At 67.7% G+C, this 109,269-nt stretch carries 113 protein-coding genes, 1 tRNA gene and 1 pseudogene (1 of these 115 only partly in view); 67 read left to right on the top strand and 48 right to left on the bottom strand.

All coding sequences use genetic code 11. The features are described from left to right. Positions 1-794: the 5' portion of a DMT family transporter gene (locus tag OM960_RS12605; protein WP_263334746.1), read on the bottom strand. It extends 118 nt beyond the left edge of the window; 794 of the gene's 912 nt are visible here — the first part of the coding sequence; its start codon is at positions 792-794; its stop codon lies beyond the left edge, outside the window. A gap of 4 nt (positions 795-798) precedes the next feature. Next, positions 799-1,686, bottom strand: coding sequence for a LysR family transcriptional regulator (locus OM960_RS12600; RefSeq protein ID WP_264772177.1), 888 nt, complete (start codon positions 1,684-1,686; stop codon positions 799-801). A 102-nt stretch (positions 1,687-1,788) separates the two neighbouring features. On the opposite strand from OM960_RS12600, the gene OM960_RS12595 reads away from it, so the two are divergent. Further along, on the top strand, positions 1,789-2,379 hold the full coding sequence (locus OM960_RS12595; protein WP_264772176.1) for an FMN-dependent NADH-azoreductase: 591 nt from the start codon (positions 1,789-1,791) through the stop codon (positions 2,377-2,379). A gap of 41 nt (positions 2,380-2,420) precedes the next feature. After that, entirely contained in the window at positions 2,421-2,876 is a 456-nt protein-coding gene (locus tag OM960_RS12590; RefSeq protein WP_264772175.1) for a hypothetical protein, read from the top strand. A 28-nt stretch (positions 2,877-2,904) separates the two neighbouring features. Here the strand turns inward: OM960_RS12590 and OM960_RS12585 are convergent, their stop codons facing one another. After that, positions 2,905-4,116 carry a flavin-containing monooxygenase gene (locus OM960_RS12585; protein ID WP_264772174.1) on the bottom strand — a complete coding sequence of 404 codons (1,212 nt, stop codon included), beginning with the start codon at positions 4,114-4,116 and terminating at the stop codon, positions 2,905-2,907. A gap of 284 nt (positions 4,117-4,400) precedes the next feature. Here OM960_RS12585 and ffh point away from each other — a divergent pair, with 284 nt between their 5' ends. From ffh to trmD, 10 genes are all read left to right on the top strand, one after another. Continuing rightward, entirely contained in the window at positions 4,401-5,915 is a 1,515-nt protein-coding gene (gene ffh, locus OM960_RS12580) for a signal recognition particle protein (RefSeq protein WP_264772173.1), read from the top strand. After that, on the top strand, positions 5,912-6,457 hold the full coding sequence (locus OM960_RS12575; RefSeq protein ID WP_264772172.1) for a GNAT family N-acetyltransferase: 546 nt from the start codon (positions 5,912-5,914) through the stop codon (positions 6,455-6,457). The genes ffh and OM960_RS12575 overlap by 4 nt, the downstream gene beginning before the upstream one ends. Further along, positions 6,454-6,963 carry a GNAT family N-acetyltransferase gene (locus tag OM960_RS12570; RefSeq protein ID WP_264772171.1) on the top strand — a complete coding sequence of 170 codons (510 nt, stop codon included), beginning with the start codon at positions 6,454-6,456 and terminating at the stop codon, positions 6,961-6,963. The genes OM960_RS12575 and OM960_RS12570 overlap by 4 nt, the downstream gene beginning before the upstream one ends. After that, positions 6,960-7,496: a GNAT family N-acetyltransferase gene (locus tag OM960_RS12565; RefSeq protein ID WP_263334760.1), complete on the top strand. Its 537-nt coding sequence runs from the start codon at positions 6,960-6,962 to the stop codon at positions 7,494-7,496. The genes OM960_RS12570 and OM960_RS12565 overlap by 4 nt, the downstream gene beginning before the upstream one ends. Continuing rightward, positions 7,493-8,020, top strand: a complete 528-nt coding sequence (locus tag OM960_RS12560; protein WP_264772170.1) for a GNAT family N-acetyltransferase — start codon at positions 7,493-7,495, stop codon at positions 8,018-8,020. Before OM960_RS12565 ends, OM960_RS12560 begins: the two co-directional genes overlap by 4 nt. A gap of 154 nt (positions 8,021-8,174) precedes the next feature. After that, complete coding sequence (locus OM960_RS12555; protein WP_263334763.1) at positions 8,175-8,471, top strand: chorismate mutase; 297 nt, start codon at positions 8,175-8,177, stop codon at positions 8,469-8,471. Positions 8,472-8,525: 54 nt separating this feature from the next. Then, positions 8,526-8,882 carry a 30S ribosomal protein S16 gene (rpsP, locus tag OM960_RS12550; protein WP_263334765.1) on the top strand — a complete coding sequence of 119 codons (357 nt, stop codon included), beginning with the start codon at positions 8,526-8,528 and terminating at the stop codon, positions 8,880-8,882. A gap of 11 nt (positions 8,883-8,893) precedes the next feature. Further along, on the top strand, positions 8,894-9,046 hold the full coding sequence (locus tag OM960_RS12545) for a hypothetical protein (RefSeq protein ID WP_264772169.1): 153 nt from the start codon (positions 8,894-8,896) through the stop codon (positions 9,044-9,046). After that, on the top strand, positions 9,036-9,542 hold the full coding sequence (gene rimM / locus OM960_RS12540) for a ribosome maturation factor RimM (RefSeq protein WP_264772168.1): 507 nt from the start codon (positions 9,036-9,038) through the stop codon (positions 9,540-9,542). The genes OM960_RS12545 and rimM overlap by 11 nt, the downstream gene beginning before the upstream one ends. Before the next feature lie 68 nt (positions 9,543-9,610). After that, positions 9,611-10,351 (top strand): tRNA (guanosine(37)-N1)-methyltransferase TrmD, encoded by a 741-nt coding sequence (gene trmD, locus OM960_RS12535; RefSeq protein ID WP_263335050.1) that lies wholly within the window; start codon positions 9,611-9,613, stop codon positions 10,349-10,351. Between the two features lie 78 nt (positions 10,352-10,429). Here trmD and OM960_RS12530 read toward each other — a convergent pair whose 3' ends face one another. Then, a complete protein-coding gene (locus OM960_RS12530; RefSeq protein ID WP_264772204.1) occupies positions 10,430-10,942 on the bottom strand; it encodes a c-type cytochrome in 513 nt (170 codons plus the stop codon). 536 nt (positions 10,943-11,478) lie between these two features. Between OM960_RS12530 and rplS the strand changes: the two genes are divergently transcribed. Continuing rightward, positions 11,479-11,862: a 50S ribosomal protein L19 gene (gene rplS, locus OM960_RS12525; protein ID WP_263334770.1), complete on the top strand. Its 384-nt coding sequence runs from the start codon at positions 11,479-11,481 to the stop codon at positions 11,860-11,862. A gap of 11 nt (positions 11,863-11,873) precedes the next feature. Next, positions 11,874-12,095, top strand: a complete 222-nt coding sequence (gene rpmE, locus OM960_RS12520; protein ID WP_263334771.1) for a 50S ribosomal protein L31 — start codon at positions 11,874-11,876, stop codon at positions 12,093-12,095. Positions 12,096-12,189: 94 nt separating this feature from the next. Here the strand turns inward: rpmE and OM960_RS12515 are convergent, their stop codons facing one another. Further along, a complete protein-coding gene (locus OM960_RS12515; protein WP_264772167.1) occupies positions 12,190-12,708 on the bottom strand; it encodes a hypothetical protein in 519 nt (172 codons plus the stop codon). 252 nt (positions 12,709-12,960) lie between these two features. Between OM960_RS12515 and OM960_RS12510 the strand changes: the two genes are divergently transcribed. After that, complete coding sequence (locus tag OM960_RS12510) at positions 12,961-13,770, top strand: division plane positioning ATPase MipZ (RefSeq protein WP_263334775.1); 810 nt, start codon at positions 12,961-12,963, stop codon at positions 13,768-13,770. 6 nt (positions 13,771-13,776) lie between these two features. Here the strand turns inward: OM960_RS12510 and OM960_RS12505 are convergent, their stop codons facing one another. After that, complete coding sequence (locus OM960_RS12505) at positions 13,777-13,953, bottom strand: hypothetical protein (protein ID WP_263334777.1); 177 nt, start codon at positions 13,951-13,953, stop codon at positions 13,777-13,779. 540 nt (positions 13,954-14,493) lie between these two features. Between OM960_RS12505 and OM960_RS12500 the strand changes: the two genes are divergently transcribed. The 6 genes from OM960_RS12500 to OM960_RS12475 all read left to right on the top strand — a co-directional run bounded on the left by OM960_RS12500 (position 14,494) and on the right by OM960_RS12475 (position 21,049). After that, positions 14,494-14,847, top strand: a complete 354-nt coding sequence (locus OM960_RS12500) for a hypothetical protein (RefSeq protein WP_264772166.1) — start codon at positions 14,494-14,496, stop codon at positions 14,845-14,847. A gap of 13 nt (positions 14,848-14,860) precedes the next feature. Next, the gene (locus OM960_RS12495) at positions 14,861-16,891 is read left to right on the top strand and encodes a dynamin family protein (protein WP_264772165.1); all 2,031 of its coding nucleotides are present in this window, start codon (positions 14,861-14,863) and stop codon (positions 16,889-16,891) included. Positions 16,892-16,904: 13 nt separating this feature from the next. After that, on the top strand, positions 16,905-18,449 hold the full coding sequence (locus OM960_RS12490) for a dynamin family protein (protein WP_264772164.1): 1,545 nt from the start codon (positions 16,905-16,907) through the stop codon (positions 18,447-18,449). Between the two features lie 88 nt (positions 18,450-18,537). Beyond that, positions 18,538-18,909 carry a hypothetical protein gene (locus OM960_RS12485; RefSeq protein ID WP_264772163.1) on the top strand — a complete coding sequence of 124 codons (372 nt, stop codon included), beginning with the start codon at positions 18,538-18,540 and terminating at the stop codon, positions 18,907-18,909. Between the two features lie 33 nt (positions 18,910-18,942). Then, the gene (locus OM960_RS12480) at positions 18,943-19,710 is read left to right on the top strand and encodes a hypothetical protein (protein WP_263334786.1); all 768 of its coding nucleotides are present in this window, start codon (positions 18,943-18,945) and stop codon (positions 19,708-19,710) included. Between the two features lie 16 nt (positions 19,711-19,726). Beyond that, positions 19,727-21,049 carry a P-loop NTPase family protein gene (locus OM960_RS12475; protein ID WP_264772162.1) on the top strand — a complete coding sequence of 441 codons (1,323 nt, stop codon included), beginning with the start codon at positions 19,727-19,729 and terminating at the stop codon, positions 21,047-21,049. A gap of 149 nt (positions 21,050-21,198) precedes the next feature. On the opposite strand, the gene OM960_RS12470 is transcribed toward OM960_RS12475, so the two are convergent. The 6 genes from OM960_RS12470 to OM960_RS12445 form a co-directional block, all read right to left on the bottom strand. After that, a complete protein-coding gene (locus OM960_RS12470; protein ID WP_263334790.1) occupies positions 21,199-22,302 on the bottom strand; it encodes a LysM peptidoglycan-binding domain-containing protein in 1,104 nt (367 codons plus the stop codon). 62 nt (positions 22,303-22,364) lie between these two features. Next, complete coding sequence (locus tag OM960_RS12465) at positions 22,365-23,522, bottom strand: LysM peptidoglycan-binding domain-containing protein (RefSeq protein WP_263334792.1); 1,158 nt, start codon at positions 23,520-23,522, stop codon at positions 22,365-22,367. Between the two features lie 106 nt (positions 23,523-23,628). Further along, the gene (locus OM960_RS12460) at positions 23,629-24,396 is read right to left on the bottom strand and encodes a PP2C family protein-serine/threonine phosphatase (protein ID WP_264772161.1); all 768 of its coding nucleotides are present in this window, start codon (positions 24,394-24,396) and stop codon (positions 23,629-23,631) included. Positions 24,397-24,412: 16 nt separating this feature from the next. Further along, positions 24,413-25,276, bottom strand: a complete 864-nt coding sequence (locus OM960_RS12455) for an FHA domain-containing protein (RefSeq protein WP_263334795.1) — start codon at positions 25,274-25,276, stop codon at positions 24,413-24,415. Between the two features lie 88 nt (positions 25,277-25,364). Then, positions 25,365-27,428 carry a serine/threonine-protein kinase gene (locus OM960_RS12450; RefSeq protein ID WP_264772160.1) on the bottom strand — a complete coding sequence of 688 codons (2,064 nt, stop codon included), beginning with the start codon at positions 27,426-27,428 and terminating at the stop codon, positions 25,365-25,367. A 332-nt stretch (positions 27,429-27,760) separates the two neighbouring features. Then, positions 27,761-28,963 carry a PepSY-associated TM helix domain-containing protein gene (locus tag OM960_RS12445; protein WP_263334799.1) on the bottom strand — a complete coding sequence of 401 codons (1,203 nt, stop codon included), beginning with the start codon at positions 28,961-28,963 and terminating at the stop codon, positions 27,761-27,763. A gap of 150 nt (positions 28,964-29,113) precedes the next feature. Between OM960_RS12445 and pcaD the strand changes: the two genes are divergently transcribed. The 4 genes from pcaD (at position 29,114) to OM960_RS12425 (ending at position 33,121) form a co-directional block, all read left to right on the top strand. Beyond that, positions 29,114-29,902, top strand: coding sequence for a 3-oxoadipate enol-lactonase (gene pcaD, locus OM960_RS12440; RefSeq protein WP_264772159.1), 789 nt, complete (start codon positions 29,114-29,116; stop codon positions 29,900-29,902). A 3-nt stretch (positions 29,903-29,905) separates the two neighbouring features. After that, a complete protein-coding gene (locus OM960_RS12435) occupies positions 29,906-30,652 on the top strand; it encodes an alpha/beta fold hydrolase (protein ID WP_264772158.1) in 747 nt (248 codons plus the stop codon). 144 nt (positions 30,653-30,796) lie between these two features. Continuing rightward, the gene (locus tag OM960_RS12430; protein WP_264772157.1) at positions 30,797-32,020 is read left to right on the top strand and encodes a TCR/Tet family MFS transporter; all 1,224 of its coding nucleotides are present in this window, start codon (positions 30,797-30,799) and stop codon (positions 32,018-32,020) included. A gap of 18 nt (positions 32,021-32,038) precedes the next feature. After that, positions 32,039-33,121 carry a Zn-dependent alcohol dehydrogenase gene (locus OM960_RS12425; protein WP_264772156.1) on the top strand — a complete coding sequence of 361 codons (1,083 nt, stop codon included), beginning with the start codon at positions 32,039-32,041 and terminating at the stop codon, positions 33,119-33,121. Here the strand turns inward: OM960_RS12425 and OM960_RS12420 are convergent. Then, positions 33,118-33,555, bottom strand: a complete 438-nt coding sequence (locus OM960_RS12420; protein ID WP_264772155.1) for a GNAT family N-acetyltransferase — start codon at positions 33,553-33,555, stop codon at positions 33,118-33,120. The two genes, OM960_RS12425 and OM960_RS12420, sit on opposite strands and share 4 nt — an antisense overlap. A gap of 100 nt (positions 33,556-33,655) precedes the next feature. Here OM960_RS12420 and OM960_RS12415 point away from each other — a divergent pair, with 100 nt between their 5' ends. Beyond that, complete coding sequence (locus tag OM960_RS12415; protein WP_264772154.1) at positions 33,656-34,897, top strand: mandelate racemase/muconate lactonizing enzyme family protein; 1,242 nt, start codon at positions 33,656-33,658, stop codon at positions 34,895-34,897. 168 nt (positions 34,898-35,065) lie between these two features. Then, positions 35,066-35,716, top strand: coding sequence for an exopolysaccharide biosynthesis protein (locus tag OM960_RS12410; RefSeq protein ID WP_264772153.1), 651 nt, complete (start codon positions 35,066-35,068; stop codon positions 35,714-35,716). Positions 35,717-36,213: 497 nt separating this feature from the next. On the opposite strand, the gene rpsO is transcribed toward OM960_RS12410, so the two are convergent. The 6 genes from rpsO to OM960_RS12380 form a co-directional block, all read right to left on the bottom strand. Continuing rightward, the gene (gene rpsO, locus OM960_RS12405) at positions 36,214-36,483 is read right to left on the bottom strand and encodes a 30S ribosomal protein S15 (protein WP_263334811.1); all 270 of its coding nucleotides are present in this window, start codon (positions 36,481-36,483) and stop codon (positions 36,214-36,216) included. Between the two features lie 144 nt (positions 36,484-36,627). Further along, a complete protein-coding gene (locus OM960_RS12400; RefSeq protein WP_264772152.1) occupies positions 36,628-37,728 on the bottom strand; it encodes a calcium-binding protein in 1,101 nt (366 codons plus the stop codon). Between the two features lie 104 nt (positions 37,729-37,832). Further along, positions 37,833-38,363, bottom strand: a complete 531-nt coding sequence (locus OM960_RS12395; protein WP_264772151.1) for a DUF1643 domain-containing protein — start codon at positions 38,361-38,363, stop codon at positions 37,833-37,835. Beyond that, positions 38,360-39,016 carry an RluA family pseudouridine synthase gene (locus OM960_RS12390; protein WP_264772150.1) on the bottom strand — a complete coding sequence of 219 codons (657 nt, stop codon included), beginning with the start codon at positions 39,014-39,016 and terminating at the stop codon, positions 38,360-38,362. Before OM960_RS12390 ends, OM960_RS12395 begins: the two co-directional genes overlap by 4 nt. A 106-nt stretch (positions 39,017-39,122) precedes the next feature. After that, positions 39,123-40,019: a homocysteine S-methyltransferase family protein gene (locus OM960_RS12385; RefSeq protein WP_264772149.1), complete on the bottom strand. Its 897-nt coding sequence runs from the start codon at positions 40,017-40,019 to the stop codon at positions 39,123-39,125. 4 nt (positions 40,020-40,023) lie between these two features. Continuing rightward, on the bottom strand, positions 40,024-40,647 hold the full coding sequence (locus OM960_RS12380; RefSeq protein WP_264772148.1) for a LysE family translocator: 624 nt from the start codon (positions 40,645-40,647) through the stop codon (positions 40,024-40,026). Between the two features lie 122 nt (positions 40,648-40,769). On the opposite strand from OM960_RS12380, the gene OM960_RS12375 reads away from it, so the two are divergent. Continuing rightward, on the top strand, positions 40,770-41,192 hold the full coding sequence (locus tag OM960_RS12375) for a VOC family protein (protein ID WP_264772147.1): 423 nt from the start codon (positions 40,770-40,772) through the stop codon (positions 41,190-41,192). Positions 41,193-41,201: 9 nt separating this feature from the next. Here OM960_RS12375 and OM960_RS12370 read toward each other — a convergent pair whose 3' ends face one another. The 3 genes from OM960_RS12370 to OM960_RS12360 form a co-directional block, all read right to left on the bottom strand. Continuing rightward, positions 41,202-41,978, bottom strand: a complete 777-nt coding sequence (locus tag OM960_RS12370; RefSeq protein ID WP_264772146.1) for a GFA family protein — start codon at positions 41,976-41,978, stop codon at positions 41,202-41,204. Between the two features lie 46 nt (positions 41,979-42,024). Continuing rightward, entirely contained in the window at positions 42,025-42,480 is a 456-nt protein-coding gene (locus OM960_RS12365) for a GAF domain-containing protein (protein WP_263334824.1), read from the bottom strand. 74 nt (positions 42,481-42,554) lie between these two features. Further along, the gene (locus OM960_RS12360; RefSeq protein WP_264772203.1) at positions 42,555-43,733 is read right to left on the bottom strand and encodes a thiolase family protein; all 1,179 of its coding nucleotides are present in this window, start codon (positions 43,731-43,733) and stop codon (positions 42,555-42,557) included. Between the two features lie 98 nt (positions 43,734-43,831). On the opposite strand from OM960_RS12360, the gene OM960_RS12355 reads away from it, so the two are divergent. Then, positions 43,832-44,176 carry an STAS domain-containing protein gene (locus OM960_RS12355; RefSeq protein WP_263334826.1) on the top strand — a complete coding sequence of 115 codons (345 nt, stop codon included), beginning with the start codon at positions 43,832-43,834 and terminating at the stop codon, positions 44,174-44,176. Beyond that, a complete protein-coding gene (locus tag OM960_RS12350; RefSeq protein WP_264772145.1) occupies positions 44,136-44,657 on the top strand; it encodes an ATP-binding protein in 522 nt (173 codons plus the stop codon). The genes OM960_RS12355 and OM960_RS12350 overlap by 41 nt, the downstream gene beginning before the upstream one ends. 538 nt (positions 44,658-45,195) lie before the next feature. Here OM960_RS12350 and hspQ read toward each other — a convergent pair. After that, a complete protein-coding gene (hspQ, locus tag OM960_RS12345) occupies positions 45,196-45,522 on the bottom strand; it encodes a heat shock protein HspQ (RefSeq protein ID WP_263334829.1) in 327 nt (108 codons plus the stop codon). Between the two features lie 277 nt (positions 45,523-45,799). On the opposite strand from hspQ, the gene OM960_RS12340 reads away from it, so the two are divergent. Next, positions 45,800-46,381: a transglycosylase SLT domain-containing protein gene (locus OM960_RS12340; RefSeq protein WP_263334832.1), complete on the top strand. Its 582-nt coding sequence runs from the start codon at positions 45,800-45,802 to the stop codon at positions 46,379-46,381. A gap of 4 nt (positions 46,382-46,385) precedes the next feature. Here the strand turns inward: OM960_RS12340 and OM960_RS12335 are convergent, their stop codons facing one another. Both OM960_RS12335 and OM960_RS12330 read right to left on the bottom strand, forming a co-directional pair. Next, positions 46,386-46,994, bottom strand: a complete 609-nt coding sequence (locus tag OM960_RS12335; RefSeq protein WP_263334834.1) for a LolA family protein — start codon at positions 46,992-46,994, stop codon at positions 46,386-46,388. A 230-nt stretch (positions 46,995-47,224) separates the two neighbouring features. After that, positions 47,225-47,971 (bottom strand): porin family protein, encoded by a 747-nt coding sequence (locus tag OM960_RS12330; RefSeq protein WP_264772144.1) that lies wholly within the window; start codon positions 47,969-47,971, stop codon positions 47,225-47,227. A gap of 329 nt (positions 47,972-48,300) precedes the next feature. Between OM960_RS12330 and pnp the strand changes: the two genes are divergently transcribed. The 7 genes from pnp (at position 48,301) to OM960_RS12295 (ending at position 57,949) form a co-directional block, all read left to right on the top strand. Continuing rightward, the gene (pnp, locus tag OM960_RS12325; RefSeq protein ID WP_264772143.1) at positions 48,301-50,454 is read left to right on the top strand and encodes a polyribonucleotide nucleotidyltransferase; all 2,154 of its coding nucleotides are present in this window, start codon (positions 48,301-48,303) and stop codon (positions 50,452-50,454) included. A 270-nt stretch (positions 50,455-50,724) separates the two neighbouring features. Next, the gene (gene pdxR, locus OM960_RS12320; protein ID WP_263334840.1) at positions 50,725-52,155 is read left to right on the top strand and encodes a MocR-like pyridoxine biosynthesis transcription factor PdxR; all 1,431 of its coding nucleotides are present in this window, start codon (positions 50,725-50,727) and stop codon (positions 52,153-52,155) included. 166 nt (positions 52,156-52,321) lie between these two features. After that, positions 52,322-53,416, top strand: a complete 1,095-nt coding sequence (locus OM960_RS12315; RefSeq protein ID WP_264772142.1) for an ABC transporter ATP-binding protein — start codon at positions 52,322-52,324, stop codon at positions 53,414-53,416. 35 nt (positions 53,417-53,451) lie between these two features. Next, entirely contained in the window at positions 53,452-54,510 is a 1,059-nt protein-coding gene (locus tag OM960_RS12310; RefSeq protein ID WP_264772141.1) for an ABC transporter substrate-binding protein, read from the top strand. A gap of 74 nt (positions 54,511-54,584) precedes the next feature. Continuing rightward, positions 54,585-55,823 (top strand): ABC transporter permease, encoded by a 1,239-nt coding sequence (locus tag OM960_RS12305; RefSeq protein ID WP_264772140.1) that lies wholly within the window; start codon positions 54,585-54,587, stop codon positions 55,821-55,823. Between the two features lie 5 nt (positions 55,824-55,828). Continuing rightward, positions 55,829-56,680 carry an ABC transporter permease gene (locus OM960_RS12300; RefSeq protein WP_263334845.1) on the top strand — a complete coding sequence of 284 codons (852 nt, stop codon included), beginning with the start codon at positions 55,829-55,831 and terminating at the stop codon, positions 56,678-56,680. 237 nt (positions 56,681-56,917) lie between these two features. Next, complete coding sequence (locus OM960_RS12295; protein ID WP_263334847.1) at positions 56,918-57,949, top strand: YeiH family protein; 1,032 nt, start codon at positions 56,918-56,920, stop codon at positions 57,947-57,949. 53 nt (positions 57,950-58,002) lie between these two features. Here the strand turns inward: OM960_RS12295 and OM960_RS12290 are convergent, their stop codons facing one another. Continuing rightward, positions 58,003-59,157, bottom strand: coding sequence for a Do family serine endopeptidase (locus tag OM960_RS12290; protein ID WP_264772139.1), 1,155 nt, complete (start codon positions 59,155-59,157; stop codon positions 58,003-58,005). A 288-nt stretch (positions 59,158-59,445) separates the two neighbouring features. Between OM960_RS12290 and OM960_RS12285 the strand changes: the two genes are divergently transcribed. The 5 genes from OM960_RS12285 (at position 59,446) to OM960_RS12265 (ending at position 66,520) form a co-directional block, all read left to right on the top strand. Next, positions 59,446-60,117 carry a winged helix-turn-helix domain-containing protein gene (locus OM960_RS12285; protein WP_264772202.1) on the top strand — a complete coding sequence of 224 codons (672 nt, stop codon included), beginning with the start codon at positions 59,446-59,448 and terminating at the stop codon, positions 60,115-60,117. A 3-nt stretch (positions 60,118-60,120) separates the two neighbouring features. Beyond that, the gene (locus tag OM960_RS12280) at positions 60,121-61,521 is read left to right on the top strand and encodes a sensor histidine kinase (RefSeq protein WP_264772138.1); all 1,401 of its coding nucleotides are present in this window, start codon (positions 60,121-60,123) and stop codon (positions 61,519-61,521) included. Then, positions 61,518-62,438 carry a LysR substrate-binding domain-containing protein gene (locus OM960_RS12275; protein ID WP_264772137.1) on the top strand — a complete coding sequence of 307 codons (921 nt, stop codon included), beginning with the start codon at positions 61,518-61,520 and terminating at the stop codon, positions 62,436-62,438. The genes OM960_RS12280 and OM960_RS12275 overlap by 4 nt, the downstream gene beginning before the upstream one ends. 92 nt (positions 62,439-62,530) lie before the next feature. Next, positions 62,531-64,084, top strand: a complete 1,554-nt coding sequence (locus OM960_RS12270; protein ID WP_264772136.1) for a trimethylamine methyltransferase family protein — start codon at positions 62,531-62,533, stop codon at positions 64,082-64,084. Between the two features lie 24 nt (positions 64,085-64,108). Beyond that, complete coding sequence (locus OM960_RS12265; RefSeq protein ID WP_264772135.1) at positions 64,109-66,520, top strand: FAD-dependent oxidoreductase; 2,412 nt, start codon at positions 64,109-64,111, stop codon at positions 66,518-66,520. Positions 66,521-66,531: 11 nt separating this feature from the next. Here OM960_RS12265 and OM960_RS12260 read toward each other — a convergent pair whose 3' ends face one another. The 4 genes from OM960_RS12260 to OM960_RS12245 form a co-directional block, all read right to left on the bottom strand. After that, the gene (locus OM960_RS12260) at positions 66,532-67,578 is read right to left on the bottom strand and encodes a YeeE/YedE family protein (protein ID WP_264772134.1); all 1,047 of its coding nucleotides are present in this window, start codon (positions 67,576-67,578) and stop codon (positions 66,532-66,534) included. A gap of 47 nt (positions 67,579-67,625) precedes the next feature. Next, on the bottom strand, positions 67,626-67,925 hold the full coding sequence (locus tag OM960_RS12255; RefSeq protein WP_263335059.1) for an ArsR/SmtB family transcription factor: 300 nt from the start codon (positions 67,923-67,925) through the stop codon (positions 67,626-67,628). A gap of 91 nt (positions 67,926-68,016) precedes the next feature. Further along, on the bottom strand, positions 68,017-68,508 hold the full coding sequence (locus OM960_RS12250; protein ID WP_264772133.1) for a GlcG/HbpS family heme-binding protein: 492 nt from the start codon (positions 68,506-68,508) through the stop codon (positions 68,017-68,019). Next, a complete protein-coding gene (locus tag OM960_RS12245) occupies positions 68,505-68,879 on the bottom strand; it encodes a thioredoxin domain-containing protein (RefSeq protein WP_264772132.1) in 375 nt (124 codons plus the stop codon). The genes OM960_RS12250 and OM960_RS12245 overlap by 4 nt, the downstream gene beginning before the upstream one ends. Positions 68,880-68,953: 74 nt before the next feature. Here OM960_RS12245 and OM960_RS12240 point away from each other — a divergent pair, with 74 nt between their 5' ends. The 13 genes from OM960_RS12240 (at position 68,954) to OM960_RS12180 (ending at position 80,400) form a co-directional block, all read left to right on the top strand. Next, positions 68,954-69,691: a cytochrome c biogenesis CcdA family protein gene (locus OM960_RS12240; RefSeq protein WP_263335060.1), complete on the top strand. Its 738-nt coding sequence runs from the start codon at positions 68,954-68,956 to the stop codon at positions 69,689-69,691. A gap of 19 nt (positions 69,692-69,710) precedes the next feature. Continuing rightward, entirely contained in the window at positions 69,711-70,277 is a 567-nt protein-coding gene (locus OM960_RS12235; RefSeq protein ID WP_264772131.1) for a SoxW family protein, read from the top strand. A gap of 116 nt (positions 70,278-70,393) precedes the next feature. Further along, on the top strand, positions 70,394-70,864 hold the full coding sequence (gene soxX, locus OM960_RS12230; RefSeq protein ID WP_263334866.1) for a sulfur oxidation c-type cytochrome SoxX: 471 nt from the start codon (positions 70,394-70,396) through the stop codon (positions 70,862-70,864). Positions 70,865-70,905: 41 nt separating this feature from the next. After that, entirely contained in the window at positions 70,906-71,325 is a 420-nt protein-coding gene (soxY, locus tag OM960_RS12225; protein ID WP_264772130.1) for a thiosulfate oxidation carrier protein SoxY, read from the top strand. A gap of 17 nt (positions 71,326-71,342) precedes the next feature. Beyond that, the gene (gene soxZ / locus OM960_RS12220) at positions 71,343-71,672 is read left to right on the top strand and encodes a thiosulfate oxidation carrier complex protein SoxZ (protein WP_263334869.1); all 330 of its coding nucleotides are present in this window, start codon (positions 71,343-71,345) and stop codon (positions 71,670-71,672) included. A 71-nt stretch (positions 71,673-71,743) separates the two neighbouring features. Further along, on the top strand, positions 71,744-72,595 hold the full coding sequence (gene soxA, locus OM960_RS12215) for a sulfur oxidation c-type cytochrome SoxA (RefSeq protein WP_263335062.1): 852 nt from the start codon (positions 71,744-71,746) through the stop codon (positions 72,593-72,595). Between the two features lie 117 nt (positions 72,596-72,712). After that, positions 72,713-74,404 (top strand): thiosulfohydrolase SoxB, encoded by a 1,692-nt coding sequence (soxB, locus tag OM960_RS12210; RefSeq protein ID WP_264772129.1) that lies wholly within the window; start codon positions 72,713-72,715, stop codon positions 74,402-74,404. Positions 74,405-74,438: 34 nt separating this feature from the next. Next, complete coding sequence (gene soxC, locus OM960_RS12205; RefSeq protein WP_264772128.1) at positions 74,439-75,707, top strand: sulfite dehydrogenase; 1,269 nt, start codon at positions 74,439-74,441, stop codon at positions 75,705-75,707. Then, positions 75,691-76,782, top strand: coding sequence for a c-type cytochrome (locus OM960_RS12200; RefSeq protein ID WP_264772127.1), 1,092 nt, complete (start codon positions 75,691-75,693; stop codon positions 76,780-76,782). The genes soxC and OM960_RS12200 overlap by 17 nt, the downstream gene beginning before the upstream one ends. A 1-nt stretch (position 76,783) precedes the next feature. Next, positions 76,784-77,503, top strand: a complete 720-nt coding sequence (locus tag OM960_RS12195; protein ID WP_264772126.1) for a c-type cytochrome — start codon at positions 76,784-76,786, stop codon at positions 77,501-77,503. 23 nt (positions 77,504-77,526) lie between these two features. Next, positions 77,527-78,792: an NAD(P)/FAD-dependent oxidoreductase gene (locus OM960_RS12190; protein ID WP_264772125.1), complete on the top strand. Its 1,266-nt coding sequence runs from the start codon at positions 77,527-77,529 to the stop codon at positions 78,790-78,792. A 38-nt stretch (positions 78,793-78,830) separates the two neighbouring features. Further along, complete coding sequence (locus tag OM960_RS12185) at positions 78,831-79,262, top strand: DUF302 domain-containing protein (protein WP_264772201.1); 432 nt, start codon at positions 78,831-78,833, stop codon at positions 79,260-79,262. 76 nt (positions 79,263-79,338) lie between these two features. Further along, positions 79,339-80,400, top strand: coding sequence for a YeeE/YedE family protein (locus OM960_RS12180; RefSeq protein WP_264772124.1), 1,062 nt, complete (start codon positions 79,339-79,341; stop codon positions 80,398-80,400). A 41-nt stretch (positions 80,401-80,441) separates the two neighbouring features. Here OM960_RS12180 and OM960_RS12175 read toward each other — a convergent pair whose 3' ends face one another. From OM960_RS12175 to OM960_RS12160, 4 genes are all read right to left on the bottom strand, one after another. Next, the gene (locus OM960_RS12175; RefSeq protein WP_264772123.1) at positions 80,442-80,690 is read right to left on the bottom strand and encodes a hypothetical protein; all 249 of its coding nucleotides are present in this window, start codon (positions 80,688-80,690) and stop codon (positions 80,442-80,444) included. A gap of 73 nt (positions 80,691-80,763) precedes the next feature. Continuing rightward, positions 80,764-82,197, bottom strand: a complete 1,434-nt coding sequence (locus OM960_RS12170; protein ID WP_264772122.1) for an ABC transporter permease subunit — start codon at positions 82,195-82,197, stop codon at positions 80,764-80,766. Next, a complete protein-coding gene (locus OM960_RS12165; protein ID WP_264772121.1) occupies positions 82,194-83,105 on the bottom strand; it encodes an ABC transporter permease in 912 nt (303 codons plus the stop codon). The genes OM960_RS12170 and OM960_RS12165 overlap by 4 nt, the downstream gene beginning before the upstream one ends. Then, entirely contained in the window at positions 83,102-84,142 is a 1,041-nt protein-coding gene (locus OM960_RS12160) for an ABC transporter ATP-binding protein (RefSeq protein WP_263335065.1), read from the bottom strand. The genes OM960_RS12165 and OM960_RS12160 overlap by 4 nt, the downstream gene beginning before the upstream one ends. Positions 84,143-84,389: 247 nt before the next feature. On the opposite strand from OM960_RS12160, the gene OM960_RS12155 reads away from it, so the two are divergent. Next, positions 84,390-84,851, top strand: coding sequence for a GNAT family N-acetyltransferase (locus tag OM960_RS12155; protein WP_411709789.1), 462 nt, complete (start codon positions 84,390-84,392; stop codon positions 84,849-84,851). Positions 84,852-84,861: 10 nt separating this feature from the next. Here the strand turns inward: OM960_RS12155 and OM960_RS12150 are convergent, their stop codons facing one another. Beyond that, positions 84,862-85,533: a DNA-3-methyladenine glycosylase I gene (locus tag OM960_RS12150; protein WP_264772120.1), complete on the bottom strand. Its 672-nt coding sequence runs from the start codon at positions 85,531-85,533 to the stop codon at positions 84,862-84,864. A 109-nt stretch (positions 85,534-85,642) separates the two neighbouring features. Here OM960_RS12150 and OM960_RS12145 point away from each other — a divergent pair. Beyond that, positions 85,643-85,719: transfer RNA gene (locus tag OM960_RS12145), tRNA-Arg, on the top strand. Between the two features lie 211 nt (positions 85,720-85,930). Here OM960_RS12145 and OM960_RS12140 read toward each other — a convergent pair. Then, positions 85,931-87,652 (bottom strand): TniQ family protein, encoded by a 1,722-nt coding sequence (locus OM960_RS12140; RefSeq protein WP_354003561.1) that lies wholly within the window; start codon positions 87,650-87,652, stop codon positions 85,931-85,933. A 476-nt stretch (positions 87,653-88,128) separates the two neighbouring features. Here OM960_RS12140 and OM960_RS12135 point away from each other — a divergent pair, with 476 nt between their 5' ends. From OM960_RS12135 to OM960_RS12120, 4 genes and pseudogenes are all read left to right on the top strand, one after another. Continuing rightward, entirely contained in the window at positions 88,129-89,457 is a 1,329-nt protein-coding gene (locus tag OM960_RS12135) for an amidase (RefSeq protein WP_264772118.1), read from the top strand. Positions 89,458-89,582: 125 nt separating this feature from the next. Beyond that, positions 89,583-90,761 carry an aminotransferase class I/II-fold pyridoxal phosphate-dependent enzyme gene (locus OM960_RS12130; protein ID WP_264772117.1) on the top strand — a complete coding sequence of 393 codons (1,179 nt, stop codon included), beginning with the start codon at positions 89,583-89,585 and terminating at the stop codon, positions 90,759-90,761. 11 nt (positions 90,762-90,772) lie between these two features. Continuing rightward, entirely contained in the window at positions 90,773-93,670 is a 2,898-nt protein-coding gene (locus OM960_RS12125; RefSeq protein WP_264772116.1) for a DNA translocase FtsK 4TM domain-containing protein, read from the top strand. A gap of 93 nt (positions 93,671-93,763) precedes the next feature. Next, positions 93,764-94,000 (top strand): annotated as a pseudogene (locus OM960_RS12120) (IS481 family transposase); the annotation flags it as partial. 190 nt (positions 94,001-94,190) lie between these two features. Here the strand turns inward: OM960_RS12120 and OM960_RS12115 are convergent. After that, positions 94,191-95,729 (bottom strand): amidohydrolase family protein, encoded by a 1,539-nt coding sequence (locus OM960_RS12115; protein ID WP_264772115.1) that lies wholly within the window; start codon positions 95,727-95,729, stop codon positions 94,191-94,193. A gap of 209 nt (positions 95,730-95,938) precedes the next feature. Here OM960_RS12115 and OM960_RS12110 point away from each other — a divergent pair, with 209 nt between their 5' ends. The 3 genes from OM960_RS12110 to OM960_RS12100 are packed head-to-tail and all read left to right on the top strand — an operon-like array spanning position 95,939 to position 98,747. Further along, complete coding sequence (locus OM960_RS12110) at positions 95,939-97,024, top strand: helix-turn-helix transcriptional regulator (protein ID WP_264772114.1); 1,086 nt, start codon at positions 95,939-95,941, stop codon at positions 97,022-97,024. Between the two features lie 3 nt (positions 97,025-97,027). Further along, entirely contained in the window at positions 97,028-98,254 is a 1,227-nt protein-coding gene (locus OM960_RS12105; RefSeq protein ID WP_264772113.1) for an FAD-dependent monooxygenase, read from the top strand. Positions 98,255-98,297: 43 nt separating this feature from the next. Next, a complete protein-coding gene (locus tag OM960_RS12100; RefSeq protein WP_264772112.1) occupies positions 98,298-98,747 on the top strand; it encodes a MaoC family dehydratase in 450 nt (149 codons plus the stop codon). A 57-nt stretch (positions 98,748-98,804) separates the two neighbouring features. Here OM960_RS12100 and OM960_RS12095 read toward each other — a convergent pair whose 3' ends face one another. Further along, the gene (locus OM960_RS12095) at positions 98,805-98,993 is read right to left on the bottom strand and encodes a hypothetical protein (protein ID WP_263334905.1); all 189 of its coding nucleotides are present in this window, start codon (positions 98,991-98,993) and stop codon (positions 98,805-98,807) included. A 139-nt stretch (positions 98,994-99,132) separates the two neighbouring features. Next, positions 99,133-100,113, bottom strand: a complete 981-nt coding sequence (locus OM960_RS12090; protein WP_264772111.1) for a LysR family transcriptional regulator — start codon at positions 100,111-100,113, stop codon at positions 99,133-99,135. A gap of 114 nt (positions 100,114-100,227) precedes the next feature. On the opposite strand from OM960_RS12090, the gene OM960_RS12085 reads away from it, so the two are divergent. Continuing rightward, on the top strand, positions 100,228-100,548 hold the full coding sequence (locus OM960_RS12085) for a hypothetical protein (RefSeq protein ID WP_263334909.1): 321 nt from the start codon (positions 100,228-100,230) through the stop codon (positions 100,546-100,548). A gap of 34 nt (positions 100,549-100,582) precedes the next feature. Here the strand turns inward: OM960_RS12085 and OM960_RS12080 are convergent, their stop codons facing one another. From OM960_RS12080 to dapD, 5 genes are all read right to left on the bottom strand, one after another. Further along, positions 100,583-100,765 (bottom strand): Trm112 family protein, encoded by a 183-nt coding sequence (locus tag OM960_RS12080; RefSeq protein WP_263334911.1) that lies wholly within the window; start codon positions 100,763-100,765, stop codon positions 100,583-100,585. After that, complete coding sequence (locus OM960_RS12075) at positions 100,762-101,400, bottom strand: LON peptidase substrate-binding domain-containing protein (RefSeq protein ID WP_264772110.1); 639 nt, start codon at positions 101,398-101,400, stop codon at positions 100,762-100,764. The genes OM960_RS12080 and OM960_RS12075 overlap by 4 nt, the downstream gene beginning before the upstream one ends. A 27-nt stretch (positions 101,401-101,427) precedes the next feature. After that, the gene (gene trxA, locus OM960_RS12070) at positions 101,428-102,336 is read right to left on the bottom strand and encodes a thioredoxin (RefSeq protein ID WP_264772109.1); all 909 of its coding nucleotides are present in this window, start codon (positions 102,334-102,336) and stop codon (positions 101,428-101,430) included. Between the two features lie 144 nt (positions 102,337-102,480). Then, positions 102,481-102,813 carry a DUF8846 family protein gene (locus OM960_RS12065; RefSeq protein WP_264772108.1) on the bottom strand — a complete coding sequence of 111 codons (333 nt, stop codon included), beginning with the start codon at positions 102,811-102,813 and terminating at the stop codon, positions 102,481-102,483. An 82-nt stretch (positions 102,814-102,895) separates the two neighbouring features. Then, positions 102,896-103,723: a 2,3,4,5-tetrahydropyridine-2,6-dicarboxylate N-succinyltransferase gene (gene dapD / locus OM960_RS12060; protein WP_263334918.1), complete on the bottom strand. Its 828-nt coding sequence runs from the start codon at positions 103,721-103,723 to the stop codon at positions 102,896-102,898. A gap of 167 nt (positions 103,724-103,890) precedes the next feature. On the opposite strand from dapD, the gene OM960_RS12055 reads away from it, so the two are divergent. Then, a complete protein-coding gene (locus OM960_RS12055) occupies positions 103,891-104,757 on the top strand; it encodes an LOG family protein (RefSeq protein WP_264772107.1) in 867 nt (288 codons plus the stop codon). Between the two features lie 9 nt (positions 104,758-104,766). Here the strand turns inward: OM960_RS12055 and OM960_RS12050 are convergent, their stop codons facing one another. The 4 genes from OM960_RS12050 to OM960_RS12035 form a co-directional block, all read right to left on the bottom strand. After that, positions 104,767-106,338: a 5-guanidino-2-oxopentanoate decarboxylase gene (locus OM960_RS12050; RefSeq protein ID WP_264772106.1), complete on the bottom strand. Its 1,572-nt coding sequence runs from the start codon at positions 106,336-106,338 to the stop codon at positions 104,767-104,769. A gap of 2 nt (positions 106,339-106,340) precedes the next feature. Then, complete coding sequence (locus OM960_RS12045; protein WP_264772105.1) at positions 106,341-107,525, bottom strand: pyridoxal phosphate-dependent aminotransferase; 1,185 nt, start codon at positions 107,523-107,525, stop codon at positions 106,341-106,343. Continuing rightward, positions 107,522-108,166 carry a TetR/AcrR family transcriptional regulator gene (locus tag OM960_RS12040; protein WP_263334925.1) on the bottom strand — a complete coding sequence of 215 codons (645 nt, stop codon included), beginning with the start codon at positions 108,164-108,166 and terminating at the stop codon, positions 107,522-107,524. The genes OM960_RS12045 and OM960_RS12040 overlap by 4 nt, the downstream gene beginning before the upstream one ends. 92 nt (positions 108,167-108,258) lie before the next feature. Next, on the bottom strand, positions 108,259-109,080 hold the full coding sequence (locus OM960_RS12035; protein ID WP_263334926.1) for a methyltransferase domain-containing protein: 822 nt from the start codon (positions 109,078-109,080) through the stop codon (positions 108,259-108,261). Positions 109,081-109,269: the final 189 nt, after the last annotated feature.

Below are 109,269 nucleotides of genomic sequence, written 5' to 3'. Positions count from 1 at the left end.
AGCGCGATCTGCCAGAGGATCACCCAGGAGGGGATGAGATAGGTATAGGCCATGACCTTCGACGCCGGCAGCCGCAGCGTCGCGAACTGCAGGAGCACGAAGGTCGCGGCACTCGCAAAGACCGCCGTGTAGCCGAGCGTGATCCAGACGATCACCGGCAGCGCCGTCCAGTCGGTGGCGCGGATCGCGCCCCAGCCGTAGAGCGTCAGCAGGATCGCGCCTGCCACCAGCACGCCGAAGCTGAAGACCGTGGCGCTCTCGCCCCGGTTTAGGCGCCGGACCAGCGGGGTATAGAGCGCATGGGCCATGCAGCCGGCGAAATAGACCGCCTCGCCGCGGCCGACCTGCAGGTCGAGAAGCGCGGCCGGGTCGGCGCGGAAGATCACCCAGATTGCCCCCGCCGCGCCGATCGCCAGTGCCGCGGCGATGCGCGGCGTGGTCACCTGGCGCAGAAGCAGCCAGCCGAAGCCCGCCGAAAGCACGGGCGTCAGCGTGAAGACCGCCGCCGCGGAGACCGGGGCCGCGGTTTTCAGGCCCTCGAACATCAGCACGAAATAGGCCCCGAAGCTCGCCCCGAGCAGAAGGTAGCGCCACGGTGCCGCCAGTGCGGCGCGCGGCACCCCGCCCCGCGCCCGGACGACCGCGCCGATGATCGCGCCCGCCAGCACGAAGCGCAGGGCGGTGAAGGCGGTGGGCGCGATCTCGTTTGCCATCATCGCGCCGAGCGGGAACGACCCGGCCACCAGCGCCGAGAAAAGCAGCATCGCCAGATGGCCGCGCGTCGCCTGGCTCATCGGCCTAGCACATCCCGCAATCGCGCGCGTCTTCCTTCAGCGCCTTGAGGAACAGCTGGATCCGGGGCGTGCGGTGCAGATCGACATGGGTGACGAGCCAGAGCGGGCTGTTCCAGTCGTCGCGCTGCGGCAGCGCCTCGACCAGCCCCTCCTCGCGCCGCGCCGCGAGGACCGGCAGGAAGCCGATGGCGGCGCCGGACCGGATCGCCTCGCGCACCGCCTCGGCCTCGTTGGTGCGAAAGGCGATCGCGGCATCGGGCACCTTCGCGGCGAGCCAGCGGTGGAACGGCGCGCGGCTGTCGGGATCGGCCGGGCCAATGAAGCGGTGACCGGCGAGGTCGGCCTCGTCCGCCGGCAACCCGTGCGCGGCGACATAGCTCTCGGCCGCGTAAAGTCCGGTCCGCTGGGTGCAGAAGGCCTGCACGACGTTGTCGGGCTCCTGCGGCTTGCCGCCGGCGCGGATCGCCACATGCGCCTCGCCATACTCCAGCCGGAAGAGCCGCGCGTCGCTGATGTAGCGCACCCTCAGGCCGGGAAACTCGGTCTGCAGCCGCAGCAGCGTCGGCGTCACCAGCTCGGCCAGCCCCGGCAGCGAGGTCACCACGAGCTCGCCCGAGATCTCGGTCGCGGCACCGGTGATGCGGGCGGCGAGATGGGCGAACTGGTCCTCGGTGGTCTGCGCGACCTTCAAAAGCTCCTGCCCGGCCTCCGTCGCGGTATAGCCGCGCGGATGGCGCTGGAAGAGCTTGGCGCCGAGCCGCGCCTCCAGCGCGTCGATATGGCGGATCACCGTGGCGTGGTGGACGCCCAGCACCTCGGCCGCGCCAGAGACGGTGCCGACGCGGGCGACCTGGAAGGCAGTGCGGATCTCGTCCCAGTTCTCGAAGGTCATATATGTGCGCCTATCAACAGAATTGGTGCGATCATGCCAGTTGTGTTCACAATGGCAATGAACATTTTGGTGACCAGACACCGAAACCGCAAGGATACCGACATGACCAGCATTCTCCGCATCGAGACCTCGATCAAGGGCGAGGCCTCCGTCTCCCGCAAGCTCACCGACCGCATCGTGGCGCGTCTCACCGACGCAACACCCGGCGCCCGAGTCACCGTGCGCGACCTCTCGGCCGGCGTGCCGCAGATCGACGGCGCCTGGATCGGCGCGGTCTACACCCCGGCCGAGGCGCGCACCGCCGACCAGGACCGCATCGCCGCCTATTCGGACGCGCTTCTTGACGAGGTGAAGGCCGCCGACGTCCTGGTGATCGCGCTGCCGGTCTACAATTTCGGCCTGCCCGCGCAGCTCAAAAGCTGGATCGACCACCTCGCGCGGAAGGGCGAGACCTTCCGCTACACCGAGAAGGGTCCGGAGGGCCTCCTGACCGGCAAGCGCGCGATCGTGGCGCTTTCTTCCGACGGCACGAAGATGGGCAGCGAGATCGACTTCGCCTCGGGTTACCTGCGCCACATGCTCGGCTTCTTCGGCATCGCCGATGTCGAGTTCATTGCAGCCGACCGGATGGTCTTCGATCCCGAAGCGACGCTGAAGGCGGCGGAAGCGGAGGTCGACCGGCTCGCGGCCTGAACCTGCCACGACGATGCCGCAATCGTCGCCATGATGGGGCCATGCGAATCCTTTTCGAAACCGACGACCGGCTCATCATCGAGGACAAGCCCCTGTTCCTGGGGCTTGTCCTTGTGTTGTTCACCCTGAGCTGCGTCGGCTGGACCGTCAACGAGGTGCTCGCCGGCGCCTATCTGCGCGCGGCGCTCGCCTTCGCCGTCTCGCTCGGCCTCACCGCGATCGCCGCGCTCGCGGTCGAGCGGGTCTGGCTTGTCCTCGACCGCGCGGCGGGGCGCATCGAGTTCCGCCGCCGCAATGCCCAGGGTTTCCGGACCGAGCGGTTCCCGCTCTCCGAGCTCGCTCCGGACGGCGTGCTGATCCAGAGCCGCGACGACACCCACCGCCTCGCGCTACGGCTCGCCTCGCGCGACAAGCCGGTGCCGATGACCTGGTATTACCAGAGCGGCAATCACATCCGCCGCTGTGCCGAGACCACCAGCCGCTGGCTACAGGACTGAGAACGGCTTCGCCGCGCGGCCCCGGCTCTCAACGTCCGGCGATCTGGACCGCCACAACCCGCGCGTCGTCGCCCACGCCGCAGAGCAGCGCCGAGCGGCGCGAGCGCATGAAGTGCAAGCCAACGAAATAGAGGCCCGGAACCACCGTGCTGGCGCCATCCGACTGGAGCGGGAAGCCGTCGGCGTCGAAGGCCTCGGGCCAGGGCAGCCAGGAGAGATAGTCGGGCCGGAAGCCGCCGGTGAATATCAACGTGCCGAAGGGCCGAAGGTCGACGGAGTCGATCACCGGGGCCTCGAACGGCTCCGGATCAGGCAGGTCGGGAAAGGCGATCCCCGCCGTGGCGGCGTAACCCGCGAAATGGTCGCGCAAGAGCCGGAACTTCTCGTCGCCCCATGCGACGCTCTCCGCAAGGTCCGGGGCAAAGCGCGCCTGATCCCCTTCCACCCCGAGGAAACGGCCCACCAGCGTGATCTCCTGCGCGGCGAGGGTCCGGTAATGCAGGTCATGGCCACCGCCGTGCCCCGAGGCGAGGACATTCGCGAACAGCCGCGCCTCGGGCGGCAGCGTGGTTGCGTCGACATCCAGAAAGCCCGACTCGATCAGCCACCACATCAGGTCCCGCTCGCCGATGCGGCGCGGCGCCCAGGGCGCCCGCCCGCAGGACAGAACCACGGTCCGCCCCGCCGCCGAGAGTTCCTCGGCGAGCTGGCAGCCGGTCTGGCCGCTGCCAACGATCAGGACATCGCCCTCCGGCAGGTCCGCGACCGCCGTATATCCGGAAATGTCGATTCCACGCAGGTGCGCTGGTAGCCCGCCGCTGCCGGGCAACACATGGGGCTTCTGGTAGGCGCCCGTCGACACCACGAGGTTGCGCGCACGCAGCACCGCGCTCCCGTCGATCTCCACCTCGAACCCGCCCCCGGCATTCCTCCGGACCGCTGTGACATCGACTCCGGTCCGGACCGGGCAGCCGAAGGATGCCGCGTAGCGTTCCAGATAGGCCACGATCTCGTCACGCGGCATGAAGCCGTCGGGATCGTCGCCGTCATAGGGAAAGTCCGGCAGCTGCACCGACCAGTTCGGCGTGACGAGGCAGAACTTCTCCCACCGGTTGGCCCAGCCCGCGCCGATCCGGTCGCGCTCCAGCACCAGATGGTCGACGCCGCGCTTGCCCAGCTCATGGCTCGCCGCCAGCCCCGCCTGACCTGCGCCAACGACGACCGTATCCACGACCTCCATGCCGAGCCTCCCGTCCGTACAAGCCCCCAGCCTAGCCCGATCGCGCCCCGATTGCACACCGCGCCGGGCAAAACGCCCCATACCCCGCAAGACAACACGCGCTTGACTCAGCCCCCCCGCTCGCCTAAATCCTCCCGGATTCCGGAAGTTCCGTGCTTCCGGTCCCCGCAGATCAGGGGATCGCCACCAGTCAGCGCGTTGCGCCCACTGGTGCGATTTGCGTTTGGGCGCTTCCTCACTATCTGAGGGGCGGGGAAGTCAACGAGGCCAAGGAGGGCCGCGAGATGTTCGAGAACCTGTCAGAACGCCTTGGCGGCGTCTTCGACCGGCTGACGAAACAGGGCGCCCTCTCGGCCGAGGACGTCAAGGCCGCGCTGCGCGAGGTGCGCGTCGCGCTGCTCGAAGCCGACGTCTCGCTCCCAGTGGCCCGCGACTTCGTCAAGGCGGTCGAGGCCAAAGCCACCGGCCAGGCGGTCACGAAATCGGTCACGCCGGGCCAGCAGGTCGTCAAGATCGTCCACGACGCGCTCATCGACGTGCTGCGCGGCGCCGAGGATCCCGGCGCGCTGAAGATCGACAACCCTCCCGCGCCGATCCTGATGGTGGGCCTGCAGGGCTCGGGCAAGACCACCACCACCGCGAAACTCGCGCGCCGCCTCAAGGAGCGCGAGAAGAAGCGCGTCCTGATGGCCTCCCTCGACACCAACCGCCCCGCCGCTATGGAGCAACTCGCCATCCTCGGCACCCAGATCGGCGTCGACACGCTGCCGATCGTCAAGGGCGAAAGCGCGGTGCAGATCGCCAGGCGCGCCAAGCAGCAGGCGACGCTCGGCGGCTACGACGTCTACATGCTCGACACCGCCGGCCGCCTGCATATCGACGAAGTCCTGATGGACGAGGTCCAGGCCGTCCGCGATGTCGCCAAGCCGCGCGAGACGCTCCTCGTCGTCGACGGCCTCACCGGCCAGGACGCGGTCAATGTCGCCACCGAGTTCGACGCCAAGGTCGGCGTCACCGGCGTCGTCCTGACCCGGATGGACGGCGACGGCCGCGGCGGCGCCGCGCTCTCGATGCGCGCGGTCACCGGCAAGCCGATCCGCTTCGTCGGCCTCGGCGAGAAGATGGACGCGCTCGAGACCTTCGAGGCCGAGCGCATCGCCGGCCGCATCCTCGGCATGGGCGACATCGTGGCGCTGGTCGAGAAGGCCCAGGAAACGCTCGAGGCCGAACAGGCCGAGCGGATGATGAAAAGGTTCCAGAAGGGCCTTTTCAACATGAACGACCTCAAGTCCCAGCTTGAGCAGATGCTCAAGATGGGCGGCATGCAGGGCATCATGGGGATGATGCCAGGCATGGGCAAGCTTTCCAAGCAGATGGACGAGGCCGGCTTCGACGACACGGTGCTGCGCCGCCAGATCGCGCTGATCAACTCGATGACGAAGAAGGAGCGCGCCAATCCCGACCTCCTGCAGGCCAGCCGCAAGAAGCGGATCGCCGCCGGCGCCGGCCTCGAGGTGAGCGAGGTCAACAAGCTTCTGAAGATGCACCGCCAGATGGCGGACATGATGAAGAAGATGGGGAAGATGGGCAAAGGCGGCATGCTCAAGCAGGCGATGAAAGGCATGATGGGCGGCAAGGGCGCGATGCCCGACATGAACGACCCCAAGGCGATGGAGGAGGCCGCCAAGGCGCTGAAATCCGGCATCGGCGCCGGCATGGGCGGCGGCCTGCCCGGCGGGCTCGGCGGCATGAACCTGCCCGGCGGCCTCTCCGGCCTCGGCTTCGGAAAGAAGAAATGACCTGTCGGGTAACGCAGGACGCCGAAGGCCGTCCGGTCCTCAGGACCGAGAGGCTGCGCCTGCGCGTACCCAACGGCCGTGATCTTTCGCCCTCGGCCCGGTTCTGGGCGTCCAAACGCTCGCATCTGATGGGTGGCCCGTGGACGTTTGAACGGACGCGCGAAAGCTATCTCGACATACTCGATCAGTGGCGCCGCCACGGCTTCGGCCTGTTCACCGCAACGATTCGCGACAGCGACGACGGGATTGGCGCCATCGGCCCGTTCTACCCTGAGACCCATCCCGAACCCGAACTCGGCTGGAGCCTCTGGAACGAGGCGAACGAGGGCCGGGGCCTCGCCTTCGAAGCCGCATCGGCGGCGCGCGACTGGTTCTTCGCCACCAGCGGGTTCCGGACCGCCGTGTCCTACACAGACCCCGACAACGCCACCTCGCACCGCCTCTGTGAACGGCTCGGCGCGGTCGTCGATCCAGACGCCCGCCATCCTTACGGCGACGAACCGACGTTGACGTGGCGCCATGATGCCGGGAGGGCCGCATGACCCCTCCCACGCTCCAAACCGACCGCCTGATCCTCCGCGCCCCGAAGCTTTCTGACTTCGAGCACTGGGCGGCCTTCTTCGCCTCTCCCCGCTCGATCCCCGAACGCGGCATGATGAGCCGGGACGAGGCGTGGAAGAACTGGGCCGCCGATGTGGCCCTCTGGCCGCTCAAGGGCTACGGCGCCTTTGGCCTCGACGACCGCGCGACCGGCGCCTATGTCGGCGAGGTCGGCATCTACGAATTCGCGGGCTATCCCGTACCCGAACTGGGCTGGTTCGTGATCCCGGAAGCCGAGGGCAAGGGCTATGCCGCCGAAGCCGCCCGCGCCGTGATGCTCTGGGTGCGCCGAACCCTCGGCTGGGACCGGCTGATCAACATCGTCGACTCGGCCAACGACCGGTCCATCGCGCTCGGGCTGAAGCTCGGCGGCGTGATCGACCCGACCATCCCCGGCACCGATCCCGGAGACGTGGTGATCGTCCACGACATCAGGGGGCTGGCATGACACCAGTGCTCGCCAATACCCCGGTGATCGAGACCGAACGGCTCGCCTTACGCGCGCCGGCGGCCGCCGACTGGCCGGCCTGGCGCGGCTTCGCGATGTCGCCGCGCTCGGCCTTCATCCGCACCGAGGAGTTGGACGAGGGTCTCGCCTGGCGCGCCTTCGGCCATGTGATCGGCCACTGGGTCCTGCGCGGCTTCGGCATGTTCGTGTTCACCCTCAAGGGGACTGACGACGCCCTCGGCATGGCCGGCCCCTGGTACCCGGCGGGCTGGCCCGAACGTGAAATCGGCTGGACCGTCTGGAGCGAGGCCGCCGAGGGCAAGGGCTACGCCCGCGAGGCGGCGGCGGCGGCGCGCGACCACGCCTTCTCCGTCCTCGGCTGGACCACGGCGGTGAGCTACATCCACCCCGACAATGTCCGCTCGATCGCGCTCGCCGACCGGCTCGGCGCAACGCGTGACGAGAAGGCGGCGCATCCCTCCGACCGCCCGACCCTCGTCTACCGCCACCCCGCTCCGAGGATGCGCGCATGACGGTGACGCTCACCATCCCCGAACTCGCGACCGCGCGGCTCACGCTCAGGGCGCCGCGGCTCGACGACTTCGGCCATTACGCCGAGATCCTGATGTCGGACCGCGCCGAGCATATGGGCGGCCCCTTCGATCGCCACGCCGCCTGGCTCGACTTCGGCGCCGAGACCGCGAGCTGGCAGCTGCGCGGCTACGGCCCCTTCGCGATGGAGGACCGCGCGACCGGTCGCTTCGTCGGCATGTCGATCCTGCATTACGAGATCACCGACCCCGAGCCCGAGCTCGGCTGGATGACCACCGAGGAGGCCGAGGGCCAGGGCTTCGCCTACGAGGCCGCGGTCGCCACCCGCGACTATGTCTTCGACCGGCTCGGCTGGGACAGCATCGTCTCCTACATCGCGCCGGGCAACCGCCGCTCTGTGGCGCTCGCCGAACGGCTCGGCGCGCGCCTCGACGCCGAGGCCGCGCGCCCCGAGGCCTGCCCCGGCTGCCTCGTCTACCGCCACGACCGGGAGCCCCGCGCATGACCGTTCCGGCTTCTTCATTGCCCCAATACCCCGGGGTCCGGGGCAGCGCCCCGGTCCCGCCCCAGCCGCTTGCACCGTCGGTACGCCGTCTGTACGCGCGCTGCAGGCAGGCGGCACGCAAAACCGCCCCCCGTCCCCAGTCCCGGAGGCCCGAATGAGTGACCCGACGACCCGCGCCGCGAGCCTCCTGAAGGGCCACCGCGACTCGATCGACCGGCTCGACGCGATCCTGGTCTACACGCTGGCCGAGCGCTTCAAGCACACCCAGGCGGTGGGCCGGCTCAAGGCCGAGCACGACCTGCCGCCCTCGGACCCGATGCGCGAGGCCAGCCAGATCGAACGGCTCCAGCGGATGGCGCTCGACGCCGACCTCGACCCCGAATTCGCCAAGAAATTCCTGAGCTTCATCATCTCGGAAGTCATCAGGCATCACGAGCAGCTACAGAAATAACCAAGGAATGACAGGCACTTCGCCTGCGTCACAGCCAGATATAGGAGAACTGACATGGCTATGAAGATCCGCCTCGCCCGTGGGGGCTCCAAGAAGCGCCCGCACTACTCGATCGTCGCCTCGGACAGCCGCATGCCGCGCGACGGCCGCTTCCTCGAGAAGCTCGGCACCTACAACCCGCTCCTGCCGAAGGACAGCGAGGAGCGCGTTAAGATGAACATGGAGCGCGTCCAGTACTGGCTCTCCCAGGGCGCCCAGCCGACCGACCGCATCGCCCGCATGCTCGAAGCCGCCGGCGTCCGCGAGAAGGCCACCCGCGCCAACATGAAGAAGGCCGAGCCGGGCGCCAAGGCGAAGAAGCGCGCCGAGGAGAAGGCCAAGAAGGCCGCCCCGGCCGAAGCGTCCGAATAAGGCGCTGAACCATGATGGTCGGCTTCTTCCTGCGCCGGTTCGTCACCTTCGCGCTCTGCGGGGGCGCGTTCTGGCTCGGGATGAGGACCGACCGGCTCATGGTCCCCGAACCGGCCGCCGCCGCGGTGGCGGCCGCCTGCCCGGAGGCGGCGGATGGCAACTGACCGGATCTGCGTCGGCGCCATTTCTGGCGCTTTTGGCGTCAAGGGCGAGGTGCGGCTGAAAAGCTTCTGCACCCAGCCCGAGGCGATCGCCGCCTATGCCCCGCTTTACACCGAGGATGGCTCGCGCAGCTTCACCGTGAAGATCACGCGCGAGGTCCCCGGCGGCCTCGGCGCGCGGCTATCGGGCGTCACGACCAAGGAGGAGGCCGACGCGCTGCGCGGCGTGTCGCTCTTCGCCGACCGTTCGAAACTGCCGAACCTGCCAGACGACGAGTTCTACCATGCCGACCTGATCGGGCTCGAAGTGCTCGATACCGGCGGCCAGCGGCTCGGCACGGTCCGGGCGGTCTTCAACCACGGCGCGGGCGACATCCTCGAGATCTTCGCGCCGGGCCGCAAGACCGCGCTCCTTCTGCCCTTCACCAAGGCCATCGTGCCGACCGTCGACCTCACCGCCGGCCGGATCATCGCCGACCCACCGGAGGAAAGCGAGTGACGGAGGCGGACAAGCCGAAGTCCCATGGGCGCTTGCGGGTGTCCGTCTCGGCGCGGCCGCGCGATCTCATGGAAGAGCCGCTGCGTCTGAAGGGCGCCTGGACGGCTCGGATCATCACCCTTTTCCCCGAGGCCTTCCCCGGCACGCTCGGCCTGTCCCTCACCGGCAAGGCCCTGCAGGACGGGCTCTGGGGGCTCGAGACGATCCCTTTGCGCCCCTTTGGCATCGGCAAGCATCGCAATGTCGACGATACGCCCGCAGGCGGCGGCGCGGGCATGGTCCTGCGCGCCGATGTCGTGGCAACCGCCTTCGATCAGGCTGCCATCGGCACGCCCCCTGACCGTGCCAAGTGGCCGGTGGTTTATCTCTCCCCTCGCGGCAAACCTTTCGATCAGGCCATGGCCCGGCGCTGGGCCGGGACCGAGGGGATCACCCTGCTCGCCGGAAGGTTCGAAGGCGTCGACCAGCGCGTCCTCGATCACTACGCGGTCGAGGAGGTCAGCCTCGGCGACTTCGTCCTGACCGGCGGCGAGATTGCCGCGCAGGCGATACTGGATGCGGTAGTGCGGCTCCTGCCCGGCGTCCTAGGCAACGCCGCCTCGACCGAGGAAGAAAGCCATTCGCACGGGCTGCTGGAGCACCCGCAATACACGAGGCCCGCGGTCTGGGAGGGGCGCGAGATCCCACCCGTCCTCATGTCCGGCCACCACGGCGAGATCGCGAAATGGCGGCGCGCCGAGTCGGAGCGGCTGACGAAGGCGCGTCGGCCGGACCTCTGGGCAGCGCGGAAGGAAGGGGCGAACAAGTGACGCGCCGGTGTCTTGCCGCGTAGCGCGACCCAGCCTTCGGATTTCATCCGCCTCGTTGACGACCGGAAGTTGCGACCGTCACTGCGCCTGGATTGACTCCAGGAATTTGACCAGAGCGGTCACCCGCCCGAGTGCAAGCGCCTGCGCATCGACGTCATGGGGAACGGACTGCGACCGTTTAGCCGCGGTTTCAAAATAGCGATCGCCCCAGATCGGCATGTCTCGGTCCCCGTGAGGATTTATCATATTCTGCCCGTCAATGATCTCTTGAATTGTCCCGGTCGGGAATTGGCCGCTGTATCGAGCGGAGATTTGTGTCAGATCGGGCGGCTTCTTTTCGAGGACTGCGGCTACTGGACCGTCCCCGTGCGCTTCCGCACCGTGGCAAGACGCACAATGGGCCGTGAACTCTGCGTGGCCCAACTCGATCTGGGCGGCTTCGTCGAATGCCAGAGCCGCGCCGGTCCACGCGCCGACTGCGACGCTCACTCCTGCCGCAATTGGCGCGGCACGGCCGACAAATCTGAAAAGATGCATTTTTTCCTCCTTTGCCACATGCCGATGAACGAATGCCAATCGGTCGAGATCCACGACCAAGCCGGGGTCGCCTCAACGCCGTTGGTCTCAACACTTCGGCGTACCGCCGGAACGTGTAGTCAGGATTCTGACCACCATGCTCCACTCGTGATGCGACGCACTGATATGCATCAGTCGGCACGGCCGTTTCTGAGCAAGTGTGCTGGGTTGAGAATGCGCCGCCGTTCTGTTTCACCCTCGATCCGCAGGAACTGACCATGTACAGCAGCCCAACCCTGCTTGATTGCTCGCGGCGACGTGACCGCCTCGGATGATGAACTGCGCCTCGGCGCCCGGCAAAATTCGCTTGATCGCAAGGCGTAGCCCCCCTATACCCCGCCCGTCCGGGGCTCTCGCGAGTCGTCCGGACCTGTCGTTTATTGGCCAGGGCCCTTCGCTTTCTTCGGCAAGGTGCGGCCCCAGGGCGGCAGCAACAAGGAATGACGACCTGATCTCTGGCGGGCGCTCATGCGGACCCGGAAGAAGACCGAGAGCTCTGAGGCGCGCACATCTTCGCGGACAGAACCGCGAGCATTGGAAAGGATCACGCGATGAACCTGATCGCGCAAATCGAAGCCGAGCAGATCGCCGCTCTCGGCAAGTCCATCCCGGACTTCAAGGCGGGCGACACGATCCGTGTCGGCTACAAGGTGACCGAAGGCACCCGCACCCGCGTGCAGGCCTACGAAGGCGTCTGCATCTCCCGCAAGGGCGGCTCGGGCATCGCCGCCTCGTTCACCGTCCGCAAGATTTCCTTCGGCGAGGGCGTCGAGCGCGTCTTCCCGCTCTACTCGACCAACATCGACTCGATCGAGGTCGTGCGTCGTGGCCGCGTGCGCCGCGCCAAGCTCTACTACCTGCGCGACCGCCGCGGCAAATCCGCCCGGATCGCCGAAGTTACCAACTACAAGCCCAAAGACGCGGCCAAGGCCTGAGGAGCGGGACCATGAGAAAAGACATTCACCCCGACTACCACATGATCGACGTCAAGATGACGGACGGCACGGTCTTCAAGGTCCGCTCGACCTGGGGCAAGGAAGGCGACCAGATGGCGCTCGACATCGACCCGCTGGCGCATCCCGCCTGGACCGGCGGCTCGGCCAAGCTGATGGACACCGGCGGCCGCGTGTCGAAGTTCAAGAACAAGTATGCCGGCCTCGGCTTCTGAGCCAGCCGCATCGAAACGCAAAGCGCCGCCCCCTCGGGCGGCGCTTTCATTTTGGTCGGCCCGCACGTCGGGGCCGGCGCGTCGGGGCCCGCGCTCAAAGTGCCTCGGCGCAGCTCGCCCCCTTCGCGATGGCCTCGGCCGCCCCGAGCAGGCTGAAGCCGGCGATCGCCGTGCCGGCGGCGTCGCGGATCGCGAGATCGGGCTGACCCTCAGCCCCGATCCCGGTCGCCGCGGCCAACGCGGATTCGAGGTCGGAAAACGCGGTGCCGGTTTCGTCCGTTAAGAGGATCGCAAGACCGTCGATCCGTGCCGCGAGGCTCACCGGCGAGGCGGCGCCAACCGCGATTTCCACGTTGCCCGCGCCGTCCTGCCAGCTTCCGGGAACCTCGGTCCACTCGAAGGACTCGATGGTCGCGAACGCCCGGTCTGGCAGATGGACGAAGGTGAGCTTCGCGCCGGAGTCATCCACGGCCGAGGTGGTGACAAGGCAGCTGTCGTCGCGCCCCATAACGGTCCAGGCCGAATGTTCCTCGATGAAGGCGGCGGCCGAAAGCGTGGCGGGCGCAGCAATCAGGGTCAACGCCGCGGCTACGGCGCATTGCAGTCGTCTCAAGTTCAGGTCTCCCGTTCGCCCCCGCGCGGCAAAAGCATCAGAACGACGGAAACCGCAACCGGGAATTGAGCCCCGGCAAGCCGCCGGCGCTTTTCTCGGGCACGGCGGCATGCCTGCGGCACTCCGCATGGCATTCGCGCCACGAAAGTGGCACGAACACATGGGTGGCAGCTTCCTCCGGGTAAAAACACCACCTATAGTGGCGCCAACAAGGGCAGCAGCGGTGCCCGCCGGCGAAGCGAGGGCAGATTAGTGGCGCATATCATCGTCGTTGGCAACGAGAAGGGCGGCTCCGGCAAGTCGACCACCTGCATGCATGTCGCGACCGCGCTATCGCGGATGGGACACCGGGTCGGCGCCCTCGACCTCGACCTGCGCCAGCGGAGCTTCGGCCGCTACATCGAGAACCGGATCGCCTTCTGCCGCAAGCAAGGGATCGAGCTTCCGACCCCCGACTACCGCGAACTACCGGAGATCGACCAGGCCAGTCTCGCGGCCGGCGAGAACGTCTACGACCGGCGCCTGTCGGCAGCCGTGGCCGGGCTCGAGCGGGACGTGGACTTCATCGTGATCGACTGCCCCGGCTCGCACACGCGGCTGAGCCAGGTTGCGCATTCGCTCGCCGACACGCTGATCACGCCGCTCAACGACAGCTTCATCGATTTTGACCTCTTGGCGCGTGTCGACCCCGACACGAGCCGGGTCACCGGCCCGTCGATCTATTCGGAGATGGTGTGGAACGCGCGCCAGCTGCGGGCGCGGGCGGGGTTGAAGCCGATCGACTGGATCGTGTTGAGGAACCGGCTTGGCGCACAGCAAATGCACAACAAGCGCAAGGTCGGCGCGGCGCTGGAGCAGCTGTCCAAACGGATCGGGTTCCGCGTCGCGCCGGGCTTCACCGAGCGGGTCATCTTCCGCGAGCTGTTTCCGCGCGGGCTGACGCTGCTGGATCTGCGCGATGTCGGCGTCGAGGGGCTGAACATCTCCAACGTCGCCGCCCGGCAGGAAGTGCGGGACCTCGCACGCGAGCTGAATCTGCCCGGCGTCGAGGTCGATTTCTGAGGCCGTTCAGGCTACGCGCGGCATCCGGCGCGCGCGGCGACAGAACACGGTCGGACGCGCGATTTGATCGCCGCGTTCCTCGCCTTTCTCGGTTCCCATATGGATCAGACGCAGTTCGAACGCGTCCGGCTCCTCCGCCTTACGACGCGAGATACAGTGCAGGATGGCCGCCATGATTTTCATTTGTTGTGGTCCTTCGCATCTGCGTGCCCCTCACAATCGAGCCTGACCGCGATCCATGTCCGAATAGTGGCGCCCTAGCGGTCATTCGGAGGATTTCCGGTGAATGCAGCGCCCTCTCGATGCCCAGCCGAATACAATCCGTCAGAGCGAGTCGCTTTGTTCCCGCAGCAGATTCAAGGCGGCCCCGGTTACGCGCCCCCGCCGGGCGCAATTGTGGCAATGGGCGGGCGCGTCGACTGAGGTGGATGCCGGCCGGCGCACGCGCCAGACGCCTTGCAAACAAGGGTGGGAGCGCCCGGCGAGCGCTCGGAGGCGGTTACGAACCGCCCCGAAATCGGTGAAGCTCAGGCGTAATTGAACCACCATTTTGCCACAAAAAATTACTAGCGTTCACGGGGTGCCTTGCGAGTTTCGTCCCTGTGCAGCGCGGCGGCGGACTTGCTATCGCCCATCGGAGCAATGAGACCCATGACGGCTCAACGCATGACAGTTCCCGGCCTGCCCCCTGGCACCCCCCACGGTGCCAGGTCCGGCGATCTCATGCCTCGCCTGAGGGCTCTGGAGACCATCGCTCCCGGCATCGGCTTCGGCGTCCTGCTCACCGATTACGAGGGCACCACGGACTTTCTGGCGAACAGGGCACTGCCGCCGCTGACGCAGGACGATCAGCCGCCGCGCAGCTGCCAGCGCATTGCCGAACTCAGGAACGGCGGCTTCTACGAGCACATGCAGGTGTTCGTCAGCACGCCGGGGCTCCGCCTCACCCGCGACCACGTCAGCAAGCTGATGGTCGCCGCCCTCGACATCCTGTCATGCCTCGACCGGTCCGCCGGTCAGGTCCTCTCGTCGCTCGAGCATCTGCGCGAGGGGCATAACGATCGCAACCGTAACTAAGGAGCCCTCGAAGATGCTTGAGAACGCACCCTTCCTGACCTCCGCGAACACGACGCTTGCCAGGCTCACGTCGGAGTTCTCCGAACTCGCCGACACGCTCGACCGGCTTGGAGCGGCCGCCGATGCGCGCACCGCGTCGCGCGCGGCGGGGCTTAAATCGCGCCTTCAGTCCTTTTCACCGCGGATCACGCTCGTCGGCCAGGTCAAGGCCGGCAAATCGGCGCTGACCAACGTGCTCGCCGCCTCGCCCGGTCTCCTGCCCTCCGACGTCAACCCCTGGACATCGGTGGTAACCACGCTGGCGATCAACACGCGGGCGCCGGCGGATCCGACGGGCCCTGCCAACACCAAGGCGCGCTTCACCTTCTTCAACCGTGACGAATGGGACAATCTCGTCGTCAACGGCGGTCGGCTCGGCGAGCTTGCCGAGCGTGCCGGCGCCGAGGACGAGCTGATTGAGATCCAGCGCCAGATCGACACGATGCGGAAGACGACCGAGGCGCGGCTCGGCAAGCATTTCGAGCTGCTCCTGGGGCAGAACCATTCCTACGGCTATGTCGATCACGAGCTGGTGGAGCGCTACGTCTGCCTAGGCGACGGGCCCGACCTTTCCGATGCCGGCGCCGCGACCGGGCGGTTCGCCGACATCACCAAATCGGCCGAGTTCTACCTCGACGTTCCGGAATACGATTTCTCGATGACGCTGTGCGACACGCCCGGGGTCAACGACACCTTCCTGATCCGCGAGCAGATCACCCTGCGCAGCCTGCGCAATTCCGATCTCTGCGTCGTCGTGCTCTCGGCCCATCAGGCGCTGACCACGGTCGATCTTGCGCTGATGCGGATCATCTCGAACCTCGAGAACCGCCAGATCATCCTTTTCGTCAACCGCATCGACGAGTTGAACGATCCGATGGCGCAGATCCCCGAGATTCGCGCCGGCATCGAACAGACGCTGAAGAAGTTCAACATCGGCCCTGATGTCGCGGTGATCTTCGGCAGCGCCAAGTGGGCCGAGGCGTCGCTGACCGCCTCGATGCGCCTGCTCAGCCCGGACAGCCAGCACGCGCTCACGGCCTATGCCTCGAGCCGGCCCGAGAGCAAGAGCGAGAGCGGCTGGGAGACGATGTGGAACCTCTCCGGAGTACCCGACCTTCTCGAGGCGATCGGGGAGCGGGTCTGCGAAGGCACCGGCAAGCGCCAGCTCGAACGGACAAGGCGCAGCGCCCGCAACCTCGCCAACGAGGCCCGCGCCAAGGCCGTTGCCGCGCGCCAGCCATCCCGAGTAGTCAACATCAAGCTTGGCGAAGGCGGCGCCGCCGCCGCGATGCGCGAACTTTCCACCAGGTTCGAGACAGAGGTCGCGACGCTCTGCCAGCGCCTCCGGGATGACCTCTCGCAGCGCATGCAGACCGCGGAAGCGAGCTTCGTTAAGCGCGCGACGGATTCGCTCGTGACCTATCTCGAGCAGCATGGCGAGCAGGGCACCTGGAACTACGACCCGACCGGTCTCCGGGTCTTGCACCGCACGGCCTATGCCAGTTTCTCCCGCGCGCTCGCCGCGAAGGTGAGTACGCTCTACGGCGAGGCCGCCTCGCATGTGCAGGGGCTCTATCTCGTGGTGCTCGGCGACGAGCTTGCCGATTTCAGCGTCGAGCCGCCGCATCCGCCGCGGGTGCCGGCGCCGGTCGGACTCGGCCGGACCATCGCGCTCGACCTGCAGAGCACCTGGTGGCGGCGCTGGTGGCAGAAGCGGCGCGGCGCGAGCGCCTATGCCAAGGACTACGCCCAGCTGATCAGCGCCGAGGTCCACGCGATTTCCAAGGAGATCGAGGACAGCCAGGTCGCCGCGGTGCTCGAGAACACCCGCGCGACGCTGCGCGACTTCCTGCGGGAGCATGAAGAGACGATCAGCCGCATCACCAATGCCGACGCCTCCACCGACGAAAAGGCGGAAGACCCGCTGGCCGGTTTCCGCAGCGGCGGCGACGCGAATACGACCTTCAGCGAGATCCTCAAGGGTCTTGAAGAGATGGCAGCCTGAGCAGGACTGAAAGATGACCGACAGCAAGAACGAAGAGCGGCGCGAGGTGACGGCGGAGTGGATGTCCCGGCTTGAGGGCTGGGCAAGCCGCAAGCCGTGCATCGCGCTGATGGGGGAGTTCAGCGCCGGCAAGACGACACTCGTGAACTTCCTTCTCGGCGAGGACGTGCTTCCGACGCGCGTCACCGCCACCCAGTTGCCGCCGGTCTGGATGAGCTACGGCGAGCCCTCGGCGCATTACGTCGACACCGAGGGCCAGCACCACGAACTATCGATCAGCGACCTCCACGACGTCCCGGTCGAAGGGGTGCGCTATATCCGCCTGTTCTGCCGCGGCCGGATACTCGAGACGATAGACCTGATCGACACGCCCGGCATCTCCGACCCCTCGATCCCGCGCCACATCTGGGAGATCGCGGTCGGCTACGTCAACGCGATCCTGTGGTGCACGCATTCCACCCAGGCCTGGCGCGAGACGGAACGCAGCGCCTTCGAATCCCTGCCCGAACGGCTGCGCGCGGGCAGTGTCCTCCTCGCGACCCGCTCGGACAAGCTGACCGCGCCGGAGCGCGCGCGCGTGGCCGGGCGCCTGCGCCGCGAAGCTGGAGACCTGTTCCGCCAGGTCGTCATGTTCTCGGCCACCGACGCGATCAAGGCGAGCGGAGAGGACGAGGCGAGCGACCTCTGGGCGTCAAGCGGCGCGCAGGATCTTCTCGACGCGCTGCAAGAGGTCGCCCACGACATCGCCGACCGCCGCAAGGACATGCTGTCACGCTACGAGGTGGTCGGGACTTCCGCCACGAAACGCCCGGCACCACTCACGCTCGTCGCGGCCTCCGTGGACGACGAGGGCGCCCCCTCCCGGCCGCACGTCCTGCCGAGCCGCGTCGGCGGCACCATCCGGCCGATGCGCCCCGAAGCCCAGCCGCGCGCGCGCCTGAGCAGTACCGAAGCCAATACGCTGCGCACGCAGATGCTGGTCACCGCCACGCCGGACGGCGCCACGAAAGCGCCAGAGGCACCGGCCGCGATGCCGCTCATGCTCAAGGCGCCGATCAGGCCGGTTGAAGAGGAGGCTTCCGGCGAGGGGAAGGCGACGGCGACGGCGACGGCCGATCAAGACGACACAGACGAGGCATTCACCAGCGCTCCGGAGGAAGCCATCGAAGCCTATGAGGACGAGGCGTCCGCGGACAGCCTCGACGACGTCGACCTCAGCTGGTTCGCCTCGTCGACCACGGAACCCGAGAAGACGACCGCAGCATCGGACCCCCCCGAGGACAGCGAGTTGTCGACGGAGAAACCGGCCGAAACCACGACGGTGAAGGTCGAAGGCGCACCGGATCACGACAAGGACGACCTGCCCGGCTCGGTCGCGCTCTGGCGCGAAATCGTCGCCCGCTCGCCGCAGATCGAGACCGTGCCCGAGGTGCTTGGGCTGATCGAGGAATTCCTCCGCGCCGACGATGCCCGCCGCCGGCGCGAGGCGGCCTCGGCCGAACGCGCGGCTGAAGATAGCGCCGGCCGAACGCCGCTCCGCCTGCCGCGGCGCGCATGACAGTGAGCACTGTCCTATCCGTCGCGACCCTTTCCGGCCCGTCCCGCTCCGGGGCGGGCCGCTTGTCCATTTCCGAGGAGTCCGCGCCATGTCGTTTCGTGAAGTGATTGAGGCCGGGCTGGACTCGGCCCCCGACTGTATCGCGCTGTCCTATATCGATATGCGGGCACGGCTGGTGCTCAACTCCGCGAGCCGCACGCCCCTGCCGCAGGAGTTGCTCGACCGGGTCGCGAACGTGGCGGCCCGGCTGTTCCTCGGCCCCGCCTTCGGCACGGCCGGAACTACGTCCGAGAAGGCGGATCAGGCGGCGATCCTCGGCAGCCGCCATATCTACCTCTTCCAGCGCATGCAGACCTTGCCCGACCACGCCTTTTGCCTGTTTTGCGAGCGCGGAGCCGATGCAGCGGGGCTGCGCCGGCATGCGTTGTCCTTGCGTGCAAGGCTCGCACATGCTCTTTGAGCAGTAAGCCGATTGACCGAGGGCCCGACAGCAATGACGCTCAGTACCGAGATCGTGACGATACTGGCCGGGGTCGACGAGACCGCCGCCATGCGCGGAAGGCCCGAGCGTGACCTGCCCGGCACCAGCGCCGAGTCGCGTCTCGAAGCGATGTTTGGCGCCATCGAGCACACGATCCTGCCGCGTCGGCTCAACTTCAGCTCGGAAGACGGAATCCGGCTCGAACTGACGGCTCGCAGCGGCCGGCTGTTTGCGCCGGGCGGTGCGAGCGGCCTTGCCGATGTCGCGCGTGCGCTGGTGGCGCATGCGCGGCGCGCGGGCCCGCACGCGGTCAGCAGCACCCCGACCAGTGACGACGGCGAGGACGGCGATGTCAGCTTCGCGCTGGCCGAGCTTCGCGCAGCCTGCGTGCAGGCGGCGGCCGCCGCGCCGGAAGCGGACGCGGCGCCCGAAACGGTGACTGACGACGGCAGCTTCTACGGGCTGATCGCAAGGGCCTGCCCCGTGCGGGCCGAATTCGCGGAGGACGGGACGCGGTTGCGCGATACCGGCGACGCCTCGCTGCCCGACGCGGCGGGCGCCGCTGCGCTGCTTGCCGAACTCGCCGCGCTCGAAGGCGACATGGCCGCGCTGGGAGATGCCCCGGCGCTGGTCGTGCTCGGCGAAGGGCGCGAAGGCGACCTCGTCCTCTGCGGCGATGAAACCGGCGCGGTGGTCGGCCGCCTTGGGGTAGCGGGGTGGTCCGAACTGGTAAGACTCTGGGATGCCGTCGTGCCTCCCGCGGTGGAACAGGATGAGTAACGGTGGGGATGCGGCGATGACCGATTTTACCGAGGTAGCCCAGGTGCGCGCGTTCCTGACCCGTCTGCTTGCGGCGATGGAAGCGGACACGAGCACCGAGCCCCGGATCGACCCTGCCGCGCGCGAGCAAGTGGCGGGCTGGATCGCGCGGCTCGATCACCCGGTCCGGATCACCCTCATCGGACCTGCCGGAGCCGGCAAGTCGAGCCTTCTCAACCTCCTCGTCTGCGAGGAGATACTTCCGACTGCGCTCGGCGGCGTCCCCCTGCCGGCGGTGGCCCTGCGTCACGCGGACGGCTACGAGACGGCGGCGGGCTGGTGGGACCGCCCCGAGGAGCGCTTCGACGGGCTCGCGCTACCCGAGGCGACGGCGCTGGCACCGGACATCCTTTCGGTCGGCCTCGACAGCGAGCTGCTCGAAGATCTCAACTTCATCGAGCTTTCGAACTTCGACGACCCCGCGGCGCGAGCGAACGGATTTTTCGTCCTGAACCGGCTGACCGACATGGTGATCTGGTGCAGCCGTGCCGGCGCAAGCTGGACGGCCCGCGACCAGGAGCTTTGGGCCCAGGTTCCGACCGCGCTGCGCCGGCGCAGCATTTGCGTGCTCACCCATGCCGACAGGCTGTCCCCGCAGGAGCGGGCCGCCTGTTTCGACGGAACCGGCGCGCCTTTCGAACATGGCTTTACCGCCGTCCTGCCGATCGCGACGCCGGAGGGTTGGCAAGCGCTCCAGAGCACCGAGCCCGGCGCCGAACAGCGTTGGTCCAGAAGCGGCGCGGACGCGTTGCTGAAGGCCATCATCGAGATGGCCGGATCGATCTTCGACAGCGATCTCACGAAGATCGTGCAAGAGATCGAGCACCTGCCCGACACCTTTCTGACCCTCGGCCGCGATCAGGCCATGGAACCCACGCCGTCACCGGCGCCCGCCAGCGAAGCATCGTCCGCGACCGAGGTGGCAGAGACCGCGCCTGACGACGAGGCACCCGACGATGGTCTCTTCGCCCGCTGGAAACAGGAAGTGGCAGACCTCCATGCACGCGCCCTTTCCGGCAACTTCGCGGCCGACGGCGACTTCGTCGAGGCCTGTTGCGCGCTCGTCGGGGAGTTTCTCGACGAGCCGGACGCACTCGGCGGACGCGCGTTCGCCGGACACTGGCTCACCGAAGAGTTCGAAAAGGCGCGCGACCTGCTCGTGCTGATGCAGTACGAGGCGGACTCTCCCGCCGGCGCCGCTGCGGCGCTGCTCTTGGCGCAACTGACGGACGACCTCGCCTGGGGCGCGTCGGACACCGCCGGGGTCGAAATCGCGGAAAAGCCCCGCAAGCGCGCCTGATCCGAGGAGAATCCTCGCGCCGCCAGGCTGCGCCAGCGCAGACCGCCAGAAAGAAGAAAGCCCGCCGGCTCCTTCAGGGCCGACGGGCAGGTGCCGCCATCGCGTGACGGTGATGTGCCGCGGACCGGTACCGGTCCGCGGCCGATTGGTCAGTTCGACGCCGAGCGCTCGTTCACTTCCTGCAGCGTCCCCGAGATGACGTCATACCATTCGCCCGTGTCGCGCATTTCGGTCAGGCCGCGGTTGATCATCGCGAGGTATTCGCGGCCGAACGGGTTCGACTTGTGGGCCAGCGCCGCCATCGTCATGACCGACGACAGGTAAGGGTTCTCGACCACCTCGGCTTCGATCCCGAGCGTCTTGATCACGTCGGCCGCCGACTGCACTTCCATCGCCACGATGTCGATATTGCCGAACATCATGCCTTCGAAGCATTCCTCGCGCTTGGCCGGGCGCACCATGGTGATCGTCGGCTCCACGAGACCCTGCTCCTCGAGGTCGAAGGTGTAGTAGCCTTCGAGCCGGCAGATCCGCGCGCCTTCGAAGTCCGCATAGGCCTTGGCGGTGGCGTATTTGCTGCCCGGCTTGGCGTAGAAGCCCGAAACCGGCTCGTAAAGCGGCAGCGATGCGTCATAGTCGGTGCAGCGCTTGGCCATCGACTCGGACAGCATCCCGATCTTCTCGCAGTTCGGCATGTACCAGGCGAGGCCGATGTCGAACGCGCCCGAAGGCAGCAGCGCCGTCGTGTGCGAATCCCAGTCGTCGACCCAGTTGACGGTGTATTCGCGGTCGTTGCCGCCGCGGTGCATCGCAGTCGTCGCAAGGCGCACCGCGATGCCGCCGCCGGTCAGCGATTCATCGGCGAAGGGGCTCCAGTCGTTGCCGGAGACGAATTTCACCTTCGGCCGGTAGGCGCCGACGCTGCTGCCGCTCGAAGACCCGGTCGAGCTGGCCTCGGGAAGCTCGATCGACGGCGCCGGGGCGTCGGCCGTCAGACGGCCGTCCTCACAGGGCAGCACGAGCTCGGTGCCCGGCTCGAGCCCGTTCGGATTGGAGCCCAGGATCTGGCGGTTTGCGTTGAAGATGATCTGGTAGTCGAGCGATCCGTAGGCGGCCTTGGCGATGGTGCCGAGCGTATCGCCATCCTTGACGGTGTAGTTGGTACAGGCTTCCTGCGCGAAGGCGGCCGGGGACATGATCGCGACAACGGCGCAGGTGGCGGCCAGTTTGACGAATGTGGCTTGGATTTTCACGGGCTATTCTCCTGTGCTGGTATCTGGGTAAGGGTCAGACCCTTCGATGAGTTGAGGGGTGATCAGGACTTGGGTGCGACTTTGCGGGCCTGCTCCAGCAGCCCGGCGGAGACGATGTCGTACCACTCGCCGCTCTGGCGCATGATCGCGAGACCGGAATTGATGGTGGCGATGATCTCGTCCGCGTTCGGGTTCTGCTTGTGGACGAAGACACGCAGCGTCTTGATATGGGCGAGGTTCGGGTTCTCGATGGCTTCGTTCTTGAGCCCGAGCGCGTCGAGCGCCTCGGCCGCGACCTGGACCTCGATGTGAACGACATCGACCGAGCCCGCGGCGAGCGCCGAGAAACACTCCGCGACGGTGACGGGGCGAACCAGCGTGATCTCGGGTTCGGCAAGACCGGCGGTGCTCAGCCAGGCCAGCGAATGGCCGTCAGGCCGGCAGATCCGCTTGCCGCGGAAGGCGTCGAAGCTCTTTGCGTCCTCAAGCCCGCTGCCCTTCATCGCGAAATAACCGTCGACGATGTCGTAGAAGGACTCGCTGTGCGCGAAATCGGTGCAGCGGTAGGCGTCGGCCGCGGTCAGGACGCCGAGATTGCTGCAGTCCGGCAGGCTCCACGGGAAGGTCGCGTCGAAGGCACCGCTCGGCAGCAGGGTGTCGAGATGCGCGCCCCAGTCGTTGACAAAGGCGATCGAGACATCGGCGCCGCTGTTGGCACGCACCATGGCGGTCCGCACGAGCTGGGTGATGATGCCGCCACCGGAAAGCTGCTCGTCGGCGAAGGGCGGATAGTCGTCGCCGGTGATGAAGGAGATCTTCTCCAGCGGCGCGACTGCAGGCGTTGCCGGCGCTGCGGGCTCCGTTGCGACCTCGGCCGCGACTTCGGTCGCCGGTTCGGCCTCCTCCACCACTTCCGCGGTCGCTGGCGCAGCCGGCTCGGCACTCTCCGCATCGGCGGCGACCTGACCGTCGAGACACGGAATCTCGAGCATCGTCCCCTTTTCGATCAGGTTGGGATTGCCGCCGATGGTGTCACGGTTGGCATTGAATATCCGCTGGAAGTTGTAGTCGCCATAGGCCGTTCGGGAGATGCTCGACAGCGTGTCGCCGGGCTGCACCGTGTAGCGCGAGCACGCTTCCTGCGCGGAGACGCCGAACGGCACGGCAACCACCGCGAGACAGGCGGCTGCGAGGGTCTTGCGAAGGGTTCCGTTATCCATGCATTGGCCTTTTTTTGCGCAGGAAGACCCCGCCCGGCAAACCGGCCGCCTGTCCTGCCTGTTGGGTTTTCGTTTGAACGCCGCCACACGCGGGCGGGTTCACTCATTAACTGATCTTGATCACGGCCACCGAGATGTTGTCCTGGTCGGGATCGCCGAGGGACTCGACCGAGGCGACGAGCGCCCGCGCGAGAACAGCGCTGCTTTCGGTGCGCAACCTGCTCACAATGTCCTGAATCTCCTCGTCGGTGAGGAACTGCAGCCCATCGCTCGAGGCGATCACGATGTCGCCAGGCACAAGCTTTACTGGTGCCTTGCCCCAGTCGATCCGGGGGATCGCACTGCCCATCAGAACTGAGGTCAGGCAGTTGCGGTCAGGATGGTTGCGCGCGGTTTCGGCGTCCATCATACCCGTGCGCACCATCAGGTCGATCTGCGGCGCCATCGAGTGGTCCTCGTTGATCTGCCGGAGGCCCTCTTCGCTGAAGACGTAGAGCGGCGAGTCCCCGACCGAGATCCAGTGCAGCCGGTCCTCGTGCACGACGGGCGCTATGAGTGTCGTACCCATCCCCGCGACGTCGCGGTTCTGCGCCACATAAGAAGCGATCGACGCGTTGGCGCTGGTGGCGGCTTCATGCAGGATCGAGGGGATATCATCGTCGCTGACTTCGCCCGGCTCTAACCGGTCGCCAAGGCTGCGCGACATCTCCTCTACCACGATGGCGCTGGCGATATCGCCCGCCGCGTGGCCGCCCATTCCGTCGGCGAGAACGGCGAAACCGATCGGACGATTGGCGGCGCACCGGGCCGCCACGGCGTCTTCCTGGTAATCGCGCTGGCCCTTGTGGAGCGCGGTGGCTACATCATAACGCATTGAACAAGCTACTTTCTTACTGATCAGCCCAAGTGAAATCCTCGTCGCAGAAGGCAACGAAGCTGAGTGTCGTCTCACCGATGCGGATCAGATCGCCGTCCTGCAGGTGCTCGGTCGAGAGGACCGGCTTGCCGTTCAGCCGGACGATGTTCGCCTTGCCGCCGTGGCCGAGATAGAACTTGCGCTCCTCGTCGTCGAAGGCGATCGCGGCATGGTTGGCGCGCGAGATGTTGGTATCGCCGAAATCGAGCTGGATCGCCTGGTCGTCGCCGCGCCCGATTTGCGAAACGCCGGCCTGCAGTGTGAACGAGGCGCCACGCCCCGGCCCCTTGACGACCACGACCCATCCGAACGGGAATTCCGAACGGCCGGTCACCGGCGCGCTGGCGGCGCCTTCGGCGAACAGCTCCGCCACGCGCCCGCCGGAGCGGTCGAACCCGAGGAAGGTCGTCTTGACCCGGCTCGAACGGCGCGGCGCAGAACCCTGCTCGGAATCCACGGCCGCAGCCGCGGGGGCAGGATCGGCAGTCGGAGCTGAGGGGGCGACAGGCGCCGGGGTGCTAATAGGCGCGACCTCGGCCGCGGGCCGGACCTCGGAAGCCTTGACCGGGGCGGCGACGGGTTGCGGCGCGGTCTCGGCCGTTTGCATGGCCGACGACAGGCGCCGCAGGATCAGCGTTTCGAAGGCTTCCACCTGCCCGGTGTTGGACGCGGCCGGCTTGGGCGTCTCGGCGGCAACCACCGGCGCTGGCTCGGGCTCGGATGCCGGCGCGGGTTCGGGTGCGGGCTCCGCAGCGCGCTCCTGCATCGCCTTGCGCCGCGACACGAGATCGAAGGAGAAGCCGCGGTCTCCGAGTCCTTGCAGTGGTCTTATCTTCATTGTCTCGGCCTTCTGGGTTGATGTGTCAGGTCGCGGCGACATCCGCGGGAGTACTTGAAAAGAAACGGCTCCGGGTCACCGCACCGGCTCAACTCGCGGGCGCCAGAGACATCGTCACGGTCGTCGTCTGGCCACCACGCTGCACTTCGAGCGTCGCCTCCGTGGTTTCGCCGCCAGCGAGCTTCTCGATCAGACGCTCGGCGGAATCCGCGGCATCGAACCGCGTGTTGGTGGATACCTCGCGCAAGAGCACATCGCCGTCGTGCAGCTTGGACGTAGCACCCTCGGTGACTCCAACCGCGACGGTCTTCCACGCGCCGTCGACCAGACGGCTCTCGAGACTCGTCGCATCGGCCAGGCCGACCCGGCGCACGGCGGGAATCGCGATTTCCACGCTTTGGTATTTCGCCCCGCCCGGTGTCTTGATCCGCAGCTCGGCGTGGGCCATTCCGTCCTTGCCCACCGTGATGTCGCGCAGCACCTGCGCCGCGAGATCGTTGGTGATCGAGATCGGCCGGCCGTTGATCGCAAAGATCATGGCGCCGTCGACCATCCAGTCGCCGACCAGGGCCGGGTCGACGCCCTCGTTCACGCCGGTCAGCCGCGCGAACCGGGTGGTGCCGATCACGCGGTATTCGGACGCGAAGGGCAGCGACACATCCCAGACCGCGTAGGAGAGTTCGGCGCGCACCGGCGCCGCCGCACTCTCCGCCGCCGCGCCCTCGGTGGCAGCGGTCTCGATTACCGGGCTCTCTGTGGCAGCACTCTCGGTGGTCGCTGTCGTAACTGCCACGGGTTCAGCCACCTTTGCCTCGGTCGCCGTCTTCGTCTCCGGCGCAGGCGTCTCCGCCACCCCGGTCGCAGCTGGAACCGTCTTGGCCACGGGTTCCGGGCCGGTCATCGTCATCGCGACGCCGACCGCCGCCACGATCGCGATCGCCGCGGCGCCGAGCATCAAGCCGCGCCGGCTCTTGCGCTCGGTCGGCGAAGGCGCGACCGCCTCCATTCGCCCGGTTGGCCGAAGTGCCGCCACCTCCGTCTTCCCGGTCGCCGGAGGCGCCGACGCCTCCTTCCGCCCGGCGCCGTCTTGAGGCGCCGAGGCCTGTTCCTTCTTCTCCTGCGGCTCGTCCTGCGGATCCGCCACGTCCTGCTGACCGGCCTCGGCCACCATCCCGGCCACCGCCGCCTCGATCGCCGCAGCCGCCGCCGAAGCCGACGCCACCGCCGCTCCGTCCAGAAGCGACAGCCAGTCGCCCGCCGACTGGATGCGATTGCGCGGCAGCACGTTCATCGCGTGGTCCACCGATCCGAGGAAGCCCTCGGGGTATCCCGGGAACCGCCCCGCGAGCGGCACGTAAGGGTCGGGCTTGGATTCGGCGATGGCGGCGAGCCGCACCTGGCTGTTGGCCGGAGCCTCCCCGGCGATCGCGTGGTAGATCGAGGCGCCGAGCGCGTAGAGATCGCTCCACGGCCCCTGCTCGCTGCCGGCGATGTAGAATTCCTGCGGCGAGTAGCCGTCCTTGACGACCCGGAGCGCCGAGAGCGCCCGGCTGGCGCGGGTCGCCTCCTCGCGCGCGGCGCCGAAGTCGATCAGGATCGGCTCGCCGGCCCCGTTGATGAGGATGTTGTCGGGCGCGATGTCGCGGTGCAGGAGGCCACTGGCGTGCACGAAGGCCACGGCGTCCAGGAGCCTGCGCGTGATCGACACGATCCGCGTTGGGGCGAACTCGACTTCCGGATCCTCGATGATCGCAAGCAGATCGCGACCGTTGACGTAGTCGATCGCCATGTAGGCTGTGTCGTTGTCCTCGAAGACCTGGTGCACGCCGACGATGTTCGGATGAACGAGCTTGGAGAGGTTGCGCGCCTCCTGCACGAAGAGCCGCACGATCGAGCGGAACTCGGCCTGGTGGGCGCGCGAGCGGGCGCCGACGATGGTGTTCGAGCGCCGGCAGAACGCGCCCGGAAAGCACTCCTTGATCACGACGTCGCGGTCGAGGCTGTCCTTGGCCAGATAGGTGATGCCGAACCCGCCGTGATTGAGAAAGCGGGAAATCGTGTACTGGCCGTTCAGAAGCTTCGTGCCCGCCGACAGCTCGTCCACGAAGTCTTCCTGATCGACAGGGGTTTCCGCCTCAAGTTGCGCTTGCATTTTAAAATCGTTCCCCACGTTTCTGCGGTCGTACCAATGCAAAAGTCACGCCCGGCGCATCCCAACGCCGGCACAACTCGTACAAAAGAACGTAACAACATCCCCTGAGAACAATTGTTCACAGGATGAAAAAGGCCGAATTTTGGCGCAACATTGGCGCAACGGCGACGGAACCCAAGGGTGATTGATTTTACTCTTTTTTCACCCGACGCGACGACACGACAATTCCGGAGATACGGCCAAAAATCCGCGCGCGGCTCAATCGTGGCGCGAATCGCTTTCGACTGACCGCATCTACCGGAGCCGCCGGGTACGCACCACCGCGGAAACCCTCAGATCGCGTGGATAAGCGCCATTGCGGCCATCGTGACGGCGAGTGCCGCATAGGCCCATTTTACAGGTCCAAGCCCACCAAGAAACACGTCCAGACCGCCAGCGGACCGGTCGTTTCGCGCCGGACGAAGTCGCGCGATAAAGACCCTCATGCCGGTTACCGCAAGCGTGACCGCACCGAGACCGAATGCCACCCAGACGAGTATCGACACGAATCCGCCCCATTTGCCATAATGAACGCCGATCGCCACCGGAAGGATCCGGGCCATCGCATTGCCGGTCTCGGGCAGATCGCGCGCGACGATCCCCATCGTCGCGGGATCGAACCGGACCTCGGCCGGACCGAACATCGCCCCCCGGCCCGCGATATGGCCCACGACCGCGAGCGGCTCTCGCGGCAGCCCGGGAAGCGTGATCTGGGTCGCGACCAGTTCCGGCACCACCGCTTCGGCGGCGGCCACCAGCCGATCGAGGTCGTGGCCGTCGAAGCCGGCGGGCAGCCGCTCTGCGCGCACAGCGAGCGCGCCGGGCGGCGGATGCCGCGGGCGCACTCCGATCCGGTCGAGCAGGAAGATCATCCCGCTCACACTGACGATCAGCAGGAACGGCCAAACCCAGACCGCGACCAGCCGATGCCATGCCCCCATCCGCAGCCGGGCATCTCCGCCCGCAGCGGGCCGGCGGAGCATTCCCCTCCAGAACCGGCGGTAGGTGACGAGCCCGGTGACCAGCATTGAAAAGAGCGCGACCGACAGCGCCGTCACGGCGACCTCCGCCGGCCTCCACCGGGTCAGGTAGTTGACATGGATCTCGCGGATCGCATTGCGTGCCGCCGCCAGCCCAGCGCCACCCGAACCAAGCACCCGCCCGTCCGCCGGATCCGTCCAGACCATCCGCGGCCGGTCCCGCGCGTCCTTGACATAGGCGATGTCGCCGAACCAGGGCCGCTCGGAGCGCCGCATGATGAAGATCTCGGTACCGGGATCGGCCTTCCGTATGTTGTCGTATGCCGCTCCGAACGTGGTCTGCTCGGGCGGCGTCAGGCGGGCCAGCCACAGGTCCGGCCGGCCGGCAAGGGTCAGTTCCGGCGAGAAGAGAAGGAGCGTCCCGGTCACGAAACTGAGCGCGAACAGAAGGCTGAGGTTCAGCCCGACCAAGGCGTGCAGCCGAAACAGCACCCGTCGCAGGTTCCGACCGGCCATGATCAATCACACCATATCCAATATCCGTCCCGCCGAACTGGTAGCATTGCCACGGCCACGGCGCAAATCCCCGCCGCAGCGAGGCCGGCGCGGTCTTGTGGATCCCACCCTGCCGCCGCAGGATGCCGGAGCAACCCCGGAAGGCACGCGATGAACATTCTCGATCTCGGAGACATCCAGCTCCACTGGCGCGAGGACGGCGACCCGGCCGGCGCGCCGGTGGTCTTCGCCAACTCGCTCGGCACCGATCTGCGGATGTGGGACAAGCTCGTGCCACGCCTGCCGCAGGGGCTGCGGCTGATCCGCTACGACAAGCGCGGCCACGGGCTGTCCTCCTGCCCGGCCGGGCCCTACGGGATGGGCACGCTCGTCCGCGATGCCGAGCGGTTGCTCGACGGGCTCGGGGTGCGCGACTGCGTCTTCGTCGGGCTTTCGGTCGGCGGGCTGATCGCCCAAGGGCTCGCGGTGAAGCGGCTGGATCTCTTGCGCGCGATGGTGCTGTCGAACACCGCGGCCAAGATCGGCACCCAGCAGATGTGGGCCGACCGCATCGCGACGGTCCGCAAGGACGGGATCGAGGCGATCGCCGACGGACTGATGGAGCGGTGGTTCTCGAAGCCGTTCCGCGCCACGCCCGAGCTGCGGGGCTGGCGCAACATGCTGACCCGGCAGCCGGTCGAGGGCTATGCCGGCACCGCCGCCGCGATCGCCGGGACCGATTTCATCACGCCGACCTCGGGCCTCACGCTGCCGACGCTGGTGCTTGCCGGCTCGGAGGACGGCGCCACCCCGCCCGACCTCGTGCGCGAGACCGCGGGCCTGATCCGCGGCGCCCGGTTCGAGCTCATCCGAGGCGCGGGTCACCTGCCGCCGGTCGAGAAGCCGGGCGAATACGCGACGCTCCTGACCGGCTTCCTTACCGCGATCGGCCATCACTGAACGATGGCGCGCTTTCTCCTGATCCACGGCTCCTGCCACGGCGCCTGGTGCTGGCGCGAGGTGATCGCGGAACTCGCCACCCTGGGTCACGACGCGAAGGCCATCGACCTGCCCGCCCACGGCGACGACCCGACTCCGGCGGCGGCGGCGACGCTTGACCTCTATGCCGAGACGATCCTCACTGCTATCGAAGCGCCGGTGACGCTGGTCGGCCATTCCGCCGGCGGCTACCCGATCACGCTCGCGGCCGAACGCGCGCCGGAAAAGATCACCCGGCTCGTCTATCTCTGCGCCTACGTCCCCGCCCCCGGCCTCTCGATGATCGAGATGCGCCGCGCCGGGCCGAGCCAGCCTCTCGCCGGCGCCGTCCACGCCGATCCCGACGGCATCAGCTACCGGATCGACCCGGAGAAGGCGCGTACCACCTTCTTCCACGACTGCTCAGAGGCGGCGCTGGCAGATACGCTGCCCCGGCTCTGCCCCGAGCCGATCGCGCCGCAATCGACCGCGCTGCCGCCGCTGCACCACTGGCCCTCGGTCGAAAAGCACTACATCCGCTGCGACGACGACCACGCGATCCCGCCCGGCTACCAGACGACGATGAGCGCCGGCTTTCCCCCTGCCCATGTCAGCGCCCTGCCGACCGGCCATTCTCCCTTTCTCTCGGCGCCCGCGCTCCTCGCCCGGCGCCTCGACGAGATCGCCCGGACCCGGCCCAATCTCCGCCCCGACGGCGACACGCCCGGTTGAAGCGCCTCCCCTCCCCCTCGTGGGGAGGGGATGGGGGTGGGGGGCGACACCGGGCCCCGACCCGAACCTGCGGCAGGGAAATCCCGCCTTTCCCCGCCGCGCGGCGTCCGCTAGCGTGTCCGGGCCCGACGGGCAGGACACCCCATGCAGAACCGCCTCGCGCTGATCTTCATCCTGATGACCGTGATGATCGATGCCATCGGCATCGGCATCATCTTCCCCGTCATGCCCAACCTCCTCGCCGAGGTGACCGGCGCCGACATTTCGCATGCGGCGCTCTGGGGCGGGGTCCTCGCCACCTCCTTCGCGGTGATGCAGTTCCTCTTCGGCCCCGTCGTCGGCAACCTCTCCGACCGCTTCGGGCGACGGCCGGTGATGCTCACCGCGCTCGGGGTGATGGCGCTCGACTACGCGATCATGGCAGTCGCCGGTACGATCTGGCTCCTCCTTGTAGGACGCGTCGTCGCCGGGATCACCGCGGCGACCTACACCACCGCCTCGGCCTATATGGCAGACATCTCGCCGAAAGAAGACCGCGCGAAGAACTTCGGCCTGATCGGCGCGGCCTTCGGGCTCGGCTTCATCGCCGGCCCGTTCCTCGGCAGCCTGCTTTCGACCCTCGGCATCCGTGCGCCCTTCTGGGGCGCGGCGGCGCTTTCGGCCGCCAATCTCGTCCTTGGCCTCGTCGTCCTGCCGGAATCGGTGACCGACCGGATCCGCCGCCCCTTCTCCTGGGCGCGGGCCAATCCCCTCGCCTCGTTCCGCGCCATCGGCCGGCTGCCCGGCCTCGGCCGGCTCCTCGCGCTCTACCTCGTCTACAACGTCGCACTCCATGTCTACGAATCGGTCTGGGCCTTCTACGGCAAGGCCCGGTTCGACTGGGACCCGTTCATGATCGGCGTCTCGCTCGCCGTCTACGGGCTCTTCTTCACGCTCGTGCAGGCCTTCGCCATCGGCCCGGTGATCCGCGCCGTGGGCGAGCGTCGCGCGGCCCTCTACGGCCTCTGGATCGAGTTCGCGGCCTGCCTCTTCTTCGCCTTCGTCACCTCTGGCTCCGCCGCCATCGTCTTCACCGCCATCGCCGCCTTCGGCAGCATCGCCGGTCCGGCGATGCAGGGGCTGATGTCGAACGGCACCCCCGACGACCAGCAGGGCGAACTGCAGGGCGTGATAGCCTCGCTGACGGCCGTCGGCATGATCCTCTCGCCGATGCTGATGACCGGGACCTTCTCGTGGTTCACCCGCCCCGGCGCCGCGCCCTACTTCCCCGGCGCGCCGTTCCTGCTCGCCGCCGCGCTGGTGGTCGTTTGCGTCATCATCCTTGTCGCGCGTTCGCGCGAATCCGCACCCGCCGACCCCGTAGCCTGACCCCGAACGGAGACCGCGATGCCCCAGATCCGCGCCGCCATCTGCCATGCATTCGGCCAACCGCTCACGGTCGAGACGGTCGATCTGCGCGCGCCCGGCCCCGGCGAGGTCGAGGTGACGCTCGACGCCTGCGCGATCTGCTATTCCGACATCTCCTATATCGATGGCGGCTGGGGCGGCGCGCTGCCCGCGGTCTACGGCCACGAGGCGGCCGGCCGGGTCAGCGCCACCGGCCCCGGTGTTGTCGCCTACGCGCCGGGTGACCCGGTCCTCGTCACGCTGATTCGCGCCTGCGGCACCTGCGCGCCCTGCGCCACCGGCCGCCCGGTCCACTGCGCAACGCCCCCCGGCACCGAAAGCCCGCTGAGCTGGAACGGCAAGCCCCTCAAACAGGGCCTGAACTGCGGCGCCTTCGCCGAACGGGTCGTCGTGCAATCAAGCCAGCTCGCCTCCCTGCCCGCTGGCATCCCGATGGAGGCCGCCGCGCTTCTCTCCTGCGGCGCAATCACCGGGCTCGGCGCCGCGGTGAACACCGCCCGCATCCGCCCCGGCGAGGTGGTGACGGTGATCGGCGCGGGCGGCGTCGGCCTCAATGCGATCCAGGGCGCCCGGCTCGCCGGCGCCGCGCGCATCATCGCCGTCGACATGAACGCCGAGAAACTCGCCACCGCGATCGAGTTCGGCGCCACCGACGGCGTCCTCGCCACCAATCCGAAACCCTGGACGGAAGCAAAACGCTTCGCCGGGCGCGGCGCCGACGCGGTGCTCGTCACCGTGGGGGCGATCCCCGCCTACGACACCGCGCCGCGCTTCCTCGCCCCCGGCGGCCGCATGGTCGCGGTCGGCATGCCGCATTCCGGCGCGACCTCCGCCTACGAACCGGTGATCCTTGCCGCGACCGGACAGAGCATGACCGGCTCGCTCATGGGCGACACCGTGCTCGCCCGCGACATCCCCTGGATCACCGATCTCTACGCCCAGGGCCGGCTCAAGCTCGACGAGCTGATCTCGGGCCGCTTCAGCCTCGACGAGATCAACGAGGCGATCGCCGACACCCGTGCCGGCAAGGCCCGCCGCAACGTCCTCGTCCTCGGAGGCTAGTCATCGAACGCGCCGTCCCAGCCGAAGCCGACGAACGGCACCTCGTCGCCGCCGAGCCGCCGGTAGAGCGCGAGCGCCGGCCCATTGTCCGTCTCGGTGCCGAGCCAGATGCCCACGCAGCCCCGCGCCCGAGCTTCGGCGAAAAGCACCGCCATCATCGCCCGGCCGATCCCCTGCCGCCGCCATGCCTCGCGCACTCCGACCTCGTTGACGAAGAGGGCCGGCCGCTTGTCGGGATGCAGAAGCACTGTCCCCGAGGCGAGACCCACCACTTCCGCCCCGGCGAGGGCCAGCACGATCATGTGGCCGGGATCGGCCAGAAACGCCGCCGCCTGTTCCGGATCGACCGGATAGTCGAAGAGCCCCGCACCGACACCGGTCAGGAGCGCCAGCTCGCCGGGGCCGAGAAGCTGATATGTGATCGGTTCCGTCATGCCGCCCGCTCCCCTGCGAGCCTAGCACGATCCCGCCGCGAAGCCGAAGCCCCGGCGCCCCGGCGCCGTCGCAAACCCCGCTCAACCGCATGAGGACGAGATGAAACTCAAGGACCTCGAGATCTTCACCGTAGCACCGCCCGCCCCCGGCTGGGGCGGCCGCTACTGGATCTTCACCAAGCTCACCACCGATGACGGCATCACCGGCTACGGCGAGTGCTACGCCTCCTCGGTCGGTCCGAAGGCGATGGAGGCCGTCATCACCGACGTCTTCAACCGCCACATGGCCGGCGAGAATCCCGAAAACATCGAACTGATGTTCCGCCGCGCCTATTCCTCGGGCTTCACCCAGCGCCCCGACCTCACCGTGATGGGCGCCTTCTCGGGGCTCGAGATCGCCTGCTGGGACATCATCGGCAAGGCGCGGAACCGCCCGGTCCACGCCCTTCTCGGCGGCAGGATCAACGAGCGGCTGCGCTCCTATACCTATCTCTACCCCGAAGCCGGCAAGGAAACGGCCGAGTTCTGGGTCAGCCCCGACATGGCCGCCGAGGCGGCGGCGCGCTTCGCGGGCATGGGCTTCACCGCGGTCAAGTTCGATCCCGCCGGCCCCTATACGATCCGCGGCGGCCACGATCCCAGCCAGTCCGACATCTCGCGCTCGGCCGCCTTCTGCAAGGCGATCCGCGATGCGGTGGGCGACCGCGCCGACCTTCTCTTCGGCACGCACGGCCAGTTCAACGTCGCCGGCGCGATCCGGCTTGCCCAGGCGATCGAGCCCTACGGGCCGCTCTGGTACGAAGAACCGATCCCGCCCGACAACCTCTTGGACTTCGCCGAGGTGCAGAAGGCGGTGCGGATCCCGGTCGCGACCGGCGAGCGCTTCACCACCAAGGCCGAGTTCGCGACCGTGCTCAGGACCGGCGGCGCCCGCATCCTGCAACCCGCCCTCGGCCGCGCCGGCGGGATCTGGGAGATGAAGAAGCTCGCCGCCATCGCCGAGGTCTTCACCGCCCAGATGGCCCCGCATCTCTATGCCGGCCCGGTGGAATGGGCGGCCAACATCCAGCTCGGCGCCTCGATCCCGAACCTCCTTATGGTGGAGACGATCGAGACCGGCGGCGCCTTCCACCTCAAGCTCATCAAGAACTCGATCAAGTGGGAAGAGGGCTACGTCATCGTCCCTGACACCCCAGGTCTCGGCATCGAGTTCGACGAGGATCTCGCGCGCGCCCATCCCTACACCGGGACGCGCCTGCACCTCGAGATGCAGGAGGCGCCCTGCGACTACGCGAGGCCCAACTGGTTCGAGGGCGGCGCGCCCGCGACGAAGCGGCCCTGAGCGGCCGGCCGAAACCCGCCGCCGCCCCGGCACGCGCCCTTGACGCGCCGGGGCGGCGCCCCATCTAGATCGCTAGCCCCACCCGCCCCGATCACCGGCGGCGGCATTCCGGCGTCCACGAGGTAGTGAAATGCGCCGCCCCTCCGCCCAGCGCGGACCCGCCCCCCGATGAACGCGCCCGTTCATTTTCCGGACATGGGCGAAGAACCCCACGGCCCGTTCCGCGAGCCGAAGCCCCTGTCGCAGGTCCTCGTCGAAGCGGTGTCCGGCCCCACCCCGCGGCTCACGCTAGGCGAGCTGGTCGGTCATCTCTCCTCGCGCGGGCTCGCGCCGCTGATCCTGCTCATGGGGATGATCAACGTCGTCACCATCATCCCCGGCTCCTCGACCGTGCTCGGCCTGCCGCTGGTCTTCCTCGGTCTTGCCCTTCTCGTCGGAGCCCGCACGCTCTGGCTGCCGGCGAGCCTCCGCGACCGCAGCTTCGACCGCGCCGCGCTCCAACGGGGAGTTGAGCGCGCCCTGCCCTACCTGCAGCGGATCGAGCGCCTCGCCCATCCGCGTCTCTGGCCCTGGGGCCAGGTGCTTCTCGACAGGATCTACGGCGCGATCGTGCTTTTCCTCGGCCTGATGGTGACGCTGCCAGTGCCGTTCGGCAACACGATGCCGGCGATCTCGATCATCCTGCTGTCGCTCGGCTTCACCGCCCGCGATGGGCTCTGGGTCGTGGCCGGCCTCTTCACGACCGTGCTCGCGCTCGGTATCGTCCTTGGCTTTGCCGGCGCGGCCACGGTGGTCGGCGCGAGCCTTCTGGGATACTGATGTCCGGCCGGCACGGGTGCTGCCGGTGCCGCCCTTCGACAACGAGACTGATAGACAAACCGTCGTGCCGGCTAAAGGACGAGCAGATGGCGTGTCCTCGGCCGATCGCCGGTCAATCGACCCTCTGGATCTATTGCCGACCCGACCCGCGCCCGGAGAGCCATGACAGGCCGCGCGTCGATGATCGGCCTGTCCCAGGTGGACCAACCTTCATTAATCACAATGGTTTGCGCTGGGACATGCGCCAAGGGAGCATGGGCCGCCGACGCCTCATTTTAACCACTGGAAATGATGGGCCGACCGCCGCGCAGGAAGCTCGGGCCTCATGGTTGCGCGCGAGCTCAAGTCCCGCGCCGGCTTCACCTGCCGCGAATGCATCCGCCGGAGGCCGGGACATACCACCGGACGACACGAGGTCAATGCGGTTTCCCGCTCGCCCGAAATGAAACGCCCGCGCCTTTCGGCACGGGCGGTCGATTCCGTCGGTCGATCCGCGATCAGCGGCGCAGGCCGAGGCGCTCGATGAGCTTGGCGTAGCGCGCTTCGTCGTTCTTCTTGAGGTAGTCGAGAAGCTTGCGGCGCTGGGCGACGAGCTTCAGCAGGCCGCGACGCGAATGGTTGTCCTTCGCGTGGGTCTTGAAGTGCTCGGTCAGCGTGGCAATCCGCGAGGAGAGGATTGCAACCTGGACTTCCGGTGAACCGGTGTCGTCCTTGGCGGTCGCGAATTCCTTGATGACGCGGGCTTTTTCTTCGGCAGTGATCGACATCGGGGTCTCCTTTCGGTGTCAAAGGGTCATGGCGCAAGCCGGGATGTCGTCCAGCAAGGCCCGTGGAGTGCACCCGCCGTTTCCAGCGGATGCGCGCGTATAGGGGAAAACACCCGAAAAGAAAAGCGGGAAATACCCCCGCTGTCAGGCGGCGCCCTTCGCATCCTCCGGCATCAGCGCGATATCGGTGGGCGTCAGCGCGGGATAGCCTAGAACATGGGCGATGACCAATCCATCGATCCGTATCTCCATCGCCCCCGCCACCTCCTGCGACGACCCGACCGCAACCTCCGGATCGGGATGCCGCGCCGGGTCGTAGATCAGGACCAGCCGATCCTGTTCCGGATCGTAGTCGCCGATCGTCGTGACGCCCTCCTTGTCACCCAGCCAGTCGGCGAGTCCGAACGTATCCGCCCCGGCGCCGCCCTCGGCCCAGTCGCCCGCTCCGACGCGGATCGTGTCGTCACCCGCGCCGCCGTTGAGAAAGTCGCGCCCGTCGGTGTCCGGATCACACCCATTGGGCACGCGGCCGTCGAGGATGTCGCGACCATCGCCGCCCATGAGCGTGTCCTGCCCGGCCCCGCCGACGAGCGTGTCGTCGCCCAGCGTGCCTTGCAACGCATCGTCGCCATCGCCACCGTGAAGCAGGTCGGCGCCGCCGCCGCCGATCAGCGTGTCGTCGCCCGCGCCGCCGTCGAGCGTGTCGTCGCCTTCGTGGCCCGCAAGCAGATCATCGCCGTTCTCGCCATGCAGGTCGTCGTTGCCGTACCCGCCGTGCAGGGCATCGCCACCGCCGCCGCCAAGAAGCGTGTCATCGCCGTCCTGCCCGTGAAGGTCGTCGCGCCCCTCTCCGCCCGCGATGAGATCGTCGCCGCCATAGCCGCCGATCTGGTCCTCTCCGTCGCCTCCCGACAGGGTCTCAGCCTCGTCAGTGCCCGACACGATCAGGTCCAGCGGTGCTCCCCCGATCCCGTGTTCCCGCGAGGCGTCGTCGTCCTCGGACGGCGGATAGCCATGGCCGCCGATCCGGTCCTCCCCTTCGCCCCCCGACATGGTCTCGGTCTCGTCCGTGCCCGACACGATCAGGTCCAGCGGCGTTCCCTCGATCCCGTGCTCCTGCGAGGCGTCGTCGTCCTCGGGCGGCGGATCGCCTGCACCGGGATCCTCGCCCGCCCTCAATATGCCGCTGAAATCAACCGCGGCCCCCACCATCATCAGCCCAACGAGGCTGGCCAAAATGAACATGCCATCCACCCGATCTTCGCGGCCGGCAATCCCCGTGGCCGGCACACCCCGCTGCCAGTGAAGCGCCGAAACCTTAAGCCGGGGCCAAGAAACCTGCAGCCGATTCAATTCTCCGCATTTTCCGCCGGAGCCTCGCGCCAGGGTTCAGGGTGGCGCGCATAGCCGACGTAGAGCGGATGGCGTGGATGGCCACCGCGGGTCAGCCCGAGATGCCAGAGCGGAACGTCCGCCGCTCGCAGCGCCGCCGCGACCTCCAAACCGCGGCCGAGATGGGTGCCGTGCACGCCCCAGCCGCAGAGGACCAGCGCCGCCTCCGCCGCGGCCGCGAGTAGCGCCGCGTCGTTATGCGGCCCGACCGGCGCGGCCGCCCGCTTCAGCTCGCGCGGATCTGTGGCGCGGTAGCCGAAGATGTTGGCGACGGCAAAGCCGCCGAACCCCATCGCCCGTGCCCGCCGCTCGCAGCGTTCGACCGTCGGATCGTTCCGCTCCTCGGTCGCCGTCGAGGGGTTGAGAAGGACGAAGAGCAGCCGCCCGCCCCGCCCCCAGTCGCGGCGCAGCAAGTAGCGATACGCGCCGCAGTCGGAATAGATCGCCGCGGACCGGGTTTCGCCGTCCTCGTGCCGATGGTTGATCACCGGAACGGGCAGGGTGCGGAGAAGGTCATGCCGCGCCCGGTCTCGGGATGGTTGCAGCGCAGGCTCTCGGCATGGAGCATAAGCCGCGGGAAGTCGCGCGCATCCCCCTCCGCATAAAGCGCGTCGCCGAGGATCGGGTGACCGAGTTCTCTCATGTGGACGCGCAGTTGATGGCTGCGCCCGGTGATCGGCATGAGCCGCACCCGCGTCGTGCCATCCGGATCGTGGCCGAGCACCTTCCAGTCGGTCTGGGCTGGCTTGCCGGTCTCGTGGTTGACGTGCTGGCGCGGCCGGTTCGGCCAGTCGACGATCAGCGGCAGGTCGACCCTGCCCTCCTTCGGCTCGAGATGGCCCCAGAGCCTTGCGCGGTAGGTCTTCTTCGTCTTGCGCCCCTCGAACTGGGCCGAAAGCTCGCGCTGCGCATGGCGGGTCAGCGCGAAGACGATCACGCCTGACGTGTCGCGGTCGAGCCGGTGCACCAGCAAAGCCTCGGGATAGACCATCTGCACTCGCGCGATCAGGCAGTCGGCCAGATCCTCGCCCTTGCCGGGCACCGAGAGGAGCCCAGCGGGCTTGTCGATGACGAGAATCGCGTGATCGGCATGGATCACGTTCAGCGGATCGGCGGGCGGATTGTAGGCGGCATCAGTCATGGGGCGCACCGGTAGCACGGCCACGGGCGCCGCGCAGCCCCCTTTATCCTGCCCCAATATCCCCGCCGGAGGCTTCCGCCGCCGCCGTCCGCGCCCACCTGCGGGATCAGACGAGGCGGTGCCCCGCCGCCTTCAGCCGGCGCGCGATCTCGGCGATATGCGCCGGGCCGGTCTCGCAACAGCCGCCGACGATCGTCGCGCCCATCCCGACCCATGTGATCGCGAACTCGGCATAGCGGGCCGGTGTCATCTCCGGCCGCCCCGCGAGCGCGTCGACCGTCGGGCTGTCCTTGAGAAACGCCTTGGTGATCTGCTGGAATCCGTTGGCGTAGGCGCCGAAGGGCAGACCGAAGCGGGCGAGTTCCTCCAGCGCGGCCGCCATCGCCTCGGGCGCGGAGCAATTGGCGAGGACCGCCGCAGCCCCGCCGCGCTCGACGATCGGGCCGAGCGCGGCGACCGGCTCGCCCGAGCGCAGCCGCGCTCCGTCCTCGTCGTCGACCGTGACAGAGATCCAGACGGGCCGACCGCCGACCCTCGCGCCTTCGAGCACCGCGCGCGCGTGGGCAAGCGAGGCGACGGTCTCGGCGAGGAACACGTCGACGACCGGGGCGAGGAGTCCGGCGATCTCGGCGTATTTCGCGACCGCCTCGTCATGCGGCGGATGGGTCTCCGGCCGGTAGGAGGCGACAAGCGGACCGAGCGAGCCCGCGATCCGGCCGGATCCGTGTTCGGCCCGTGCTGCCGCGGCCTCGGCCAGCGCCTGCATGTGCAGGCTGGCAAAGCGGTCGTCGAGCCCGGCCTTCACCAGCCGGTCGTGATGGATCGCATAGGTATTGGTGGTCGCGACCGTGGCGCCGACGGCGAAGTAATCGGCGTGGACCTGGCGCACTAGGCCGGGATGGTCGAGCATCACCTGGGTCGCCCAGAGCGGCGTCGGCTTGTCGCCCGACCGCGCGAGCAGTTCCTGGCCCATGCCGCCATCGAGAAGGGTTACCTCGGCCATCGTCTCACTCCGTTACCAGTTTCGCCGCAAGTCCCGCGAACATCACCGCCGCGATCCGGTTGAGCGCGTTGAGCCTCGCCCCGATGCGCGCGCCAAGCACGCCCGCGACGATACCATAACCGACGGTGACCAGGGTCGCGGTGAAGGTGAAGATCCCGCCGAGAAGCAGGACCTGCTGCCAGATCGGCCCGTAGGCCGGGTCGGTGAACTGCGGCAGGAAGGCGAGGATGAAGAGCACCGGCTTGGGATTGAGCGCGTTCGACAGGAAGCCGCGCGCCACCGCGCGCCAGGGCGACATCACGCCGCGCACCCGCCCCTCCGGCCCCGCTGCCCGCCAGCTCTTCCACGCCAGCCAGAGGAGATAGGCCGCCCCGGCCCAGCGGATCGCCCCGAGCGCGCCGGGATGGGCCGCGATCAGCGCCGAGAGGCCGAGGACCGCGAGCGTCACATGCCAGACCACGCCGAGCCCGACCCCGAGCCCCGCCATCGCGCCGGCCCGCGGCCCGCCCTGCAGCCCGCAGGCGGTGGTGAAGAACACGTCCGCCCCCGGCGCGAGGTTGAGGATCAGCCCGCCCATCGTGAAGGCGATCAGGCTCTGGGTCGGAAAGATCTGGATCAGATCCCACATCGCTTGCGCTCCGCTGCGGCTCGCCCAAAGCCCTGACCGAAAGCTCGGGTCCGGTCAATCCCGCGCGGGATTGACCTCGCCCTCGGATGTTGCGAGCGTCGGTCCGGCAGAGGAAGGTTCCGATGGATTACGAGACGGTCAAGGCCGAGGATTTCGGGCGTTCGCTTTCCGGCATCGGGCTCAATCTCCTCGTCCGCGATGTCGAGCGTCTGGCGGCTTTCCTCGGCGCGGTGTTCGGGATGACCGCGCACCGGCTCAGCCGGGATTTCGCCATCATGTCATATCACGGCGAGGTGTTTCAGCTTCACGCCGATCCGACCTACCACGCGCACCCCTTACCGGCACTTCTGCCCGAGGCCGGTCCGCGCGGCGCCGGGGTCGAGATCCGGCTCTACGAGACCGATCCCGACGCCGCCGCCGAACGGGCCTCGGCCTTCCCGGAGGCGACGATCCTGCAGCCGCCGACGGACAAGCCGCACGGGCTCAGGGAATGCTACATCCTGTGCGAGAACGGCTACGCCTGGGTACCGAGCCGGAGGCTCTGACCGCAGGCGTCACGAACCCGGGGTCCGGTCGTCGATCTCGTAGTAATCGCCCTTGTCGGCAACGAAGATATGCTCGGCAAGCCAACCGCCGGTCGGTCCGACCACCGACCCGGCCTCCACCGAGAACTCGCCTTTGGCCGATCGGAACCAGAGGCTCGCGCCGCAGCGGGCGCAGAAACCGCGCCGCCCGTCACCCGGGGTCCGGTACTCGGCAAGGGTTTCGCGGCTCCGCCAGGTGGCGGCGCTCTCGTCGGCGTCGAACGATGCCGCGTAGTGGCCCGAGAGCTTGCGGCACTGCGTGCAGTGACAGGCCGTGATCGGGCCCGCCGCCCCGGGCACCGTGAAGGCCACGCCGCCGCAGAGACAGGCGCAGTCGAGATGGTCGGGCCGCGCCGCCGGCGCGTCCGGGCGCGGGCCCTCGCAGGAGTAATAGTCCGCCGCATCCTCGGTGTGGATGTGGCGGGTGAGCCTCAGCCCGGTCGGCCCGTCGAGCGCGCCCGGCGCGATCGCCATGCGGTCCTGTCCGGCCGGTTTCCAGAAGAGGCTCGCCCCGCAGCGCCGGCAGAAGCCGCGCCGCGCGGCGGCAGAGCTGTCGTACCAGGCAAGCGTCTCGTCCGAGGTGATGCGGAGCCGGTCGAGCGGCGCCGAGGTCGCCGCCCAGAAATGCCCGCTGGTGCGCCGGCACTGGCCGCAATGGCAGGCCCAGACGTCGCGCAAGGGGCCGTCGGTCTCGAAAGTCACGCCGCCGCAGAGGCAGCTGCCATGGTGATGTTGGGTGTCGCTCATGCGGCGACGTTCTCACGCCGGCCGGTGCGCCGCCCGGCGATCCGCGTCACAGATGGCCGAAAACCGACTTCAGGATGGCGGCAAGCCCGCGCCCGTCTTCCTCGGTGAAGGCGCCGGGCTGGTCGCTGTCGATGTCGAAGACGCCGATCAGCCGCCCGTCCTTCGCGAAGACCGGCAGGACGATCTCCGACCGGGTCGACGAGGAGCAGGCGATGTGATCCGCGAAGGCCTCCACGTCGTCGACGATCTGGATCTCGCCCGAGCGCGCCGCTGCACCGCAGACGCCGCGTTCGAACGGGATCGCGAGGCAGCCATGACCGCCCTGATAGGGGCCGATCTTCAGCATCCCCGGCGCCGTGACCCGGTAAAACCCGGTCCAGTCGAAGCGGTCGTCGGAATGGTGCACCTCGCAGGCCACCGTGGCCATCAGCGCGACCGCGTCCGTCTCGCCTTCGGCAAGGCTCGCGATCACGGCGGCGAGCGTGGGATAATCGACGTTCATCTGTGCTCCTCTTGGCGGCCGGCCGAGGGCTGCCGCGCCCCGGTCCACCGGCAGTATCTCCGGCAATGTGAAGATCATGGGCGTTCGATGGCGATGGCAGTGCCCTCGCCGCCACCGATGCAAATCGCGGCGACGCCCCGCTTCAGCCCGCGCTTTTCCAGCGCGTTCAGGAGCGTCACGATGATCCGTGCGCCCGAGGCGCCGATCGGATGGCCGAGCGCGCAGGCGCCGCCGTTGACATTGACGATGTCATGCGAGAGGCCGAACTCGCGCATGAAGGCCATCGGCACGACGGCGAATGCCTCGTTCACCTCCCAAAGATCGACATCGGCGACCGGCCAGCCGAGCCGGTCGAGAAGCTTCCGCGCCGCCGGAACCGGGGCGGTCGGGAACTCGGACGGGGCATGGGCATGCGACGCGTGGCCGAGGATCCGGGCGCGGATCTTCAGCCCGGCCGCCTCGGCGGCGCGGCGCGAGGCGAGGACGAGCGCCGCCGCGCCGTCGGAGATGGACGAGGAGTTGGCCGCCGTCACGGTGCCGTCCTTGCGGAAGGCGGGTTTCAGCTGCGGGATCTTCTCGGGCCGCGCGGTGGCGGGCTGTTCGTCGGACGCGACGGTCGTCTCGCCCTTGCGGGTCGCGACCGTCACGGGCGTGATCTCGCCATCGAACGCGCCGGACTTCTGCGCCTGAAGCGCTCGCGACAGCGAGGCAAGCGCGTAGTCGTCCTGCTCGGCCCTGGTAAACTGGAAGGCCGAGGCGCAATCCTCGGCGAAGGTGCCCATGAGGCGCCCTTTGTCATAGGCGTCCTCGAGCCCGTCGAGGAACATGTGGTCGATGACCTGGGCATGGCCGAGCCGCGCGCCGGAGCGCATCTTCGGCAGGAGATAGGGCGCGTTGGTCATGCTCTCCATCCCGCCCGCGACCATGATGCCGGTGGTGCCGAGCGCGATCTGGTCATGCGCCATCATCGCCGCCTTCATGCCCGACCCGCACATCTTGTTGAGCGTCGTCGCCGGCACGGCGTCCGAGAGGCCGGCCTTGAACCCCGCCTGCCGCGCCGGGGCCTGACCCTGACCGGCTGGCAGAACGCAGCCCATCAGCACTTCCTCGACGAGGTCGGGGGCCGCGCCGGCATCCGCCAGGGCCGCGGCGATCGCGGCACCGCCCAGCGTTGCCGCATCGGAGTCCGAGAAAGCTCCCTGGAAACCGCCCATCGCGGTCCGCGCCGCGCCGGCGATCACTACATCTTCCATCATCGGTCCTTCCGTATCCGGTTCCGCTTCCGGTCCAAGGCATACCGAATAGTAAGGATTGGCGTCTAGCCTCCAGAGACCTGTTGGAGGTCTGCACCATGAACCTGACTGCCGAATCCGTTGCGGAGGCGCTCGTCGTCAACGTCGACGAGGAGCGAATAGATGCCGCCGTCGCGATCCAGTTCAAGGACCGGATGCGCGACCTGACAGCGGGGGCCGGCGGCCGGATCATTCTCGACCTCGGTCGCGTCATATTCGTCGACAGTTCCGGCCTCGGCGCGATCGTTTCGGTGATGAAGTTCCTCGCGCCGGCGCATCGGCTGGAACTGGCCGGACTTACGCCCAATGTCGGTCGGGTCTTCCATCTGACCCGCATGGACAGCGTGTTCCCGATCCACGCCGATGTCGCGGCGGCTCTTCACGGCGCCGGGCATGATCTCTGACGGCGAAACCGGATCACCCCGTCGCGAACCGGCCGGAAGGGTTTCCGCCCCGTCCACCGGGGAGGGGTTTCACCTTTGCTTCGAGGCCGACCCCTGCACCGTTCGCCGCGTACTTGGACAGGCGGTCGCCGAGCTTGCCCGCGGCCTCAGCCGGGACGATGCGGGCACGTTGGAACTGGCTCTTGCCGAGGTGCTCAACAACATCGTCGAGCACGCCTATGACGGACGGACGTCCGGACAGGTGGAAGTGTGCCTGCACCGGGAAGCGGGATGGATCTGCTGCCGAATCGTCGATTCCGGGCACGCGATGCCTGCGCTCACGCTTCCCGAGGGCCGCATGCGGCCCCTTCCGCCTCGACTTGACGACCTCCCCGAGGGCGGTTGGGGGTGGTCGCTCATTCGCACGCTGGCGACCGACCTCGCCTATCGCCGCGAAGATGGCAGCAATTACCTGACGTTCCGGCTTCCGCTGTCGAGATGACGCGCAATCGTCGCCGCAATTATGCCGCAAATCCACCCAATCCCGGCCCGATTGAAGAGCAAGGATTAACTCGTAGCTGCTAAAAGCTTCCCTCGGCGCCGCGTTCAACAGCCCCCACCCATTGCGCGGCGTCGAGGACTTTAATTTCCTTGATCAAAGCGCGCGCCCAATTATTTGCCCCGGCCTTCGCGCATCATAGGAAATACTCCCTTCGGGCAATCGAACGATCCTGCGATCTGCCCCGATCGGACGCTCGCCAATTGCGCCCGCCCTGTCGATTGATCGCGCTTGCGGTCGAAACCAGAGCGCCACGTCCCGGAAAGCGCTCCAAACGCGGCCACAGCGGGTCGACTGTTCACGCGTAGCGCAATAAGCGTATGGCTCCGCGATTCTCCTCGCAATCACGACAAGTTCGAAACGAAATTCCAGCCACCGTGCCGTCGGATACAGCTGCGTGGACGGCGGCCGGATGATCTCGGAAATCGCCCGTCTCGGCACGCAAGCCGCATGCGTGATCTCACGGCTGGACTTGCCGATTTCAGTTCAATTGGAAATGCAGGGGATAGCGGCCGTTCTCGAAGTCGCCGAAAAGATCGTGGACATCCGGATGATCCACCGGCTCGCCAGACTGGTCGGCCACGAGATTCTGCTCCGACACATAGGCGACGTAGTAATTCTCCTCGTTCTCGGCCAGGAGATGGTAGAAGGGCTGGTCCTTCACCGGGCGACTATCCTCGGGTATCGCCGCGTACCATTCCTCCGTATTGGAGAACATCGCGTCCACATCGAACACGACACCGCGGAAGGGGTGCTTGCGGTGCCGCACCACCTGCCCGAGGTTATATTTCGCGTTCGTCTTCAACATCACGCCGTTCCCCTCCTTTTAAGGTACCCTTTGGCGAGTTGCCTGTCTATCGTCGAGGCCGAATGGAGCGGAAACAGTCTGTGAACCGCATTCCTACAGTTTTTCGGAACGTTGCCTGACGGACACGGATCTGCACCTCCTCCGGCTTGCCGCACCGCTACCGGATCGCCGGCGGTCGACGGCGCCCCGAGACTGGCCAGGGGAGCAACGCGTGGGGGATTTCCTCGCAGGTGGATATGCCGTAGACTCGATAAAAAAAGAGATCGAGCGAGGCAGTATGAGCAGAATTCTCCGCTTGGGCGTTCTATTGCTGTTGGTGTCCTGCGGCGGCGGCAACAATTCCGCGCCGCGCGATCTCGACAACGCCTGTTCGATCCTCGACCAGCGGCCGAAATACCACGGCGCGATGAAGCGCGCCGAGGAGCGCTGGGGCGTTCCGGTCCATGTGCAGATGGCGACGATCTACCAGGAGTCGAAGTTCATCGGCAATGCCCGTACCAAGCGGCGCTACGCGCTCGGCTTCATTCCGGCCGGCCGGCAGAGTTCGGCCTATGGCTATTCGCAGGCGCTTGACGGCACCTGGGACGACTATCGCCGCGACACCGGCCGGCGCGGGGCGAAGCGCAACAGGATCGACGACGCGGCGGATTTCATGGGCTGGTACATGAGCCGCTCCGAGAGGAAGCTCGGCCTGTCGAAGTGGGACGCGCAGAGCCAGTACCTCGCCTATCACGAGGGTCAGGCGGGCTATGCACGGGGCAGCCACCTGCAGAAGGCCTGGCTGATACGGGTCGCGGCGGATGTCGGCCGCCGGGCCGACATGTACCAGCGCCAGCTCATCACCTGCGACCGGCTGTGAGGGATCACTTCCGGCGCTTCTGCCGCTCCGCTTCTGCGTGGATCGAGAAGATCGACGGGCGGTAGCTGTTGCCGGCCTCGAGCGGGCCGAGGATCACGGTCGTCTGGCCGCCGGCCTCGTCGGTCACGAGCCACTGTTTCAGCGCGACGGGATTGGCCGAGAAGGCGAGCTGCAGCGTGCCGTACTCGGGGTGTTCCGGATCCTGGGCGGTGACGATGGTGAGGGAGCCGGATTCGGTGTGGCCGACGACCATCTTCTCGCGGGAGAGGTCGACATTGGCGGCGAGGATCAGGTTGAGAGGGGTCTTCTTGAGCGGGTACTGTTCCGGGGGCTGGTTGGATTTTCCATCAAAAATAGCCACTTGGCCGCCACTTGCCAGCACCAGCGTGCGGTCGGGGGGACCGTATTCGAAGCGCATGCGGCCGGGGCGGCGGATGATGACCTTGCCGGAGGAGGTGGAGCCGTCGGCATTGATCTGCTGGAACGGCGCCTCGGCGGTCTTCAGGCTGTTGAGGTAGCCGGAGATCTGCGCGAGCGGGATCTTCTCGGCAAGGGCCGGGGAGACCGTCAGGGCGAGGGCGAGCGGGGCGAGGAGGAGACGCAGGTGTTTCATCATGCGCCTTATCTAGGTCAGGCCGCGCAGTTATGCCATAACGTCGGATTGTTGTCGGCAAACCGTATGGCAGACGCGGCGCCGTGGTCGTGGCGCCGCCGCAACGCCCCTGTCCACCAGTGCGTCCGTCCATCCCGGCAAACGGATCCCGCCGTCGCGACATGGAATCGAACGCCCGCCCCGGAGAGGCTGCCGTCACCGCCTCGACAGCGTCGGTGCCGGCTTGCCGCTCAGAACCGGTAGGTCGCGCCGAGGATCGGGCCGGACTGCCGGAACGTGAAGGGCCGGCCGTTGATGTCGTGATCGAAATCCATGTACCGCCAGCCGCCACTGACAACCCAGTTCTGGTTGATCTCGTAGCTTACGGCCGCGAGCGCCTGCCACGTCTCGCTGTCGCTGCTGAACCCGCCATAGTCGGCCAGGACCATGCCGCTCCACCGGTCGGCGATGGGGAACCGCACCCTCGCGCCGATCACCGGGTCGACCCAGTCGTCACCGGCAGTGACCCGGCGCCCCGGCAGAGCGCCGGAGAACAGCTCAAGCGTGTTGTCGGTACTGAACCATCGGAAGCCACCGGCAATGTCGATCGAGGTAGAGGACTGCTCATAGACCGTGTACATAGCGTAGCCGGAGAATATCTGCGTCTTCAGATCAAGATCGGTGCCCGAGAACGCTCCGCCCAGCACCGGACCGCCCGGGATCGAGAGGTCGGTGAGCATGTAATCGGCAAGCAGCGACCAGCGCCCGTTGCGCGCCTCGAATGTCCCCATCAGCGCCAGATCGAGATTGTCGAGCGCATCGGAAAAGCTCAACTTGGACTCGACCGGCCCCACCGCCGTCCCGATGCTGGTCTTGGTTTCCGCCCCCCAAAGGTAGAAGGTCGCAAAGTAGCTCCAGTCGCTGGACTGCGCCGCAGCCTGTCCGGCCACGAGCGCGAGCGCCGCCACGCTGCAGGAAGTGGGGATCAATTTGCGCATCAGAAACTCCATTTGCTTTACGGTCCAAGACATTGCGCGAGAACGCGCCGGCGATCCGGGCGCGGCCATGATGGCATCGTTCCTTCCCTCCACCAACAAAAAACAGTCGCGGCCGCGGCTTGTCGGAACCCCGGCGCGGGCCTGCGGGAGTCGCGGGTTTCAAGCACTCTCTTCCCAATCCCCCGGTTTTCCTGTAAGGGCCGCGCATCTGTGACGTGAGCCCATGCCCCCGGGCGCATGCGAAGGATTGGGGGCGGCGGCAATGGGGCCGCCATATGAAATGGGAGACACGGGATACGCCCGTGGGTGCTCCCGAGAGGAACCGATATATGTTCAACGTGACCAAGAAATCCATCCAGTGGGGCCAGGAAACGCTCACGCTGGAAACCGGGAAGGTCGCCCGTCAGGCCGACGGCTCCGTCATCGCCACGCTCGGCGAGACCTCCGTCATGGCCAACGTGACCTTCGCCCGCGAGCAGAAGCCGGGCCAGGACTTCTTCCCGCTCACCGTGCATTACCAGGAAAAGACCTATGCCGCCGGCAAGATCCCGGGCGGCTTCTTCAAGCGCGAAGGCCGTCCTTCCGAGAAGGAAACGCTGACCTCGCGCCTGATCGACCGTCCGATCCGCCCGCTCTTCGTGCCGGGCTTCAAGAACGAAGTGCTGGTGATCTGCACCGTTCTTTCCCACGACCTCGTCAACGATCCCGACATCGTCGCGATGATCGCGGCCTCGGCGGCGCTGACGATCTCGGGCGTGCCGTTCATGGGCCCGATCGGCGCCGCGCGCGTCGGCTTCGCCAATGGCGAATACGTCCTGAACCCCGAAGTCGCCGACATGGACCAGCTCCGGATGAACCCCGAGCAGCGGCTCGACCTCGTCGTCGCCGGCACCAAGGACGCCGTGATGATGGTGGAATCGGAGGCCTACGAGCTTTCCGAGGCCGAGATGCTCGGCGCCGTGAAGTTCGGCCATGACGCGATGCAGCCGGTGATCGACCTGATCATCTCGCTCGCCGAGGCCGCCGCCAAGGAGCCGTTCGACTTCCAGCCGGCCGACTATTCGGAGCTTTACGCCAAGGTGAAGGCCGCCGGCGAGGCGCAGATGCGCGCAGCCTTCGCGATCCTCGACAAGCAGGAGCGCACCAACGCCATTTCCGCCGCCCGCGACGCCGTGAAGGCCGAGCTGACGGAAGACGAGCTGGCCAATGCGAACCTCGGCTCGGCGTTCAAGAAGCTTGAATCCTCGATCCTGCGCGGCGACGTCGTCGCCAACGGCAAACGCATCGACGGCCGCGACACCAAGACCGTGCGCCCGATCGTCTCGGAAGTCGGCATCCTGCCGCGCACCCACGGCTCGGCGCTCTTCACCCGCGGCGAGACGCAAGGCCTCGTGATCACCACGCTCGGCACCGGCGAGGACGAGCAGATCATCGACGCGCTGCACGCGAACTACCGCTCCAACTTCCTGCTGCACTACAACTTCCCGCCCTACTCGGTCGGTGAAGTGGGGCGCTTCGGTCCTCCGGGCCGCCGCGAGATCGGCCACGGCAAGCTTGCCTGGCGCGCGCTGCAGGCGGTTCTGCCGGCGCCGACCGACTTCCCCTACACGATCCGCATCGTCTCGGAGATCACCGAGTCGAACGGCTCCTCGTCGATGGCCACCGTCTGCGGCTCCTCGCTGTCGATGATGGATGCGGGCGTGCCGCTGAAGGCGCCGGTCGCCGGCGTCGCGATGGGCCTGATCCTCGAAGAGGACGGCAAGTGGGCGGTTCTGACCGACATCCTTGGCGACGAGGATCACCTCGGCGACATGGACTTCAAGGTCGCGGGCACCGAGAACGGCATCACCTCGCTACAGATGGACATCAAGGTCGCGGGCATCACCCCTGCGATCATGGAGCAGGCCCTCGCCCAGGCGAAGGACGGCCGGATGCACATCCTCGGCGAGATGGCCAAGGCGCTCTCCGAGGGCCGGTCGGAGTTCTCCGCCCACGCCCCGCGCATCGAGACGATGACCATCCCGACCGACAAGATCCGCGAAGTGATCGGCTCGGGCGGCAAGGTGATCCGCGAGATCGTGGAAGTGTCGGGCGCCAAGGTCGACATCAACGACGACGGCGTGATCAAGATCGCCTCGGCCAACGCGGAGTCGATCAAGAAGGCCTACGACATGATCTACTCGATCGTGGCCGAGCCCGAAGAGGGCAAGATCTACACCGGCAAGGTCGTGAAGCTCGTCGATTTCGGCGCCTTCGTGAACTTCTTCGGCAAGCGCGACGGTCTGGTGCATGTCTCCCAGATCGCCAACAAGCGCTTGCAGCACCCGAACGAGGTGCTGAAGGAAGGCCAGGAAGTGAAGGTCAAGCTGCTCGGCTTCGACGAGCGCGGCAAGGTCCGGCTCGGCATGAAGATGGTCGACCAGGAGACCGGCGAGGAAATCGCGCCGGAAGCGAAGGAAAAGGCCGACACCGCCGAGGCGTGAGGTCTGGCTGAAACGAACCGACGGCCCGGGCACCCGCCCGGGCCGTTTCGTTTTGCGATGCGCCGGCTCAGGGGCCGGGACCGCGGGAAACCCGGCGTTGAGGCATGCGGCATCGAAGCCGTGCCCCGGACCGCCTCAGGACGGCGCGGGTGAATTGCATTCCGCCGCGAAAGCCGGAAGGATGCGGCAACAATGGTCATAGCCGCGAAACGAACAACCCAACATGGCAGGCTGACGGTTCCGCAAATCCGGCTGAACCGCAACTCGCCCGTGGGCCTTCGCGATCAGGTGCAGTCGGAGATCTCGCGGCTGATCTCGACCGGCGCGATCGCGCTCGGCGCCCGGCTGCCGTCCTGCCGCCAGCTGGCCCAGGACCTCGGCGTGTCGATCAACACCGTGCTCGGCGCCTATTCGCGGCTCTGCGACGACAAGCTCATCGCGGCGCGGCCGAGGGCGGGCTACTTCGTCTGCAACGAGCTGCGCATCCCGTCGAACCCCTCCGCATCGACCGAGGAGGTCCCGCCCGCCAAGGCCGACATTCTCGGACGGCTCGGCCGACACCGGCAGCCCTCGCGCGGGACCTATATCCTGCGGCCGCCGAACTGGCAGGAGTTCCGCTACCCCTTCGTCTGCAACCAGATCGACACCGGGCGGTTTCCGATCGCCGAATGGCGCGAATGCACCCGGCTCGCGATGAACCGCCGCGACCTCGGCATCTGGTCCGGCGACAACCAGTACTGGGACGCGCCGGAACTGCTCGACCAGATCTGCAACCGGCTGCTGCCCCGCCGCGGCGTCACCGCGCGGTCTGAAAACGTGCTGGTCACGCTCGGCGCGCAGCAGGGGCTCTACCTTGTCGCGAGCCTGCTCCGGGGCGCCGGCCGGGTCGTCGCGATGGAGGATCCGGGCTATCCCGATGCCCGCAACATCTTCGCCCAGCTCTTCGACGAGGTCCGCTTCATCCCGGTCGATGCCGAGGGCATCGTGGTCGATGACAGGCTGCGCGGCGCGGACCTGGTCTATGTCACGCCGAACCGGCAGTTCCCGACCACCGTCTCGCTTTCTCAGGCGCGGCGCCGGGCGCTGCTCGCGCTGGCCGAGGCCGAGGATTTCCTCATCATCGAGGACGATTACGACTGCGACGTCGATTTCCGCGCGAGCCCGCCCCTGCCGCTCTACCAGATCGACCGCAGCGCTCGGGTGATCTACACGACGAGCCTGTCGAAGAGCCTCGCGCCGGGGCTCCGGCTCGGCTTTCTCGTCGCGCCGGAGGAGCTGGTCACCGAGGCCCGCGCGCTGCGCGGCATGATGATCCGCCATCCGCCGCTGGTGCTGCAGCACACCGCGGCGCTGTTCCTCCGGTTCGGCCATTACGACGCGCTCTGTTCGCGGCTCCATGCCGCCTTCGAGCGGCGCTGGTCGATCGCTGGCGCGGCGCTGGCGCGCGACTTCTCAGACTTCGGTATCATCGGCGCGACCGGCGGCACGAACTTCATGCTGACCGATCCGACGCGGCGGCGGCCCGGCGCCGCGATCGTTCGCCGGGCGCTCGAAGAGGGCGTCGTGGTGGAGGCGGTGGAGCCCTGTTTCTTCACCGGAAGGGAGGGCGGCTTCGCCTTCCGCCTCGGGTTTTCCAGTGTGCCCGCCGCCGATATCGAGCCCGGCCTCGCGGTACTGCGGGGCGTGATCGACGACCTCTGATCTGTACCCACAGTTTGACTGGTTCTGTACCTGTACCCACCCGCGGGTCTGCTGATACCGATTGCGGTGGAGGCAGGCTCGGCCCTATGAGGCGGGCTTGGATGTGGGAAGAAGGCCGGGCGCGCGGGAGCGGCGCGACGGCACCACGAACGGGGGGATCGGCACGATGCCGTTGGACGCAAACGGAGCGTTCCTGAGCTTCAGGAACGTCAAGAAGAGCTATGACCAGAAGACACTGGTCGTGAAGGATTTCAACCTCGACGTCCAGAAGGGCGAGTTCATCACGCTGCTCGGCCCGTCGGGCTCGGGCAAGAGCACGGTCCTGATGATGTTGGCCGGGTTCGAGGGCGTGACCTCGGGCGACATCGTGATCGCCGGCCAGTCGGTGACCAGGACCGCGCCCTACCGGCGCAACATCGGCATGGTGTTCCAGAACTACGCGCTCTTTCCGCACATGACGATCGCGGAGAACCTCGCCTACCCGCTCCGGGTCCGCAAGATGAACAAGGCCGCGGTCAAGGACCGGGTCAACGAATACCTGCGGCTGATCGAGATGGGCAGCTTCGGCGGCCGCTATCCCGGCCAGCTCTCGGGCGGCCAGCGCCAGCGCGTGGCGCTAGCCCGGGCGCTCATCTTCGAACCCTCGCTGATCCTGATGGACGAGCCCCTCGGCGCGCTCGACAAGAAGCTGCGCGAGCAGATGCAGTACGAGATCACCCGGCTGCACGAACAGCTCGGCTTCACCGTCATCTACGTCACCCACGACCAGACCGAGGCGCTGACGATGTCGAGCCGGATCGCGGTCTTCAACGATGGCGTGGTGCAGCAATGCGCGGCCCCCGCGCAGCTCTACGAGCGGCCGTCGAACGCCTTCGTGGCGGACTTCATCGGCGAGAACAACTTCATCCCCGGCAAGGTCGATCGGATTGAGGGCGGCAAGGCCCGGGTCACGGTCGCCGGCGGCGGCACGATCACCGCCGACGCGGCCGAGGGGCTGAAGGCGGGCGCCGACTGCGTGCTCTCGATCCGGCCGGAGAAGCTCTTCATCAAGCCGACCAGCCACGCCTACGACAACGAGCTCGTGGCCGAGCATGTGACCCATCACTACGTCGGCGATTTCATCCGCTTCTACTTCCGCGTCGCGGAAGGGACCGAGATCACGATCAAGGTGCTCAACGATCTGGCGGCGCCGGACCTGAAGGCGGGCGACAAGGCCTCGCTCGTCTGGCTCGCCAAGGACTGCATCGCGTTCCCGGCCTGACCGGCACGGCTATCGGATTCACAGGGAGGAGACCCATGAAGACCAAACTGAAACTGCTCGCCGGCACCACGGCGCTGGTTCTGGCCTCGCTCGCCCAGGCGCAGGCGGAAAGCATGACCGTCGTGTCCTTCGGCGGCGCCTATGGCGCGGCGCAGAAAGAGCACATGATCGACCCCTTCGTCGCCGAGACCGGCAACGAGATCCTGTTCGAGGACTATTCGGGCGGCATCGCCGAGATCAAGGCCCAGGTCGAGGCTGGCAACGTCCAGTGGGACGTCGTCGACATCGAGACCATCGACCTCGAGCGCGCCTGTTCGGAAGGGCTTCTGGAGGTGATCCCGCAGGACATCCTACCCGCCGGCGATGACGGCGTCGCGGCGGCCGAGGACTTTGTGCCCGAGGCGATCGCCAGCGAATGCGGCGTCGGCGTCATCGTCTGGTCGATCATCTTCGCCTACAACGGCGCGGCAGAGGGCGACAAACCGGCGACTATCGCCGATTTCTTCGACACCGAGAAATTCCCCGGCAAGCGCGCGCTGCGCAAGCGACCGCAGGTCAACCTCGAATGGGCGCTCATCGCCGATGGCGTCGCGCCGGCCGATGTCTATTCCGTGCTCGCCACCGAGGAGGGCCAGGCCCGCGCCTTCGCCAAGCTCGACACGATCAAGAACGACATCGTCTGGTTCGACAGCTGGTCGCAGGCGCCGCAACTGCTCAACGACGGCGGCGCGTCGATGGTGCAGTCGGCCAACGGCCGCATCTTCTCGGCGATCAAGGAGGACGGCAAGCCGTTCGAGATCGTCTGGGACAGCCATGTCTACGACCTCGACGTCTGGGCCGTCGTGGCCGGGTCGGAGAAGAAGGACACCGCCTTCGAGTTCATCTCCTACGCCACCGGTTCCAAGCCGCTCGCAGGGATGGCGGACGTGGCCTACGGCCCGACCCGCAAGTCCTCGACCCCCTATGTCGACGCCTCGGTCAACGAGGACCTGCCCACGGCCCATCTCGACCAGGGCCTGAAGGCCGACGGCATCTTCTGGGCCGATTTCGGCGAAACGCTCGGCGAGCGCTTCAACGAATGGATGCTGAAGTAAACTGACGCTCCCCGACTGGCCGCGTATCGCAAGAGATACGCGGCCACTTTTCCCGAGACCTACGCGAGACGGACATGACCCCCAGCGCCCTCGACGCGAACGATACCGCTTCCGCGCGCCGCGAGCTTCGCCGGCGCAAGCTGACCGCGTTCCTCTTCGTCGCGCCGCTCCTCCTCTTCCTCGTCTTCGCCTTCGTCGCGCCGATCGCGACGATGCTGGTGCGCAGCGTCTACCACCCGGTGGTGTCGGAACTGATCCCCGAGACGCTGGAGGCGCTGAAGGACTGGGACGGCGAGGCGCTGCCCCCGGCCGAGGCGCGCGCGGTCTTCGCCGCCGACCTCAAGCGGCTGGCGGGCGAGCGGCTCTCCGGCAAGCTCGCCGAGGAGATCAACCGGGCACTGCCGGGCAGTTCCAGCACGATCAAGGCCTCGGCCCGCAAGCTCGGCCGCATGGATGACGCCGAGCTCGCCTCGGCCGGCGGCGCGATCCTCGCCGCGGCGGATGCCGCATGGGAGAATCCGAAGATCTGGAAGGCGATCCGCGATGCGGGCGCGGCCTATACGCCGGATTACTATCTCACCGCGCTCGACCTCGAAATGGCCGACGGCGGCGGCGTCCAGCCGCGCGACGGCGCGAAGATCTATGTCGACCTCTACACCAAGACGCTGCGGATCGCGCTCTACATCACGGTGCTGACGCTGATCGGCGGCTACCCGCTGGCCTACTACCTCGCCAATGCGGAATCGAAGAACGCCAACATGCTGATGGTCTTCGTGCTGCTGCCGTTCTGGACCTCGCTGCTGGTGCGGACGACCTCGTGGATCGCGCTTCTGCAGACCAGCGGCGTCGTCAACTCGGTCCTGACGGGGGCGGGCATCACCCGTTCGCCGCTGGAGATGCTCTACACCCAGTTCTCGACCGTGCTGGCGATGACGCATATCCTGATGCCGTTCATGATCCTGCCGCTCTACTCGGTGATGAAGGGCATCGACCCGAGCTACATGCGCGCGGCGATGTCGATGGGCAGCAAGCCGATCCCGGCCTTCCTCAAGATCTACCTGCCGATGACCCTGCCGGGGCTGAGCGCCGGGGTGCTGCTCGTCTTCATCATCTCGGTCGGCTACTACATCACCCCGGCCCTCGTCGGCGGCACCGACGGCCAGATGATCTCCAACATCATCGCCTTCCACATGCAGCAGTCCAACAACTGGGAGCTCGCGGCCGCGCTCGGCTCGCTCCTGCTCGCGATGATCCTCGTTCTCTACTGGGTCTACGACCGCTTCGTCGGCGCGGGCAACATCAAGCTGGGATGACGACCATGAAGCACCTGCCGGCCTACTTCACCTTCTGGCACATCCTCGGCCACTACTCGCTGAAATGGACCGCCTACCTGGTCCTCGCGTTCCTGATGCTGCCGATCGTCATCATCGTGCCGCTGTCGTTCAACGCCGAGCCCTACTTCACCTTCACCGACGGCATGCTCGCGCTCGATCCCGCGGCCTATTCGACGCGCTGGTACCAGGCAATCTTCTCGGATGCGAACTGGCTCCTGTCGATCAAGAACAGCTTCCTGATCGGGGCGCTGGCGGCGACGCTCTCGACCGTGCTCGGCACCATCGCGGCGGTCGGGCTTTCCTCGCCGGTGATGCCGTTCAAGCGGCTGATCACGGCGCTCCTCCTGTCGCCGATGATCGTGCCGCTGATCATCATCGCGGCGGGGATGTTCTTCTTCTATACGCGCTTCAACCTCGTCGGCTCCTACGCCGGGCTGGTCATCGCCCATGCCGCGCTCGGCGTGCCCTTCGTGATTATCACCGTGACGGCGACGCTCTCGGGCTTCGACCGCTCGCTCTACAATGCCGGGATCAGCATGGGCGCCTCGCCGGTCAAGGTGTTCTGGGACGTGGTGATCCCGCTCATCCGGCCTGGCGTGATTTCCGGCGGGCTCTTCGCCTTCGTGACCTCGTTCGACGAGGTGGTGCTGGTCTTGTTCCTCGCCGGGCCCGAGCAGCGCACGATCCCGCGGCAGATGTTCTCGGGCCTGCGCGAGCAGATCAACCCGACGATCCTCGCCGTCGCGACGCTCCTGATCCTGATCTCGATCGCGCTTCTGGTGACGCTCGAGATCCTCCGGCGCCGGTCGGAGCGGATGCGCGGCACCGAGTTCTGAGAGCCGTGCCCGATACACCTCCCCCCGAGATCCGTCGCGAACCCGGCGCGCCCCGTCGCGCCGGGCCAAGCCCCGGCCGCGCCCGGCTTGTATCATCAGGCTTTCGCCGCCAATCGTCGGCGAGAATGAGACCGATAAGACCCTGTCCCGACGCGGCGGGCGCGCCTGCGCGCGCCTGGCCGACCCGAAACCGCACCGCCGGGACCGCCGGCGCCGCCCAGACGCCCGGATCCATCCATGTTCGCCGCTTCCGACCTCCGCGATGCCTTCTCGCTCTCGCGCGCCAAGACCCTCCGCACCGGTGTCCTCTCCGCAATCGTCGTCGCCTTCGCCGCGCGCTTCCTGTCGGAGCATTACGGCGCCCCGGCGATGCTGATGGCGCTCCTCCTCGGCATCGCCTTCCAGTTCCTGCACGAGGAGGGCCCGTGCCGCGCCGGCATCGACTTCTCGGCCCGCACGCTCCTGCGCGCGGGCGTGGCGCTCCTCGGCCTCCGGGTCAGCTGGCAGCTGCTTTCGGGTCTCGGCGCGGGGGCGGTGGTGCTGACCGTGCTCGGGGTGGCGCTGACGATCGGCGCCGGAATCCTCGGCGCGCGGCTCCTGGGGCGAGGCGTGCGGTTCGGCGTGCTGACCGGCGGCTCGGTCGCGATCTGCGGCGCCTCGGCGGCGATGGCGATCGCGGCGGTGCTGCCGCGCAACGAGCATTCCGAGCGCAACCTCGTCTTCACGGTGATGAGCGTGACCGTTCTCAGCACCCTGGCGATGATCGTCTACCCGATGATCGTCACGGCGCTCGGTCTCGACACCCATGCGGCGGGGCTGTTCCTCGGCGGCACGATCCATGACGTGGCCCAGGTGGTCGGCGCGGGCTATATGGTCTCGGACGAGACCGGCGACGTCGCCACCGTGGTCAAGCTGCTGCGGGTCTCGATGCTGGCGCCGGTGGTGTTCATCATCTCGCTGGTGGTCAACATGAAGGGGCTCGGCGGGACGGACAGCCAGCGCAAGACCCCGCTCCTGCCGGCCTTCGTCGTCGCTTTCCTCGTGCTCGCGGCGGTAAACTCGGTCCTCGGCATTCCCGAGGCGGTGGCGAACGTGGCCAACGAGCTGTCGCGCTGGCTTCTCCTGATCGCGGTCGCGGCGGTGGGCATGAAGACCTCGTTGAAGCAGGTCCGCGAGGTCGGCGGCCAGGCGATTCTTCTCGTCGTCTGCGAAACGGTCTTCCTCGGCCTGCTCTTCCTCGGCGCGCTGCTGCTGCGGCCGGGCCTGTAGGCGGCGCCCCCGAGCCGGGCTCGGAGGCGCTAGAGGGGTTCGCGCGGCAGGGATCAGGCCGGCTGTTCCGGCCGCGTCCCGAGCGTCACACTCGTGTCGAGCGGCTTGCCGGCGCGGAGGAGGCCGAGCTTCACCTCGGTGCCCGGCGCGTCGGTGGCGATCATCCGGGTCAGGTCGCGCGGCTCCTTCACCGCCGTGCCGTTCACGCTGAGCACGATGTCGCCCCGCGTCAGCCCGGCCTTGGCCGCCGGCGTGTCGGCGGTGACGTCGGTGATCAGCACGCCTTCGGCCTTCACCAAACCGAGGGCCGCCGCGATGTCCTCCGTGACCGGCTGGATCTGGACGCCGAGCCAGCCGCGCTCGACCGTGCCGTCGCCGGCGAGGTCGGCCACCACCTTCGCGGCGGTCTCGGAGGGCACGGCGAAGCCGATCCCGACCGAGCCGCCCGAGGGCGAGAAGATCGCGGTGTTGATGCCGACGACCTCGCCTTCCGCGTTGAAGAGCGGACCGCCCGAGTTGCCCTTGTTGATGGCCGCGTCGGTCTGGATGTAATTGTCGAACGGACCGGAATTGATGTCGCGGCCAAGCGCCGAGACGATGCCGGCGGTCACGGAGTTGCCGAGGCCGAAGGGGTTTCCGATCGCCACCACGTCCTGGCCGACCTTGAGCCCGGTGGAATCGCCGAAGGCGACCGTGGGCAGGGCGCCGCCGTCCTCGATCCTGACCAGCGCGATGTCGGTCGCAGGGTCGGCGCCCACGACCTTGCCGTCGACCTTGCGGCCGTCGGCGAGCGTTACGGAAACCTTGTCGGCACCCTCGACGACATGGGCGTTGGTCACGATCTGGCCGTCGGCCGAGATGATGAAGCCGGTGCCGACGCCGTGCATCTCGGGCCTGTTGCCGTCCGGGGTGCCGGGCATGGGCATCGGCATGCCGAACCGCTGCATGAACTGGTCGAGCGGGAAGCCCTGCGGCATGTTCTGGCTGTAGTATTCCGTCGGATCGGCCTTCTTCGTCACCTCGATATAGACCACCGCCGGCGCGACCTTTTCGACGAGGTCGACATAGCCGCCCTGCGGCATCGCCGAGGCGGCAAAGGCGGGGGCGGCGAGCATCGGCGGCAGCGCGGTCAGCGCCGTGGCGCCCATCAGGGCGCCGAGAACCAGCGCGGAAACCCGGCTTCGGGCTGTCTTGGTAGCGGTTTGCATGTCGTATCTCCTTAAGTCGTGTCCGGTACCGGACCGGGGATGGACATGACTTAGGTCTGCAACCTTTCGGGCGTCCGACGCGAAGATTGCAAATCCGACAGGTTTCTCACGAAAGGGTCAGATGCCGCGCGTCAGGAGTTCCGACAGATATGTAACCCCGCATTCAGGAACGGGTCGGAACCCCGCGCCATAATCCCTTTCACACCCCGAACGACCGTCTTTTGAAAGGCATGTGGAATGATTACCTTTCCGGCGCATGAGACCGGCGTGGATGCCTCGAAGGACAACATGAAACTCCTGCTGATCGAAGACGACCAGACCACGGCCGCCTATATCGTCAAGGGCCTTCGCGAGGAGGGCCACGTCGTCGATCACGTCGCCGACGGACGCGACGGGCTCGTCCCGGCGATGGCGGGCGGCTACGACGTGATGATCGTCGACCGGATGCTGCCGGGGCTCGACGGGCTGTCGCTGCTGCGCGCGCTGCGCTCGGCCAAGGTCACGGTTCCGGCGATCTTTCTTACCGCCGTCGGCGGGGTCGACGACCGGATCGAGGGGTTGCAGGCGGGCGGCGACGACTACCTCGTCAAGCCCTTCGCCTTCGGCGAGCTTTCGGCGCGGATCGCGGTCCTCGCACGGCGCGCGTCCCAGCCCATGACCGAGACGGTCCTGACGGCGGGCGACCTGCGGATGGATCTCATCGCGCGCACGGTGACCCGTGCCGGCCGCACGATCGACCTCCTGCCGCGCGAGTTCGCGCTCCTGGAACACCTTTTGCGCCGAAAGGGCCGGGTCCAGACCCGGACGATGCTCCTGGAAGCGGTCTGGGACCTGAGCTTCGATCCGCAGACCAACGTGGTCGAGACCCATGTCAGCCGGCTCCGCGCCAAGGTCGACAAACCCTTCGACCGCGAACTGATCCACACCGTGCGCGGCGCGGGCTACAAGATCGAGGCCTGAGCGATGCGGTCCGGGCTCATCCGCGCCCTGCGGCGCAGCGCCGGCTCGACGCCGATGCGCCAGGCGATCGGGCTCGTGGCCGTCGTGGCGGTGGTCAACCTTGTGACGCTCGGCCTCGCCTATCTCAGCCTTCGCAGCGCGATCGAGACCGGCATGCGCGCGAACCTCACGCAGCACATGGCGGGGTTCCAGGTCGCCGCCTCGCCCAGCGCGCTCGAGATCCTCGTCATGGCCGAGGCCAACGCCGCCGATCCCGCGCAGCGTGTCTTCGCCTATATCGCGCCGGATGGCCGCGTCACCGGCAATGCCAACGCGGTGCTGACCGGCGCCGGTGTCCAGATCCGCAGGATGCCCGAGGGCCGGCCGCTGGGCGAGCACGGCTACTTCCCCCTGATCGAACGGATGGCGGGCGGTGTTCTCATCCTCGCCGAAAGCCGGACACCGATCCACGAGCTTGGCAGGACCTTCCTGGCACTACTGGCGCTCAGCCTCGCGCCCACGGTTCTGATCTCGCTCGGCGCGGGCGCGATCATCGCGACCCGGGCGCGCCGGCGCGTCGACCTCATCGAGGCGACGCTCGGCAGGCTCTCCGAAGGCGCGCTCGACGCAAGGATCCCGGCCGAGCCGGGGCGCGCGGACGACCTCGCCCGCATCGGCGTGCAGGTGAACCGGATGGCCGCCGCGCAGGAGGCCGCGACCGAGGCCCTGCGCCAGGTCTCGGCCGACATCGCGCATGACTTGAAGACGCCGCTGCAGCGGATGGCGGTCCTGCTCCACGACCTGCGCGACCGGCTGCCCGACGCGAGCACCGAGGCCACACTCGCCGACCGCGCCATCGCCGAGGCCGACGGCGCGGTCGGCATCTTCCATGCGCTGTTGCAGATCGCCCAGATCGAGGGCGGCGGCGCGCGCGCGAATTTCGCGGCCCTCGACCTCGCGCATGTCGCGGCCGAGATGACCGAGCTCTACGCCCCCGCCGCCGAGGAAGATGGCCGCAAGCTGGCGCTCCTCCTGCCCGACGGCCCGGCGACGATCATGGGCAACAAGGGGCTGATCGGCCAGGCCCTCGCGAACCTGATCGAGAACGCGCTGCGCCATACCCCGCCCGGCACCGATATCGGAATTACCGTTCGCCAGGACGCGGACAGCGTCACGCTTGTGGTCACCGATCGCGGGCCGGGCGTTCCCGAGACCGAGCGTGAGAACGTCCTGCGCCGGCTCTACCGGCTCGAGCGCAGCCGCACGACGCCCGGAAACGGGCTCGGGCTGGCGCTCGTCGCCGCCACGGCGGGCCTTCACGGGGCGGACCTTGCCCTCGAAGACAACGCGCCCGGCCTGAAGGTCAGCCTGTGCTTTCCGGCGGCGGCAGAAGTACCTGACACCCGGAGCCGGAGGAGCGCTTGAAACGATACACGATGCCGTCCCTGTCGCTGTTCCACACGTTCGAGGTCGTGGCCCGCCGAAAGAGCTTCACGCTCGCGGCGGATGAGCTGTGCCTGACGCAAAGCGCCGTCAGCCGGCAGATCAAGGCGCTCGAGGAGCAGCTGGGCGTGGCGCTCTTCCGGCGCCTGCACCGGGCGATCGAACCGACCGCCGAGGGGCGGCGGCTCTTCGAATCCGTGACTCGGGGCCTGCAGGAGATCGAGACCTGCGTCACCGGGCTGCGCGCCGCGACGGTGAATCCGCAGATCACCGTCGCGGCCTCGGTCGCGTTTTCCTATTTCTGGCTGATGCCGCGGCTGGAGAGGTTCAGCGCCCGGCATCCCGAAATCGACCTCAGGATACTCGCGACGGACCAGAGGGTGGACCTGCGCCAGGAAGGCGTGGATGTGGCGATCCTCTACGGCGTCGGGCTATGGGAGGGCGCCCGGACGCATCTTCTGTTCGGGGAGCGGGTCTATCCTGTCTGTAGCCCCGAATACCTGCGGAGCCACCCGGAGCTCCGCGCGCCTTCGGACATGCTCGACCAGACGCTTCTGCATCTCGACGGCGGCGGCAATATCTGGGGCGGCGTGGACTGGCGCGTCTGGCTTGCGACCCAGGGCGCTACGGGTCAGCCGGTGCGGCGCGGCGTCCGCCTGAACAGCTATCCGATGATCATCCAGGCGGCCGAGGCCGGGCGCGGCGTGGCGCTGGGCTGGAGCTACATCACCGACCCGATGCTGGCCGAGGGGCGCCTGGTCCGCCCGGTCGACAAGGTGCTGGAGACGCGCGAGGGCTATTACGTTGGCGCATTGGAGAAAGACGCGGATGTTCCTGCCATAGCCAGTTTCCTTCAGTGGATAAGGGGTGAGGTTGCAGAAAACTCGCCTCACGCATGATCTTCGGGAATGCATTGCATTCGGATTGATCGTTTGAACCCCGGCGCAAAAGCCGGTCAACTGCACCCTCGGAAGACCTCCGGAGGGCCGTCATGTCCAATCTTTCGCCTCGCCGATCCAAACGCCCGGGACGCGGTGGCGCCGAGCCGACGCCGGCGCCACCTCCGATCACGCCCGGCATGGTCGGTGGGCAGTACCAGCCGCTGACCGGGTCCGAGATGGAACGGATCCATCAGTTGGTTCTACGTCTTCTCGAGGATCTCGGGCTTTCGCAGGTCACGCCGAGCCTCGAGCAGCGCGCCATCGCGGCCGGGTGCCGGGTCGACGAGGACGGCCGCCTGCGGTTTCCCCGCGCGCTGGTCGAGGACGTGATCGCCCGGACGCGGCGCCGGTTCACGCTGCACGGGCTCGACCCGGTCCACGATCTGGAGATCGGCGGGCGGCGCGTACACGCGGGCACCGGCGGAGCGGCCCCGACCATCATGGATTTCGTGACCGGCAGGTACCGCGAAAGCACGGTGGCCGATCTCTACGACATCGCCCGCCTGGTGGACCGGCTCGACAATATCCACTGGTATCACCGCTCCGTCGTGGCGCGCGACACCGACACCATCCTCGATCTCGACATCAACACCACCTATGCCTGCCTCTCGGGCACCACGAAATCGATCGCCGTCAGCTACACCGACGGCAACAGCGTGCGCGCCGTGCAGCCGATGCTGGACATGGTCGCGGGCGGCGAGGGCAGGTTCCGCGAGCGGCCCTTCTGCACCGCCGTCTGCTGCCACGTCGTGCCGCCGATGCGCTTTGCCACCGAAAGCTGCGACGCGCTGGAGGCGGCGGTCCTCGCCGGCATGCCGATCCTCCTCGTCGCGGCCGGTCAGGCCGGGGCGACGGCGCCGGCGGCGCTGGCGGGGGCGGTGGCGCAGGCCTGTGCCGAGGTGCTCGCGGGGCTCATTCTGTGCAACATCATCGACCCGAACTGCCGCGGCATCTTCGCCGCCTGGCCCTTCGTATCGGACCTGCGCACCGGCGCGATGTCGGGCGGATCGGGCGAGCAGGCGCTCCTGTCGGCGGCCTGCGCGCAGATGGCGGGGTTCTACGACCTGCCGAACTCGGTCCCCGCGGGCATGACCGACAGCAAGCTGCCCGACGCCCAGGCGGGCGGGGAGAAGGGCTACACGATCTCGCTCGCCGCCCATGCCGGGGCCACGATGATCCACGAATGCGCCGGGATGCAGGGCAGCCTGATGGGCACCGCGTTCGAAAGCTATGTGCTGGACAACGACCTTCTCGGCGCGGTGCTGCGCACGGTGAAGGGGGTCGAGGTCAGCGAGGATGCGCTCAGCTTCGAGGCGATCCGCGACGTGGTGATGGGTGCGGGGCACTTCCTCGGCCATCCGCAGACCTTCGCGCGGATGAAGACCGACTACCTCTACCCGGAGATCGCCGACCGCCGCAGCATCAGCGAATGGCAGGACGCCGGTGCAAGGGATGCGCGCGAGGTGGCGCGCGGCCGGGTGCGCCAGCTCCTGGCCGACCACTATCCCCGCCACATCAGCGACAGCGTCGATGCACGCCTGCGCGAAAGCTACAACATCGTTCTGCCGAAGGCGCGCATGCGCGCCGGCAACGGTATCTGGTAAACCCGCCAAGCAAGGAAGCTCGTCATGCAGTCGCAAGCGAAAGTGGTCATCGTCGGGGGCGGCATGATGGGCGTCGGCCTCGCCTATCACCTGGCCGAGGAAGGCTGGAAGGATGTGCTGCTGATCGAAAAGGGCGAGTTGACGAGCGGCTCCACCTGGCATGCGGCGGGCCAGTGCCCGTCGTTCATCGGCAACTACAACATGGCCAAGATCCACCACTACTCCAACACGCTCTATCCGCGGCTGGAGAAGCTGACCGGCCATCCGACCGGCTGGCACGGCTGTGGCGGCATCCGGCTCGCCACGACGCCGGAAGAGGTGGACTGGTTCCGCCATGTCGCGGGCTTCGCCGCCAACGTCGGCTTCGAGATGGAGATCATCGGCCCCGAGCGGATCCGCGCGCTGAATCCCTGGCTGAACACCGAGGGCATCCTTGCCGGCGCGCATACGACGATGGACGGCCATGTCGACCCGGCCAGCGCCTGCAACGCGATGGCCGCCGGGGCGCGGCAGCTCGGGGCAACGATCGTCCGGCGCAACCGGGTGACCGGCATCAACCGGCTGCCCTCGGGCGAGTTCGCGGTGGTGACCGAACAGGGCAGCGTCATCTGCGAGCACGTCGTCAACGCCGGCGGCTGCTATGCCCGCGAGGTCGGCGCCTGGGTTGGTGCCGAAACGCCGATCACCAACATGGAGCACCAGTACCTGGTGACGGAGCCGCTCGCAGCCTTCAAGGGCCTCGATACCGAGCTGCCAGTGATGCGCGACCCGGCCACCGCCGGCTATTACCGGCAGGAACAGAAGGCCGGGCTCGTCGGCATCTACGAGCATTACGGCGCGAAGGAGGCCTGGGCGGGCCGCGGCGGCCGGCCGGAATGGCAGAGCGAGAACGAGCTGTTCGAGGGTGACCTCGACCGCATCGCCCCCTGGCTCGAAAAGGCGCTGGAGCGGATGTCGATCTTCGCCGAGGCGGGCATCAAGCGCGTCATCAACGGTGCCATTCCGCACACGCCGGATGGCAACCCGCTGGTCGGCCCCGCGCATGGGGTCCGGAACTTCTGGCAATGCTGCGGATCGTCGATCGGCATCGCCCAGGGCGCCGGGTGCGGAAAGTACCTCGCGCAGTGGATGGTGCATGGCGATGTCGAGATCAACATGGCCAGCGTCGATCCGCGCCGCTTCGGCGGCTACGCCGATGCGGACTACACCCGCGCCAAGAGCTTCGACGACTATCACAACATGTTCGAGACCCCGCTGCCCGGACGCGAGATCCATGCCGGCCGTCCGAGCCGGGTGACGCCGCTCCACGACAAGCTGACGGCGAGAGGGGCCGTCCACACCGAGGTCTACGGCTGGGAGCGGCCCAAGTACTTCGCCCCGGCGGGCTTCGTCGAACAGCTGCAGTACCGGCGCAACAACACCTTCGACCTGGTGGCCGCCGAGTGCCGGGCGGTGCGAGAGCGCGTGGGCGTCATGGACCTGTCGAGCTTCGCCAAGTTCGACGTCACCGGCCCCGGCGCCGAGGCGCTTCTCGACCGGCTGACGGCGAACCGGCTGCCGCGGAAGCCGGGCGGCATCACCCTCACCCATGTCCTCTCGGAGGGTGGCCGGATCGAGGGCGAATGGACCATCACCCGGCTTGCCGACGACCGCTTCTATGTGCTGACCGGAGCCGGTGCCGAGCGGCAGGCGCTCGACCATCTGCGCGCCGCCACCGGCGCGGACGTGACCATCACAAATGTGACCGACGATTACGGCATGCTGGTCGTCGCCGGCCCCGGGGCACGCGCCGTTCTGGCGCCGCTGACCGATGCGGATTTGAGCAACGAAGCTTTCCGCTGGCTCACCGGGCAGGAGATCACCGTCGCAAATGTTCCGGTCCGCGCGCTTCGGGTAACCTATGTCGGTGAGCTGGGCTGGGAACTTCATGCCCCGATGGCCGAACTGGGCAAGCTCTACGATGCGATCCGGGCATCGGGAGAGCCCCACGGCATCGCCGATTTCGGCAGTCACGCGGTGAATTCGCTGCGCATGGAAAAGGGTTATCGCGGTTTCGGCGCCGAGTTGACCAACGAGATCACCCTCGTCGAGGCCGATTGCCTGCGCTTCCACGCGCCGGACAAGGGCAACTTCATCGGCCGCGCCGCCACCGAGGCCCGCCGCAGGACCGGCGTTGCGACCCGGCTTGTCTATGGTACGGTCGCGGCAACCGATTGCGACATCTACGGCGGCGAGGCGGTGATGCTGGGCGACAGGGTTGTGGGCGTCTGCACCTCCGGCGGCTTTGGCCATGCGACCGGCAAGAGCCTTGCCTTCGCCTACCTGGATCCCGATGCCTCGGGTGACCTGGAGGCGGTCATCCTCGGCGAACGGCGCGCCTTTACGCTGCTCGACGAACCCGCCTGGGATCCCGGAAACGCTCGTCAGAGAGCGTGACGCCGGATTCGTCAGTCCGGCTGGAACCCCTGGATCAGCCGCCGCAACCCGACCAGGGCGCCGAGCAGGATCGCGCCGAGTGTGACCGGTGCGGAATAGGCCAGCGTGGACATCGCACTGATGCCCTGCCCGATCGAACAGCCCAGCGCCAGCGTTCCGCCGATGCCCATCATCGCCGCCCCCGAGATCTGGCGGCCGAGCTCGCGGGGATCCTCGCAGGCCTCCCAGCGGAAGCGGTGACGGATGCTCGACCCGATGAACGCACCGGCGAGAACGCCGGCGACGACACCGACCGAGAAGCCGGGACCGCCCGCGCTCGACGTCATCGCGTAAAGGATCGTGCGTCCGAGCGGCGCGGTGAAGGACGGCCCCTCGACGCCGATTTCGCCGAAACTGTACTCGGCGAGGAGCGAGGTGCCGACGAAGCACCAGACCACCGCCAGACCGGCCGCGACGCCCCAGCAGATCTGCCGCGGCGAGCGGCGCAGCGGCCGGTGGCCGAGTGCCCATGTGAATGCACCGCCCCCGGCGATCAGGGCGAAGAGGAGGGGTGGCAGCCCGGACAGGTCCGCGAAGAGATGCGCGAAGCCCTGCGGACCCTCGGAGGGTGACTGCGCGAAGAGCGCGACCCGGATCGGCGCCAGCGGGCCGGACAGCGTCACGAAGGCGAAGATGCCGATCACCACAACGACGACCAGCGACCGCAGGTCACCGCCGCCGAACCGCACCAGCGCGCCGAAGCCGCAGTTTCCGGCCATAGCCATGCCGTAGCCGAAGAGAAGCCCGCCGAGAACCGAGGCGAGGGGGTTCCAGCCAATCGTGTGGTAGAAGCTCGCTGCCGGATCGGCCCAGCCGAGCGCTGCGGCGGCGAAGATGCCGATGATCGAGGTGCCGAGCACCACGCCCCAGAGCCGCAGCCTGCGCTGGTCCTCACCATAGAAGGCCGCCTCGATCGCACCGAGCGTGCAGAACTCGCCAAGCCGCGCGGCGAGCCCCAGAACGATGCCGCCGACGAGCCCGACGATTGCGGCGAGAGTGCCAGCAGGGAGTGACTCCATCGTTTTTCCTTACCTCCCGTCGGTGCCGATCGACAGCCTTTCGGCCTTCAGGTGTCGTTGCAGTACATCTCGAAGACTAGTTCGACGACCCGCGCCGCGCGATCGTCGTTGAGCGAATAGTAGATCGCCTTTCCGTCCCGGCGCGTCTTGACCAGACCCTCGAGACGCAGCCGCGCGAGCTGTTGGCTGACGGCAGATTGCCGCGACAGGAGTAGCGTTTCAAGCTCGGTGACGGACTTCTCGCCGCTGGTGAGAAAGCACAGAATCATCAGCCGCCCGTCATGGGCGAGCGCCTTGAGAAGGCTGGATGCCTGCTCGGCGCGCTCCGCAAGGACCGCGGAGTCGATGTCGCGACGCCCGTCGCTGCCGCAACCGCGCGGCTCCGGATTGCCCTTGCTGTCTGGTGCGTCCAACGGGGTGAATCCTTTCAGCTCGGGCTCAGAAGCTGATGTCGTCCTCCACGGCAGCGATTCCCGCGCGGGCGCAGGCGTCGTCGAGATCCGGCCCCGGCGCCCCGGAAACGCCGACTCCGCCGACCAGCGATCCGGCCGCGTCCACCGGCACCCCGCCGCCGAGCGCGATTGCCTGCGACAGGTCGCGGATCCCCGACGAGATCGTGCCCGCTCCGGTCTCTTCCGCAAGCGCCAAGGTGTCGGTGCGGAAGCTCACCGCCGTCCAGGCCTTGCGCCGCGAGGTTTCCTCGACATGGGGCCCCGCGAACTGGTCGCGGAGAAAGACCTGCGTCACGCCGAACCGGTCGACCACTGTGACGCCGACCTGGTAGCCCTTGCCGCGGCAATCCTCCAACGCCGCCTGGGCGAGACGGAGCGCGGTCTCCGGTTTCATCACGCTGAACTGGACAAGCGCCTCGTTATCCTGCGCCACGGCAGGACCGGCAAACAGCGCGACGGCAAGTGCCACTTTCTTCATTCCTCGCTCTCCCTTTCGTATTGGCCCGTCTCGACGAGCATCTTTCCAAGCAATCCCCAGAAGAAATCCTCGCCCGGATGGCCTTCGATCCGGCCGGCCTCGCGCCCGTCGGCCAAGAGGATGAAGGTCGGCGTGAACACCGGCCGTGCCCCGATTTCGGCATCCGCCGGATAGGGCCCGTGTATTTGCACGCGCTCCAGCGGCGCCGCCCGGCCCTCGGGCGTCTTCGGATAGATCGGGGCGATCACCCGGTCCCACTCGGCGCAATAGGCACAGCCCTCGCGCTCGATCATCAGGAGCCGGAGATCGGCCTGCGCTGCGCTTGCAGCGGTGCCGGCCAGAAGCGAAAGGCAGATCAGGGCGCTACGCATTGTTGACGCCTGCATTATTACATATAAATATCGTAATATGTTTTTGCACGACCGGCAAGGCGAGGTGTTCGGTGCTGCTCGATCCCACAATTGGCGGCGCGATTCTGGCCGGGCTGCTGTCGTTCCTGTCGCCCTGCATCCTGCCGATGGTGCCGTTCTACCTGTGCTACATGGCCGGCATCTCGATGGCGGAGCTGCGGTCGGACGCGTCGGTGGCGCCGGGCGCGCAGCGGCGTCTGGTCCTGTCGGCGGTCTTCTTCGCGCTCGGCGTGACCTCGATCTTCGTGCTCCTCGGCATGGGGGCCACCGCGATCGGCAATGCCTTCCGGCAGTGGATGGAGCCCCTGTCCTGGGTTGCCGCCGTGGTACTTCTGGTCTTCGGGCTGCACTTTCTCGGGATCCTGCGGATCCCGTTCCTGTACCGCGAAGCGCGGATCGAGGCGAAGGTGGCGCCGACGACCATCGCCGGAGCCTATGTCATGGGCCTCGCCTTCGGCTTCGGCTGGACGCCCTGCGTCGGACCGGCGCTCGCGGCGATCCTGATGGTCGCGTCCAGCCTCGACACGATCTGGCGCGGGGCGATGCTGCTCATGGTCTACGGGCTGGCAATGACCGCGCCGTTCGTGCTGGCCGCCGTCTTCGCCAAGCCGTTCCTGAGCTGGATAGGCCGATACCGGAAATACCTTGGCCATGTGGAAAAGGTCATGGGTCTCATGCTGATCGTCTTCGCGGCGCTGATCGCGACCGGGTCGGTCAATGCGATCGCCCAGTTCATGATCGAGCACATGCCCTGGACCATGAACTTCGTTTGACCCTGCAAGGGAGGAAGCCATGAAGACCATCATCCACGCGATCGCCATTCTCGCCGCGCTCGCGACGCCTGCGCTGGGCGTCGAGCTCGGCGATGACGGCCTGCACAAGCCCAACTGGCTGCGCGACACGTTCAAGGACCTGCGCGAGGATCTGGCCGAGGCGAATGCCGAGGGAAAGCGCCTGATGGTCATCATCGAGCAGCGCGGCTGCATCTACTGCACCCGCATGCACGAGGAGATCTTCCCCGACCCCGAGATCGACGCGCTGATCCGCGACAACTACTTCGTCGTGCAGATGAACCTTTTCGGCGATGTCGAGGTCATTGATTTTGACGGAACGGTGCTGCCGGAAAAGGAGATGGCCGTGCGTTGGGGGGTGGTGTTCACCCCGACGATGATCTTCTTCCCCGAGGAGGTTCCCGAAGGGTTGACGGCCGCGCAGGCTTCGGTCTTCACCGTGCCGGGCGCGTTCGAAAGAGGGACCACCTCGGCACTCTTTACCTGGGTTCGCGACCACGGTTACGAAACAGGTGAGCATTTCCAGCACTTCGTGGCGGAACGCGCGAACGCGGGCGGTTCGAACTGACTGTCTGCCTCTCGAAGCTAGAATACATTCTCACATTCACGTAGTTGAATTTTTTGTTGCGTGCGACAGTTTGCCTCGGGTACGCTCTGAGTCGGAGGAAATCAGGGAGGACTTCGATGAAGCGCCAGATTGTTCTTGGCCTTGCCTTGTCGGCGCTCGCGGCCCCGGCGATGGGCGCGACGGCGCCGTCGGCGGTGTCGTTCGCGGAAGGCGCGGTGGCCGGGTCCCTGACCGGGACGGCGGGCAACCCGGAAGAGGGGATGAAGGTGATTTCGGATCGCGGGCTTGGCAACTGCGTTGCCTGTCATGTGATCTCGGCGATGCCGGACGTCGCTTTCCAGGGCAATGTCGGACCGACCCTCGACGGGGCCGCCGACCGCTGGAGCGAGCAACAGCTCAGGGGCATCGTCGCCGATGCCAAGAAGACCTTCGACGGCACGATCATGCCGTCCTTCTACAAGAACGAGGGCTACATTCGCCCCGGCGACGCCTTCACCGGAAAGGCGGCCGAGGGTGAACTGGCGCCGCTGCTGACGGCGCAGCAGATCGAGGACGTGGTGGCCTATCTCCTGACGCTCAAGGAATGAGCGGGCGGGGACGGACGGATCGAATAAGAAGGAAGCAAGCGATGCAACTATCCAGACGAAACGCGATGGCGATCGGCCTCGGCGGCGTCGCCCTTGCCATCCTGCCGCGGCAGGTGCGCGCGGCGACGGTCGAGGAGCTCACGGCGGCCTTCGCAGGCGGCGCCGCGGTCGGGACCGGCGGGCTCACCCTGACGGCGCCGGAGATCGCGGAAAACGGCAACACGGTGCCGATCTCGGTATCCGCACCGGGGGCGGCGGCGATCATGCTCATCGCCACGGGGAACCCGACGCCCGCTGTCGGCACGTTCAACTTCGGCCCGGCGGCCGGGTCGCAGGCGGTTTCCACGCGAATTCGCTTGGCCAAGACCCAGGACGTGATCGCCATGGCGAAGATGGCTGACGGCAGTGTCGTGCAGGCTCAGGCTACGGTCAAAGTCACCATCGGCGGCTGCGGCGGCTGAGGCAAGGGAGCAAGGAAATGGCAAAAGACGTCAAACCCCGCGTGAAGGTTCCGAGCTCGGCCGCTGCCGGCGACGTGGTGACCATCAAGACGCTGATCAGCCACCCGATGGAGTCGGGCCAGCGCAAGGACAAGGACGGGAGCCTCATCCCGCGCTCGATCATCAATCGCTTCACCTGCGACTTCAACGGCCAGAACGTCATCGACGTGACGCTGGAGCCGGCGATCTCGACCAACCCCTACTTCGAGTTCGACGCCAAGGTCGATGCGGCCGGAGAGTTCAAGTTCACCTGGTACGACGATGACGGCTCCGTCTACGAAGAAACCAAGGCGATCGAGGTCGCCTGACGCGTTGGGCAAGGATGGCGCCGCCGCCGGCCCCGCCGGCGGGCGCCTCTCAGGGAGGAAAACGGATGAAGATGAGAATACTCGCCGGCACCTGCGCCCTCGCGGCTTTTGCGCTCTCGGGCCTCTCGGCGGTGGCGGATCCCGCAGATGACACGCTGGTCGTCAACGGCGAGATCCAGATGATCACCCATACCGACAAGGCGCCGGACTATATCGACGGTCTGAGTGAGCAGTACTCGGGCTGGCACTTCCGCGAGGCCGACACCCGCGTGATGCAGGCCGACGACTTCGACAATCCTGGCATGCTCGGCGTCGAGGCCGCGACCGAGGTCTGGAACGCGGTCGACGGAAGCGAGGGCAAGGCCTGCGCGTCCTGCCACGAAGCGCCCGAAAGCATGGCGGGCGTGCGGACCCAGATGCCGAGTTTCAACGAGGCCAAGGGCGAGATGTACACGATGGAGATGTACATCAACGAATGCCGGGCCGAGCGCATGGGGGCCGAGGCCTGGGACTGGGACAGCTCCGACATGGTCAACATGACGGCGCTGATCTCCTCGGTCTCGCGCGGGATGCCGATGAACGTGGCCGTCGACGGGCCCGCCCAGTCCTACTGGGAGAAGGGCAAGGAGATGTACTACACCCGCTATGGCCAGCTCGAACTCGCCTGTTCGAACTGCCACGAGGACAATTACGGCAACTTCATCCGCGCCGACCACCTGAGCCAGGGCCAGATCAACGGCTTCCCGGTCTACCGGCTGAAGGACGCCAAACTCTCGTCGATCCACAACCGCTTCAAGGGCTGCATCCGCGACACGCGGGGCGAGACCTTCAAGCCGGGCTCGCCCGAGCTCATCGCGCTGGAGCTTTACGTCGCCTCGCGCGGCAACGGGCTGTCGGTCGAGGGGCCGTCGGTACGCAACTAGTGACTGCGGCCGGGCGGCATATCGCCCGGCCGTTGCATCCGCTCAATGAAAGACGAGGCAGGGCAGCCCGCGCTTTGGCGCGCGGGCGGGCCTTTGCTCAAGGATAAGGACGTAGAGATGATCTCGCGGCGGGACTTTCTTCAGGCGACGGTGGCTGCCTCGGCGCTCTGGGGCGCGTCGGGCGTCGGCAACTGGGCGCGGCTCGCCGCGCAGCAGCGGCTCACGCAGGCCCAGCTTCTGGAGTTCGAGGATTACGGCAACGTGACCCTCATCCACATCACCGACATCCATGCCCAGATGAAACCACTCTGGTTCCGCGAGCCGGAGATCAACATCGGCGTCGGCGACAACCGGGGTGTGCCGCCGCATGTCACGGGTGCCGACTTCCTGAAAATGTTCGACATCGAAACCGGCAGTCCCCATGCCTATGCGCTGACCTACCAGGATTTCGAGGCGTTGGCGAAGGCCTACGGCCGGATGGGCGGGCTCGACCGCTGCGCGACCGTGATCAAGGCGATCCGTGCGGCGCGACCCGATGCGCTGCTGCTGGATGGCGGCGACACGTGGCAGGGCTCGCTCACCGCGCAGCGCACGCTTGGTCAGGACATGGTCAACGTGATGAACGCGCTGAAGCCCGATGCGATGACCTCGCACTGGGAGTTCACGCTCGGCATCGACCGGGTGACCGAGATCGTCGAGGGGCTCGCCTTCCCCTTCCTCGGCGCCAACATCTTCGACGCCGAATGGAACGAGCCGGCCTACGAGCCCTACAAGATGTTCGAGGTGGGCGGTGCGCAGGTCGCGGTGATCGGCCAGGCTTTCCCCTACCTGCCCATCGCCAACCCGAAATGGATGTTCCCCGGCCTTTCCTTCGGTGTGCGCGAGGAGCGCATGGCCGAGGTAGTGGCAGAGGTCCGCGACGCCGGCGCCGATCTGGTCGTGGTGCTTTCCCACAACGGTTTCGACGTCGACCGCAAGATGGCCGGCAATGTCGAGGGGATCGACGTGATCCTCACCGGCCATACCCATGACGCTCTGCCCGAGCCGGTGATGGTGGGCAAGACGCTGCTGATCGCCTCCGGCTCGAACGGCAAGTTCATCAGCCGTGTCGATCTCGACGTCCAGAACGGTCAGATGATGGGCTTCAAGCACAAGCTGATCCCGATCTTCTCGGACGTGATCACCCCTGACGCCGAGGTCGCCGCGCTGATCGACGCCGAGCGCGAGCCCTTCAAGGCGGAGCTTGAGGAGGTCATCGGCACGACCGACAGCCTCCTCTACCGGCGTGGCAACTTCAACGGCACCTGGGACGACCTGATCTGCAACGCGCTGATCGACGAGCATCAGGCCGACATCGCACTGTCGCCGGGCTTCCGCTGGGGGCCGTCGCTCCTGCCCGGCGAGCCGATCACCCGCGAGGATCTGCATAACGCGACCGCGATGAACTACCCGGCCGCCTACCGCACGGAAATGACCGGCGAGACGCTCCACACGATCCTCGAGGACGTGGCCGACAACCTCTTCAACCCCGACCCCTATTACCAGCAGGGCGGCGACATGGTCCGCGTCGGCGGCATGGGCTACCGCATCGACGTGACCAAGCCGCAAGGTTCCCGCATCACCGAGATGACGATGCTCAAGTCCGGCGAGGCGGTCGATCCGGCAAAGACCTATGCCGTCGCCGGTTGGGCCAGCGTCAACGAGGGCACCGAAGGCCCGGCGATCTGGGATCTCGTCGAGGCGTGGATCAAGAAGCAGGGCACCGTGTCGATCGATCCCAACACCTCCGTGCAGGTCGCGGGGGCATGAGATGAGCAAGAAGACCACGAGACAGGAGGTTTCAATGTCTGGAACCGACGAGACAGGCACCAGCCGCCGCGCCTTCCTCGGCGCCGGGCTTGCCGCCGGCGGCGCCGTCGCGACCACGGGGCTGGCCCGCGCGCAAGATGCCGACCCTCTGATCACCGAGGTGCAGGACTGGGCCTCCGCCTTCGGCGATCCAGTCGACGCGACGCCCTACGGAATGCCGATTCACTACGAATCCCACGTCGTCCGGCGCAATGTCGAATGGCTGACGGAAAGCCCGGTCTCCTCGATCAATTTCACGCCGATTCATGCTCTTGAAGGCACGATCACCCCGCAGGGCTGTGCCTTCGAACGCCACCACTCCGGAGCGATCGAACTGGCGAAGCAGGATTACCGGCTGATGATCTCGGGCCTCGTCGAGAGGCCGCTGGTCTTCACCTACGAGGATCTGACGCGGTTCCCTCGGACGATCACCACGGCCTTCTGCGAATGCGCGGCCAATGGCGGCATGGAATGGGGGGGCGCGCAGCTTGAAGGCTGCCAGTTCACCCAAGGCATGATCCACAACATGGAATATACCGGCGTGCCGCTGCGGCTGCTGCTGGAGGAAGCCGGGGTGAAGCCCGAGGGCAAGTGGGTCTATGCCGAGGGCGCCGATGCCTCCTCGAACGGTCGCTCGATGCCTCTGGAAAAGGCGATGGACGATGTGCTCGTGGCCTTCTTCGCCAATGGCGAGGCCCTTCGGAAGGAACACGGCTACCCGGTCCGGCTGGTCGTGCCGGGGTTCGAAGGCAACATGTGGGTCAAGTGGCTGCGCCGCATCGGGGTCTATGATCGGGCCGTTGAAAGCCGCGAGGAGACCTCGAAATACACCGACCTGATGCCCGACGGCCGGGCGCGGAAATGGACCTGGGTGATGGATGCGAAGTCGGTCATCACCTCGCCCTCTCCGCAAGCGCCGATCCGTCATGGCAAGGGGCCTCTGGTGATCACCGGCCTCGCCTGGTCCGGTCATGGCAAGGTCGCGCGCGTCGACGTCTCGCTCGACGGCGGCGTGAACTGGGTCGAGGCGCGGCTCACGGGCGACGTGAAATCGAAGGCCCTCACCCGCTTCCACCTCGACCTCGACTGGGACGGATCGGAGATGTTCCTGCAGTCGCGCGCGGTCGACGAGACCGGGTACGTCCAGCCCACCAAGAACCAGCTGCGCGAGATCAGGGGGCTGAACAACGTCTACCACAACAATGGCATCCAGACCTGGTGGGTCCGCGCCGACGGGGAGGTCGAGAATGTCGAAATCGCTTAAGCTTCTCGCCCCCGCGCTGGCGCTTCTGGCCGCACCCGCCTTCGCCGAACCGCTTGGCCTCGGCCGCGCCGCGCTGCCCGAGGAGATCGCGGCCTGGGATGTCGCGGTCCTGCCCGACGGCACCGGCCTGCCGGACGGCTCGGGCGATGTCTTCACCGGCGACGAAGTGTTTGCCGAGAAATGCGCCTCCTGTCACGGCGACTTCGCGGAAGGCATCGACAACTGGCCGGTGCTGGCCGGCGGACAGGGGTCGCTGACGAACCGCCGCCCGGTCAAGACGATCGGGTCATACTGGCCGCATCTCTCGACCGTCTGGGACTATATCCACCGCTCGATGCCCTTCGGCGCGGCCCAGACCGTCACAGCGGACGAGACCTATGCGATCACCGCCTTTCTGCTCTATTCGAACGGGATCGTGGAGGACGATTTCGAGCTGTCGCAAACGAACTTCAAGGACATCGTCCTGCCCAACGCCGAGGGGTTCTACCCCGACGACCGGCCCGGGACGGAGTACCCGCACTTTTCCGTCGCGCCCTGCATGCAAGGTTGCCGGGAGCCGGTGAAGGTCACCAAGCGCGCGGTCGAGCTGAAAGTCACGCCGACGGATCCGGACGGCAAGCCCGCGGGCACGCTTCCGGACCTGCGTGTCGGGGCAGCTGCGGGACAAGCCGCCACGGAGGAAACCGCGGCCGAAACCGAACAGCCCGACCCGGAGCCTGCCGTCGAGGCCACCGCCGAGACCGCCGCCGCCGATCCGGCGCTGATCGAGGAGGGCGCGAAGGTCTTCAAGAAATGCCAAGCCTGCCACAAGGTGGGCGAAGGTGCCAAGAACGCCACCGGCCCGGCGCTGAACGGCATCGTCGATGGCGCAGCCGGCAGCGTCGAGGGCTTTCGTTACTCCAAGCCCATGCAGGCCGCCGCGGAAGGCGGACTGGTCTGGAGCCATGAGGCGCTTGCCGAGTTCCTTGCCGACCCCAAGGGCTACATGAAGGGGACCAAGATGTCCTTCGCTGGCCTGAAGAAGCCCGAAGAGATCGAGGCGGTTATCGCGTATCTCGCCTCGGTCGGTGGGTGAGATGGCCGGGCGGGGCGCGACATGCCTCGCCCTTTGCCTAGCGCTCGCCGGGGCGCCGGGCACGACCGCTCTGCGCGCGGCCGAGATTGGCGATGCCGAACGCGGGGCCGAGATCTTCGGCGAGTGCTCTGGCTGCCACGAGATCGGGCCGGAGGCTGAGAACGCCATAGGTCCCAAGCTCAACGGCGTCTTCGGCAGACGCGCTGCCGCCGTCGACGGGTTCGCTTATTCGAAAAGCCTGACCCGCGCCGGGCGGGACGGCCTCATCTGGACGCTCAAGACCCTCGACGCCTATGTCGCGAACCCGCGCACGTTCGCCTCGGGGACGCGCATGTCCTATCCTGGCCTGAAGGACGAGACCGACCGCGCCGACCTCCTCGCTTTCCTGCGCGATTACTCCGACCGCCCGCGCGACATCCCCGAGGCGGAGCCGACCGCGCGCCGCAGCCTGCCCGAACTGCCGCCGGACATCCTCGCCTTGAAGGGCGATCCGGCCTACGGCGAATACCTCGCGGGCGAATGCCAGACCTGTCACCGCGCCGATGGAGGGGATGCCGGCATCCCCTCCATCACGCGCTGGCCCGAGGAGGATTTCGTGCTGGCAATGCACGCCTACAAGCAGAAGCTGAGGCCGCACCCGGTCATGCAGATGATGGCCGGGCGCCTTGCCGAGGAAGAGATCGCGGCGCTCGCCGCCTATTTCGCAACCTTGACGGAGTGATTTCAGTAACGGGAGGAATGACGATGACGATGCAGAGACGCCAATTTCTTGGCACGATGGCGGCGGCCGGTGCGGTGCTCGGGGCACCCGCCGTCTTCGGGCAGGCGAAGCCTCGCGTGGTCGTCATCGGCGGCGGCGCGGGCGGGGCCACCTGCGCGCGCTACATCGCGAGGGATTCCGAGGGCGCGATCGACGTGATCCTCGTCGAGCCCAGCGAAGTCTACTACACCTGCTTCTTCTCCAACCTCTACCTCGGCGGCTTCCGCGACTTCGAGAGCCTCGGCCACCGCTACGACAAGCTCGCCTCCGACCATGGCATCACGCTTGCCCGCGACATGGCGGCGGGTGTCGACCGAGACGCCGGAACCGTGACGCTGGCGGGCGGCGAGATGCTTTTCTACGACCGGCTGGTCATCGCGCCGGGGATCGACTTCGCCGATGGTTCGGTGCCGGGCTGGGATCTTTCCAAGGCCGAGATCATGCCGCATGCCTACAAGGCCGGACCCCAGACCCAGCTCCTGAAGGCGCAGGTGGAGGCGATGCCCGAGGGCGGCACCTTCTGCATGATCGCGCCGCCCAATCCCTACCGCTGCCCGCCGGGACCCTATGAGCGGATTTCGATGGTCGCGCATCTCCTCACGCAGGCGAACCCCTCGGCGAAGATCCTCCTCGTCGATCCCAAGGAGAAATACTCGAAACAGGGGCTCTTCGAGGAGGGCTGGCAGCGGCATTACTCGGGGATGATCACCCGCATCGGCCCGGATTTCGGCGGCGACAAGGTCGAGGTGCGCCCCGAGGCCATGGAGGTGGTGATCGACGGCGAGGTCGAGCGCGTCGATGTCTGCAACGTGATCCCCGGCCAGCGCGCCGGTGCCATCGCCGAGGCGGCGGGCGTGACGGATGATACCGGCTGGGTGCCGGTCAATCCGCATTCCATGGCCAGCCGCGCCGACCCGAAGGTCTTCGTTCTGGGCGACGCATCGGCGCAGGGCGACATGCCGAAATCCGGTTTCGCCGCCAACAGCCAGGCCAAGGTCGCCGCGATGGTGATCCGGGCCGAGCTTTCGGGTTCGAAGGCGTTTCCGGCGAAGTATTCCAACACCTGCTGGTCGCTCATCGCCACCGATGACGGCGTGAAGGTCGGCGCCTCCTACGAGGCCACGGACGAGAAGATCGCGAGTGTCGACAGCTTCATCAGCCAGACCGGCGAGGACGCAGCACTTCGCAAGGCGACCTACGAGGAGAGCCTCGGATGGTACGCGGGCATCACCGCCGACATCTTCGGCTAGGAAGACCGGTTTCCAAACATGGAGGAACGGACATGCGGATGAGATGGAAAGCGGCGCTCGCCGCACTGGTGGTTTCGGCCGGTGGCGCGGTGGCGCAGGACGCGACAACCTATCCCTTCGACGGCAGCTTCGAGGACGCGACCTTCAGCGTCGAGACCGCGATCGTCGGCAAGGGCCTGGTGATCGACTATGTCAGCCATGTCGGCGACATGCTGAACCGCACCGGCGCGGACGTGGGCAGCGACGTCAAGATCTTCGACGCGGCCGACATCTTCCTCTTCTGCTCCGCGCAGATCTCGCGGAAGGTGATGGAGGCCGACCCGATGAACATCGCGCATTGCCCGTACGGCATCTTCGTGACCGACCGCGAGGGCGCGGTGTCGATCGGGTATCGCAACCAGCCCGACGGCCCGATGCAGGAGGTGCAGACGCTCCTCGATTCCATCGCGCGGGAAGCCGCCGGCCAGTAGCGCAAGGGGGTTGATGCAGACCATGCCGCGCCGCTTGCGCCCGCGCTGGAGGCAGGCTGATGGGTAAGGAGAAGCCATGCTCGAGGCGCTGATCGACCGGCTGGGCGAGCCGGTCGTGCTGTTCGGTTTCGGTCTCATCATCGGCGCGGTGTTCGGCGCGGCGGCACAGCATTCGCGCTTCTGCCTGCGTGGCGCCACGCTCGAAGTGGGGGCGTTCAGCATCGGGCCGCGGATGCTCGTCTGGATCATCGTCTTCGCGACGGCCGTATCGGTCACGCAGGGCGCCGTCGGCCTCGGCCTCCTCGACGTGTCGGCGGCCCGCCAGCTCGCCGCGACCGGCAGCCTGTCCGGCGCGATCATCGGCGGGCTGATGTTCGGCGCGGGCATGATCCTCGCGCGCGGATGCGTGAGCCGGCTGCTCGTTCTCTCGGCCACCGGGAACCTGCGCGCGATCATGACCGGTCTCGTCGTCACGCTCGTGGCGCAGGCAAGCCTTCGCGGCGCCCTGTCGCCGGCGCGGGAAATGCTGGCGCGGCTCTGGACGGTCGAGGGCGGCGCGGGCCGCAGCCTGGGGGAACGGCTCGGCATCGGCTCCGGTGCGGCCGGCGCGGTCTCCGCGATCGTCCTCCTCGCCGCGCTCGTCATGGCCTTCCGTCGCGCGTCGGCACCGAGCCATGTCGTCGCCGCGCTCTTCGTCGGCCTCGCGGTCGCGGCGGGCTGGATCGCGACGGCAAGCCTCGCGGCGGTGTCGCTCGAGATCGTGCCGGTCTCCAGCATCACCTTCACCGGTCCGTCGGCCGATACGCTGATGGGGCTCGTGAACGAACGCTACCTGCCGCTCAGTTTCGCCGTGGGCCTCGTGCCCGGCGTCTTCGCCGGGTCGCTGGCCATGTCGCTGGCCACGCGCGAGTTCGGCGTCGTTCGCTTCGGCCCCGATGCCCCGATGGAGCGCTACCTGATCGGCGCCGTGCTCATGGGCTTCGGCAGCATGCTCGCCGGCGGCTGCGCCGTCGGAGCGGCGGTATCGGGAGGCGCGCTCCTGTCGCTCACCGCGTGGGTCGCGGGGGCGTCAATGTGGGTCGGAGCCCTGCTGATGCCACTCTTCATCCCGTCGCTCGCCAAAGAGAGGCCGCGCTAATCGCCAACGGCACACTGGCAGGGGCGCTATGGTCGACAACCTCACGGCGCTCGGCGAATTGCCGTGACCACCGCCATCGTGAGGGCGGATCCAGCGAAACCGGCGATGGCGGGATCGGCCAGATCCCCGACATTCATGAAGTCGAGCGTGTCAAAGACCATGCCGCCGGCGAGCCCGCCGACAAGACCGGCCGCGATGTTGCCGACCGGGCCGAACCCTCTGGCAAACATGCTCGCCAGCCCGCCGACGATCGCGCCGCTGATCAGGCTTACGATGGAATCGACGCTCATCAGGTATTCCATTGGCGGATCTCCCAACCTCAACACGAAACGGGGTCGTCATGCGTTCGACTGTGCGCGAGGGTCATCTGGCAACCCCGGCGCCGGCGGCGTCGTTGCCGCGCCGCCAGCGTCTTGACCGGCGGGACAGCAGCGCGAGCAGGATCAACGCGACCGGAACGCCGATCGCAACCGGCAGCACGCCGGCAGGATTGGAGCTCGTGAAGGGCATGACGGTCAGATGGAGGCCGGGGCTCGACACGGGCAGGCTCGTCGCCTCGGGACCGTCGGGCGTCGGGACGACCGTCAGATAGACCAGGTAGTCGCCTTCCAGGATCGCCTCGACCGTCCATGACTGCTCGACGGACTCGCCCGGTGCGAGCGGGTCAAGAGCCTGGGTCCGCTCGGGAGACCAGTCCTCGGGATCGACCGGATCGCCGATCTGGGTCTTGATGATGTTCATCGCCACGTTCAGCGGCGCCGACGGCCGCGTCCCGGTGTTCACCACCGTCGTGGTGAACTTGACCTCGTCGCCGGCATTGACCGTCTTGTAGGTGAGGTCGATCCCGATCTCGAGCGCCTGCCCCGGGATCCAGTCTTGCGCCGGGGCCGGCGCAGGCGTCAGGAACGACGCCGTCGCCGCGACCAGAACGGATGCCGCCGCACGCCGCGCGCCCTTCCAGAACGGCCGCGGCACACCGCCGTCGAGCCGCATCCGCGGGGCGGCATAGGCGAACAGCACGACGAGAATGACCGCGGCCGATAACAGGGTGGCTACGAGGTAGCCCGACTGCTCCGCGAGGGTGCGGTTGTTGACGAGGAGCTTCTCGATGAACGCGCTGGTGGCTTGCAGGGGATTCAGTTGCTGGATGAAGTAGCCGAGGTCTCCCTTGTGGGCGCCGCCGGGGAACTGGGTCGGAATGAGCAGGATCACATAGATCAGCAGGCAGGCGAGCAGGCTCTTCTTGTTCGACTTCGACCAGATGCTCACCAGCATGCCGAACCCGGTGAATGCCGCGGCCAGGACGGTCCCGAGCAGGGTTCCGATCACGACCGCCTGGCCGAACACCGCGTCCCCGCGTGCCACGGCGGCCATGTAGGGGATCGACAGGATCAGCGCCGCCGGCCAGGGCGAGAGCGCCGCGATGAACTTGCCGAGCACGATCTGGCGGCGGCTCGCCGGGGTGAGGAGCAGGGCCTCGAACGTGGCGCGCTCGCGTTCGCCGCTGATGCTGTCGGCGCCGAGGATCAGGCTGATCAGCACGCCGAAGGAAACGCTGCCCAGCAGGGTCAGATAGACCATCTCGGCCGCGGGGATCGCGCTGATCTGGCTTTCGGTGTTCTGCAGGACCGCCGCGGTCGACATCAGGATGCTGAACAGGATGAGCAGGATCAGCACGCGGCCGCCGATCCAGAGGTCGATCAGCTCCTGCTTGGCGATGATCCACCAGAGCGGGGGAGCGGATGCCGGGTCCGGTCGCGCGGGCTGCCGCGCGGACGCATCGTTCTGAAGATTCATCTGTTCCCCCCCGCTGAGTTGCCAGGTGCCCCGGCACCACCGCCCTGCGCATCCGGTTTCCTGCGCGCCGCCCCCGGTCCGAACCGGAACGGATTCGCCGGCTCCAGGCCGAGGCGCGGTGCCGCGTAGATGAGCAGCACGCCGAGCAGCAGCGCGATGAACACGGCCGGCACCACGAGGTAGATCCACAGCTCGCCCGGCGACTGGTTTTCGACGAGCGTCATTCTCAGGAACCGGCGCGACGCATCCACCGGGTTGACGACCGACAGGATGAAACCCGCGGTCGTGTTCTGGAATTCGGTGGGAAGCTGCGCCGGCAAGAGCGCCAGGACATAAATGAGCAGCGTTGCCGACAGGCTGACCTTGGTCGAGCGTGACCAGATGCTGATCAGCATCCCGAGACCGATGAACGTAATCGCCAGCAGCGTTCCGACGATCGCGCCCCAGAGCAGGATCCGGCCGAGGATCGGATCGCCCTTCGACAACACGATCAGATAGGGCGCGGAGAGGGCCAGCGTCACCGGCCACGGCGACAACGAGGCCAGGAACTTGCCCCAGACGATCTGGCGCCGCGAGACCGGCGTGAGCAGCAGCGCCTCCAGCGTCGCGCGTTCCCGCTCCCCGCTGATGCTCTCGGCGGCGAGGACGAGGCCGGTGAACAGCCCGAAGGTGATTGCGGCAAGCAGCGCGACCAGGACGGATTCGTTCAGCGGCAGCAGCTGTATCTCGTTGTTGGTCGCCACCAGATAGGCGGTGATCGACATCAGCACGCTGAACAGGATCAGCAGGTTGAGCACATGCCCGCCGGCCCAGAGTTCCGTGAGTTCATGGCGGAACACGGTCCAGCCGAGCGAGCTGTCGCGCGTGGCGTGCGCCGTTTCGTCGCCCGCGTTGGAACGGGCGTTCATTCGATTGCCTCGGCGGTCAGTTCGAGGAACACATCCTGCAAGCGGCGGCCTTCGACCTCGAGCCCGATGATCGGGATATCGGCGGCGATGAGCGCCGTGAGGATCGGGTTCATGCCGCGATCCTCCGGACGCGCGTCGGCCCCGTCGGGGTCGGCATGGTCCACCACCAGCCAGCCGGGATCGGTTTCGTTCGGCATCACCCCGGTCACGCCCGGCACCGACAGGAGAACGGTCGCGGCACCGGCCACGGCGTCTTTCGGAACCCGGATGCGCGCGGCCACCCGGTTGTCGAGGGCGCGCTTCGCGCGGCGGGTGACCTCGGCCACGGTGCCCTCCGCCACCACCCGCCCCGCATTCAGGATGACGACGTCGTCGCAGATATTCTCGATCTCCGGCAGGAGGTGGCTCGACAGGACGACGCCGGCGTCGCGCTCGCGCGCGATGCGCCGGATCATCGCCAAGAGTTCCGTCTGGCCGCGCGGATCGAGCCCGAGCGTCGGCTCGTCGAGAAAGACCACGGCGGGATCGTTGACGAGCGCGCGGGCGATCCCCAGCCGCTGGCGCATGCCGTGGCTGAACGTGCCGATCGCCGAGTCGACCCGGTTCTGCATCCCCACATCCTTGAGCAGCGCGAGCCCGACGGTCCGGGCTTCGGCCGCCGAACGCCCGAACAGGCGGCCGAAATAGACCAAATACTCGATCGAGGTGACGCCGTTCGGGAATCCCAGCCCTTCGGGCAGAACGCCGATCTTGCGGCGGATCTTCTTGGGGTCCTTCGAACTGACTCCGGCGACCGAGAAATCACCCGACGTCGGTTCCAGCATCGTCGTCAGTATCCGGATCGTCGTCGTCTTTCCTGCGCCATTCGGGCCGAGAAAGCCCAGCACGCGTCCCGGCTGCAACGAGAACGTCAAGCCGCGAAGGGCCGGTCCCGCACCGTAGGACTTGCAAAGGTTCCTGGCCGTCAGAACCGGGGCACGGGCGCCGGGCAATTCGGACCCGGACGGGTTGGCTTGTGAACGGGTGTCGGGCGCCATCGGCAACAACCTCATCGCAAAGGAAATTTCGGCTGGTTCCGTCAGGCTAACTCAGTGACTGGCGATGCGTCGATATGGTTCTTGGGGGTAACCTGATCGGCTAGGTCGACTCCACTCATTGCCCGATCGATATATACGGCCGGTCAGGGCGCCGGAGGGTCCGAGGGGCGGTCGTTTACCGGCAGTCGATGCCGGGCATTGATTTCCCGCGTGGAATCGTGTGGCGTGGCGGCCGAAAGGAACCGCCATGCCCACGATCCGCCCCGAGAGCCCGTTGACGCCCGACCTCGCCCTGCTGATGGAGCGGCACACCGCCGCCATGCACGCGGAGACGCCGCCTGAAAGCATTCACATGCTTGATGCCGAGGCGCTCGCGGGGCCGGGCATCGACTTCTTCGTCATGCGCGAGGACGGCCGGCCGGTCGGTATGGGGGCGCTGAAGCGGATCGACGCGACCCATGCCGAGATCAAGTCGATGCACGTCCTCGCCGAGCTTCGCGGCCGCGGTCTGGCGCGGGCGATGCTCGACCATCTTGTCGCCTCGGCGCAGGCGGCGGGCTACGGGCGGCTCAGCCTCGAGACCGGCAGCGAGCCTCTCTTCGCTGCGGCGCGCGGGCTCTACGAGCGGGCGGGTTTCGAGGAATGCCCTCCCTTCGATGGCTACCGGCTCGATCCCAATTCGGTCTACATGACGCGGGCACTCGGCTGAGCCCGGAGGGTCAGTCGCCGATGCTCATCGCGAGGACCTGGCTGATCTCGGTCAGGCTGCGGCCGGACTGTGCGCGCCAGCGGTTGAAGGCTTCCTGCACGGCGGCGAGGTCGCGCTTGGACGTCGGCGCCTTGTCGACGATGCCTTCGGCAATCAGCCGGGCGGTCACGTCGGCCGAAAGGATGTAGGCGTCCTTACCCATCAGGCGCAGCACGCGCTGGCCGGTCACGCCGCCGAGCCGGGCGCCGCGCCTCGCCATGAACGCGGTGAGACCGGCCTGGTCCGCGTCCGGCCAGTCGCTGAAGAAACCCGCAGCACTGCCGTGCTCGCGGGCGAGGTCGGTCAGGAAGACGGCATTGGCGATGACGGCAGCGATCTTGGCGCCGTTGCGGACGATGCCGGTGTCGGCGAGCAGCCGGTCCAAGTCCCGATCGCCGTATAGAGCGACCCGAGCGGGATTGAACCCCTCGAAAGCGGTCTCGAATCCGTCCCATTTCGCCTCGATCACCTTCCAGTGGAAACCGGCCTGGAACAGGCATTTGGCCATCGCCGAGAGCCAGCGGTCGTCGGGAACCGCTGCGAGCGCCTCGCGGGGGGCAGGCATGGCGAGCCGCGCTTCGAGGGCGGAAGGGCCGCCCTTCCGGGCAGCTGCAATGGCGAAGATCTCGTCGAAATCACGCATGGGGCGCCTCCGGTCCGCTCGCGTCGGCCGGTCCGGCCCGCGCGCCCGGAATGCTGACCCGACAGGAGCCTTGCACGCAAGGGGCGTGACCCGCTAAAGGGAGCGAAGCGGTCCCGTAGCTCAACTGGATAGAGCAGCTGACTTCTAATCAGCAGGCTGAGGGTTCGAGTCCTTCCGGGATCGCCAATTTTTCCATATTGTTGCCAATGGGTCATAAGTGTGCGCAAAACCGCTGTTTTCCGTGCGCACCACGTCAGGGGCTTTGCGTCTCATCGCCTCGAAATTGCGCTATCACATTGATAAAAAGCAATATTGTTTAAATACCCCAGCCCACATCAGGAAACCATGCAAACGGCGCTTGGTTCTTGACTGTGGCGCCAAAGCGCCTCCGCCAGGCTCACCGGAGCGCGATCTCAGCCTCGCGCCGCAGATAGACTGGTCCGAACTCCTGCCCATCATGCGAAAACCGCGCGACTCGCGCGGCGGCTAGCTTGGCCCCCAAAGAGTTCCGGTGCATCCCGGTCTGGGCGGCCAGTGTCGTCATGGTGACGAAGCGACGGTGGAAAGCCTCGATATCCGCCTGGGTCATTCGATACTGGGGCCGGTTGGTTTTGGGATGGAGCACGCGAAGTGCCGGGGTCTGACCCGCTTCGATCAAGGCGGTGAAGTCTCCATGGTCGCGCAGACCGACGGATCTGCCGAAGGAGGCTGCCGAAACAAAGCCAGGCAGCATTCGTCCGACGTCCGGCCGCGCGCTTAGAACTACCGCCGCCAGCGCATCCACATCGCGCTTGCGAACTACAATACTATGGAACCCTTTGGCCCCTGCCTGTTGGCCCTTGGTGAGCGCCCCTTCCCGGATAGCCTTGAGCAGATCTCCAAGACAGAGCCCGCTCCGATTGCGGGCGAGCAGCAGGGTCTCCCAATTTCCGTCCTCCGCAGAGACCGGCCTGGCGCCCTCCTCCAGGTCCGACATCAACTCTAACCCGTCCGACAGCCGCCACGGGTTCTTGACCTTCGAAGCCCGAACGCGTGGTGCCAGCAATCCGTCCTTTTCCAGGGCGGCCAACTCCTGTCGGGTCGCGCCGATCGCGTCACGCATGGCGATAGGGCCCACAAGAGTCGGGATCTCGGCCAGAAGGGATGCATGGGCCTGAGCGTCGAACAGTTTCCGGGCTGGTGGGCGCCCATCCTGAGCGGAAATGGCCCCGGCCTCGATCAGGAAGTATTCGAGAACCTCCGCACCTACCCCTGTCTCCGCTGCGGCGGTTCGCAACGAATGAAACCGACGCTCAGAGACCTCAGCACCCAGAACAACCTCTCCAGCGGCAATTGGCCAGTGGTCCAGGATGCATTCCCGCAGGATCAGGCGAAAGGCATCGAACGCCCTCTCGCCAAGATATTCTCGAGCCAGACGGGAATAGAGCGGCCCGAAGGACTTCTTCGGTTCAGCGAGAGGACCGCTCGCCGATGCCGCAAGGCGGTCGAGAGCCTCGCGCATTGCGCCTGCCCCCCCGATGGCGGCCTCGAAGCCTGCCGCATGCGAGCGTCCCGAAGCGAAACTGTCGTCCGGATCCTCCTCGCGCAAAAAGCCCTGCCCCAGAAGTCTGCAGACCGTCGTTACCGCAAAGATTGAATGCTCTCCGAACCATGTGTCATCCTCGCCGTCCTGCAGCCTCCGGTCGAGCCAGAGATCATATGTCGAGGGTTCCCGCCCCGGCTGATCGAGGGCTTCGGAGAGGATCTCGGCTTCGACTTCGTGAAGGCGCGCGCCAATATCAAACCGATTTCGCGGGTTTGAAGCTTTCCAGAGAGGGACTAGAGGATGACTGTGGCGGACACAGAGTGTCGCTTCGCGCATCTGCCAGTCCCCGCGCATTACCATGGCCGCACCGACCGGGCCATCCGAAATGGCCGCGTCCTCGCGTAGACAGACAGGACAACCCCGCATCACCGGATTTCTCAGGGCCCGAGAAACGTAAAGCTCACCGCGGAAAGTCATCCGGACGTCACCGCACCGGACCCCGGTCCAGGATAGAAGCTCCTCCATCTGATCTGAGGCCAATCCAGCCCAGGTTGCAAAGGCACCGACAGCATGGGGGCATGCTCGATGAAGCACTTGAATGGAGCGCCCATGTCATAAGCCAAGGCAGGGGAATGCGTCCGCCATGTGGCTGCAAGCCGGGACAGGTACGAATACAAAGTTTCCCGGGGAGCCGGAGGCGGGTTGGAAATTGGCAGGCGGGTCATGGGAAATCGGACAGGATTGGTGAAGAGGATCGGTGCGCCGTCCTGCGCGGATGCCGCGAAGGCAACTCCGGAGAACGCGCATGACAAAAGCAAAGATCGAAGCGAGAGGCCCATTGAACTGACCTTCATGTCTGAAACCACGCCGGTGAACACGCCCGGCAGGCGTGGTTGAATTCTCTATTAGAATCAATAACTAACCCGGATCGTCGTCGCATCAGGCCGGCCCGGAAATCACACGCGGCGAAGCCATGCGCTCGCCTCCGGCAGCGCGCTTGACGAGATGCGTCGCACTTTCCAAGAGCCAGGCGCGGCGATACCGTCAATCCGGTAAATAGGGAGGCATCCATGGCCGAATGGCGGCAGATGAGCGCGGGCGATCTCGGCCGCGCAATCGGGCGGGGCGAGATCGACCCCGAGGAACTGACGGCAGCCTTTCTGGACGCGATCCGCGCCCACGCGCACCGCGACCGCATCTATGCCCGCCTCACCGAGGCGCGCGCGCTCGAAGAGGCGGCTGCGGCGGCGAAGCGGGCGAAGGCGGGCCAGCGGCTCTCGCTCCTCGACGGGGTGCCGATCTCCTGGAAGGACCTCTTCGACACCGCCGGCACCGCCACCGAGGCCGGCTCGCGCCTCCTTGAGAACCGAGTGCCGGAACGCGACGCCGAGGTGCTCGCCAGCGCCACCCTCCAGGGCCTCGTCTGCCTTGGCAAGACCCACATGAACGAGCTCGCCTTTTCCGGCCTCGGCCTCAACCCGGTGACCGCGACCCCGCCCAACGTCCACGATCCCGCGCTCGCCCCCGGCGGCTCCTCCTCCGGCGCCGCCGCCTCGACCGCCTTCGGCCTCGCCGCGGCAGGGATCGGCTCCGACACCGGCGGCTCGGTCCGCGTGCCCGCCGCCTGGAACGACCTCGTCGGCCTCAAGACCACCTCGGGCCGCCTGTCCCTGAAGGGCGTCGTCCCGCTCTGCGCCCGTTTCGACACCGTCGGCCCGCTGACCCGCACCGTCGAGGACGCCGCCCTCCTCCTCGCCGCGCTCGAAGGCACGAAACCCGCCGACCTCACCGGCGCAACGCTGAAGGGCGCCCGTCTCATGGTGCTCGAGACCACCGCGCTCGAGGATCTCCGCCCCGAGCCGAAGGCCGGCTTCACCCACGCGCTCGAACGCCTCAAGGACGCCGGCGCCGAGATCACGAACGCCGCCTTCCCCGACCTCGTCGAGGCGATGTCGCTCGCCGGCATCCTCTACACCACCGAGGCCTACGGCACATGGAAAGGCGCGATCGAGACCGCGCCGGAAAAGATGTACGGCCCCGTCCGCGACCGCTTCCGCGCCGGCGCCGCCCATTCCGGCGCCGATTACGTCGCCGCCTGGCACCGGCTCGACGCGATTCGGGCGCGCTGGGCCGCGCACACCGCCCGCTACGACGCGGTGCTCGTGCCGACCACGCCGAACCTGCCGCCCGAGGCGGCGCGGCTCGAATCCGAGCGCGACTATTTCGTCACCGAGAACCTGCTCACCCTGCGCAACACCCGCATCGCCAACCTGATGGGGATCCCGGCTCTGACCCTGCCGACCGGGCTGCCCGCGACAGGGATCACGCTGATGGGCACGGCCTTCGGCGAGGCCCGGCTCCTGCGCCTCGCTGCCGCCGCCGAGATCGCCTTGCGCTGAGGACGGAAATGCCACATTCCCCCTCCACCGGGCCGCGAAAATCGCTGCTTTTTCTGGACCGCGGCGGTGGCTGCGGCTAATCTGAATCCAAAATGGGGCGCAACGACCCTATAGATTGAGGCAGTATGGCGTTTCCCGAGCGGTTTTCGAACCTGCCAGATTACGCGTTCCCGCGCTTGCGGAAGTTGCTCGACCACCACAAACCCGGTGGCGAGCCCATTGCCATGACCATCGGCGAGCCGCGCCACCCGATGCCGGACTTCGTCGGCCCGATCCTTGAGAAGCATCTCTCCGAGTTCGGCAAGTATCCCCCGAACGAGGGCGCGCCGGGCCTTCTCGCCGCAATCGCCGGCTGGCTCCGGCTGCGCTACGGCGCCGATCTCTCGCCCGAGCGGCTCATGGTCCTGAACGGCACCCGCGAGGGGCTCTTCGACGCCTGCATGGCCCTCTGCCCCGAGGTCAAGAACGGCCGCCAGCCCGTGGTGCTGATGCCGAACCCGTTCTACCAGCCCTATGCCGCCGCCGCGCTGTCGGTCGGCGCCGAGCCCGTCTTCGTCCCGGCCGGCGCGGCCACCGGCTTTTTGCCCGACTACACCGCGCTTCCGGCCGACATCCTCGACCGCACCGCGCTCGCCTATCTCTGCTCGCCCGCGAACCCGCAAGGCTCCATCGCCTCGCGCGACTACATCGCCGAGGTTCTGGCACTCGCGGAAAAGCACGATTTCATCCTGCTCGCCGACGAATGCTATTCCGAGATCTGGCGCGATCAGCCGCCGGTCGGCGCGCTCCAGGTCGCCGACGAGATCGGCGCCGATCCCGAGCGGGTCGCGGTCTTCCATTCGCTGTCGAAACGCTCGAACCTGCCGGGCCTGCGCTCGGGCTTCGTCGCCGGCGGGCCCGAGGCGATCACCCGCTTCCGCCAGCTCCGGAACTACGGCGGCGCGCCGCTGCCGCTACCAATCCAGCACGTCTCGGAAAAGGCGTGGTCCGACGAGGCCCATGTCGAGGCGAACCGGGCGCTCTATCAGGAAAAGTTCCGCATTGCCGACCGCATCTTTGCCAAGGTTCAGGGCTACAAGGGACCGGATGGCGGCTTCTTCCTCTGGCTGCCGGTCGAGAACGGCGAGGAAGCGGCACTGAAACTCTGGCGCGAGACGGGGGTTAGGGTGCTCCCGGGCGCCTATCTCGCCCGCGACGTTGGCGGGCACAATCCGGGGAAGGGTTACATTCGCGTTGCGATGGTGGCCCCAAAAGAAGAAATGCGGCGCGGGCTCGAGATGCTCCGCGACTGCCTCTACGGTTGAGGACGAGGGCTATGGCATCGTACCAGGCAAGACAGCGCGATCCGCTTCTGGATCAGAACCTGCAGGCTGCGCTCGAACGGCGCGGCAAGGAACTTCTGGGGCTGGCGCTTCTGGTCATGGCGGTGATGACGGCGATGATGCTCGCGAGCTACTCGCCCGACGACCCGAGCTGGCTCGCCGCCACCGACTCGCCCGCCCAGAACCTGCTCGGCACGTTCGGCGCCTCGATCGCCTCGCCGCTCTTCGTCATTGCCGGCTACGGTTCCTGGGGCATCGCTCTGGTCTTCGCCGCCTGGGGTCTGCGCTTCGTCTTCCATCGCGGCGAGGAACGCGCATTGTCCCGCGTGATCTTCGCACCGATAGCGGTGGCGCTGATGGCGGTCTATGCCTCGACCCATGTCGCGGGCGAGGGCTGGGCGCACAGCTTCGGGCTCGGCGGGCTTTTCGGCGACACCGTGCTCGGCGCGATCCTCGGCGTCGCGCCGGTCAGCGCCGCCTTCGGACTCAAGGTGATGTCCCTCCTCGTCGCTGGCGGCGCGCTCGCGATGGCGCTCTTCGTCCTGGGGTTCGACCTGCGCGAGCTCGCCGGGATCGCCCGGTTCCTGCTCGTCGGCACCATCGTCGGCTACGATTGGCTGATGCGCGCCGCCGGCCGCGGCGCGGTCGCCTCGGTGCGCGGCGCCCAGGCGCTGCAGGACAAGTCCCGCGCCCGCCGCGAAGCGGCCGTGGAACGCGCCTCCCGCTACGCCCCGGAGGACGAGGAGGAGGACGAGGAGATCGCCGTCGCCCCGGTCCGCCGCGCCCGTACTGCCGAGGCGCCCCGCGCCGACGTGCTCCGCGCCGAGCCGCGCTTCGCCGTCCCCGGCCCGGCGGCCCCGGCCCCGCGCGAGAAGCGCGGCTTCCTTGCCCGCGTGACCGGCCTCGCCCGCCGCGGCGCCGAGCCCGAGTACGAGCCCGAGCCGGAGCTGATCGAATCCTATCCGACACAGAGCGGCTGGAGCGCCGAGGCGCCGAGCCCCGACCGCATCCGCGCCCGCATCGCCGACGCGGTGCGCACCCGCACCGTCCATGTCGCCGACGGCGAGCCGCGCCAGCGGGTCGAGCCGCCGCTCACCGGCGCGCCGCGCTACATGCCGCAGCCCCGCCGCGCCGCGCCCGAGCCCGCCCCGGTCGCCGGCCTCGACGACGAGGACAGCTTCGACGCCGCCCCGCCGCTCACCGCCGAGCCGCTCTTCGACACCGAGGACCACCCCGGCCCCTCCGCCCACGACGACACCTTCGCCGTCGAACCAACGGCCCCGCGCCCGATCGTCCAGCACGGCGCCCAGAAACCCCCCGCCCCCTCGCGCCAGGCCCTGGCCGAGGCCCAGCCGCGCCTGCGCTTCGACGACACCGCCCCGACCTACGAGACCCCGCCGCTCTCGCTCCTCGCCTCGCCCACCTCGGTCCAGCGCCGCCCGCTCTCCGACGAGGCGCTGCAGGAGAACGCCCGCATGCTCGAGTCCGTCCTCGACGACTACGGCGTCAAGGGCGAGATCGTCAGCGTCCGCCCCGGCCCCGTCGTCACCATGTACGAGCTCGAACCCGCCCCCGGCCTCAAGGCCTCCCGCGTCATCGGCCTCGCCGACGACATCGCCCGCTCGATGTCCGCGCTTTCCGCCCGCGTCTCCACCGTCCCCGGCCGAACCGTCATCGGCATCGAACTCCCCAACGCCTTCCGCGAGAAGGTGGTCCTGCGCGAGATCCTCTCCGCCCGCGACTTCGGCGACTCGGGCCTCCGCCTCCCCCTCGCCCTGGGCAAGGACATCGCCGGCGAGCCGATCGTCGCCAACCTCGCCAAGATGCCCCACCTCCTCATCGCCGGCACCACCGGCTCGGGCAAGTCCGTCGCCATCAACACGATGATCCTCTCGCTCCTCTACAAGCTCACGCCCGAGGAATGCCGGCTCATCATGATCGACCCCAAGATGCTGGAGCTCTCCGTCTACGACGGCATTCCCCATCTCCTCTCCCCCGTCGTCACCGACCCCAAGAAGGCCGTTGTCGCGCTGAAATGGACCGTCGGCGAGATGGAGGAGCGCTACCGCAAGATGTCGAAGATGGGCGTGCGCAACATCGAGGGCTACAACGGCCGCGTCCGCGAGGCGCTTTCGAAGGGCGAGATGTTCAAGCGCACCGTCCAGACCGGCTTCGACGAGGAGACCGGCGACCCGGTCTTCGAGACCGAGGAGCTGATGCCCGAGGCCTTGCCCTACATCGTCGTCATCGTCGACGAGATGGCCGACCTGATGATGGTGGCAGGCAAAGAGATCGAGGCCTGCATCCAGCGCCTCGCCCAGATGGCCCGCGCCAGCGGAATCCACCTGATCATGGCGACCCAGCGGCCCTCCGTCGACGTCATCACCGGCACGATCAAGGCCAACTTCCCGACCCGGATCTCCTTCCAGGTCACCTCCAAGATCGACAGCCGCACCATCTTGGGCGAGATGGGCGCCGAACAGCTCCTCGGCATGGGCGACATGCTCTACATGGCCGGCGGCAGCCGCATCACCCGCATCCACGGGCCCTTCGTCTCCGATGAAGAGGTCGAGGAGATCGTCAACCACCTGAAGAGCTTCGGGCCGCCCGAGTACATGTCCGGCGTGGTCGAGGGCCCCGACGACGAGAAGGAGGCCGACATCGACCTCGTCCTGGGGCTCGGCGGCAACACCGACGGCGAGGACGCGCTCTACGACCAGGCGGTGCAGGTGGTGCTGCGCGACCGCAAGGTCTCCACCTCCTACATCCAGAGGAAGCTCGGCATCGGCTACAACAAGGCCGCGCGGCTCGTCGAGCAGATGGAGGAGGAGGGCCTCGTCTCGCCCGCCAACCATGTCGGCAAGCGCGAGATTCTGGTGCCGGAGCAGTAGGGCGTGCCGGCATTGGTTGAGAAGCAATGAACCTAGCTGTTTGATCCCACGGTTTGATGGTGCGATCCATTCGTCGGAATGGAAGGAAGCACTATGGGACAAGTTCGTCACGGCTGCGCCACGACCACACACGCTATCCGAGCAGCAATACAGCGATCGCAAGCTTCGACCGCGGCGTTGAGCCGGGAGCTCGGGATCAATCCGAAGACCGTCGCGAAAGGGCGAAAGCGCGAGACGGTCGAGGATCGTAAGACCGGACCAAAGGAACCGCACTCCAGCGTTCTAAGCGAGGAGGACGAAGCGATGATCGTCGCATTCCGCCGACGTTCGCGACCTGGTCGAAGCCCGTCTCGGGGTCCATGACGCGGCCACCGAGGAGCGCGATGTCGAAGGTCGCGCCGGTCTGTGCGGCACCACTGCCGGCGGTAGCGAGCGTGGCGGCGGCAGCCGCGGCGCCGGCGTTGAACTCGCGTCGGGTAATTTCATGCTTCTTGCACAGTGCGAACTCCCTTTTTGGTAATCAGTCAATGCTGCGCCGGATCGGCTTTCCCGGCGCCGCGTCGAGAACGAGTTGCCCGTCGCGGACCACGAAGGCCCCGTTCACCAGGACCGTGTTCACGCCGACCGCCATCTGGTTGGCGTTTTCGAAGGTGGCGCGGTCGGCCACCGTTTCGGGGTCGAAGACGACGATATCGGCGTCCATGCCGATCTGGAGCCGGCCCTTGCTGCGCATCTGCGGCACGAAGTCCTCGAGCGTCTGCGCCGGCATCAGCGACATATTGCGGATCGCCTCGCTCAGCGACATCAGCCCGCGTTCGCGGACATAGGAGCGCAGCACCTTGGCGAAGGCGCCCGACGATCTGGGATGGCTGAACACCTTCTCGGGCAGCGGCCATGCGTCGCCTTCGTAGTTCAGGACCTTCCCGTCGTCGGTGAAGTAGGACCAGAACACCTCGTCAGAGGCGATCAGCACGGCGGGATGCGTCACCGAGGCATCGAGAAGCGCGAGATCCATCGGCTCGTGCTCGTCGAGGAAGTGCCACGTGACGAAGGTACCGGGGTTGTTCGCCTGGTAGTCGGCGAGCTGTTCCTCGGTCAGCCGGTCCTTGCCGAGCTGGAAGTTCTCGGAGGTCGAGGACATGCGTTCGCGCCAGTCGTCACCGCTGAACATCGCCGCGCCAACGACGGTGTTGGCCGCGCCGTAGGGATAGGCCTCGACCGAGATGTTGATGCCGTTGGCCTGCGCCTCCTCGACCATGTCGAGCATCGCGTGGATGTCCGACAGCGACGAGCTGTTGATGTGGCAGATGTGCATGTGGGCGCCGGTGATCGCCGCGTTGCCGATCAGTTCCTTGATCGCCTCGAAGGAGCTTTGCGGCTCAATGTTGCTGGCGTATCGCACATGGGTATAGGTGGCGACGCCGTGATCCCGCGCCATCTCGGCGAGCGCGAAGTATTCCTTCTGGCCGTAGCCGGGGGCATAGCCGGCATTGATGCCGATCCCGAGCCCGCCCTCATCAAGTCCCTGCTCGACAAGGGAGAGGATGCGGTCCAGCCGCTCGGGGGTCGCAACCTCGTTCTTCCAGTCGTTGCGGCTCTGGGCATCCTGGAAATAGGCGGTGGTGGACAGAGGGTCCGTACCCGAAAAGGCCGCGATGCGCCCGAAGGTCCAGCCCGATGCCGCCCCGTAGTTGATGGGCAGGCTCTTGGCCGACTGGGTCTCGTACCACTCGCCGATGGGCAGGACGCCGGATTCCAGCTCCAGCATCGTGGTGACGCCCTGAACCGCCTGCATGCGGTAGTCGCCGATGTTCTGGCCGTGGGCGTGAAGGTCGATGAAGCCGGGGGAGACGACCTGCCCGGCCGCGTCGACGATGACATCGCCGTGCAACGGGAACTCGCTGATCGCCGCGATCCGGTCTCCGTCGATGGCGACGTTGCGGATCGCGTCGAGCCCGGTTTCCGGGTCGATCACCCGCCCGCCGCTGATGACGAGGTCATAGGCTAATGTGCTCGTCGTGCCGGAGAGGAGGAAGAGAAGGGAAAACACCGCGCGCATGAAATCCTCCGTGCTGACTATCCTGGGTCAAAGCCGACCTGCCCGACCATCTCCCCGTTAACGAAAACCGCATCCCGATGCTCCATGCCCGATGCCCGCTGGGGAGGAACTATCGACATGGCTAGCACGGCGCTCGACTTGATCGTTTACATCCGGTGCCGGTGCACGCAGAATCTTGTCGCATCAGGATAAGTCATGGCATGCGGAAAATGGCCGTCAGGGCGCGCAGAAAGACCGATCCGAAATTCACGCGGGCCGCGTTGCTGATCACTTTCGCGACCGCGTTCGAGCGCCGCGGCGGAGACGCGAAAGCTGCCGCCCTTCGCCATCACCTTCCGCCCGAAGCCCTGACCGATCCCAACCTCCTGATCGAGGCCTCCGCGCTCTATGCCGCCGTCGAGGGCATGGCGGCGGCGCTCGGCGATCCCTATTTCGGTGCCTCCGTCGCGATCGAGGTGGCGCATCACGGCACCCCGGTGCTCCGGGATGCCGCGCGCGACGCCGTGACGCTCGGCGATTTCCTCTCGCGGGCGGTGACGGAGGTCGCGGCGCAGTTCGACAACGTCCGCTATTCCCTTCACGTCACGGCCGATGCCGCCAGCTTCGAGATCCAGCGCACGCTGCACGTGTCCGGAGCCTTGAAGCAGATCGACGCGATCGTCGTCTGCTTCTATGTCACCGTGTTCAAGCTCGGCCTCGGCGCGGGTTTCGATCCGAAGCGCCTCATCGTCACCGCGCCGAGCCGCGACGGGATCCCGCCGGGGTTCCTGCCCCGGTCGGCCTTCATCAAGTCGCCGATCAACGGATTGCGGATCGCCTTCCCGACGGAGTGGCTGACACTCCCCTTCGCGCTGGACTGGGCGCTGTCCGAGACATCGCGCGGCGAGTTCGGCGACGATCCCGGCGCGGCACCGACCGTCGCGTATTTCCGCAACATCGTGGCCAAGAACCTGGATTACGCGGACTTGCCGCTCGCCGAGTTTGCGCGGATCTGCGGGATGCACCCGCGCCGCGTCCAGCGGCTGCTCGCGGCCAAGGGCACCTCGTATCGCCAGATCAAGGACGAGGAGCGGCGGAGCCTCGCGGTGGAGCTCGTGTCGGAAACCCGGATCCCGTTTGCCGACATCGCGCAGCGGGTCGGGTTTTCCAGCCTGCCGGCCCTGGACCGGGCGTTCCGGCACTGGACCGGCAGGACCCCGACGGCATTTCGCGCCGAGAGCCTCACGGCGGATCCCGGCGCCGCCGGGGCCGGGAATGTGACGCATGGACAATCCCGCGCCGGAGCGGATAGTTGAGCGATGACCTACGATGCGGACGTGATCATTACCGGCGGCGGGCTGAACGGCCCGGCCCTTGGGCTTGCGCTGGCGCAGGCGGGGCTGACGGTCGCGGTGATCGACGCCCAGCCGGCACGGGCGCGGGCCGAGAGCAATTTCGACGGCCGCGCCTATGCGCTCGCCATCGCCTCGAAGCGGCTTCTGGCGGCGACCGGCGTCTGGGACCGGGTCGCGGCCGCGGCCCAGCCGATCCTGGAGATCAAGGCGAGCGACGGGCGGCCCGGCGAGGGCCCAGCGCCGTTCTTCCTGCATTTCGAGGCGGCCGAGATCGAGGAAGGCCCGATGGGCTTCATGCTCGAAGACCGGCACCTCTATGCCGCCTTCCTCGCCGCGATGGAGGCGGAGGCGAACCTCACCCATCTGCCCGCCACCACGGTGACCGCGCAGGAAGCCGGTCCGGCCGGCATCGCGGTGACGCTCTCGGATGGCCGGACGCTGAACGCGCGGGTGCTCGCGGGCTGCGACGGGCGCGCCTCGGGCACCGCCGTCCGGGCCGGGATCAGCCGCACCGGCTGGGGCTACGGCCAGACCGCAATCGTCTGCGCGGTGGCGCATGAGCGCCCGCATGGCGGCATCGCGCAGCAGTTCTTCATGCCCTCGGGACCGCTGGCGATCCTGCCGCTGAAGGGCAACCGCTCCTCGATCGTCTGGAGCGAGACCGACGCCGCCGCCCGCGCCATCGCCGAGCTGAACGACGCCGACTTCCTCGAGGTGCTGCGGCCGCGCTTCGGCGACTTCCTCGGCGAGATCGAGCTGGCGGGCGGGCGCTTCACCTATCCGCTGAACCTGACGCTCGCGACGGCTTACACCGCGCCGCGACTGGCGCTCGTCGGCGACGCGGCGCACGGGGTTCATCCGATTGCGGGACAGGGGCTCAACCTCGGGTTCCGCGACGTCGGCGCGCTGGCCGAGGTGCTGGTCGACGCCCATCGCCGCGGCGAAGATATCGGTGCGGGCGACGTGCTCGACCGCTACCAGAGCTGGCGGCGCTTCGATTCGACCGCGCTGGCGCTTGGCATGGACGGGGTAAACCGGCTGTTTTCGAACGACAATCCTCTGCTGCGCGCGGCCCGCAATGTCGGCATGGGGCTCGTCGGCAGCGTGCCGGGCCTGCGCCGCGCCTTCATCCGCCAGGCGGCGGGGCTGGCGGGCGATCCGCCGCGGCTGTTGCGCGGGCAGAGGCTTTGACCGCAAGCTGGGCGGAAGCGGGGCGCAGAAGCGGAGGACGGCAATGGCGGACACGGCTGCAGGCTGGACGGGCGTGATCAAGGGCAAGCCCGCCCCGGGGCAGGTCGCGACGCGGTGTCGCACAACCCGCATGGAGGACATCGCCGCCTTCACCGACATGACCGGCGACCGCAACCCGGTCCATTACGACGAGGCGCTGGCCCGGAAGACCCGTTTCGGCAAGCTGATCGTCCAGGGTGGCGTCATCACCGGCATCCTCAATGCCTGCGTCGCCGAGGACCTGCCGGGGCCGGGCACGGTGCTTCTCAACACCAACCTGAATTTCAGGAAGGCGGTCGGCGTGAACGAGACCATCACCGGGCGCGTCGAGGTCGTGTCGGTGCGCGACGACAAGCCGATCTGCGAGTTGAAGGTATCGGTGCTGGACGCCGGGGGCGAGGTCTGCGTCGAGGGCTCGGCGACGACCTACACGATGCCCCTTGAAGGGCTCTGAGCGGCACCCTCGCCGGGCCGGAGCCTGGCGGCGGCCGGAAACGGCGGTCCCGGTGGCTCAGGCGTTGAGCAGCGCGTGGAGGCGGCGGAGTACGCCGGGCTGCTTTGCGAGATCGACGGTATCGGACCAGAGACCCTGCAGTTCGCGGATGGCCTCGTCACGCGCTTTCTCCGCGCCGGGATAGAGCGGCGCAACGAAGGGGCCGCTGACAACTGCAAGGTGGGACGCTTGTCTTTCGAGTTTCATCACCAGTCTCCTCAGACTGTCATCTCGGTTAACCATGCGCCCGAATCCCGGCATCGGGATGGCAGGACCGTGCCGACCGTGGAGCCATTTCGCGGCCCATTGCGGCGGCGCCGGTTGCGCGGACGGCTCGATCCGGCGGTCAGGTCGCCTCGCGCGGCAGGAAGTTCCGGGCCGATGTCTTGCCGCGCAACCCGCCCCAGAGATCGGCCTCGGCACCGAGCGCCTCGTAGAGGAACGCCATCATCGCCCGGACCCTTGCGGCGTTGCGCAGGTCGGGGTGGGTCAGCACCCAGAGCTCCATGTCGAGGTTGCGGATCGGGTCCGAAATCCGCAGGAGCCGGGGGTCGGCGTCGCCGACGTAGCAGGGCAGGAAGGTGAGCCCGAGCCCCTCGGCGGCGGCGTTCTGGACCGCGCGCGAGGCGCGGCACTGGAAGACCGCGCGGTCCTCGCCCTCCTCCCTCGTCTTCCAGACCACCGGCACCAGCCAGGGCGCGGTGCCCTCGATCAGGCAGAACGGATGCTCGGCGAGCGGGCGGTCGGGCGCGGACGCGAGGTAGCTCTCGGTGGCGTAGAGCGCGAAGCGGAAGGCGCAGATCTTGCGGCCGAAGCTGGTCTCGGGCGGGGCCCTGGTGGCGCGGATCGCGATCTCGGCCTCGCGCCGGTTGAGGTCGAGGGCGCCGTGGCCGGGGGTCACGTCGATCTGGATGTCGGGATGGTGGGCGAGGAAGCGCGCGACGAGGCCGGGCGCGTGATCCTCGGCGAAGGCCTCGGGGCAGGTGATCCGCAGCCGCCCGCTCAGCCGCGCGTCCTGCCCGAAGACCTCGAGGCCGAGCGCGTGGAACTCGCCCTCGATCCGCTCGGCATAGTCCATCGCGGTGCGGCCAGCATCGGTCATCATGTAGCCGTGGTCGAAGCGGTCGAAGAACCGCACGCCGGTCTTTTCCTCGATCGCGTTGATGTTGCGGAAGACCGTGCTGTGGGTCTTGCCGAGAAGCCGCGCGGCGCCGGAGAGGCTCTGCGCCCGGCAGATCGCGAGGATGATCGCGAGGTCGCTCCATTCGAGCGCGCGCTGCGTGGCCTGCAAGTCGGTGGTCTTCGGCATCGTCCGGGGCCTGTCCATTCCTGCAAACCGGGCTTTCGGGATTGGCGAATTCCCGGTCGCCCCCGAGCATGGCAGGTTTTTCTCAAGACCGGAACGGCCCGGTCGCCCCCACGTAAACCAGGGAGAGAGACGATGTTCATCCAGTTCGTGCAGTTCGAAACGACGCTGACGGAAGCCGAGGTCATGGCGATCGCCGAGGAGCGTGCGCCGCAGTTCCGCGCCATCGAGGGGCTTGTGCAGAAGTTCTACCTGAAGCTGGGCAAGCCCAACCATTACGGCGGGTTCTACATCTGGGCGTCGCGCGAGGCGATGGCGGCGTTCCGTCAATCCGAACTCGCCCGGACGATCCCCTCCGCCTACCGGGTCGTCGGCGCCCCGGATGTGGATATCCATGAGTTGCTCTTTCCGCTGCGTGACGACGCCGCACTCGCGCCCGGCGCCACAGCCGCCTGAAACCCCGGCGCCGCCCCCGGGCGGCGCCATCACCTCAGCCGATCTTGCGCGCCTCGCTCACCAGCATGATCGGGATGCCGCCGCGGATCGGAAAGGCGAGGCCGGCGCGCTTGGAGATCAGCTCCTGGCGCTCGGCATCGTAGGAGAGCGGCGCCTGCGTCAGCGGACAGACCAGCGCCTCCAGCATCCGCCGGTCGACCTTCACCTCGTCGTTCATTGCATCATCTCCTCGCCGCCGCCGCGCAGCGCATATTCCATCAGCGTCACCAGCGTCTCGCGCCGGGTCGCGAGCGACGGCGCCTCGAGGAGCGCTTGCTTGTCCTCGGGCTCGAACGGGCAGAGCATCGAGAGCGAGTTGATCAGGAGCTCGTCCTCGGCATCTTTCAGGCTGTCCCAGTCGGTCGAGAGCTGCTCGGCCTCGAAGAAGCGCCGCAGGAGCGCGAGGAAATCGTCGCGGTCGAAGCCCGCGTCATGCTCGGCCGGCCCGCGGTCGCGCGAAAAGTCATCCCAGCTCACCTCGGCCGAGAGATAGGGCGCGAAGCCCGAGATCTCGCGCGTCAGCCGGAAGCGCGAGACGCCGGTGAGCGTGATCATGTAGCGCCCGTCATCGGTCTCGGAAAACCCGGTGACGCGCCCGGCGCAGCCGATCGCGGCCAGAAGCGGCTGGCCGTCGGGGCCGGGACGGGGCTGGATCATCCCGATCAGCCGGTGGCGGGTCTTCAGCGTGTCCTCGAGCATCGCGAGGTAGCGCGGCTCGAAAATCTGCAGGGGCAGCCGGGCGCGGGGCAAGAGAAGCGCCCCCGGCAGCGGGAAGAGCGGGATCTTGTCCGGCAGGTCGCCATGGAGCTTCATGGACCCGATCCTAGCGGCTTGACGCCATCAGGCAAAGATCATCGACGAGAGTTTCCGGCGCCCCTTGAGCACGATCGGATCGGTCGGCTTCAGCGCCTCGAAGATGGTGAAGAGCTGCTTCTTGGCCGCGCCGTCGTTCCACTCGCGGTCACGGCGGAAAAGCTCCAGCAGCTCCTCGACCGCGCCCTCGACCTTGCCGGCGGCATGGAGCGCCTGGGCGAGGTCGAACCGCGCCTCGTGGTCGTCGGGATGCGAGAGCACCCGGTCGAGCAGCTCCGCGACCGGGCCGGCATTGGCGGCCTGCCGGGCGAGCGCCAGCTGGGCGCGGGCGGCCTCGATCTCGGCGGCATATGCGATCGCGGCCGGCACGGCGGCAAGGAGCCCCTCGGCCTCATCCTTGCTGCCGGCGGCGAGATGGGCGCGCACGAGCCCGCCATAGGCGCGGGCATTCTCCGGCTCCTCGCCGAGGATCGCGGCGAAGGTCTCGGCGGCATCCACCGCGGCCCCTTCGGCAATCATCTGCTCGGCCGCGTCGAGCGCCTCGGAGAGCCCGCCGTCCCCGGCAAGCCCGGCGAGCCGGTCGACGAAGGCCTTGATCTCGGAGCCCTGGACCGCGCCCTGAAATCCGTCCACCGGCTTACCCTCCCAGAAGGCGTAGACGGTCGGGATCGACTGGATACGCAGCTGCGCCGCGATCATCTGGTTCTCGTCCACATTGACCTTGGCCATGCGAACCTTGCCCTTGGCCGCGGTCACCGCGGCTTCGAGCGCCGGCCCGAGCGTCTTGCAGGGTCCGCACCAGGGCGCCCAGAAGTCGACGATCACCGGCACCTCGCGGCTCGCCTCGATGACTTCCTTCATGAAATCCGCCTCGGTCACGTCGCGGATCAGGTCGCCGGCCGCCGGAGCGTCCTGTTTCTGGCTGAATTCGAGCATGTCTGCCCCCGTTGTCTCGTGTCGCCTCCTATATGAGCGCCCGGGGCCGAAAGGCCAAGAGGCATCCGCCACTCCGCCCGGCTCTTTCATCTTGCCCGAAGTATCCCCGCCGGAGGCATCCGCCGCCCAGCCCGGGGCGATGGCTCAGCCCTTGTCGAAGAACGGCGTCACCTGCGCCACGATCACCGAGTTCTCGGCGAGCGCACGCTCCATCAGCGCGCGCTCGTCGTCTTCGATCTCGTGGCCCTGGGCCGCGCGTTCTTCGGCGGTGCCGTAGCCGGTGACATCCAGCGGCGCCATGTCGGCCTGCTTGAGGATCGCCACCGTCTCGCGCACCGCCTCGTCCTCGTCGACGCCCGAGGCATAGATCATCAGCGCCGCGCCGGTCGCGCCCTTGGGCAGGCCGTCACCGGACTTTCGGCCGACCTCGACAACGAGGGTGTAGACCTGCTGGGGTCGTTTCGGCTTCTCGGTCATTTTGCTCTCCAACCGCGCCCACCGAAAATCCTTCAAGGATTTTCGGGAAGAAAATTACTGAATTTTCTTCCCGCGCCCGGCCTCAGTCCCGCAGGAGATCGTTGATCGAGGTCTTGGCCCGGGTCTGGGCGTCGACCTTCTTCACGATCACCGCACAGTAGAGGTTGATGCCGCCCTTCGAAGGCATCGAACCCGCGACGACGACCGACCCCGCCGGCACCTCGCCGTAGAAGACATCGCCGGTCTCGCGGTCGACGATCTTCGTCGACTTGCCGATGAAGACGCCCATGCCGAGCACCGAGCCCTCGCGGATGATACAGCCCTCGACGACCTCCGACCGGGCGCCGATGAAGCAGTTGTCCTCGATGATCGTCGGGCCGGCCTGCATCGGCTCCAGCACGCCGCCGATGCCGACGCCGCCGGAAAGGTGGACGTTCTTGCCGATCTGGGCGCAGGAGCCGACGGTGGCCCAGCCATCGACCATCGAGCCCTCATCGACATAGGCGCCGATGTTGACGAAGGAGGGCATCAGCACCACGCCCTTGCCGATGAAGGCCGAGCGGCGGACGATCGAGCCCGGCACCGCGCGGAAGCCCGCGGCGCGCCATTCATGCTCGCCCCAGCCGTGGAACTTCGAGGGCACCTTGTCCCACCAGGTGGTGCCGCCGTTGCCGCCGGAGATCGGCTCCATGTCGTTCAGCCGGAACGACAGCAGAACCGCCTTCTTGGCCCACTGGTTCACATGCCAGTTGCCGTCGGACTGGCGCTCGGCGACGCGGAGCTTGCCGCTGTCGAGCGCGGTCAGCGTCGCCTCGATCGCCTCGCGGGTTTCGCCCCCGGTCGCGGTCGTGATCGTGTCGCGCGCCTCCCAGGCGGCTTCGATGGCGGTCTCAAGTGCGGCATTGGACATGGGCGTTCCCTCGGAATCTGACGTCGCGTGACCATGGCCTATAGGGCGGCTCGGCCCGCGAAGCAATGCGACCATGCGCGTCACAGTTGCGCCATCTTGCGCGGCCATGCTGGCATCCAGCCCGCAAAGGGGCTACGCCTTTGGGTAACAGGACCTCGAGGACGCTCATGAAAGAAGATCCCCGCCGCCACCCGTTCCGCCACAGCCACCAGGATGTGGAGACCGCCGACCGCATTCCCGACACGCCGCAGACCCGCGCCCCGGCCTACCGGCTCGCCTTCACCGATCCCGACTTCATGTGCCGCGAGGAGCTGCGCCCCGTGCGCCTGCAGCTCGAGCTTCTGAAGCCGCAGATGATCATGGACGAGCGCGGCATCGAGTCGACGATCGTGATGATGGGCAGCGCGCGTATCCCCGATCCGACCGGCACCGCCGAGCAGCCCGAGCCGCCGGTGATCGAGACTGCCGCGGGCGGCAAGACCGAGGCGGCGACCGGCGCCGCGGCGCTCGCGAAATGGTACGACGAGGCGAGGAAGCTCGCCCGGATCATGACCGAGAAGAGCCTCAGGAGCTACGGCCGCGAGGACGTGATCGTGACCGGCGGCGGCCCCGGCATCATGGAGGCCGGGAACCGCGGCGCGGTGGACGCGGGCGGCCATTCGATCGGGCTCAACATCGTCCTGCCGCACGAGCAGGCGCCGAACGTTTATGTAACGCCCGACCTCTGCTTCAACTTCCACTACTTCGCGATCCGCAAGATGCATTTCCTGATGCGCGCGAAGGCGATCTGCATCTTCCCCGGCGGTTTCGGCACATTGGACGAGATGTTCGAGAGCCTGACGCTGATCCAGACCGGGCGGATGAAGAAGGTGCCGTTCCTGCTCTTCGGCCGCGGCTTCTGGGACAGCATCATCAACTGGCAGGCGCTGGCCGAAGCGGGCACGATCTCGCCCGAGGACCTGAGCCTCTTTTCCTTCGTCGAGAGCGCCGAGGAAGCGGTGGAGATCATCGAGGGCTGGCAGAACGGCTGCTAGGCGGCCGGTTCAGCCGGCCTCGATCTCGATCATCACCGGCCCGTCGGGGCGGCGCAGGTCCCTCAGCGCCCCGGCCACCGCCTCGGGCGCCATCGCGACGCGGGCGAAGGGCATGGCGCAGGACTGCGCGACGGCGGCGAAATCGGGCGGCGTCGGGTGGCAGCCGGTGACGGCGACGCCGACGCGCGCCATCGAATCCGCGATCTCCTGATAGGCGTGGTTGTTCCAGATCAGGAAGGCGATCGGCAGCTTCTCGTCCACCGCGGTCATCAACTCGGGCAGGGAGAACTGCGCGCCGCCGTCGCCGGCGAGGCAGACGACCGGCGCGTCGGGGTCGGCGAGGGCCGCGCCGATCGCGGCGGGGATCGAGAAGCCGAGCGCGCCGAAGCCGGTCGCGGCGTTGAACCATCCGCCGGGGCGGTCGTGGTCGTAAAGCAGGTTGCCGGCGTAGATCGCCTGCGTCGAGTCGCCGACGAAGATCGCGCCCGGAACCGTGTCGCGCACCGCTTCGAGGATGGCAAGTTGCGGCAGCATCACCGGGTCGAGCCCGGCGCGGGCGGCGTCGATTGCCTCAGCCGCGCGCGTCGCGCCGTCACGGGGTGCGCGTTCCGGCAGCGCCCCGGTCAGCGCCGGAAGCACCGCCTCGGCATGGCCGCGGAGCGCGATCTCGGCCGGGTGGAGAGCAAGCTGCCCAGCCGAGATGTCGATCCGGACGAGCCGCGCCGGGACCGGCATCGCGCCGCCATACATCTCGTAATCGGTGGGGCCGAACTCGGTACCGACGGCGAGCACGACGTCGGCGGCGCGGATCAGGTCGCGCACCGGTTCAAGGCAGGGGCTCGCGGGCACCGCGAGCGGGTGACGGTGCATCAGGCCGCGGGCGTTCACGGTCTGCACCACCGGTGCGTCGAGCCGTTCGGCAAGCGCGGTGAGCGCGGCGTCGGCGTGCCTGGCGCCGCCGCCGGCGAGGATCAGCGGGCGAACGGCCTGGCCGAGCGCCTCGGCGGCGCGGCGGATCGTATCAGGATCGGGCAGAACCGGCGCGGCATCGGCGGGCGCGGGGACCGGGAGCGCGGGCAGACCCATCACGTCGAGCGGCACCTCGATATGGGCCGGGCCGGGCCGGTCGGAGGCGAAGCCCGCGAAGGCGCGGTCGAGGGCCGGGGCCAGCGCTTCGGCGCTCTCGACCCGGTCGGCGGTGCGGGCGACGAGCGCGGTCAGCCCGAGCTGGTCGGGGAGTTCGTGCAGGCAGCCGAGGCCACGCCCCAGCGTCGCCCGCCGGTTCACGCCGGAGATCACCAGCATCGGCACCGAATCCGCCCGCGCCTGGCCCATCGGCGTCAGCGTGTTGGTGACCCCCGGCCCGGTAATCACGAAGGCGACGCCGGGCTTACCCGAGACGCGGGCATAGCCGTCGGCCATGAAGCCCGCCCCCTGTTCGTGGCGTGGCGTGACATGGCGGATCGGCGAGCCCGCGAGCCCGCGGTAAAGCTCCACCGTGTGGACGCCGGGAATGCCGAACACCACGTTCACGCCGCGCGCCTCGAGCGCCTTCACAAGGGCTTCACCGATCGTCGTCACTTTCAGGCTCCTATCCGGCACTTGGCGTTGGCATGGGTCACGATCCGGTCGCAGGCGCGGCGGAAGCGGCCGTCATCGACGGTGAGCGCCACACGGACCCAGCCGGCGAGCGACTGGCCGAAGGCCGAGCCCGGCATCACCGCGACCCCGGATTCGATCAGGTCGAGCGCGTAGTCGCGGTCGCTCATGCCGGTAGCGGTGACGTCGATCAGCGCGAACATGCCCGCCTCGGGGCGGTGGACGCGGAGCCGCGTCTCCTGCGTAAGCCGTTCGGCGAGGTATTTCGCCCGCGCCGCGAAGCGGTGACGCATCCCGGCGGCGACCTCCGAGGGTCCGGAGACCGCGAGCGCGGTCATGTCGGCGATGAAGGGCTGGTTGCCGAACAGCATCGATTCCGACAGCGGCAGCAGCCGTTCGGTGAAGGCGGCGGAGCCGATGCACCAACCGGAGCGGAAACCGGGCGCGGCATGGGACTTGGAAATCGAGGAGACCACGACGACCCGCTCGGCGAGATCGCCGCGCGCGAGCGGCGAGGTGAAGGCGACGCCGTCGAAGACAAGCTCCTCGTAGACCTCGTCGACGATCAGCCAGAGATCGTGGGCGACCGCGAGACGGCCGATGGCGTCGATATCCTCGGGGCGGAGCACCGCGCCGGTCGGATTGTGCGGCGTGTTGAGGAGCACCGCCCGCGTCCGCGGCGTGATCCGGGCCGCGATGTCCGCGGCGGCAATGCGGAAGCCGCGCTCGGGCCGGAGCGGCACCGGAACGAGCGCAGCACCGCTCGCGGCGACCACGGCCTCGTAGGTGGCGTACATCGGGTCGCCGACGAGGACCTCGGTGCCGGGCTCGGCGAGGCCCATCAGGACGGCGTAGAGCGCTGTCTGGGTGCCGGGGAAGCAGAGCACCTGATCGGCGCCGATCGGGCGGCCGGCGCTTTCCGTGTAGCGCGCGGCGAGCGCCTCGCGCAGCCCCTCCTCACCGCGGCCGCTGGAATACTGGGTGCGGCCGGCGCGCATCGCCGCCGTCGCCGCCTCGACCAGCTCAGCGGGGGCGGCGACGTCGGGATTGCCGATCGTCAGCTCGATCACGTCATGGCCCTGCCGGGCGCGGGCGCGGGCATGGGCATGGATCTCCCATTTCGCGCCTCCGAGACCGGAGAGGCGGTCGAGAACCGGGGAATACTTCATTGGGACGCCTCATCGCGCAAAAGGGAAAGACCAAGGATCGCGCCGACCGAGTCGCGGGCGATCCCTTCAAGCTCACTGGACCCGAAGGCCTCGGGCAGCGCACCGCCTTCGAGCCAGAGCCCGTCGATCACCGCGTTGCAGGCGATGGCGAGCCGCCGCGCCTCGGCCTCGGGCACGGGCCGGCCGGATTCGGCCAGCGCGTCGGACAGGAGCCCTTGCAGGAGGTCGCGGTAGCGCAGGTAGCTCTCGCGGTGGGTGGCGTGCATCGCCGGGTCGCGGCGGATCATGTGGATGAAGCCGGCCCAGAGCGAGACCGCGCGCGGGTCGGCGACCGGCGGCGTGACCGAGCCCGCGACGAAATGCGCGAGCCGCGCCCGCGCCGTGCCGGCGCCTCCAGCGGAGGCCTCGGAGGCTTCGGTCTGGGCCTGCATATGCGCCTCGTAAGCGGCGTTGACGAGCTCTTCCTTGGTCGAGAAATAGTGCCGGATCATGCCCTGGGTGAGCCCCGCCTCGGCGGCGATCGCGCGCACCGTGGCGGCCTGCGGACCGAACTCGGCAATCAGTTCCAGCGTCGCGCGGATCAGCGCCGCCCGACGGCTGTCGGGATCCTCGCGGGTGAAGCTGCGGCGCGGTTCGGACATCGGCTCCCCGGATTCGGTGTGGAAATTATACGCTTGCATAATTACCGGAACCGGAGGCGGCCACAACCGGAATCTGCGCCTCTCCGACGCTGTCAGGCGGGGCGGAACAGATAGGTGTAGTAGTTGCTCGATCCGAAGAACACGCCCTCTTCCGAGGCGGCAAGTTGCGCGTCGGCCCAGGCGTTGGCCTCGGCCTCGGTCATCACGCCCGAGCGCGGCCCGAGCACGCGGAGCCCCTCGACCGCGCTGACCCAGAAATCGGCGCGGCCAGCTTCGGTCAAGACGTAGGAGAACATGCGGTCGAGCACGAGGCCGTGGCGCTTGGCGATCCGCAACATCTGGCGCAGCACCCGCGGCTGGGTGACGAGCGCCTCGATCACCCGGTCGGAGTTTTGCCGCGACTGCTCTGGATCTGCTTCCTCGAAGGTGAGCGAGGCATAGTCGCCGTCATAGACCACGATCCTGCCGCCGGGCCGCACCACCCGCGCCATCTCGCCCAGAACCGCGCCGGGATCGTCGAGATGGCTGAAGAGTGTGTGGGCGATGACGGCGTCATAGCTGGCTTCGGCGAGGTTCAGCGAATGGGTGTCGCCCACCTCGAACCGGGTCCGCTCGCCTGCGCCCTCGTCGGCCGCGTACCGCCGCGCCGCGCGCACGAGGTAGTCGCTGAGGTCGATGCCGTGGCAAGTGCCGGCGAAATCCGGCCGGGCGCAGATCCGCCGCGAGACGAGGCCGGTGCCGCAGCCGAGGTCGAGGACCGAGGCGGCGCCGTCGATCTCCATCGCGTCGAGATAGTCGTCGAGCATGCCGACGAACGCGGCGTTCTTTCCCCGCGCCTCGAGCCGTGCCACCATCACGTCGAGCGTCGCCTCGTCGAGCCGGTCGGTGCCGTTCCAGGGATCGGTTCCAGCCATCGTTACCCCTCCTTCGTCATTGCGGTCACGTCGAAGGATAGCACGAAGCGCCGCGGCCCGCTCAGCGCCGCGCCGGTCCGCGACGGCGCGCGGAAAGCGCGTGGCGGATCCAGGCGACGGCCCTGGCGATGACCGCGCGCAGGCGGCGGCGACGCGCGGTCGAGGCCGCGCGGCGGCAGAGCCGCACCT

The sequence above is a fragment of the Defluviimonas salinarum genome (assembly GCF_026013545.1).
GTDB lineage: Bacteria > Pseudomonadota > Alphaproteobacteria > Rhodobacterales > Rhodobacteraceae > Albidovulum > Albidovulum salinarum.
Note: the sequence above shows the minus strand (reverse complement) of the source record. Positions and strands in the feature narration are given on the sequence as shown.

What these genes read in the sequence shown, in the direction of transcription:
- OM960_RS12385 (WP_264772149.1), bottom strand. Translation starts at nt 40,019, where the DNA reads ATGGCCGAGGTAACCCTTCTCGATGGCGGCATGGGCCAGGAACTGCTC.
- OM960_RS12235 (WP_264772131.1), top strand. Translation starts at nt 69,711, where the DNA reads ATGAAGACCATCATCCACGCGATCGCCATTCTCGCCGCGCTCGCGACG.
- OM960_RS12450 (WP_264772160.1), bottom strand. Translation starts at nt 27,428, where the DNA reads ATGCAAGCGCAACTTGAGGCGGAAACCCCTGTCGATCAGGAAGACTTC.
- soxB (WP_264772129.1), top strand. Translation starts at nt 72,713, where the DNA reads ATGATCTCGCGGCGGGACTTTCTTCAGGCGACGGTGGCTGCCTCGGCG.
- OM960_RS12100 (WP_264772112.1), top strand. Translation starts at nt 98,298, where the DNA reads ATGGCGGACACGGCTGCAGGCTGGACGGGCGTGATCAAGGGCAAGCCC.
- ffh (WP_264772173.1), top strand. Translation starts at nt 4,401, where the DNA reads ATGTTCGAGAACCTGTCAGAACGCCTTGGCGGCGTCTTCGACCGGCTG.
- rpsP (WP_263334765.1), top strand. Translation starts at nt 8,526, where the DNA reads ATGGCTATGAAGATCCGCCTCGCCCGTGGGGGCTCCAAGAAGCGCCCG.
- OM960_RS12375 (WP_264772147.1), top strand. Translation starts at nt 40,770, where the DNA reads ATGGATTACGAGACGGTCAAGGCCGAGGATTTCGGGCGTTCGCTTTCC.
- trmD (WP_263335050.1), top strand. Translation starts at nt 9,611, where the DNA reads ATGGAAGAGCCGCTGCGTCTGAAGGGCGCCTGGACGGCTCGGATCATC.
- pcaD (WP_264772159.1), top strand. Translation starts at nt 29,114, where the DNA reads ATGAACATTCTCGATCTCGGAGACATCCAGCTCCACTGGCGCGAGGAC.
- OM960_RS12085 (WP_263334909.1), top strand. Translation starts at nt 100,228, where the DNA reads ATGTTCATCCAGTTCGTGCAGTTCGAAACGACGCTGACGGAAGCCGAG.
- OM960_RS12355 (WP_263334826.1), top strand. Translation starts at nt 43,832, where the DNA reads ATGAACCTGACTGCCGAATCCGTTGCGGAGGCGCTCGTCGTCAACGTC.
- soxY (WP_264772130.1), top strand. Translation starts at nt 70,906, where the DNA reads ATGCAACTATCCAGACGAAACGCGATGGCGATCGGCCTCGGCGGCGTC.
- OM960_RS12130 (WP_264772117.1), top strand. Translation starts at nt 89,583, where the DNA reads ATGGCGTTTCCCGAGCGGTTTTCGAACCTGCCAGATTACGCGTTCCCG.
- trxA (WP_264772109.1), bottom strand. Translation starts at nt 102,336, where the DNA reads ATGCTCGAATTCAGCCAGAAACAGGACGCTCCGGCGGCCGGCGACCTG.
- OM960_RS12560 (WP_264772170.1), top strand. Translation starts at nt 7,493, where the DNA reads ATGACGGTGACGCTCACCATCCCCGAACTCGCGACCGCGCGGCTCACG.
- OM960_RS12570 (WP_264772171.1), top strand. Translation starts at nt 6,454, where the DNA reads ATGACCCCTCCCACGCTCCAAACCGACCGCCTGATCCTCCGCGCCCCG.
- OM960_RS12195 (WP_264772126.1), top strand. Translation starts at nt 76,784, where the DNA reads ATGGCCGGGCGGGGCGCGACATGCCTCGCCCTTTGCCTAGCGCTCGCC.
- OM960_RS12480 (WP_263334786.1), top strand. Translation starts at nt 18,943, where the DNA reads ATGACGCTCAGTACCGAGATCGTGACGATACTGGCCGGGGTCGACGAG.
- OM960_RS12545 (WP_264772169.1), top strand. Translation starts at nt 8,894, where the DNA reads ATGATGGTCGGCTTCTTCCTGCGCCGGTTCGTCACCTTCGCGCTCTGC.
- rplS (WP_263334770.1), top strand. Translation starts at nt 11,479, where the DNA reads ATGAACCTGATCGCGCAAATCGAAGCCGAGCAGATCGCCGCTCTCGGC.
- OM960_RS12165 (WP_264772121.1), bottom strand. Translation starts at nt 83,105, where the DNA reads ATGAACGCCCGTTCCAACGCGGGCGACGAAACGGCGCACGCCACGCGC.
- OM960_RS12400 (WP_264772152.1), bottom strand. Translation starts at nt 37,728, where the DNA reads ATGTTCATTTTGGCCAGCCTCGTTGGGCTGATGATGGTGGGGGCCGCG.
- OM960_RS12365 (WP_263334824.1), bottom strand. Translation starts at nt 42,480, where the DNA reads ATGAACGTCGATTATCCCACGCTCGCCGCCGTGATCGCGAGCCTTGCC.
- OM960_RS12505 (WP_263334777.1), bottom strand. Translation starts at nt 13,953, where the DNA reads ATGAAAATCATGGCGGCCATCCTGCACTGTATCTCGCGTCGTAAGGCG.
- OM960_RS12075 (WP_264772110.1), bottom strand. Translation starts at nt 101,400, where the DNA reads ATGAAGCTCCATGGCGACCTGCCGGACAAGATCCCGCTCTTCCCGCTG.
- OM960_RS12315 (WP_264772142.1), top strand. Translation starts at nt 52,322, where the DNA reads ATGCCGTTGGACGCAAACGGAGCGTTCCTGAGCTTCAGGAACGTCAAG.
- soxC (WP_264772128.1), top strand. Translation starts at nt 74,439, where the DNA reads ATGTCTGGAACCGACGAGACAGGCACCAGCCGCCGCGCCTTCCTCGGC.
- OM960_RS12290 (WP_264772139.1), bottom strand. Translation starts at nt 59,157, where the DNA reads ATGCAAACCGCTACCAAGACAGCCCGAAGCCGGGTTTCCGCGCTGGTT.
- OM960_RS12465 (WP_263334792.1), bottom strand. Translation starts at nt 23,522, where the DNA reads ATGGATAACGGAACCCTTCGCAAGACCCTCGCAGCCGCCTGTCTCGCG.
- OM960_RS12040 (WP_263334925.1), bottom strand. Translation starts at nt 108,166, where the DNA reads ATGTCCGAACCGCGCCGCAGCTTCACCCGCGAGGATCCCGACAGCCGT.
- OM960_RS12565 (WP_263334760.1), top strand. Translation starts at nt 6,960, where the DNA reads ATGACACCAGTGCTCGCCAATACCCCGGTGATCGAGACCGAACGGCTC.
- OM960_RS12460 (WP_264772161.1), bottom strand. Translation starts at nt 24,396, where the DNA reads ATGCGTTATGATGTAGCCACCGCGCTCCACAAGGGCCAGCGCGATTAC.
- hspQ (WP_263334829.1), bottom strand. Translation starts at nt 45,522, where the DNA reads ATGTTGAAGACGAACGCGAAATATAACCTCGGGCAGGTGGTGCGGCAC.
- OM960_RS12500 (WP_264772166.1), top strand. Translation starts at nt 14,494, where the DNA reads ATGCCTCGCCTGAGGGCTCTGGAGACCATCGCTCCCGGCATCGGCTTC.
- OM960_RS12160 (WP_263335065.1), bottom strand. Translation starts at nt 84,142, where the DNA reads ATGGCGCCCGACACCCGTTCACAAGCCAACCCGTCCGGGTCCGAATTG.
- soxX (WP_263334866.1), top strand. Translation starts at nt 70,394, where the DNA reads ATGAAGCGCCAGATTGTTCTTGGCCTTGCCTTGTCGGCGCTCGCGGCC.
- OM960_RS12190 (WP_264772125.1), top strand. Translation starts at nt 77,527, where the DNA reads ATGACGATGCAGAGACGCCAATTTCTTGGCACGATGGCGGCGGCCGGT.
- OM960_RS12115 (WP_264772115.1), bottom strand. Translation starts at nt 95,729, where the DNA reads ATGCGCGCGGTGTTTTCCCTTCTCTTCCTCCTCTCCGGCACGACGAGC.
- OM960_RS12305 (WP_264772140.1), top strand. Translation starts at nt 54,585, where the DNA reads ATGACCCCCAGCGCCCTCGACGCGAACGATACCGCTTCCGCGCGCCGC.
- OM960_RS12090 (WP_264772111.1), bottom strand. Translation starts at nt 100,113, where the DNA reads ATGGACAGGCCCCGGACGATGCCGAAGACCACCGACTTGCAGGCCACG.
- OM960_RS12455 (WP_263334795.1), bottom strand. Translation starts at nt 25,276, where the DNA reads ATGAAGATAAGACCACTGCAAGGACTCGGAGACCGCGGCTTCTCCTTC.
- OM960_RS12200 (WP_264772127.1), top strand. Translation starts at nt 75,691, where the DNA reads ATGTCGAAATCGCTTAAGCTTCTCGCCCCCGCGCTGGCGCTTCTGGCC.
- OM960_RS12360 (WP_264772203.1), bottom strand. Translation starts at nt 43,733, where the DNA reads ATGGAAGATGTAGTGATCGCCGGCGCGGCGCGGACCGCGATGGGCGGT.
- OM960_RS12590 (WP_264772175.1), top strand. Translation starts at nt 2,421, where the DNA reads ATGCGAATCCTTTTCGAAACCGACGACCGGCTCATCATCGAGGACAAG.
- OM960_RS12595 (WP_264772176.1), top strand. Translation starts at nt 1,789, where the DNA reads ATGACCAGCATTCTCCGCATCGAGACCTCGATCAAGGGCGAGGCCTCC.
- rpsO (WP_263334811.1), bottom strand. Translation starts at nt 36,483, where the DNA reads ATGTCGATCACTGCCGAAGAAAAAGCCCGCGTCATCAAGGAATTCGCG.
- OM960_RS12445 (WP_263334799.1), bottom strand. Translation starts at nt 28,963, where the DNA reads ATGGCCGGTCGGAACCTGCGACGGGTGCTGTTTCGGCTGCACGCCTTG.
- OM960_RS12265 (WP_264772135.1), top strand. Translation starts at nt 64,109, where the DNA reads ATGCAGTCGCAAGCGAAAGTGGTCATCGTCGGGGGCGGCATGATGGGC.
- OM960_RS12180 (WP_264772124.1), top strand. Translation starts at nt 79,339, where the DNA reads ATGCTCGAGGCGCTGATCGACCGGCTGGGCGAGCCGGTCGTGCTGTTC.
- OM960_RS12150 (WP_264772120.1), bottom strand. Translation starts at nt 85,533, where the DNA reads ATGCGTGATTTCGACGAGATCTTCGCCATTGCAGCTGCCCGGAAGGGC.
- OM960_RS12245 (WP_264772132.1), bottom strand. Translation starts at nt 68,879, where the DNA reads ATGCGTAGCGCCCTGATCTGCCTTTCGCTTCTGGCCGGCACCGCTGCA.
- OM960_RS12300 (WP_263334845.1), top strand. Translation starts at nt 55,829, where the DNA reads ATGAAGCACCTGCCGGCCTACTTCACCTTCTGGCACATCCTCGGCCAC.
- OM960_RS12175 (WP_264772123.1), bottom strand. Translation starts at nt 80,690, where the DNA reads ATGAGCGTCGATTCCATCGTAAGCCTGATCAGCGGCGCGATCGTCGGC.
- OM960_RS12370 (WP_264772146.1), bottom strand. Translation starts at nt 41,978, where the DNA reads ATGAGCGACACCCAACATCACCATGGCAGCTGCCTCTGCGGCGGCGTG.
- OM960_RS12310 (WP_264772141.1), top strand. Translation starts at nt 53,452, where the DNA reads ATGAAGACCAAACTGAAACTGCTCGCCGGCACCACGGCGCTGGTTCTG.
- OM960_RS12170 (WP_264772122.1), bottom strand. Translation starts at nt 82,197, where the DNA reads ATGAATCTTCAGAACGATGCGTCCGCGCGGCAGCCCGCGCGACCGGAC.
- OM960_RS12555 (WP_263334763.1), top strand. Translation starts at nt 8,175, where the DNA reads ATGAGTGACCCGACGACCCGCGCCGCGAGCCTCCTGAAGGGCCACCGC.
- OM960_RS12410 (WP_264772153.1), top strand. Translation starts at nt 35,066, where the DNA reads ATGAACGCGCCCGTTCATTTTCCGGACATGGGCGAAGAACCCCACGGC.
- OM960_RS12045 (WP_264772105.1), bottom strand. Translation starts at nt 107,525, where the DNA reads ATGAAGTATTCCCCGGTTCTCGACCGCCTCTCCGGTCTCGGAGGCGCG.
- OM960_RS12080 (WP_263334911.1), bottom strand. Translation starts at nt 100,765, where the DNA reads ATGAACGACGAGGTGAAGGTCGACCGGCGGATGCTGGAGGCGCTGGTC.
- OM960_RS12585 (WP_264772174.1), bottom strand. Translation starts at nt 4,116, where the DNA reads ATGGAGGTCGTGGATACGGTCGTCGTTGGCGCAGGTCAGGCGGGGCTG.
- OM960_RS12380 (WP_264772148.1), bottom strand. Translation starts at nt 40,647, where the DNA reads ATGTGGGATCTGATCCAGATCTTTCCGACCCAGAGCCTGATCGCCTTC.
- OM960_RS12105 (WP_264772113.1), top strand. Translation starts at nt 97,028, where the DNA reads ATGACCTACGATGCGGACGTGATCATTACCGGCGGCGGGCTGAACGGC.
- OM960_RS12435 (WP_264772158.1), top strand. Translation starts at nt 29,906, where the DNA reads ATGGCGCGCTTTCTCCTGATCCACGGCTCCTGCCACGGCGCCTGGTGC.
- OM960_RS12415 (WP_264772154.1), top strand. Translation starts at nt 33,656, where the DNA reads ATGAAACTCAAGGACCTCGAGATCTTCACCGTAGCACCGCCCGCCCCC.
- rpmE (WP_263334771.1), top strand. Translation starts at nt 11,874, where the DNA reads ATGAGAAAAGACATTCACCCCGACTACCACATGATCGACGTCAAGATG.
- OM960_RS12270 (WP_264772136.1), top strand. Translation starts at nt 62,531, where the DNA reads ATGTCCAATCTTTCGCCTCGCCGATCCAAACGCCCGGGACGCGGTGGC.
- OM960_RS12495 (WP_264772165.1), top strand. Translation starts at nt 14,861, where the DNA reads ATGCTTGAGAACGCACCCTTCCTGACCTCCGCGAACACGACGCTTGCC.
- OM960_RS12330 (WP_264772144.1), bottom strand. Translation starts at nt 47,971, where the DNA reads ATGCGCAAATTGATCCCCACTTCCTGCAGCGTGGCGGCGCTCGCGCTC.
- OM960_RS12055 (WP_264772107.1), top strand. Translation starts at nt 103,891, where the DNA reads ATGAAAGAAGATCCCCGCCGCCACCCGTTCCGCCACAGCCACCAGGAT.
- OM960_RS12065 (WP_264772108.1), bottom strand. Translation starts at nt 102,813, where the DNA reads ATGACCGAGAAGCCGAAACGACCCCAGCAGGTCTACACCCTCGTTGTC.
- OM960_RS12280 (WP_264772138.1), top strand. Translation starts at nt 60,121, where the DNA reads ATGCGGTCCGGGCTCATCCGCGCCCTGCGGCGCAGCGCCGGCTCGACG.
- soxA (WP_263335062.1), top strand. Translation starts at nt 71,744, where the DNA reads ATGAGAATACTCGCCGGCACCTGCGCCCTCGCGGCTTTTGCGCTCTCG.
- OM960_RS12600 (WP_264772177.1), bottom strand. Translation starts at nt 1,686, where the DNA reads ATGACCTTCGAGAACTGGGACGAGATCCGCACTGCCTTCCAGGTCGCC.
- OM960_RS12125 (WP_264772116.1), top strand. Translation starts at nt 90,773, where the DNA reads ATGGCATCGTACCAGGCAAGACAGCGCGATCCGCTTCTGGATCAGAAC.
- OM960_RS12135 (WP_264772118.1), top strand. Translation starts at nt 88,129, where the DNA reads ATGGCCGAATGGCGGCAGATGAGCGCGGGCGATCTCGGCCGCGCAATC.
- OM960_RS12095 (WP_263334905.1), bottom strand. Translation starts at nt 98,993, where the DNA reads ATGAAACTCGAAAGACAAGCGTCCCACCTTGCAGTTGTCAGCGGCCCC.
- OM960_RS12490 (WP_264772164.1), top strand. Translation starts at nt 16,905, where the DNA reads ATGACCGACAGCAAGAACGAAGAGCGGCGCGAGGTGACGGCGGAGTGG.
- OM960_RS12260 (WP_264772134.1), bottom strand. Translation starts at nt 67,578, where the DNA reads ATGGAGTCACTCCCTGCTGGCACTCTCGCCGCAATCGTCGGGCTCGTC.
- soxZ (WP_263334869.1), top strand. Translation starts at nt 71,343, where the DNA reads ATGGCAAAAGACGTCAAACCCCGCGTGAAGGTTCCGAGCTCGGCCGCT.
- OM960_RS12425 (WP_264772156.1), top strand. Translation starts at nt 32,039, where the DNA reads ATGCCCCAGATCCGCGCCGCCATCTGCCATGCATTCGGCCAACCGCTC.
- OM960_RS12155 (WP_411709789.1), top strand. Translation starts at nt 84,390, where the DNA reads ATGCCCACGATCCGCCCCGAGAGCCCGTTGACGCCCGACCTCGCCCTG.
- rimM (WP_264772168.1), top strand. Translation starts at nt 9,036, where the DNA reads ATGGCAACTGACCGGATCTGCGTCGGCGCCATTTCTGGCGCTTTTGGC.
- OM960_RS12335 (WP_263334834.1), bottom strand. Translation starts at nt 46,994, where the DNA reads ATGAAACACCTGCGTCTCCTCCTCGCCCCGCTCGCCCTCGCCCTGACG.
- OM960_RS12350 (WP_264772145.1), top strand. Translation starts at nt 44,136, where the DNA reads ATGTCGCGGCGGCTCTTCACGGCGCCGGGCATGATCTCTGACGGCGAA.
- OM960_RS12475 (WP_264772162.1), top strand. Translation starts at nt 19,727, where the DNA reads ATGACCGATTTTACCGAGGTAGCCCAGGTGCGCGCGTTCCTGACCCGT.
- OM960_RS12485 (WP_264772163.1), top strand. Translation starts at nt 18,538, where the DNA reads ATGTCGTTTCGTGAAGTGATTGAGGCCGGGCTGGACTCGGCCCCCGAC.
- OM960_RS12420 (WP_264772155.1), bottom strand. Translation starts at nt 33,555, where the DNA reads ATGACGGAACCGATCACATATCAGCTTCTCGGCCCCGGCGAGCTGGCG.
- pnp (WP_264772143.1), top strand. Translation starts at nt 48,301, where the DNA reads ATGTTCAACGTGACCAAGAAATCCATCCAGTGGGGCCAGGAAACGCTC.
- OM960_RS12575 (WP_264772172.1), top strand. Translation starts at nt 5,912, where the DNA reads ATGACCTGTCGGGTAACGCAGGACGCCGAAGGCCGTCCGGTCCTCAGG.
- OM960_RS12185 (WP_264772201.1), top strand. Translation starts at nt 78,831, where the DNA reads ATGAGATGGAAAGCGGCGCTCGCCGCACTGGTGGTTTCGGCCGGTGGC.
- OM960_RS12340 (WP_263334832.1), top strand. Translation starts at nt 45,800, where the DNA reads ATGAGCAGAATTCTCCGCTTGGGCGTTCTATTGCTGTTGGTGTCCTGC.
- OM960_RS12285 (WP_264772202.1), top strand. Translation starts at nt 59,446, where the DNA reads ATGAAACTCCTGCTGATCGAAGACGACCAGACCACGGCCGCCTATATC.
- OM960_RS12035 (WP_263334926.1), bottom strand. Translation starts at nt 109,080, where the DNA reads ATGGCTGGAACCGATCCCTGGAACGGCACCGACCGGCTCGACGAGGCG.
- dapD (WP_263334918.1), bottom strand. Translation starts at nt 103,723, where the DNA reads ATGTCCAATGCCGCACTTGAGACCGCCATCGAAGCCGCCTGGGAGGCG.
- OM960_RS12110 (WP_264772114.1), top strand. Translation starts at nt 95,939, where the DNA reads ATGGCCGTCAGGGCGCGCAGAAAGACCGATCCGAAATTCACGCGGGCC.
- OM960_RS12295 (WP_263334847.1), top strand. Translation starts at nt 56,918, where the DNA reads ATGTTCGCCGCTTCCGACCTCCGCGATGCCTTCTCGCTCTCGCGCGCC.
- OM960_RS12430 (WP_264772157.1), top strand. Translation starts at nt 30,797, where the DNA reads ATGCAGAACCGCCTCGCGCTGATCTTCATCCTGATGACCGTGATGATC.
- OM960_RS12390 (WP_264772150.1), bottom strand. Translation starts at nt 39,016, where the DNA reads ATGACTGATGCCGCCTACAATCCGCCCGCCGATCCGCTGAACGTGATC.
- OM960_RS12250 (WP_264772133.1), bottom strand. Translation starts at nt 68,508, where the DNA reads ATGAAGAAAGTGGCACTTGCCGTCGCGCTGTTTGCCGGTCCTGCCGTG.